This is a genomic window from Janthinobacterium sp. 75 (assembly GCF_004365495.1).
GTDB lineage: Bacteria > Pseudomonadota > Gammaproteobacteria > Burkholderiales > Burkholderiaceae_D > Janthinobacterium.
The window spans coordinates 2,908,182-3,022,363 of sequence record NZ_SORD01000001.1 but is presented as its reverse complement, the minus strand read 5'-3'; the positions used below and the strand labels follow the sequence as shown (position 1 = coordinate 3,022,363).

Below are 114,182 nucleotides of genomic sequence, written 5' to 3'. Positions count from 1 at the left end.
GCCCAGCAGCGGCACGTCCAGGTAAGCGAGCACATTGCGCAAATGCTGCTGCGCCAGGGCCGTGCCCGTGGCGCCCACGGAGACGCCCAGCACGGCGCCCGGCTTGCCGCCCCACACGCTCTGGCCATACGGGCGCGAGCCGTGATCGAGGGCGTTTTTCAGCACGCCGGGGATGGAACGGTTGTATTCGGGGGTGAGGAAGAGCAAGGCTTGCGACGCGGAAATGTCGGATTTGAGGCGCAGCACCTGCTCGGCCTGCGCGCCATCGTCATCCTGGTTGTACAGCGGCAAGTCGCCGATGTCGATATGTTTGAAGGAAAACTCGGGCGGCGCCAGCTTGATGATGGCGTCGGCCAGTTTGCGGTTGAAGGAATCCTTGCGCAGGCTGCCGACGATGATTGCAACTTGATATTGGCTCATGAAAGTCCCCGATAACGGTTAAAAGAAAGCCCTGGAGTGAAGCTCATACCAGGGCTATCTTGCCACACAATCATCGGTTTTGCGCTGCCTAGCGTGCGAAGTCAGCGCGCCTGAAAAATGCACAGGGCCAGGCGCCTTGCCGAAGACAGTACGAATGTACGGCAAGGCAAGGCAACAACGCCATGGGCGTTTTGGCAGGTGCGCTAACGTGCCAAGCCCCGGTATTCGCGGTAGTAACGCCCGCCCAGGTTGGTCAGCACTTCATAGCCGATGGTATTGGCCATGGCCGCCACGGCGTCAACCGGATGTTCGGCGCAGATCAGGTCGACCAGGCTGCCCGGCGCGACGCGCTCCTCGGCGATGGCGCTGACGTCCAGGGTAATGGAATCCATGGAAATGGCGCCGATCTGCGGCACTTTCACGCCATCGACGATGGCCAGGCCCTGGTTGCTCATGCTGCGCAGCCAGCCATCGGCATAGCCGACGGAAATAGTCGCCACCTGGCGCGGCTCGCTGGCCGTGTAGCGGCGGCTGTAGCCCACGTGGTCGCCGGCGGCAATCGTGCGCGTCTGCATGACCTTGCCTTGCAGGCGCACCACGGAACGCAGGGGATTGGGCTCGCCGCCCTGCGGCGCGATGCCGTACAGGGCCGCACCGGGGCGCACCAGGTCAAAGTGAAAATCGGGCGACAGGAAAATGCCCGAGGAATTGGCCAGGCTGGCGCGGTATTGCGGCAAACGGGCGCGGATGGCGATGAAACGGGCCAGTTGCTCGCCATTCATGGGGTTGCTGCGCTCGTCGGCACACGCCAGGTGGCTCATGATGTAGCGAACGTTGATGCCGTCAAGAAAGTGTGCATCAGCCAGCCAAGCGTCGATTTCCTGCGGCGACAAGCCCATGCGCGACATGCCCGTATCGACCTGCACGACGGCGTTCAGGGTGGTGCCCAGTGCTTGCGCATGTTTGCGCCAGCCCGCCACCTGCGGCTCGCTGTTGAGCACTGGCGTCAGGCCGTGGGCCGTGAATTCAGCTTCCGTATCGACGGGCGGGCCATGCAGCACGAAAATTTCCGCGTCCGGCGCCACATGCGGGCGCAGGCTGATGCCCTCTTCCAGGTGGGCCACGAAGAAATGGCGGCAACCCTCTTCATACAGGGCCGCGCCCACTTGCGCGGCGCCCAGGCCATACGCGTCGGACTTCACCACAGCCGAGCAGGCGGCCGGGTGCGCCTTGTCGCGCAGCAAGCGGTAGTTGGCGCGCACGGCGTCCAGGTCGACCGTCAGGATGGCGCCACTACGCTCCTTGGCAGGCATGCTACCGGCCATCTCAGGCTCCCGCGTATTGCAATTTGCCGCCGCGCTGCGCGCCGCTGTAGCGGCTGACAGACAGGTCGTCGGCCAAAATGGCCGGCTGTTTCGACGACATCAGGTCGGCCAGCAATTGCGCCGAACCGCAGGACATGGTCCAGCCCAGGGTGCCGTGGCCCGTGTTGAGGAACAGGTTGCGCAGCGGCGTGCGGCCGACGATCGGCGTGCCGTCCGGCGTCATCGGGCGCAGACCAGTCCAGAAGGTGGCTTCCACCGTGTTGCCGCCGCCAGGGAACAGGTCGTTGACGACCATTTCCAGGGTTTCGCGGCGGCGCGGATTCAGGTTCAGGTTGTAGCCGGCGATTTCCGCCATGCCGCCCACGCGGATGCGGTCGTCGAAACGCGTGACGGCAATCTTGTACGTTTCATCGAGGATGGTCGACACGGGCGCCTTGGCCGCGTTGACGATAGGCACGGTGATCGAATAGCCCTTCAGCGGATACACGGGAATGTCCAGCAGCGGCTTCATGAAGCCCGTCGAGTAGGAACCCAGGGCCACCACATAGGAATCGGCCTTGACGATTTCCGCGCCGCATTGCACACCAGCGATTTCATCTCCCTGCGTGAGCAAGGCATCGATCGACACGCCGTAACGGAACTTCACGCCCAGCGCCTCGGCCATCTCGGACAGGCGGGTGGTAAACAGCTGGCAATCGCCCGTTTCATCGTTGGGCAGGCGCAAGCCGCCGAACAGTTTATCCTTGACCGCTTCCAGGGCCGGCTCGGCACGCGACAGCTCGTTGCGCTGCAGCACTTCATACGGCACACCCGCGTCTTTCAATACTTCGATATCCTTGGCGGCGTCGTTGTATTGTTTTTCGGTGCGGAACAATTGCATCGTGCCTTGCTGGCGGCCTTCATAGGTGATGCCAGCCTCCGCGCGCAGCACCTTGAAGCAGTCGCGGCTGTATTCAGCCAGGCGCACCATGCGTTCCTTGTTCACCGCATACGCTTCCGGTGTGCAATTACGCAACATCTGCCACATCCATTTGAGCTGGGCGGCGCTGCCGTCGAGCGAGATGGCCAGTGGCGCGTGGCGCTGCATCATCCACTTCACGGCTTTCAGGGGAATGCCGGGCGCGGCCCATGGCGAAGCGTAGCCGGGCGAGATTTGCCCCGCATTCGCGAAGCTGGTTTCCAGTGCAGGGCCCGGCTGGCGGTCGATGACGGTCACCTCATGTCCTGCCTTGGCCAGATAGTAAGCACTGGTGACGCCGATGACGCCGCTACCCAGAATCACGATACGCATAGTTTCCTCATTATATTTTTTAGGCTGACGCCAGATTAACCGCTATCATATTGGGAAAGAGCCAGTATTTGTTCACGTATAAATCGAGATATTCAGCAATAAATCATGAGAATCCTTAAAGAATCGGCACGTGGCCTCGACAAGCTGGACCGCCACATCCTGCGCATCCTGCAACAGGATGGCCGCATCTCGATGAAAGACCTGGGCGAACAGGTGGGCCTGTCGATCACGCCCTGCATCGAGCGGGTCAAGCGCATGGAGCGCGACGGCGTCATCACGGGCTACCACGCCAAGGTGAACCCGGCCGCGCTGGGCGCCAAGCTGCTCGTCTTTGTGGAGATTACGCTCAATCAAAAATCGGCGTCTGCCTTCGAACAATTCCGCCGCGAAGTGCTGCAAATTCCCGAAGTGCAGGAATGCCACCTGGTGTCGGGCGACTTCGATTACCTGATCAAGGCGCGCATCCATGAAATGGCCGAGTACCGCAAGCTGCTGGGCGACATGCTGTTGCAGCTGCCGGGCGCCGCGCAATCGAAAAGCTATGTGGTGATGGAAGAAATCAAGGAAACCCTGGCGCTCTCGACCGACGTATTGCAGAGCAGGTAAAAAGTAGCGCCAGCCGGTACCGGCAGCATCGTTTTATGCTCCTTTGTATAATCTTGTAGCACATTCGTGGCGACCCAAGCACACTCCCTCCTGACATCACGCCCGTCCCCTCTGAGATTGGAAGCAGTGATGCACATTGGGAGTCCGTATGAACACATTGATAAAACTGGCAGCTTCCTGCCTCGCGGGCCTGGCCGTGGCCATGTGCACCGCCAGTGAATACAAGGTCAACCGCGCGCCGGACAATGGCGCCATCTACCAAAACATCAAGGTCGGCAAGACCACCCGCCTCGACCTCGACGCGGCCCTGGGCAACGCCACCGTGGTCAGCTTCGATCCCGGCTATGAAGTCTGGGTCTACAAGAACCAGCTGCAAACGCCCAAGGTGACGCGGCTGATCCCCCTGCTGGGCGAAAAAGGCACGCGCGAAGTGGCTGTCATGTTCGACCAGGCGGGTGTCGTCAGGAAATTCCGGATACACGAGCCACGCAAGTAGGCGGCCGGTGCGCCGCAGCACAAGCCACCACGCCCGCCAGTAACAGCATGCTGGCCGCAGCCTCGGCAAGCGTGGGCCAGCGCTGCTCCCACAGATAGCCGTACAGCAAGGCAAACAGGAATTCAAACACAATCATCTGCCCCATCAGGGTCAGCGGCAAGACCCGGCTGGCATGGTTCCACAAGCCATTGCCAACGACGGAACACAGCAGCGCGACACCCGTGACTACGGCGGCAAACTGCAGCCAGGCCATGTCGGCATGCGCGGCGGGCGCGGCAAGTGCGACGGGAATGGCCAGCAGCAGCGCGGCACCACCCGTGACCACGCCCGTCAGCAAATTCCACTCCTGCGCCGAGACCGAGCGCAACCGCCCCAGCCAGCGGCTGTTACCGACCGCATACACCGTCCACGACAGCAGCGCAGCCAGCGCACACAGCAAACCCAACAGGGATGCATGGCCCGCATGCGCGAGCGACTGCCAGCTAATGCAGGCCAACCCGGCTACGCTCAGCACTAGCGAGGGAAGCAGGCGCCGTAACGGCACGGCATGCCGGTCGCGGCTGCCCACGAGCGTGACGACCAGCGGCAGCAAGCCGATCACCATCGACGTCATGGCCACGCCACCGGCCTGCACGGCGCTGGCCAGCAGCACGTAATACACAATATTGCCTGTCAGGCTGAGCCAGATCAGCCCGCGCCATTCGCGCCAGGTCAGTACGCGCAGCAGGCGCCGCCACGACGGCGCGACCAGCACGGCCGCGATCAAGCCATACGCGAGGTAGCGGCCCACGGACAGTTCCAGCGGCTGGAAGGCGGGGATCAGCGCCGGCGCCAGGAACACCAGCCCCCATAGCGCGCCCGCGGCTATGCCGGCCAGCATGCCCAGCAGGCTCTTGTTTTCTTGATGCATGTTCAATCTCCTGAAAAGGAGATTGTGGCAAGTCTGCCGCGTCCATTCTTGGCACCAGCTACTGCCTTGTTGACCGTTTCTCGCGACATGCGCGCCGGTAGGCGGCAGGCGTGACATCCATGCTGTCGCGCATGGCCCGCGTCAGCGCGCTTTGCTCGGAAAAGCCGGCCGCCAGCGCGATCCCGGCTAGGCTGGCGTCGCTGGCGGCAAGCAGTTCGCAAGCGCGCGCCATGCGCTGCTGCAACAGCCAGGCATGTGGACTGGCACCCATTTCCTCGCGGAACAACGCGTGCAGGCGGCTGACACTGAGGTTGGCGAAGCGCGCCATCGACGCCGTCGACCAGGGCAAGCCAGGCTCGGCTTGCACACGGGCAATGAGCGCCCCCAGGCGCGAACGGGGCTGCGGCTCTCCCACCAGCAAGGTATCGAGCAATAGCGGCGTCCAGGCCGTGACGATGGCTGGCGTCAGCGCCTCCTGCTGCACCATCAGGCCCAGGTATTCGATCAGCTTGCGGGCGCCCGGCCCGATCGCCGTATAGGGACGCTCCAGCAGCAATTGCCAGCAGCCCCTGGCCACGGTGGCCGCATCCACGTCGAGGATGATGGAGTGGTTTGCCACCTGGCTATGCTGGGCATGCCATGTATTGGCCGGGATCACCACGCCCAGCTGCGTATCCACCTTCCCCGGCCTGCCGTCGATGTCCAGCAACAGCTGGCCATGCAGGGGCAGCACCAGTTGCACGAAATCGTGCCGGTTCGGCGCGCCGATTTCCGCATAGCTGCGAAAGCTGAAGTCGATGGCAGAGTGTGGTGTGCTGGACATGGCGAGGCCGCCTGGGCAAAGAGTCTCCCATTTTATCAGCAGACAGGTGCACCGAGACGCGCGCCTGGCGCTGCCCACTTGCCCTACACTGACGTTTTATCTTTCCCTACCTCCATGCAACGACCTGCGAACCTCGCCCACATTTCGGTGGAACAAGACTGGCAACACACGACTCCGTATCCACCGCTCGGCTTCGCCCCCTTCTTTGAAGGTGCGCTGGGCAATGGCGACACCTTCGGCCTGTATTGGCCCATCGGCCGCGAAGGGGCCGAACCGATCGTCGTCGAAACCTGGCACGACGAATGGCGTATCCAGCCGCACTTTTCCAGCCTGACGGCGTTTTTGCAAGCCCATGCGGCTGCGGAGGACGAGTACGTCGCCACGCCCTCGCTGGCCGATGACCCCGCCTCGCCGCGCGCCGCCTTCCTGGCGGCCAAGGAACATATCGCTCAGCGCAACCCGGACGAGGCCATCGCCCTGCTGGAAGCGGCGCTGGCCATCGTTCCCGAATATACGGATGCGCTGGTACTGCTGCATGGCCAGTATGTGCGCGCGGGAAGAACCGATGCAGCCGTCAAGGTGGCCATCCAGGCGATCATATCGCCACCGTCCTTTGGCGGCCCGCCATTCAAGGCCTTGCAATGGCTGCGCACGCAGCCGGTGCCGGATGGGGAACTTGATCCCATCTGGCGCGCCTGCGGGCAGCTGTCGTTCAACTTTGGCGGCAACAAGGAGAATGCGGACTACCCCGTGCTGCTGGCCGCCATGGAAAGCTATCTGGAGCACGGCAACTACCGTTGCGCCTCGACCCTGATGCAGACGTATGCGGAACTGATGAGCGCGGAAACCGTGTCCTTCCAGGAGCGCTACGCCTTCGAGCCGGCCGCCTTTATTGCACGGCAAATCGCCGTCAGCGCGAGGCTGCCCCAGGGCAGCCGCGACCCGGCAGCGCTATGGTTGTCGGGCATGGCTTAGTTGCTGCCGGAACAGCTTGCGATACGCCGAAGGCGACGTCTGCAGGCTGGCGCGGAAATGCTGGCGCAGGGACAGGGCCGTGCCGAAGCCGGCCTCTTGCGCCACAACATCGATCGACGCCGCGCTTTTTTCCAGCAAGCCTTGCGCATGCGCCAGGCGCTGGTTCAGCAGCCACTGCTTGAACGAGGTACCCATGGCCTGGCGGAAGTGGCGCGTAAAATTGCGCCGGCTCATGGCAGCCTGTTCGGCCAGCGCGTCGATGCTGTGCGCCTGGTCCAGCTTGGCGGTCACGCTAGCGAGCACGTCGGCAAAGCGCCCTTCGCTGCCGGACACAGGCAGCGGGCGCTCGATGAATTGCGCCTGCCCGCCCTGGCGGTGCGGCGCCACCAGCAAGCGGCGCGCCACCCTGTTGGCCACCTCGGCGCCCGCCAGCTGGCGCAACAGATGCAGGCAGCAATCGAGGCCGGCCGCTACGCCGGCCGACGTCAGCACGGCGCCATCGTCCACATACAGCACTTCCCGGTCCACCCTGACCTTGGGATAACGGGCCGCCAGCCGCTCCGCCATGCCCCAATGCGTGGCCGCGCGCTTGCCATCCAACAAACCTGCCTGCGCCAGGGGAAACGCGCCCAGGCACAGTCCCACCATGCGCGCCCCGCGCCGGCCGGCCGCCTGCAGCGCCGCGACCAGGGGCTGCGGCGCATCGCGGCAATCGTCGTGCCAGGCCGGCATGATGACGATATCGGCGTCCTCCAGCCCTTCCAGTCCGAACTCGGGCGCAATGGCAAAGCCGGCCGTCGTGCGCAAGGGCGCGGGATCGGCGGCGCACACGCGCACGTAAAACTGCGGCAGATCGGCCTCGTCCGTCTGGGCGCCAAACACGAGGCAAGGCACAGACAGGTGGAATGGCGTCATGCCGTCGAAAGCGATCACGGCGATGCTCAAGGGAGCGGAAGGAGAGGGAATAGTAGGCATGGCCCGATTTTATCGTATAAAGTCCTTTGGGCCACTTTTTGTTTGTATCGCGCGGCCTGACAATGGCCTTATCGAGGAGCTATTTCCTCCTTTCAACCTTGCCAGGAGAACCCATGTCCACCGAAATATCCACCACCACGCGCCGCGCCCTGCTCGTCATCGATGTACAAAATGAATACTTCACGGGCGACATGCCCATCGAATATCCGTCCGTCGAGATATCCCTGCCGAATATCGTCACCGCCATGGCCGCCGCCCGCGCCGCCGGCGTGCCCGTGATCGTCGTCCAGCACGACGCGCCGGAAGCCTCCCCCATCTTTGCCAAAGGCAGCGATGGCTGGCTGCTGCATCCGCAAGTGGCCGCCTTCCCCGCCGACCACCGCATCAACAAGACCATGGGCAGCGCCTTTGCGGGTACGGACTTGCGCGCCTGGCTGGAGGACCATGGCATCGATACCCTGACGGTAATCGGCTACATGACCCACAACTGCGACGCCGCCACCATCTACCACGCCGCGCACGACGGCTTGCAGGTGGAATTCCTGCAAGACGCCACCGGCACCCTGCCCTACGCCAACGCGGGCGGCACGGCCAGCGCCGAGGAAATCCACCGCGTCTTCAGCACCGTGTTTCATTCGAATTTCGCCGCCGTCGTCAGCACGCAGGACTGGCTGGCTGCCGTGCGGGAAGGCAAGCCGCTGGAAAAGGACAATATTTATCTGTCGAACCAGCGCGCGCGCAAGGCGCAGGCGAACTGACGCCGGCGGGAATGGACGGGTATCATGCGTCCATTCCCTACTTGACGATGAACAATGCGAAAAATAACTGTGCTGGGCTTAACGACGGCGGGGGTTTTCCTGCTGGCCACGACAGCGCTGGTGCTGGCGGGACTCAACGACAAGCTGGCGCCCGCCGACGTGATCGTCGTGCCCGGCAATACGATCATGCCGGACGGCACGCCCAGTCCCCGCCTGCAGGCGCGGCTCGACGTGGCGCTCAAGCAGTTCCAGCAACACAGGGCGCCGCGCATCCTTGTCAGCGGTGCGACGGGCAAGGAAGGGTTCGACGAAGCGGCTTCCATGGCCCGCTACCTGGTCAAGCACGGCGTGCCGGCCAGCGCCATCATCGAGGATAATCAAGGCTGGACCACGGATGCCACGGCGCGCAATACGGCGCTTCTCATGCGCGCGCACGGCTGGAAGACAGCCATGGTCGCCACGCAATACTTTCACGTGCCCCGCTTCCGGCTGGCTTTGGCGCGGGCCGGCATAGCCGTCAGCGGCAATGTGCATGCGCCCTATTTTGAGCTGCGCGATTTATATTCAATTCCCCGGGAAACGGCAGGCTATGCAGTGTATTATTCTTTTCACCACTAATTATAAAGGGGATGGAATACATGCGGAAATTGCTACTGGTTTTTTCTTTTATTGCCGCCTGCGGCGTCCTCAATTCCGGCTTTGCCCAGAAAATAGAAGAAATCGCCTTGCGCGATTTCACGAAATGCAGCGCCGACAATAAAAGCACGGGTTATGCCACACCGTGCAAAGATGCGCTGGCCAGCACGGATGTGGCAAAAGCGCTGGCATTGTCCGCAAAACAAAATTTTTCACTCCATATTGAAGGCGATACGCTGTTGCTTGCCGCGAAGGTCGTCTCCGGCGATATTCAGTACGCAGGCAAGCCTTATCTGTGCTGCGACATACAGGCTTATCTCGACCCCATCGCCGATGGCATCTATGCAGCGAAGTTTCGCTGGAAAGAGATGGACAAATCGCTGCTGGAACTATCCCTAATGAATGTAGCCCAACCTTCCAGCCGTAGCATTACCTACAATGGCAGCGGGCAATTTCCTGACCCACTCAGCAACACAGATAAATCCGTGCTCAAGAATGCGGGCATGGAACTGACCGAACACGCATTTGAAATCAACCAGGAATTCGGCATGCGCAAGGTCACCGTCATCAAAGGTGATGCATGCCTGCTAAGCGTAGCGCCATGCCAGGTAATTTACACGGCCGATGGCAAGTCACTCGAATTCATGGTCAAAAGTGCACTGCTCGATAAACGCGATTTGAGCCGATTTGTTTTTGTGGGCATTCATACATCGGAGGATAAGGAACATGCGATTAGCATCCGCATTGAAGAATTATTATTTGGCTACAATCCGGCCCGTTATGACGCCTTCATGCACTTTGTCACAGTCACGCTGGTGCAGCAGATAGAAAGACAGGCTGCTCCGCTAGCGCGCTACAGCGCAGGCTATTCGAATGGCGGCGCGTGGGCACTCGATATGCTACTGGACAAGCCCGATATATTTAGTGGCGCCATTATCATGTCGCCGGCGCAGTGGAAATCGCGCACGGATACCCGCCTGCCGGCGCGCCGCGTCTTCGTAGGCGCCGGCCAACTGGAAACGTCCTTCCATGTCAATGCGCATACCGTGACCACGAACCTGCGCGCACGCGGCGCCCTGGTGCAGGAAACCTACGTGCCCAGCGGTCATAGCATGAATACGTGGAGCAATGTCTGGAGCCGCTCACTGCTGGCCCTGTCGCAAGATGCACCGGTGCAGCGCCCATGATCGCCTTCAGCCTCGGTTTCATCCTGACGAGCTTGCTTGCCGTGCCGTCGTTGGCCGCCGCCGATGCGGAGCCGATTGGCGCCGCTGCAAGCCTGTATCTGTTTGGCGTGCTGATGCTGGGGGTGTGCATTGCCGCCTTTGGCGCGCTGGCGCGGCGTGTGGACGTGGCGCATGGCCACTGGCTGTCGTCCTGCGCGGGTGCGCTGTGCGGCGCGGTGCTGTATGGCAGTTTCGCGCTGGCATTTGCAACGCCATCGATCACAGCGAGCATAGCCTATGCCGCCAGCGCCCTGTGTGCCGCAAGCGCGGCCCTGTTGCTGCCGGGCCTGCTGAAGCGTGTAGCAAGGCTTATGACAAGGCCAGGCCAGTAAGCCGTCACTCGCTCCAGTCGCGCGAGCGCTCCACGGCGCGCTGCCATTTGTGCAGCCGCGTCAGGCGCTCGTCGGCCGCCATGGCCGGTTCAAAACGGCGTCCCACCTGCCACTGGGCGGCGATTTCTTCCTGCGATGCCCAGAAACCCACGGCCAGGCCCGCCAGGTAGGCCGCGCCCAGGGCCGTCGTTTCCGTCACCACGGGGCGCACCACGGGCACATTCAAGATGTCGGCCTGGAACTGCATCAGCATGTCGTTGCGCGCCGCGCCGCCGTCCACGCGCAACTCGGATAGCGCGATGCCCGCGTCATCCTGCATGGCGGACAGGACGTCCACGTTCTGGTAGGCCACGCCTTCCAATGCGGCGCGCGCGATGTGCGCCTTGCCCGTGCCGCGCGTGATGCCGATCAGGGTGCCGCGCGCATACGGGTCCCAGTACGGTGCGCCGAGTCCCGCGAATGCAGGCACGAAGACCAGGCCGCCCGAATCGGGCACGCTGGTAGCCAGCGCTTCCACTTCGGACGAGTCGCGGATGATGCCCAGCCCGTCGCGCATCCATTGCACGGCCGCGCCCGCGATAAAGGCGCTACCTTCGAGCAAGTAGTCAGTTTTATTTGTTCCCGGCCCCAGGCTCCAGCCCACCGTCGTCAACAACCGGTTTTTCGAGGGCAAGGGGCGCTTGCCCACGTTCATCAGCATGAAGCAGCCGGTGCCGTAGGTATTCTTCGCCATGCCCGGTTTCAGACAGGCCTGGCCAAACGTGGCCGCCTGCTGGTCGCCCGCGATGCCGGCGATCGGCACGGACACGCCCAACAGTGCCGCATGCGTGTGAGCGGCCACGCCGCTCGATGGCACGACGTCGGGCAGCAGCGCGGCGGGAATGTCCAGCAGCGCCAGCAAATCCGTGTCCCATTGCAGGGTATGGATGTTGAACAGCATGGTGCGCGCCGCGTTGCTCGTGTCCGTGATGTGCGCGCCGCTCATCTTGTAGATCAGCCAGCTGTCGACAGTGCCGAAGGCCAGCTCGCCCCGCTCTGCCCGCGCGCGGGCGCCGGGAACGTTGTCGAGCAGCCATTTCAATTTGGTGGCGGAAAAATAGGCGTCCAGCACCAGGCCCGTCTTGCGCTGGATCAAATCCGCCTTGCCCTGCTCGACAAGTTGCTCGCAATAAGCCGCATTGCGCCGGTCTTGCCACACGATGGCGTTGGCGACAGGCTCGCCCGTGGCGCGGTCCCACAACACCGTCGTTTCGCGCTGGTTGGTCACGCCGATGGCGGCCACGTCGGATGCGGCCACGCCGCTGTCGCGCAGCACCTGCTGCAGCACGCCCTCTTGCGAAGCCCAGATTTCGCCCGCGTCATGCTCGACCCAGCCCGGCTGGGGGAAAATCTGGCGAAATTCGCGCTGTGCGCTGGCGTGCGGCCGGCCCGCATGGTCAAACAGGATGGCGCGCGAACTGGTGGTGCCCTGGTCTAAAGCAAGTATATATTTGGTCATGGTCGCTACTACGTCTTTACAGTGAAAGGGGCACAGGCAAACGCCCGTGCCCCGGGACAACGGCGGCGGAAGTTTACACGACTACCTTACCTTGCCTTCTTTCCAAGCCTGCAATAATTTATCGTAGGCAATCGTTTCACCCTTCGGCTTTTCATTCGCCAGCTTTTTCCATGGGGCGTGCTGATCCGACAAGTACTGGTTCGGATCGCCCTTGGCATTGAGCTTGGGCGCGCAGGCCTTCATGCCGGCCCGCTGCAGGCGCGCCATGACCTGGTCCATTTCCTCGGCCAGGTTATCCATGGCGGCCTGCGGCGTTTTTTCCGCCGTGATGGCCGTGGCCACGTTTTTCCACCACAGCTGCGCCAGCTTCGGATAGTCAGGCACGTTGTTGCCCGTCGGTGTCCATGCCACGCGGGCCGGGCTGCGATAGAACTCGATCAAGCCGCCGTATTCGTTCGCGTGCTTCGTGAAGTAATCGTGGCGAATGTCGGAATCGCGAATGAAGGTCAGGCCGACAATCGATTTCTTCAGCGATACGGTTTTCGAGGTGACGAATTGCGCGTACAGCCAGGCGGCGGCCTTGCGGTCGTCCGGCGTGGACTTGAACAGGAACCAGGAACCGACGTCCTGGTAGCCATTCTGCATGCCCTCTTTCCAGTACGGGCCGTGCGGCGACGGCGCCATGCGCCATTTCGGCGTGCCGTCCTTGTTGACCACTGGCAAACCAGGTTTCGTCATGCCGGCCGTAAATGCCGTGTACCAGAAGATTTGCTGGGCAATTTCGCCCTGCGCCGGCACGGGGCCCGATTCCGAGAAATTCATGCCGTTCGCCTGCGGCGGCGCATATTTCTTCATCCAGTCGATATATTTCGTCAGCGCAAACACGGCCGCCGGCGAATTGGTGGCGCCGCCGCGCGACATCGATGCGCCTACGGGCGTGCACTTGTCGGCCGCCACCTTGATGCCCCACTCGTCAACCGGCATGCCGTTCGGAATGCCCTTGTCGGCTGCGCCAGCCATCGACAGCCAGGCATCGGTGAAACGCCAGCCCAAGGACGGATCTTTCTTGCCATAATCCATGTGGCCATAGACTTTCTTGCCGTCCAGTTCCTTCACGTCATTGGTAAAAAATTCGGCGATATCTTCATACGCGGACCAGTTTTGCGGCACGCCCAGCTCGTAGCCATACTTGGCCTTGAACTTGGCTTGCAAGTCCTTGCGCGCGAACCAGTCGGCACGGAACCAGTACAAATTGGCAAATTGCTGATCGGGCAATTGATACACCTTGCCGTCCGGCGCCGTGGTAAAACTGATGCCGATGAAATCCTTCAAGTCCAGGCCCGGGTTCGTGAATTCCTTGCCCTTGGCGGCCATGTAGTCGGACAGCGGTTCGACGGCGCCGTAGCGGTAATGCGTGCCGATCAGGTCGGAATCGGAAATCCAGCCGTCATAGATGCTCTTGCCCGACTGCATGGACGTTTGCAGCTTTTCCACCACATCGCCTTCCTGGATGATGTCGTGGCGCACCTTGATGCCCGTGATTTCCTCGAATGCCTTGGCCAAGGTCTTCGATTCGTAGACGTGTGTGTCGATGGTTTCCGAGACCACGGAAATTTCCTTGATGCCCTTGGCTTTCAGCTTGGCCGCCGCATCGATGAACCATTTCATTTCAGCAAGCTGTTGCTGCTTGCTCAGGCTGGATGGCTGGAATTCCTTGTCGATCCAGGTTTGCGCCTGCTTGGCGTCGGCCAGGGCCGCATTCGACACGAGCATGGCCGCAGCCGCGAAGACCGTGAACTTCAATTTCATCGTGAATCTCCTTTTATTGTATTGCCGGCCGCCTGCTGACGGTCCGGCCTCCATCAACACCGGCAAGCCGGCTCACCCCCAACGCATTACCACTAATAAAAGTACAAAACTGATGGCAGCCCCGATGGCCTGCTGCATTTCCGTGAAACCGGCCCACGCCAGGTTGACATAGGCGGCCGTAAGCAAACCGATGAACAGCCGGTCGCCGCGCGTCGTCGGCATGGGCAAAAAGCCCTTGCGCTCTATGCTGGGCGAGCGGATTTGCCACACCGTCATGCCGGCCAGCATCAAGCCGATGCAAATGAAAAAGATGGCCACTTCCGGCGTCCAGGCCATCCAGCCGAACAGGCTGGCTGTGCTATCGGTATTTTCCATGTCACACCCTCCCCATCGCAAAACCCTTGGCAATGTAATGCCGCACGAACCAGATCACCAGCGCACCGGGCACGATGGTCAGCACGCCCGCGGCCGCCAGCACGCCCCAATCCATGCCGGCAGCCGACACGGTACGCGTCATGGTGGCGGCAATCGGCTTGGCATTGACGGAAGTCAAGGTGCGCGCCAGCAGCAATTCCACCCAGCTGAACATGAAACAGAAGAAGGCCGTCACGCCCACGCCCGACTTGATCATCGGCAAGAAGATGCGGATGAAGAAACGGGGGAAGCTGTAGCCGTCGATATACGCCGTCTCGTCGATTTCCTTCGGCACCCCGGACATGAAGCCTTCCAGTATCCACACGGCCAGCGGCACGTTGAAGACCATGTGCGCCAGCGCCACGGCCAGGTGCGTATCCATCAGGCCCACCGTCGAATACAGCTGGAAGAAGGGCACGAGGAAGACGGCGGGCGGCGTCATGCGGTTGGTCAGCAACCAGAAGAACAAATGCTTGTCGCCGACAAAGTTGTAGCGAGAAAACGCATACGCGGCCGGCAAGGCGACAGTGACCGACATCACCATGTTCAAGGCCACGTAAATCATGGAATTGATGTAGCCGCTGTACCAGGACCGGTCCGTGAAGATCGTGTGGTAGTTGGCGAACGTCAGTTGCCGGGGCCACAGGCTCAAGACCCCCACGATTTCCTCGTTGGTCTTGAGCGACATGTTGAGCATCCAGTAGATGGGCAACAGGGACGCGAGCAAAAAGACGGCGAGGATGGCAGCGCTCATTTTCTTGTGCATCATTTCTGGTCTCCCGTGCCGACGCGCTGCATCCACGTGTACAGCACAAAGCAGAACAGCAGGATGATGAGGAAATAGATCAGGGAAAAGGCGGAAGCCGGCCCCAGGTCGAACTGGCCCACGGCCTTTTGCGTCAGGTATTGCGACAAAAAGGTGGTGGCATTGCCTGGCCCGCCGCCCGTCAGCACGAACGGTTCCGTGTAAATCATGAAACTGTCCATGAAGCGCAGCAACACGGCGATCATCAGCACATTGCGCAGTTTGGGCAGCTGAATGTAGCGGAACACGGCCAGGCGCGAAGCGCCGTCGATGCGGGCCGCCTGGTAATACGCGTCGGGAATGGCGCGCAAGCCCGCATAGCACAGCAGCACCACCAAGGGCGTCCAGTGCCAGATATCCATCACCATCACCGTCAGCCAGGCGTCGAGCGAATTACCGTTGTAGTTGTAATCAAAGCCCAGCTGGTTCAGGGTATAGCCCATCAGGCCGATGTCGCCGCGGCCGAAGATTTGCCAGATGGTGCCCACCACGTTCCAGGGAATCAGGAGCGGCAGCGCGATCAGTACCAGCGCCAGCGACGCCTTCCAGCCATCTGCCGGCATGCACAGGGCGATCAGAATGCCCAGCGGAATCTGGATCGCCAACACGGAGCCGGAAAACAGCAGCTGACGCAGCAAGGCGCTGTGCAAGTCGCCGTCCAGCATGACCATGCGGAACCACTCGGTGCCTACAAATACCTTTTGCGTGGGGCTCAGGATATCCTGCACGGAATAGTTCACCACGGTCATCAAAGGCAGGATGGCGGAAAAGGCCACGCACAGCAGCACTGGCAGGATCAATAGCCAGGCGCGGCGGTTGTTATCGGTTTTACCATTATGTATCATCAGGCCACCCGCTTATCGTTGACATAGAAAAGGGTGCGTTGCGGCGGAAAGCGCAGCCGCACAGCATTCCCGACGACAGCGTCGATGGCGCGCAGCTTGGCCGCCACCATCGCGCCGCCCAGCTGGAATTCCGCCAGGTAATGCGTGCCCATATTGCGTACGGCCGTGACCGTCGCGTCCAGGCAGTGCTCGCTACCCTCGCCTGCCGGCAGGCATTCGACGAATTCAGGCCGCACACCGAGCGTGATTTTCCCTTGCGCCCCTAGCAGTGCCGCGCGCGCGGCGGCGGACACGGCCAGCGCCTGTCCCGCCACGCGCAAGCCGCCATCGTCCAAAGTGCAATCGAGCAAGTTCATGCCCGGGTTGCCGATGAAATAGCCGACAAACGTGTGCTCGGGCTCCTCAAACAGCGCTTGCGCGCTGCCCGTCTGCACCACTTCGCCCTGCGTCATGACAACCACCTGGTCGGCAAAGGTCAAGGCTTCCACCTGGTCGTGCGTGACGTAGATCAGCGACAATTTGAGTTCGTGGTGGATTTCCTTGAGTTTCCTGCGCAGCAGCCACTTCAGGTGCGGGTCGATCACCGTCAGCGGTTCGTCGAAGAGCACGGCCGCCACGTCAGGGCGCACGAGGCCACGTCCCAGGGAAATCTTTTGCTTGGCGTCCACGGACAGACCACTGGCGCGCAATTTCAAGTCGCCCGTCAACTCCAGCATTTGCGCTACCTGCTGCACGCGCTTTTTCACGTCAATCTCTTTCCAGCCGCGATTGCGCAGCGGAAACGCCAGGTTGTCGTGCACGGTCATGGTGTCGTAGATGACGGGAAACTGGAACACTTGCGCGATATTCCGCGCCTCGGTGGGCAGCTGCGTCACATCCTTGCCGTCGAACAGCACCTTGCCATGCGACGGTTTGACCAGGCCGGAGATGATATTGAGCAAGGTCGTCTTGCCGCAGCCGGATGGTCCCAGCAAGGCATAGGCACCGCCGTCATGCCACGCCATGCTCATGGGCCGCAGCGCGTAGTCGGTGGGTTCCGTCGGGTTCGGTTTGTAGGCGTGGGCCAGGTCGACCAGTTCAATGCGCGCCATGTCAAGCTCCTCCCGACGTAGCGACGCCCGACGCTACGGCGCCCGGAGCGAACAGCAAACCGCCATCGTCCGAGAATATCAGCAAGGCATGCGGCTGGCAATACACGGTGCAGGCGCTGCCGATGTCCAGGTTGTGCACGCCACCGAGCTGCGCCACCAGAGCCAGCTCGCCGCGGCGCGCGTGCACATAGGTTTCCGAGCCGCTGATTTCTGCCAGGTCCACCTGCGCCGCGATGGCCACGTCGCCATCGGACTGGGGAGATAAATGCAGGCTGTGGGCGCGCACGCCGAGAATCACGTCGCGGCTGTCGCCCAGGCGGGCGCGCTGCTCGCCGCTCAGGTGAATCGCCAGACCATCAGCCGCCTGCGCCACGCCCTGCGCATCCACGCGCGCAGGAATCAGGTTGATCGGCGGATCGCTGAAGGTGCGCGCCACGGCGATGGAATTGGGGGCGTTGAAGACATCGAGTGTCGGCCCCTGCTGCAGCAGCCGTCCTTCGTGCAGCACGGCCACGTGACCGCCCAGCTGCAGCGCTTCCAGCGGTTCCGTGGTCGCATACACGACCGTCGTGCTGCCGCTGGAAAACAGTTCCGTCAATTCGCGGCGCAATTCCTCGCGCAGTTTGTAATCGAGGTTGACGAGCGGCTCATCGAGCAGCAGCAGCGAGGCGTCCTTGATCAGCGCGCGTCCCAGCGCCGTGCGCTGCTGCTGGCCGCCCGACAGTTCGCCGGGCGTGCGCTGCAGATACGGTGTGATATGCAGGCGCTCGGCCAGCGCCAGCACTTTCGCGCGGATCTGTTCCTCGGGCACCTTGCGCAGGCGCAAGGGCGAGGCGATATTGTCGTAGACGGTGAAGGCTGGATAGTTGATGAATTGCTGGTACACCATGGCCAGATTGCGGCGGCTGACGGGCACACCCGTCACGTCGACGCCGTCGGCAGTCACTGTGCCCCCGCTGGGCTTGTCCAGGCCCGCCATCACGCGCATCAGGGTCGTCTTGCCGGCACGCGTGGTGCCCAGCAAGACGTTGATGGCGCCCGGCACCAGCGCCAGCGACATCGGATATAAAAAGTCGTCAGCCCCCTGCTTCCTGCTGATCTTGTCCAGTACCAGTTGCACGCGCTTCTCCTCCAGTGATGGTTTCTTATTCTTCGCCGCACCCTCTGCGGGGCGCGGTCGCCAACGTATTCTGCGCTCTTCTTACGGCACCAACGGATGCTGCAACAGCCAGGCGTCGAGCCTGCCCGCCGTCTCGCGCGGCAGGTGCAGGCCCAGCTTGGAGCGCCGCCACAGGATGTCGGCCGCGCTGACGGCCCATTCATGGCGCCGCAAATAATTGACTTCCGCCGCGTACAGGCCGGCGGCGATTTCCTCGCCCATGGCCGCCACGTTCTTGCACCCATCGAGCAACACATGGATGCGCGTGCCGTAGGCGCGCGCATAGCGCGCCACCAGCGCCGCCGGCAGCCAGGGGTACTCGCCCTGCAAGCCTTGCACGAACTGGTCGAACTCGCGCACCGACCTGTTCTGCGGCGTGCTGCCGAACACATCGCCGCCGGGCAGGCAGGCGTTAGCCGTCCAGGCTGGCCGCGTATTGCCCAGCAAGGGCGCCAGCAGATCGAGTGCTTCCTCGGCCAGCTTGCGGAAGGTCGTGATCTTGCCGCCGAAAACACTGAGCAGCGGCGCACCGCCCTGCTCCAGCTCGAAGCGGTAATCGCGCGTGACGGCCTTGGCATCGGCCGCCGCGTCTTCCACCAGCGGACGCACGCCCGCATACGTCCAGACCACGTCGGCAGGCACGACGGGCTTGCTGAAATAGTAACTGGAAAGCTCGCACAAGTAACGAATTTCCTCGTCATCGATTTCCACCTTGCCGCTATCGCCGTGGTAATCGAGATCGGTGGTGCCGATCAGGGTGAAATCATGCTCGTAAGGAATGGCAAACACGATGCGTCCGTCCGGATGCTGGAAGATATACGCATGATCATGCGCGAACAGGCGTTTGACGACGATATGGCTACCCTTGATCAGGCGCAAATGGCGGCCCGTACCACCGGGCGCCGCCTGCTGCAGGAACTCGGCCGTCCATGGCCCGGCCGCATTCACGACGCTGCGCGCGCGCACCAGCGTCTGCCTGCCACCGGCGTGTTGCAAGGTGGCCAGCCAGGTATCGTTCTCGCCCGCACCCTCGCGTGAGAGGGCCGTGCAGCGCGTCTGCGTCAGTACGTGCGCACCCTTGTCTGCCGCATCGATGGCGTTGAGCACCACCAGGCGCGCATCGTCGACCCAGCCATCGGAATACACGAAGCCGCGCTTGAACTGGGGTTTTAACGGTTTTCCCGCCGCGTGGCGCTCAAGGTCGATGCCGTGCGAGGCAGGCAGGATTTCGCGCTTTGCCAGCATGTCGTAGAGAAACAGGCCGGCACGTATCAGCCAGGCCGGGCGCTGGCCCTGCGCATGCGGCATGACAAAGCGCAGCGGCCACATGATGTGCGGCGCCGAGCGCAGCAGCACTTCACGCTCGATCAGCGCCTTGCGCACGAGGCCGAACTCATAGTATTCGAGGTAGCGCAGGCCGCCGTGTATCAGCTTGGTGGAAGCGGACGAGGTGTGGGCAGCGAGGTCGTCTTTTTCGCACAGCACCACGGACAGGCCCCGCCCGGCCGCGTCGCGCGCGATGCCGGCGCCGTTGATGCCACCGCCCACCACCAGCAGGTCGCATGCCATCGCCGGCTCCGGCACTGCGTCGATTCCCTGCTTTACTGAAGCCATCGGAACTCCATCGTTATCAAGGACAGGCGACCAAGAAAGACTAGGCACTCCCGGCGACTGTGGTTAAGATCAATACTGATGTCATACGAATTCAATATGGATAAGATTACGCCATAAATCGAACTCATAGCAACATATTTTTACCCGCATTTTTTCGATTTTGTTCGTTTGTGAAATTTTAAAGAGACACGCTCATGAATTTGAATCCCCGCCAGCGCCGCTTGCTTGAAGTGGTGCGCCAGAAAGTCACCATGTCGGTAGAGGAGTTGGCCCAGCAACTCGACGTCACCCCGCAAACCGTGCGGCGCGACGTCAAGCAGATGGAAGAAGCGCGCCTGCTGGCCCGCTATCACGGTGGCGTGGGCTTGCCCTCGTCCGTGGAAAATATCGATTACAACCAGCGCCAGGTATTCAACAGCGAAGCCAAGCGGCGCATCGCCGCCGCCGTGGCAGCGCAAGTGCCGCATGGCTGTTCGCTCCTGATCAATATCGGCACCACTACCGAGGAAGTGGCGCGCGCGCTGGGCCGGCACACGGGCTTGCACGTGGTGACGAACAACCTGAACGTGGCGGCCATCCTGGCCGACAATGCCGCCTGCGAAGTCATCGTGGCGGGCGGCGTGGTGCGCGGGCGCGACCGCGGCATCGTGGGCGAAGCCACCATCGACTTCATCCGCCAGTTCAAGGTCGACATCGGCATCATCGGCATTTCCAGCATCGACGAAGACGGCAGCTTGCGTGACTTCGATGCGCGTGAAGTGAAGGTGGCGCAAGCCATCATCGAGCAGTCGCGCGAAGTGTGGCTGGTAGCCGACCAGCATAAATTCGGCCGCAAGGCGCTGGTGCGACTGGCCGACCTCGCGCAAATCGATATCTTGTTTACGGATGCGCCTCCGCCGGCCCGCTTTACCGACGTACTGCGCGACGCAGGCGTGAAGCTGGTGGTGGCCTGAGCGGCCGGCATATCGGCATGAAAACGCGCACTGTCGCGCAGCCAATACGGCAGGTAGAGGCAAGCGCAGCGAATGATATGAAATATTTATCAATTCAGTAAAAAAGCTGTTACCATTGAGGCAACATGAGTTATTTTTTTAATCTTCCTCTCCGGCAATACGATTATTTGCTTGATATTGCTTTTTATCTATCCAGAGCAAGGAAATAAGGAAAAACTCTTTGCCGGTCGGTGATTTCCTGTGAAAACAGTGTTAGAACTACCTCAAGCACGATGATTGTTCCCAAACAAACCACTCGACAGCAAGCGTGAAGGCCTTGACCATGCCCGTAACGCCGCCCAGTGAAGGAAATAAAATGAGCCATAGTTTTGAAACGGCCGCCTCGCCGCAAGCCGCCCACCCCAACAGCGTTCCCGTCAGCGAACTGGAAGCCCATCTCGGTTACTGGCTGCGTTTCGTGTCCAACCACGTTTCCCACAGCTTCCAGAAAAAAGCGGAAGCCAATGGCGTGACGGTGTCCGAATGGGTGGTGCTGCGTGAAATGTTCCGCCTGGGCTGCACCTCGCCTACCGTGCTGGCACAAGTGTCCGGCATGAGCAAGGGCGCCGTGTCGAAGCTGATCGACCGCCTGGAAAGCAAGGGCATGGTCAGCAAGTCGATTCTGCTGGCGGACCGCCGTCAGCATTCGATCGAACTGACCACGGAAGGTGAAGCGCTGGTACCCGTGCTGGCCGAGATGGCAGACCAGAACGACGAGGAATTCTTCGGCAAGCTGCCGCGCCAGCTGCGCGACGACCTGCTCGAAGCGATGAAGGAAGTGGCGCGCACACATCAGCTCAAGAGCGCACCCCTGAATTAAAGCGACTTGGGCAAGGGTGAGACGGTAGCTCGGGCGCTTCGGCTATGATGCTGGCCTGACCGTCTACCAGGAACACGCATGGCCCTGCACATCGAAACCCCTCTGCTCAACTCGCGCGCCCTGAGCCTGCACAGCGAACGCGCGATCTGGCTCAAGCTCGAAGCCTTGCAGCCCCCCGGCTCCTTCAAGATCCGCGGCATCGGCCTCGCCTGCGAAGAATACGCGCGGCGCGGCGCCAGTCGTTTCATCTCTTCTTCCGGTGGCAATGCCGGCATCGCCGTGGCCTACGCGGGACGCCAGCTGGGCATTCCCGTCATCGTCGTGGTGCCAGAAACGACCAGTGCGCGGGCCAAGGCTCTGATCGCGCAGGAAGGCGCCGAAGTCATCGTGCATGGCGCCGCCTGGCAAGAAGCCAACGCGCTGGCGCAAGCCATGCTCACGCCGCAAGACGCTTTCCTGCATCCCTTCGATGACCCGCTGCTGTGGCAAGGCCACGCGGGCATGATCGATGAAGTGGCCAGCGCGGGCCTGAAACCGGATGCGGTCGTGCTGTCAGTGGGCGGCGGCGGTCTGCTGGCCGGCGTGGCCGAAGGCTTGCAGCGCAACGGCTGGGACGACGTGGCCCTGGTGGCCGTGGAAACCGAAGGCGCCGCCTCGCTGGCCGCCGCCGTGGCCGCGCGCGAACACGTGGCCCTGCCCGCCGTGAACAGCATCGCCACTTCGCTGGCCGCGCGCCAGGTGTGCGCGCAAGCCTACGCCATCAGCCAGACGCGTCTGCTGCACAGCGTGGTGGTCTCGGACCGGGCCGCCGTCGATGCCTGCCAGCGCTTTATTAGCGACCAGCGCCTGGTGGTGGAGCCGGCCTGCGGCGCCGCGCTGGCCGCCGTCTACGGCAAGGCGCCGGAACTGGCGCCCTACCGCAATGTGCTGGTCATCGTCTGTGGCGGCGTCACTGCCACCACGCAGCAGCTTGACCACTGGAGCGCCGCCCTGTAACGCCGCCTACGGCGCCGCCTCAAGCAGCGCCACGCCATCGCGGCCCTGCCCCTTGGCGGCATACAAGGCCTGGTCCGCCAGGTCCAGCAACTGCGCCGGCGTCAGCGCGCCTTCGCGGAAGATGGCGATGCCGATGCTGGTCGTCACCGGCAGCGGGCCGCTGGCCAGGTCGAAGGGGTGGCGGATGGCATCGATGATCTTCGCGCCGATCTGGCGCACTTCGGCCGCGCTGTTTACGCCTTCGAGAATGATCACGAATTCATCGCCGGCCAGGCGCGCCACCAGGTCGCTGGCGCGCACGCTGCGCACCAGGCGCGCGGCAAATTCCTTCAGCACCTCGTCGCCGGCATGGTGGCCGAGGCTATCGTTGATGGCCTTGAAGCGGTCGATATCGAGATAGGCCAGCGCCATCGGCGCGCGCGCAGCGCGCGTACGCTGCATGCTTTGCGCCAGTTGTTCGTCGAAGCGGCGGCGGTTGGCGATGCCCGTCAGTATGTCGGTGGCGGCGGCAAACTGCAGCGCCGTATGCACCGCCTTGGTCTTGGTGATTTCGTGGATCAGGCCATACACGCCTTCCACCGTGCCGCTCTCGCCCACATCGGGCACATAGCTGGTCTGGAAGGCACGCTGGCCCGCCTCCCCCTCGCCATCAATGCTGAATTCATATTCGACCTCCTCGCCCGCGAAGGCGCGCTGCAGGTAGGCTTCGCGCAATTGATACGCTTCTTCGCCCAGCACATCGCGTATCGACTGCATCATGCTTTCCTTGCGCGACCGGCCGAACCATTTTTCAAACGTGGCGTTGATGAACTGGTAGCGGTGCTCGCGGTCGATGTAGACGATCACCACGGGTACATGGTCCGTCAGCAGCTTCAAGCGCCGCTCGCTGTCGCGCGTCTGCGCCTCGGCGATTTCGCGCTCGGCCACCAGCGAGTAGAAATCACGGCTCAAGTCACCGATTTCATCGCGCCGTTCGATTTGCAGCGCCTCGATGCCCAGGCGCTGGCGGCGGATCTGGTGCACCTGGCGGCGCAGGCGCTCCAGTGGCTGCAGCAAACGCAGCACCACGCGCCAGCCGGCCAATCCGGCCAGCACCGCCAGCAGCACGGCAGCCAGCAATATCTTGCTGCGCATCGCATGCAGTGGCGCGAAAGCCTGATTCATCGGATAAACCGAGGCCAGTATCCAGCCCGTGCCGGCAATGCGGTGGTAGGCAAACAAGGCATCGACACCATGCGTGGTGGTGCCCGTCAGCCAGCCCTCGAAGCCCTGCATGGCGCGCCGGGTCGGTTCGCTGACGGGGCCATTCGCCTCGATACGCTGCATGATGCGCGACTTGTCCGGATGCTCGACGATGACGCCTTCGCTGGTCATGATGTACAGGTAGCCGCCCGTGCCCGGCTTGAGCGCGCCCAGGCGCCCCAGGAAATCGGGCTGACGCAGGTTCACGCTGGCCGCCAGCACATAGCGCATGGCGCCCTGCGCATCGAACACGGGCTGCGTCACCACCACGATGGGCATGCCGGAAATGCTGCCGTTGAGCGGCGCGGAGATCACCGAGCGCCGGGTCGCCAGCGTCTGATCAAAGTAGGGACGTCCCTTCAGGTTCAGTCCCGCCTGCGGCTTGAAGGGGCTCAGGGTGGCCAGGACAACACCATCGATACCAACCACGCCCGCCGTATAAAACTCCTTGCCCAGCACTGTTTGCGCGCCCAGAAAGCGCTGCAGGCTGGCGCCATCGTGCGCGCCGCTGGCCGCCAGGCTGTCCGCCATCGCGCGCAGCACATTGCGCTTGGCGTCGAGTTCTTCTTCGATGAAGACGGCGGCGCTGGCCAGCGATACGTACTGCTGGCGCCCCGTCACGTCGCGCATGCCGCGCTCGGCCACGCTCAGGGTGGCCAGCGCCAACGAGGCCACGGCAGCCAGCACGAGCAGGAAGACGACCACGCTCATGCGCGCCTTCAGGCTGGCCGGCAGGCGTCGGCGCAGCAATTTACGCAGTCTCATACGCATCGTCGCCACGCCGTCACAGCCGCTGCTGCAAGTACCGGCACAGGCGCTCGACCGATTCTTGCAGCGCCAGCACCTCGGTGTCGAGGCTCAGGGCGGGCGACAGCGGCGTCTCGTAGGGAGCGGAAACGCCCGTGAATTGCGCGATCTGGCCCGCGCGCGCCTGCGCATACAGGCCTTTCGGGTCACGCGCCTCACACTCGGCCAGCGGCGTGCTGACATGGACTTCGATGAAATGCGCCGCGCCGATGATGTCGGCGGCCATGGCCCGGTCGGCGCGGTACGGCGAAATGAAGGCGGCGATGACGATCAGGCCGACCTCGTTCATCAGGCGCGCCACTTCGGCCGTACGGCGGATATTTTCATGCCGGTCTTGCGGCGTAAAGCCCAGGTCGCGGTTCAAGCCATGGCGCAGCTGGTCGCCGTCGAGCAGCGCCACGGCGCGGCCCTGCGCCTTGAGCGCTTGCGCCAGCGCCAGCGCGATGCTGGTCTTGCCGGCGCCGCTCAAGCCCGTCAGCCAGACCGTGGGGTGTTGTGCTGCTGTCATCACACTGCCTCTCCATTATAGAGCTGGCAATATAACAAAGCCGTGCCGGAAAGGACAGATTTTCAGGCCGCGCTGCGCGCCTCAAGCAGCAACTGTCGTATCTCGGGCACGCAGGAGCCGCAATTGCCGCCCGCCTTGACGCAGGCCGTCACCTGCGCCGTCGTCGTCAGTTTTTGATCCTGGATGGCGGCGCAAATGGTGTTGCGCCCCACCCCAAAGCACGAGCACACGGTGGGGCCGGCGTCGACGCTCTTGCCGATCGGCTGGCCCAGCAGCACACCGGCGCGATCCGCCGCATCCATTTGCGCGTGCGCAAACAGGCCCGCCAGCCAGCTGCGCGACGGCAGGTCGGGACGGGGCGAGACATACACGCACTGCGCGATGCGCCCTTCGTCCAAGTGCACGGCGCGGTACACGCCGGCGCTGGCGTCCGCATAATCGAGCCAGTCGGCGTTGTCGTCCGAGACGCCGAGCAGTGCGCGCGCCCAGACGCCCAGGTCGGCAATGCGCTGGCGGCCCGCCAGCTCGTAGCGCAGGAATTGTTCGCCCTGGATGCGCGTCCAGTGCGCCACGCCGTCAAGGTTCAAGGGCGTGCGGCTCAGGACAAACGCATGCCAGTGCACGCGGAACTGCTCGATGCGTACGGGCGTGTGCTTGAATTCGGGCTCGCCCGAGACGGGATCGACCACCGGATTGACGGCGGCGCCCACGCGCGCGTCGGAGGCATTCGCGTCGCTCCAGTGTATCGGCACGAACACCTGGCCGCGCGCGATGCCGCCGCCATGCACGACGCGCGCCACCATCGCGCCCCAGGCACTGCTGATGCGCGCCAGCTCGCCTTCGCGCACGCTGTACAGCAGCGCATCCTGTGGGTGGATGTCGATGAAGGCTTCGGCGACGTGACCCGACAGCTTGGCCGCCTTGCCCGTGCGTGTCATCGTATGCCACTGGTCGCGCACCCTGCCCGTATTCAAGATGAGTGGATAGTCCTCGTCGGGCATATTATGCGGCGCGCGCGGTGCCGTGGGCACGAAGCGCGCACGCCCGTCCGCATGCGCGAAGCGGCCGTCGCCGAACAGGCGCGCCCGGCCCTGCGGCCATTGCTGCGGCACCAGGGCGTCGTATTGCGCCGCATCAAGGTTGTCCAGGCCCGCCAGGTTGAACAGGCGCGCCGTTTCTGCCGCGTTGCGGAAGGTGGACAGGCGCGCGTGTTCGTCGAAGATGGCCTGCGGCGAGGTGAAATCGAAGCCTGCGTAGCCCATGCGCGTGGCCACGTCGCACAGCACCTGCCAGTCGGCGCGCGCCTCGCCGGGCGCCGGCAAAAAAGCGCGCTGGCGCGAGATGCGCCGCTCGGAGTTCGTCACCGTGCCATCCTTCTCGCCCCAGCCCAGGGCCGGCAGCAGCACGTCGGCATACGCATTCGTGTCCGATTCGGCGCTGATGTCCGACACCACGACCAGTTCGCATTGATCCAGAGCGCGGCGCACCTGCTCGGCGTCCGGCATGCTCACCAGCGGATTGGTGGCGATGATCCACACGGCTTTCACCTTGCCCGATTCGATCGCGTGGAACAGTTCCACGGCTTTCAAGCCAGGTTTGCCGGCGATGCGGGGAGAGTCCCAGAACGTTTGCACGGTGTCACGGTGCAACGGATTGTCCAGCTCCAGGTGCGCCGCCAGCATGTTGGCCAGGCCCCCTACCTCACGCCCGCCCATGGCGTTCGGCTGCCCCGTCAGGGAAAACGGCCCCATGCCGGGCTGGCCGATGCGCCCCGTCGCCAGGTGGCAGTTGATGATGCTGTTGACCTTGTCCGTGCCGGAGGACGACTGGTTTACGCCCTGCGAAAAGGCCGTGACGACCTTGCGCGTGGCAGCAAAGGCCTGGTAAAACGCCAGCAAGGCCTGCGGGTCGACCTTGCAGATGCGCGCCACCTGCAGCGGGTCGCTGCACTCCACATGCGCGGCGGCCAGCGCCTCATCGAGACCGCGGCTGTGCCGCGTGACGAAAGCGTCGTCGATCACGCCTTCCTTCGCCAGATGGCACAGCAAGCCATTGAACAGCCATACGTCGGTGCCCGGCTTCACGGGCAGGTGCAAATCGGCCAGCTCGCACGTGGCCGTGCGGCGCGGGTCGATCACCACCAGTTTGACGCCTGGCCGGCTTTCCTTGAGGCGCGCGATGCGCTGGAACAGGATCGGGTGGCACCAGGCCGTGTTCGAGCCCACCAGCACCACCATGTCGGCCAGTTCCAGGTCTTCATAGCAGCCCGGCACGATATCCTCGCCAAACGCGCGCTTGTGGCCCGCCACGGCCGACGACATGCACAGGCGCGAATTGGTGTCGATATTCGCGCTGCCCACATAGCCCTTCATGAATTTGTTGGCGATGTAATAGTCTTCCGTCAGCAGCTGTCCCGAGACATACAGGGCCACGGCGTCAGGCCCGTGTGCATCGATGATGGCGCGCAAGCCGCCAGCCACCTGATCCAGCGCAGCATCCCATGAAGCGCGCTGCAGGACGCCATCGACGCGCACCTGTGGAGTCAGCAGGCGCTTGTCGAGGTCCAGGGTATCGCCCAGCGCCGAGCCTTTCACGCACAGGCGCCCCAGGTTGGCCGGGTGGCTGCTATCGCCGGCGATGCGGATGGCGCCGTCGGGCAGGCGTGTCGCTTCCACGCCGCAGCCGACGCCGCAGTACGGGCAAGTGGTTTTTACGGGCGTGCACGTGGTCATGGGCGTATCCTGTTGGTCGCTGTCAGGCGGCCTGGCCGCACAGGGCCTGGCCAAACAATAAATGGGAGCGCAGCTGGCTGATGTCGCGGCGCTGCTGGATCAGGTCGAAATACCAGGGACCGTCCTGCACCTCGCCATACAGCACGGCGCCCACCAGGCGGTTGCCCTGCACCACCAGGCGCTTGTAGACACCCCGGCGCGGATCGCGCAGCACCAGGTCTTCGCTGCCCTCGCCGCCGATGATGTCGCCGGCCGAATAGAGGTCGATGCCCGTCACTTTCAATTTGGTGGCGCTGGCCTGCTGCACGTAGCGCCGGTGCCCGGCGCCAGCCAGGTGCGCGCCGCACACGCGCGCCTGCTCCCAGATGGGCGCCACCAGGCCGAAGGTGGCGCGGCGGTGCTGCACGCATTCGCCCACGGCGTACACGCGCGGGTCATAGCTTTGCAGACAGTCGTCGACGACGATGGCCCGTTCGCAGTGCAGGCCGGCAGCTTGCGCCAGGGCGATATTGGGGCGCACACCGGCCGTCATCACCACCAGGTCGGCGGGAATGCTGCTGCCGTCAAGAAAACGCACGCTTTCCACCCGCTCGCGGCCCGTGATCTCGGCGGTCTGCGCCTGCATCAGGAAACGCAGGCCGCGCGCCTCCAGCGCCGATTTCAGCAACATCGATGCGGGCGCATCGAGCTGCTGGTTCATCAGGGCGCCGCTCATGTGCACGACGGTGACGTCCATGCCCTGGCGCTGCAAGCCGTTGGCCGCTTCCAGTCCCAGCAAGCCGCCGCCGATGACCACCGCATGGCGGTGCGTGCGCGCCGCCTGCAGCATGGTGTCGACATCGCTGATGTCGCGAAAACCGATCACGCCTGGCAGCGCGTGGCCCGGCACGGGCACGATGAACGGCGTCGACCCGGTGGCCAGCAGCAGGCGGTCATAAGGCACCTCGATACCCGACTGCGCTTCCACCTTGCGCGCCTGGCGGTCGATGCGCACAACGGGGTCGCCCGCGTGCAAGGTGATGCCGTGCTGCGCATACCAGTCGCGCGTGTGCAGCATGATGTCGTCCACCGTCTTTTCACCGGCGAGCACCGGGGAGAGCAAAATGCGGTTGTAATTGCCATGCGGCTCGGCGCCGAACACGGTGATGTCGTACAGGTCAGGCGCGAGTTTCAACAGCTCCTCGACCGTGCGCATGCCAGCCATGCCGTTGCCGACTACCACGAGCGAGGGGCGCGCAGTTGCCTTGGCTGGCGGGTTCACAGGGCCACCCACACCATGTCCGCAAACAAGCGCGCGGGCCAGGATGTGACCGAATGCTCGGGCGCTTCCAGGCACTCGCCGCTGGCGAGGTCGAAGTGCTGCTTGTAGATGGGCGAGGCGACAACGACGCGCTCGCCGATGCTGCCCACCAGACCACGCGACAGCACGGAAGCGCCCGCGCTCGGGTCGACATTGTCGATGGCGTACACGCGCGGCGCCGCATCGCCGACGCGAAATACGGCCACGTGGCGCCCACCCAGCAGCGCGCACACGCCCGTGTCGGGCACGATGTCAGCCAAGGGGCAGATTGCCACCCAATTGTCGGCGCTGGCGCCAGTCAGTTCATTCATCGCATTCATGCTTCACGCCTCCACGGCAAGGATGGGGATCACGGTGCTGCGGCGTTCGATGGGCGTGGCAGGCCGGATCTGGCCCCGCTCTTCCACGAACACCACGTTTTCATCGTTTTTCTCGCTATTGACGAAGTGGCGGAAACGCTGGCGCACGGCGGGGTTGGAGATGGCTTCCTGCCACTCGCAGGCATAGGTGTCGACCACGTGCTGCATGTCCGCTTCCAGCTCGTGGGCGATGCCCAGGCTGTCGTCGATGACGACGCGCTTGAGGTAATCGAGTCCCCCTTCCAGGTTGTCGCGCCACACGCTGGTGCGCTGCAGGCGGTCGGCCGTGCGCACGTAAAACATCAAAAAGCGGTCGACATAGCGCACCAGGGTGGCTTCATCGAGATCGGACGCCAGCAATTCCGCGTGGCGCGGCTTCATGCCGCCATTGCCGCACACGTACAGGTTCCAGCCTTTTTCCGTGGCGATCAGGCCGATATCCTTGCCCTGCGCCTCGGCGCATTCGCGCGTGCAGCCGGAGACGCCGAACTTGATCTTGTGCGGCGTGCGCAAGCCCTTGTAGCGGTTTTCCAGGCGGATGGCGAAACCCACGCTGTCGGCCACGCCGTAGCGGCACCAGGTGGAACCGACGCACGATTTGACCGTGCGCAAAGATTTGCCATAGGCGTGGCCCGATTCGAAGCCGGCCGCGATCAATTCTTCCCAGATGGCGGGCAACTGGTCCACGCGGGCACCGAACAGGTCGACCCGCTGGCCGCCCGTGATCTTGGTGTACAGGCCGTATTTCTTCGCCACCATGCCCACGGCGATCAAGCCGTCGGCCGTCACTTCGCCGCCCGGCATGCGCGGCACCACCGAGTACGTGCCATCCTTCTGGATATTGCCAAGGAAATAATCGTTACTATCCTGCAGGCTGGCGTGCACAGGCGAGAGGACGAAATCGTTCCAGCAAGACGCGAGGATATTCGCCGCCACGGGCTTGCACACGTCGCAACCGAGACCCTGTCCATGCGCGGACAGCAGCGCGCCGAAGCTGCGGATTTTGCCCACGCGCACCAGGTGGTGCAATTCCTGGCGCGAGTACGCAAAGTGCTCGCACACGTGGTTGTTGACGGCCAGGCCCTGCTTCTGCATTTCCGCCTTCATGATCTGCGTTACCAGTGGCACGCAGCCGCCGCAGGCCGTTCCCGCCTTGGTGCAGCTTTTGAGGGCGCCGATACTGGTGGCACCCTCGGCGACGGCCGCGCACAGCGCGCCTTTCGAGACGTCATTGCACGAGCAGATTTGCGCCGACTCGGGCAAGGCGTCCACGCCCAGTCCCACCTTTTGCTGACCGTCGGCCTGCGGCAGGATCAGGAATTCGGGGCATTCCGGCAGCTCGATTTTATTCAGCATCATTTGCAGGAGCGTGCCGTATTCGCTGGCGTCGCCCACCATCACGCCACCCAGCAGGTATTTGCCGCAATCGGAGACGACGATCTTCTTGTAGATCTGCTTGCGCTCGTCCGTGAACTGGTAGGAGCGGCTGCCTGGCGCATTGCCATGCGGGTCGCCCAGGCTGGCCACGTCCACGCCCATCAACTTGAGCTTGGTGCTCATGTCGGCGCCCTTGAACGCGGCTTCTCCCTCTTCCTGCAACACATGGCGCGCGCAAATGCGCGCCATGTCATAGCCGGGCGCCACCAGGCCAAAGATCAAGCCGCCCCACAGCGCACATTCGCCGATGGCGTAGATATCCGGATCGGACGTGACGCAGCTGTCGTCGATGGCGATGCCGCCGCGTGCTCCCACGTCCAGGCCGCAGGCGCGCGCCAGTTCGTCACGGGGGCGGATGCCGGCCGAAAAGACGATCATGTCCGCTTCCAGGTAACTGCCATCGGCAAACTGCATGCGGTGCATGGCCGCTACACCGTCGACGATGGCCAGGGTATTCTTTTGCGTGTGCACGGTAACGCCCAGTTCCTCGATCTTGCGGCGCAGGACGCGCGCGCCGCCTTCATCGACCTGCACGGCCATCAGGCGCGGGGCGAATTCCACCACGTGAGTATCGAGCTTCAAATCGCGCAAGGCCTTCGCGCATTCGAGGCCCAGCAGCCCTCCGCCGATGACCACGCCCGTGGTGGACTTGGCGCCCCAGGCCAGCATGGCTTCCAGGTCTTCGATGGTGCGATAGACGAAGCAGCCATCGCGCTCCTTGCCCGGCAGCGGCGGCACGAAAGGCGTGGAGCCGGTGGCGAACACCAGTTTGTCGTAGCGCAATACCTCGCCCGTGCTGGTCGTGACGCTCTTCGCCAAGCGGTCGATGGAGATGGCCCGCGCATTGAGCTTCAACACGACGTTGTCCTTGTCGAAGAAACCGGGCGCCACCAGCGACAGCTCTTCCGCCGATTTGCCGCTGAAAAATTCGGACAGGTGCACGCGGTCGTAGGCGGGACGCGCTTCTTCGCACAAGACCGTGACGTGCAGGTGCGGGGCGTTTTCCAATGCCAGGCATTCGAGGAACTTATGCCCGACCATGCCATGGCCGAGAACGACGATCTTCAAAGGGTGGTTCATGCTTGCTCTCCTCAGGCCGCAGCCATGTTCGGTTCCGCCGCCAGCCCCGTAAATCGGGCGGCGATGGCGCACAGGGCCGAGATCACCACCAGCGCGCTGAGGATGATCAGGGTCTGGCGGATGTCGCCCGTGCCCTTCATCAGAAAACCGGCCGCCACGGCGCCCACATTGCCGCCTGCGCCGATGATGCCGGCCACGCCGCCGAGCGCACGGCTATCGATGAAGGGCACCAGCGCGTAGGTGGCGCCGCAAGCCATGTGGGTGAACAGGCCGAAGACCAGCATGGCGATAACGGCGTACGTGACGCTGTCGACTTTCGCAAACCACAGCAAGCCCACGCCTTCGCCTATCATCAGCATGAACAGCAGGGTCACGCGGCTGTTCAGGTTGCCGCGCAGGGCCAATTTATCGGACATCCAGCCACCCAGGGCACGGGCAAACAGGGCCAGCAAGCCGAAGCTGCCGGCGGCCAGGCCTGCGGATTTCAACGACAGGCCGAAATGGTCGACGTAGTACACGGCGGCGATGTTGTGGATGAAAATCTCGATGCCGAAGCAGGCGCCATAGGTGACGAACAGCAGCCACACGCGGTAGTTGGAACTGGCGGCCTTGAAGCTGTCCCAGCCCCCGCTTTTGCCACCACCTTTGCCACCCTCGATGGCCGCGCCAGCCTTGCGCAAGTCTGAATAATTTCCTTCCGGGCAATCCTGCGTATAGCGCCAGTAGAGGACAGCCATCAGCAGCATCAGCACGCCCGGCACCAGCAGGGCGATGCGCCAGCCCAGCGACTCGGACACGCCCAGCATCAGCACGGCGCCGAGCAGCAGCGGCATCAGCGCCTGCGCCGCGCCGCCGCCCGCATTGCCCCAGCCGGCGGCGGCCGCATTCGCCGTCCCCACCACGCGGGGCGCAAACATCACGGAGGTGTGATATTGCGTGATGACAAAGCTGGCACCGACGGCGCCGATGCCCAGGCGGAAAAACAGAAAGCTTTCATAACTTTGCGAAGCGGCCACGCCCAGCACGGGAATGGCGCCCAGCAACAGCAAGCCCGTGTACGTCTTGCGCGGGCCGTAGCGGTCGCACAATGGTCCCACGATCAGGCGCACGAGGATGGTGATGGCGACGGCCGCGATATTGATATTGGCCACTTGCGCCAAGGAAAGGCCGAACTCGCCCTTGATGACCGGCATTAGCGGTGCGCAGGCGAACCAGGCGAAGAAACACACGAAAAATGCCATCCACGTCAGGTGGAATGCCCGCATGGGCGGGGTGGCGAGGGAGAAGAGCGCGATGCGCGTTGCTTTTTGGCTGGCCATGTCAGGTTCCCGAAATATCCCGTTGATAAAACAAAACGGCGCCCGCCCCCGCCGATGATAAAAATCAGCCTGGGCGGACGCCGTTGTCCATGTGGTCCCACGTTGGACCGTTGTGCGTTTATTCAGGGGATCGCCGTTGATCCGTATCTCTTGTGTAGCAAGCGCCGTGCCAGCTTCTCCAGGGGCATGCGGCGCCATTGACACCTGCTTTGCGCCAGATCATGGTGCCTCATGGTGCAAGCACGCCACTTGCTGGTGCATGCGGGAACCAACGATGGCATATCTTATCTAAACTACATTTGAAGCAGTAGCGGGAGACTACAATGGTCAAGACCCTGCAATGCCGATTTTGGCCACCTTGGCCGCCCTGGCCGCCATGGCTCGCTTGCATGTGCGCTGGCGTGTTGCTCCTTACATGGAGCAACACTGCTGCCGCGCACGAGCCTAAGGAACACAGCGAACTCGACGCCACCGTCGTCGCACACTTCCGCGCCGCAGCCGGTGCGCGGACAAGCCCGGCGCACACATTTATCGTGTGGCTTGCTTATCCCGACGAGGGCCGCACCCATGCGGTGCGCTGGACATTGACGCTGTCCGGCCCCTTCCCGCAAGGCGCCATGCAGAGGCGCTGGTCAGGCACACAAGAGGTGGGCGCTGGCGGCCAGAACGTCACCCTGCCCTGGGATGGCCGCGCCGACGCCGATGCGCGCGAACGGCGCGCGCGGGTTCCTGACGGCTTGTACCAGCTGCGCCTGCTGGCCGTGGCGGACGCCGGCACGCCGCAGCAGACGCAGGTGGAGCAGCAATGGCACATCCAGCTGCTGCGGGGGCGTGGCACGGCGCCCAGGGTGCCCGCCTTCCAGGCCGCCCAGCAACAACTGCCCGGCCTGGATGGCCAGGTGGACTACCGCATCGTCTACGCCAACCTGCACAGCCAGACGCGCCACAGCGACGGCGGCGCGGCGCTCGATGCCTGCCATGGCGCACAAGCCCCGCAAACGGCGCCCTACGGTCCCATCGATGCCTACCAATATGCGCAGCAACATGGGCTAGACGCGCTGCTGACGTCCGAGCACAACCATATGTATGACGGTTCTGACGGCACGAATGGCGCTGCCACCGCTGCCGAAGCGACAGCTCTGTACCAGACGGGGCTGGCCGAAGCGGCCGCCTACACGGCTGCCCACCCCGGCTTCCTCGCCCTGTACGGCATGGAATGGGGCGTCATCAACAAGGGCGGCCACCTGAATATCTTCAATAGCGAGCAGTTGCTGGGCTGGGAAAGAAATGCCGGCGGCGAACTGCTGGCCGACGTGGAAACGCCGAAGGGCGATTATGCGGGCCTGTACGCGCTGACGCGCGAACGGGGCTGGATAGCCCAATTCAACCACCCTGCCTATGCGGGCCAGTTTCTCGTCAACGGCCAGCCGCTGGGCTACACGCCGGACGGCGACGCGGCCATGGTGCTGTGCGAAGTGATGAATACCTCCGCCTTTTCCAGCAACGACCAGGAATCGGAGACGCGGCGCAGCAATTACGAGGCCGCTTGCAACCGGGCCCTGGCGGCCGGCTACCACGTGGCCTTCAGCAGCAATCAGGACAACCACTGCGCCAACTGGGGCGCGTCGTATGGCAACCGTACGGCCGTGCTGGTGGCCAGCCCGGCTGCCGGCATGCCCTTGACACGCGACAGTTTCCTGGAGGCACTGCGCGCGCGCCGCGTCTTCGCCACCATGGACAAGCACGCACAGCTGCTGTTCACGGCCAACGGAAAGCTGATGGGCGAGCGCTTCGACAACCATGGCCCGCTGCACCTGGCCACCCATTTCAGCAACAGCGCGGGGCGGCAAGCGGCGGCCATCGCCATCTTGCACGGCGTGCCGGGCGGCAATGGGTCCGTCACCCAACTGTCGGACCAGGCTGACATCACCTTCACGCCCGCGCCCGGCCCGCATTTCTATTACGCGCGGCTGACGCAGGATGACGGCAACATCATCTGGTCCGCGCCCGTGTGGGTGAATCAGTTGCCGTGAAGGGAGCTTAGCGTGGCGGCAGAAATTCCCGCGTGTCTGGCTGCAGCGGCGCCTGCTGCGCCATCAATTCGACGACCCAATCAATAAATACGCGCAGCTTCTTGCTGACATGGCGGTTGGGCGGATATGCCAGGTACAAGGGCATGGGATCGATCTGCCAGTCCCCGAACAAGGGAATCAGGGCCCCTGCCGCCACATGCGCCCTGGCCATGTAATCCGGTAGCCACAACGCGCCCAGGCCCGCCAGCCCCGCCGCCAGATAGCCATTGCCATCGTCAATCGACAGCGCATACTGGCCCTGGATCGTCACGCTCCTGCCATCGTGCCGCAGCACAGTGGAAAAGCCGTTGCCGCCACGCCCCCAGCGAAAGCGAACGATACGGTGCCGTGCCTCTTCCAGTTCCTGTGGATGGCTGGGCGTGCCTGCGCGCGCCAGGTAGCCTGGCGCGGCGTACACGGCCAGTTGCAAGTCGCCGATCTTGCGCGCCATCAAAGACTGGTCGCGCATCTCGCCGCCACGAATGACGCAATCGACATTGTCGCCAATGACATCGACCATGCGGTCGCTGGCGCCCATATCCAGCTGGATGTCCGGATAACGCGCGTAAAATTGCGGCAGCGCCGGCACCAGCAGCAGGCTGGCGAGCGGGCTGGGCACATCCACCCGCAACTGGCCACGGGGTAGCGCCGCAGCGCCGGGCAAGCTGGCTTCAATGTCGTCCAGGCTGGCCAGCACGGGCACGATGCGTTCGTAATACTCGGCACCATCGGCCGTGACATTGACCTTGCGCGTCGTACGGTTGAGCAACTTCAGGCGCAAACGGGCCTCCAGCTGCTGCACCAGCTGCGTCACGCTGGTACGACTCATGTGCAAGGTGTCGGCCGCCTTGGTGAAGCTGCCCGTCTCGACCACCCGCACGAACGCCCGCATCGTATCCAACTTGTCCATCGCCACCTCCCCATACCGATTATTTGGATTATACAAACAGTCTTGGGGTAGTTTGCCCCTTTATCTGCGCGCCGGGCGTGGCTAAAGTTCTGTCCAGGCCGCCGTTGGGCGGCATCACCAAAGGAGCATGCCATGAACAATGCAATGATCACCCGCGACGTCGTCTTTCCACCTGGTCGCCAGGCGCTGTATGAAAAAAACCGCTATTCCCCCGCCGTGCGGTCCAACGGCTTGCTGTTCGTCTCCGGCCAGGTGGGCAGCCGCGCCGATGGCTCGCCAGAACCGGAACTGGAAGCGCAAGTCAGGCTGGCCTTCGACAACCTCAACGCCATCCTGCAGGCCGCCCATTGCACCTTCGACGACGTGGTCGACGTGACCCTCTTCCTGGTCGAACCGGAAGCGACATTCCAGCGCATCTGGGACATTGTGCTGGCCGAGTACTGGGGCGATGCACCCCACCCCACCGTCACGGCCATGGGGGTGACGTGGCTGTACGGCTTCCAGTTTGAGATCAAGGTGGTGGCAAAGTTGCCAGCGTAGTACTTCCCAGGAAGCACGAAATTAAAACCCGTAGACACCGCCCAATGACGCAGAAAATATGGCCAACAGGATTCAAATAAAATATTATATGAAACACATGCCAAGTCTATCGTAATAGCGATACCACACTGGTTCCTCACAGCAATCCATGGCACCATGAACGCGCCGTTTTGCCTGCAACGCGGCCTCCATCGGACCAACCAGGAACCCTTTATGTCGTCATATCGCACCTTTGCCAGCAGCATGCTGCTCGGCCTGGCCGCAGCGGGCATCGCCCATGCACAAGCACCCGCACCCGCCGCGTCCACTTCTCCGGCCGATCCCCACCTGTGGCTGGAAGAAGTCCTCGGCGACAAGCCGCTGGCCTGGGTCAAGCAGCACAATGCCGTCACCACCAAAGAATTGGAAGCCCGGCCCGGCTTCCCGGCCCTGCAGGCGCGCCTGAAAACCATCCTCAATTCGAAGGAACGCATTCCCTACGTCAGCAAGGAAGGCGAGTTTTACTACAATTTCTGGCGCGACGCCCAGCATGTGCGCGGCATTTGGCGCCGCACCACCCTGGCGCAATACCAGCAGGCCGAACCGACCTGGGAAACCATAATCGACCTCGACCAGCTGGCCGCCGGCGAAAATGAAAACTGGGTCTGGGGCGGCGCTTCCTGCCTGTATCCGAAGGGCGAACGCTGCCTCATTTCCCTGTCGCGCGGCGGCGGCGATGCCAAGGTGGTGCGTGAATACGACGTGGCGAAACGCACCTTTGTCGACGGCGGCTTCATCCTGCCGGAAGCGAAGGGCAGCGCCAGCTGGATCGACCAGGATACCCTGTTCGTCTCCACCGATTTCGGCCCAGGCACGATGACCAGCTCCGGCTACCCGCGCATCATCAAAGAGTGGCAGCGCGGCACGCCGCTGGCGCAGGCGCAAACGCTGTACGAAGCCAAGGCCGACGATCTGAGCGCCGGCGCCTACAAGGACTTCACACCCGGCTACGAACACCAGTTCATCGAGCGGCAGATCGATTTCTACAGCGGCGAAATGTTCCTGCGCGACGGCGCCGACTTGAAGAAGGTGCCGAAACCGGACGACGCGACGGCATTCACCGTGCGCGACCAGCTGGTCATCACACTGCGCTCGGACTGGAAAGTGAACGGCAAGACCTATGTGCAAGGCTCCCTGCTGGCCACCGACTTCAAGGCCTTCATGCAGGGCAAGCAAGAGCTGGAAGTACTGTACGCGCCCACGGCCACGTCTTCGCTGGACAATGTCACGCCGACGAAATCAACCATCCTCGTGACAACCCTGGACAAGGTCAAGAACCGCCTGACGGAACTGCGCCACGTGAACGGCAAGTGGCAGCGCCGCGCCGTCGATGCGCCAAAACTGGGTACCCTGGCCGTCAGCGCGCTCGATCCCGTCGACTCGGACCAGTACTTCCTGACGGTGACGGACTTCCTCAACCCGACCACCCTGTATCTGGCCACGGCGCAAAGCGACAAGCGGACCAAAATCAAGTCGCTGCCCGCCTACTATGACGCGGCGCCGTACAAGGTGGAGCAGTTCGAATCGACGTCGAAGGATGGCACCAAGGTGCCGTATTTTGCCATCATGGGCAAGAAGACGAAGTTCAACGGCAGCAACCCTACCGTGCTGTATGGCTATGGCGGCTTCGAAGTGTCACTCAAACCTAGCTACAGCGGCACCACGGGCGTGGCGTGGCTGGAAAAGGGCGGCGTGTATGTGCTGGCGAATATCCGCGGCGGCGGCGAATTCGGCCCCCGCTGGCACCAGGCGGCGCTGAAGGAAAACCGCCAGCGCGCGTATGACGATTTCATCTCCGTGGCGCAAGATCTGATCAAGCGCAAGGTTACCAGTCCGCGCCACCTGGGCATCATGGGCGGCAGCAATGGCGGCCTGCTGACGGGCGCCGTGCTGGTGCAGCGCCCCGACCTGTTCAACGCCGTCGTCAGCCAGGTGCCGCTGCTCGACATGCGCCGCTATAACAAGCTACTGGCGGGCGCCTCGTGGATGGGAGAGTACGGCGACCCGGACGTGCCGGAACAATGGGCTTACATCAGCAAGTACTCGCCGTACCAGAACGTCTTCAAGGACAAGAAATATCCGCGCGTGCTGTTGACCACCTCGACGCGCGACGACCGGGTCCACCCCGGCCATGCGCGCAAGATGGTGGCGAAGATGGAAGAACAAGGCCACGACGTGCTGTACTGGGAAAACACGGAAGGCGGCCATGCGGGCGCCGCCAACAACGACCAGCAGGCGCTGATGTGGGCGCTGACCTACACCTTCCTGCTCGAGCAGCTGAAATAAAACGGGCCTGACGGCACCTGGCAAGACAGAACGCCTGCACCGGACTCCGGCGCAGGCGTTCTTTTTTTGGGGCGCTTACTTCAGCTGCGCGCTGGGACGTTCGGCGATGCGGTCGCGGTAGGCCTGCAAGTGCTGCAGCCCTTCCGCGCCCGGCCGATACTTCATCAGGCCCCGTGCGAATTCCAGCGCGCAAAAGGCCGTGATGTCGGCAATCGTGAAACGATCGCCGGCGATGTAGGGCTGGCTGGCCAGCACCTGGTCCAGCCATTGCGCCGTTTCGCGCAGCTTGCCCGCCTGCGCCGTGGCGAAATCGGGAAACTGCGGGTTTTCCAGCGCCACCAGGGCCGGATGGCCGTGGCGCACCCAGTTGGCGGCGGCGCTGAACAAATGCAATTCCACGCGGCGGTCGGCCATTTCAATGAAGGCGCGCTCCTCGAAACCCTCGCCCATCAAATTGGGCTGCGGCTGCAAACCTTCCAGGTAGGTGCAGATGGCGCGCGTCTCGGTCAAAACGCGCCCGTCCGCCAATTCCAGCACGGGCACGCGGCCCAGCGGGTTTTTCGCCAGGAAGGCGGGATCGCGGTGCTGGCCCGCCATCAGGTCGAGCGCCACTTCCTCGATGCCGGTGATGCCCTTCTCGGCGATGAACATGGTGACGCGGCGTGGATTGGGCGTGCGGGGGCTGATAATCAGTTTCATGGGCGTGGGTCTCGTCTCGTTGTGGTGGAAAATCAGCTGTGGGACTGGCCTGTGGCAGTACGGCCAGTCACCCATCATACCAGCGTGCGGCAGGCAAGTGCCGCCCCGGGCGCGTTGACTTTGCCCCCGTTTCGCCTTAGATTGCTGCAGGGGAACGCTGGCCGCCAGTTCCAGCGATGTCCCCCACACGTCATCAACGCCCGCGGCCTACCCGGCTGGCGGGCGTTTTATCCATGAACCAAGGGCATACCATGCACCGTACACCGACACCGCGTTTCCGCCGCAGCCAACTGGCCGCAGCCGTCCTGGCACTGGCTGCCGTCACCGCCTTCAACCCGGGCCACGCCGCACCCGCCGCCAAATACGCCTCGGCCAGCCACGCCGCCACGACCACCACGCAGCTGCCGCGCGGCGTCAGGCCTTTGCACTACATTGTGTCGATCACCCCGGACGCCGCCGCCGCCACCTTCAAGGGCGAAGCGGCCATCAAGGTGGCCGTCGACACGCCAACAAGCAGCATCACCTTCAATGCCTTGAACCTGGCGTTTGCCGCCGCCGCCATCGAAGGCGCGGGCGGCAGCAAGCAGGTAACGCGCAAGATCGAGTTCGATGCGGACAAGCAGACGGCCACGGTGCACTTTGCCGAGCCCGTGGACAAGGGCGAGTACCTGTTGCGCATCGATTACAGCGGCAAGATCGGCACGCAGGCCACGGGCCTGTTCTCGCTCGACTACGACACGCCGCAAGGGCGCCAGCGCGCGCTGTACACGCAGTTCGAGAATTCCGATGCGCGCAGCATGCTGCCGTCATGGGATGAACCGGACTACAAGGCCACCTTCGCGCTGGACGTGGTCGTGCCGAGCAATCAGATGGCCGTCGGCAACATGCCCATTGCCCGCAGCGAGGAGCTGGGCTATGGCATGAAGCACGTGTACTTCGCCACCACCCCGCGCATGTCGACCTATCTGCTGTTCTTCGGCCTGGGCGACTTCGAACGGGCGACAAAGATGGCCGACGGCACGGAAGTGGGCGTCATCACGAAAAAGGGCGCGCTGGCGCAAAGCCGCTTCGCGCTCGACGAATCAGCCGCCCTGCTGCGCGAATACAACGATTACTTCGGCGTGCGCTACCCGCTGCCCAAGCTCGACAACATCGCCGCGCCGGGCCGCAGCCAGTTCTTCGGCGCCATGGAAAACTGGGGTGCCGTGTTCACCTTCGAATATGGCCTGCTGCTCGACCCGGCCATCTCGACCCAGTCCGACAAGGAAAACATCTACACCACCCTGTCGCATGAAATGGCGCACCAGTGGTTCGGCGACCTGGTCACCATGCGCTGGTGGGACGACCTGTGGCTCAACGAAGGCTTTGCCTCGTGGATGGAAAGCCGCACCACGGAACGCCTGCACCCTGAGTGGAACACGGCCCTGTCCAACGTGGGCGGGCGCGAATCGGCCATGAGCCAGGACGCGCTACGCACCACGCATCCCGTGGTGCAGCGCATCGCCACCGTGGAGCAAGCCAGCCAGGCCTTCGACGGCATCACCTATCAAAAAGGCGAAGCGGTGATACGCATGCTTGAAGCGTACGTGGGCGCCGACACCTGGCGCACGGCCGTGCGCAGCTACATGCGCAAGCATGCGTATGGCAATACGGTGTCGGACGACCTGTGGCGCGAAGTCGATGCGGCCGCCGGCAAGCCTGTCAGCGCCATCGCCCATGATTTCACCCTGCAGCCGGGCGTGCCGATGATCACGGTGGGCCAAGCCGTGTGCAGGAAGGGCAGCACGCGCGTGACCCTCACGCAGACGGAATTTTCCAAGGACCAGCCGGACAAGAAGCCGCTGTCGTGGAAAGTGCCGGTGATCGCCTCGACGGTCGGCAGTCACAAGCAGGCGCGCGTGCTGGTCAAGAATGGCAAGGCGACATTGAACGTGCCCGGTTGCGGCGCCCTGCTGGTAAACGCGGGCCAGAGCGGCTACTACCGCACCGTGTACGCGCCCGCCAACACGCGCGCGCTGGCGCGCAGCTTTGCGCGCCTGGCACCCATCGATCAACTGGGCTTGCTGTCGGACAGCCAGTCGCTGGGCCTGTCGGGCGCGCAAAACCTGGCCGACTTCCTGGAACTGGTAAAAGCGACGCCCCTGTCGGCAGATCCGCAAGTGCTGGGCAAGGTGGCCGCCTCGCTGAACGGCCTGTATGAACAATATGCGGGCGATGCCGTGCGCCAGCAAGCCTTCGGCCGCTTTGCCATCGCCCGCCTGGCGCCGATGATGGCGCAGACGGGCTGGGAAGCGCGCGCAGGCGAAGCGTCCAGCGTGGCGACCCTGCGCGGACGCCTGATTGCCATCCTCGGCGACATGGGCGAGCCCGGCGTGCTGCAAGAGGCGCGCCGCCGCTACGCGGCCAGCGAACAGGCCGGTGAGCAAAATGCCGCCGCCATGCCCGCGCCGCTGCGCCGCACCATCCTGGGCGTGGTGGCCCAGCATGCGGACGCCGCCACTTGGGAACAGCTGCACGCCAAGGCGCAGCAGGAAAAGACGCCGCTGGTCAAAAACCAGCTGTACGACCTGCTGGCCTCCAGCGATGATCCTGCCCTGGCACAGCGCGCGCTGACACTGGCGCTGACGGACGAACCGGGCGTGACCAACAGCCCCGCCATGATCTCGCGCGTGGCGCGCACGCATCCGGATCTGGCCTTCGACTTTGCGCTGGCGCACCTGGAACAAGTCAATGCGCGCATCGACGCCAGTTCGCGCAGCCGCTACTTCCCACGCCTGGCCGCCGGCTCGGCGCAGCCGGAGATGATCGCCAAGCTGAAGGCGTACGCGCAAGCCAACCTGCCCGAAGGCGCGCGCGGCGACGCCGACAGTTCCGTGGCTGGCATCGAGTACCGCATCAAGCTGCGTGCAGAACGGCTGCCAGCGGTCGATGCATGGCTGGCGAAACAGGCGGGCTAAGTGGAATTGCCGGCACTACGGCGCCGGGAACGGATGAAAACGCAGGCAAAAAAAACCGGCTTCGCAAAGTGCGGTAGCCGGTTGAAACGCTGTTTCAGAGCGCAGGGATAAACTGGGAAAAACAAGAAAGCGGAAATCGTGCCGGTCATTGAGGTGTCCGGCAACCCTGCGCCCGGGGTTTCCGTGCGCCATGACTCCACTATGCCAGCCCTTCGTTGAGACAGGCTTAGGACTTCATTAAATTCCCGCCCCATCCCTTCATTTCCCCTGCTCCGCCCTGCGATCATTACTATAAAATAAGTTTTACGTGTCTGGTGCCGATGGTTGAGCTCACCGGCTAAGCTGTTGAGTCATGCCTGCATCCTATCGCTCCCGGAACGTAGTGATCTGCGCACCGCATGCTGTGTGCCAACGAAAGCATCATAACAGCGGCATATGACGGCTGTATGACGCAGCGCTCACATTGCACGCGCGCCGACGCGCAGATCGCGTACTATTCCCCCATCGCCCCAGCCCCTTGCGCCCATGCCCAGCCAGAAACACCGCCTGCCGTCCGCCATATGCACCACTTTTCTGCTTGCATGCGCCGTGCTGGCGGCCTGCACGCCCTTGCCTCCCGCTCCTGCCCAGGCACCTGCGCCGGCCGCCCCTGCCGCCATGCCCGCGCCCGCGTGGCAACAGCCGGGCATGCGCGTCCTGCATATCGTCCCGCAGGAATCCCTGCTGACCATCACCGTGCGGCGCGGCGGCGCGCTGGCCCGCCTGGGGCATGACCATGTGATCGCCAGCCGCACCCTGCAAGGCGTGGTGGCACCTGCGCCGGGACGCGCACAATTCCAGTTCCGGCTGGACGAGATGAGCGTGGATGAAGAGAGCTTGCGCCAGGCGGCCGGCCTGACAACGACGCCGTCGGCGGACGCCGTCGCCGGCACGCGCCACAATATGCTGGTGCGCGTGCTCGACGCCGAGCGATATCCGTGGGTGCGTATCGAGGCCCGCCGCACGGGCGACAAGGAGGTGCTCGACGCCGACATCACCCTGCATGGGGTGACGCGCACAGTGCAGCTGCCCGTGCGGGTGGCGGAAGCGGCCGATGGGCGCGGCTTGCAGGCCAGTGGCAGCCTGCTGCTGAAACAGAGCGACTTCGGCATCGTGCCGTTCGCCGTCCTGGGCGGCGCCATGGCCGTGCAGGATCAGATGGAACTGGCGTTCCGCATCACCGCCCGGCAGGAAGTCAGCGCGCCAGGATCAGGCGCAGGCCCAGGCCGATGAAAATGGTGCCGGCCACGCGGTCCAGCCACAGGCCGGCGCGCGGGCGGCGGTTGAGCCAGAGGCCGACGGCGCCGGAAAAATAGCCGAGCAGGCCGAACAGCACGCAAGCTTGCGCCGTGAAGACCAGGCCCAGCTGCGCCGTCTGCCAGCTGGCATTGCCCTGGCCTGCGACAATGAATTGCGGCAAGAACGAGAGGAAAAACAGCACGACTTTCGGATTGATACTGTTGGCGAACAAACCCTTGCCGAACAGGCGCAGCAGCGATTCGTCGGGCAAGACAGCCGCACCGTCGACTTTCGCGCCGCCACGGCTGCGCAAGGCGCCGATGCCCAGCCATACCAGGTAGAGGCCGCCAGCTACTTTCAGCGCGGTAAAGGCGATGGGCGAGGCGGCAAGCAGGGCCGACACGCCGACGGTCGCCAGCACCGTGTGCGTGAGGCAGCCAAGGGCGCAACCCAGGCCGAACGCCATGCCCTGGCGGCGCCCGCGCGACATGCCCACGCCCAGCACCATCAGGTTGTCGGGGCCGGGACTGGCGGTAATCAGGACGGCGGCGGCCAGGAAGGCCAGGAACTGGTCGGGACTGAGCATGGAGGTCTCGCGGGCAAAAGGCGCCATGATACCGGAGTGTGCGCCATGCCGGCAGGACATGAAATTGTCCTTATGCCACCGAGAGTCGATTAAAATGAGTCATCTACAGCAAACGGCATTGCCGCCAGTCCCGCGCGACCATCACCACACTCATCGATGCCAGCCCACCCGCCCCCATCCCGCCACCGCGCGCCCAGCTCCCGCGTCAGCGTCTGGCTATGCGGCTGGCCGCTCCTGATCGGCCTGCTGTTCGGTCTGCTGGGGCTGACGGGCGCGGCGCAGGCGGCATCCTTGTCCCTGAGCAAGCAAGGCATCCATCACCTGGGCAGCGGCGGGCAACTATTTCTCGCCGGAAATGACAGCGCGCCCGCCGATGCCGCCGCCCTGCCCGCCTGGCTGGCGCGCCAGCGCCCGGCCGACCAGGTCGACCTGTTCGGCGGCGCCTACTGGCTGCATGCGCAAGTGCGCAACGACAGCAGCGTAGCAGCCTGGGTCATCGACCCGAACGACACCCTGATCGACCTGGTCGACCTGTACGTGTATGGCCCCGGGCCGCACACGGCGCCGCAGACCTTGCTGACGGGCTACCAGCGCCCGCACGAGTATTTATTGCACTACGGCAGGAACGTGCAACTGGCGCCTGGCGCCACGTATGACATCCTGATCCGCTTTTCCAGTCCGTATTACGCGCGCGCCCCCCTGTTCGGCATGAAGACGCAGCAGGACTACCGCAAGCTGGTGGGCAAGGAAAACTTCCTGATGGTGGCGTCCATCGGCGCCCTGCTGGCGCTGGGCCTGTTTAATTTCTTCATCTTTTCCATCACCCTGGACAAAGCCTCGGCCTATTACGCGCTGTACGTGCTGACCTATGGCCTGGCCTGGGCCATGACCTTCCACGTCTTTGCCGACCTGTTCGACTGGCACCAGTTGCAGTTGCATTACGTGCCGTTTTTCCTGCTGCCCGTCTTCAGCACCCTGTTCTACATGCATTTCCTGCACCTGCGCGACTACTCGCTCCTGCTGTACCGCATCAGCAAGGTCAACCTGGTGCTGCCCCTGCTGCTGCTACCCAGCTGCTTCTTCGCCCTGTCGTATGCGCACACCCTGGCCACCATCGCCATCAGCATCTGGATGCTGCTGGCGCTCATCTGCGGCATCGTCGTCTGGTGCCGCGGCTACCAGCCGGCGCGCTTCTTCGTGCTGGCCTTCGTCGCCCTGATGCTGCCCGGCTTTCTGATCCTGCCGGCCAACCTGGGCCTGATGCCGGCCATGGTGGCCAATGCCCAGCTGGTAACCCTGCTTGGCGGCACCTTCGACGGCTTGCTGCTGGCGTTTGCCCTGGCCGACCAGATCCGTCTGCTGCGCAACAATCTGGAGCAACGCGTGCGGGAGCGGACGTTGGCGCTCACCCTCAGCAACGACGCCCTGCTGAAGGCCAAGGAGCACGCGGAAGTGGTCAGCCGCCACCGCATCGATTTCCTGTCGGCCATGAGCCACGACATCCGCACCCCGCTGGCCGGCGTGATCGGCATGCTGAAATTCGCCCTGCGCGACCAGTCCGTCAAAGGCCGCACGCAGGAATACCTGCGCATCGGCCTGCACAATGGCGTCTCCTTATTAACCATTCTCAACGATATCCTTGATTTCTCGAAGATCGACGCGGGCAAGCTGACCCTGGAAACCGTGGACTTCGACCTGCTGGCGCTGATCGGCGACGCGGCGGGCATCGTGCAGGGCCAGGCCGACGCCAAGAGCCTGCTGCTGCGCCGTGAACTGGCGCTGGACCTGCCCCGCTACGTGCGCGCCGATCCCACGCGATTGCGGCAAATCCTCATCAATCTGCTGGGGAACGCGCTGAAATTCACGGCGAATGGCGAAGTGCTGCTGGAAGTGCGGCGCGCCCGCACGCTGCCGCGCGGCGATGGCCGCAGCGGCATCGAATTCATCATCAGCGACACGGGCCCTGGCATCGATGCCGACACCTTGCCGCGTTTGTTCCAGAAATTCGAGCAAGCCGACCATTCCACCACGCGCCGCTACGGCGGTACGGGCCTGGGCCTGGCCATCTGCAAGGAACTGGTCGAACTGATGAATGGCACCATCGGCGTGGAAAGCCGGGTCGGCATCGGCTCGCGCTTCCATTTCACTTTGCCGCTGCAAGACGGCAGCGCGCCGGCGGCCGACGCGCGCCGGCCAGTACGCCAGGCGCGCCATGCCTGCCGCCTGCGCATCCTGTGCGCCGAAGACGTGCGCACCAACCAGATCATCATCGGCACCCTGCTGGAGGGCATGGGCCATGACGTCACCATCGTCGAAAACGGCGAGCAGGCGCTGCGCGCGCTGGGCACAGGCGCCTACGACTGCGTGCTGATGGATGGCCGCATGCCGCTGATGGATGGCGAACAGGCCGCGCGCCTGATCCGCGACGGCGGCAACGCGCAATTCCCCATTCCCGACGCGCACATCCCCATCCTCGCGCTGACGGCCAACGCCAGCGAACATGACCGGCAACGCTATCTGGCATCCGGCATGGACGACTTCCTCAGCAAGCCCGTCGACGAAGCGCTGCTGTTCGAGAAAATCGACGCCATCATCGACCTGCTGCTGGCGCGCGGCCATGCCCTGCCGCCGGCCGCGCCCACCGAGGACGAGACCCTGGCGCACCAGTTCGGCCTGGACGTCGCCGACGACGAACCATCCGCGCCGGCCGATCCCATGACGGCGCCCGTGCACATCCTTCCCCTGGCAGGCTTGTCGCCGCAGCACTTGCAGCGTATCGCGCAAGCGTTCCTGCTGGAAGCGCCGCGGCGCCTGGACCTGGCATGCCACGCCGTGCGCGATGGCAATGCCGGCGCGGCCGCGGCCGCCTTCCACGCCTTGAAAGGCAGCGCCGGCTACCTGAGCCGCCCCACCCTGCACAGCCTGTGCCACCAGATGGAAACCCTGGCCTCGAACGGCCAGCTCGATAACGTGGAGCAATTCCTGCCACAACTGCAGGCGGCGCTGGACGTGGCGCGACACGACCTGGAAGATCAGCCCGGAGCTTGAACCATCCAGCCACGCGATTGCAGCCACGCCAGCAACAGTTGCGGCCAGGCGGCCGGCTCGCTGCCCGGCTTGCCCAGGCCCCAGCCATGGCCGCCGCTCTGGAACTGGTGCAGCTCGACGGGTACGCCCGCGCGGCGCAGAGCCGCGGCCATCAGCACACTGTTCTCGGGGGGAGAAATGGGATCGTCCAGTGCCTGCGCCAGAAACACTGGTGGCGTGCGCGCATCGACTTGCAATTCAACCGACAGCGCGTCGCGCGCCGCCTGCGTCGGATGGGCGCCCAGCAACTGCTTCTTCGCATGCGTCGTGTCGTATGGCCGCTGCATGGTCAACACGGGGTAGAGCAGTACGGCAAAGTCGGGCCGCGCGGATAAGACGTCCATCGCGTCGACAGGCGCATACAGGGCGGCGTCGGGCTGCACGGCCGTCATGCCGGCCAGGTGGGCGCCAGCGGAAAACCCGAGCATGCCGATACGCGCAGGGTCAATCCCCCACTCTGCCGCGTGCGCACGGATCACGCGCATGGCGCGCTGGCCGTCCTGGAATGGCGCGGCCACCCCACCGCCCTCCTGCGGCAAGCGGTACACGAGTTCAAACGCCGTAATGCCCTGCGCCTGCAGCCAGCTGGCGGCCGGGGCGCTTTCCTTGCCCGCCTCGATATGCGCATAACCGCCGCCGCTGACCAGCAGGATGGCCAGGCCGTTCGGCTGCGCCGGGCGGTGCACGATCAGATACGGTTGTTCGACCTGCGTGAGGGAGCCCTTGGCACTATCGCGCTGCGGGCCGGGCGCCGCGCCACCGGGCGGCGCACCGGGCCACAACACAATGGCGCCAGCCGGCGCGGCGCTGGCATGCAGGTGGACAAGGACAAGACACAACAGCATCAGGCAGCGCATGGCTAGAAGTCCTTTTCGCCCTGGATCACGGCCGGATAGCCCGTCATGGCCCGCGACGTTTGCATGCCAGCCATCACGGCCGCTTCCACGCAGCCCGCGTTGAGGCCCGTCTTGATCCAGTCGCCCGTCAGGAACAGGTTGGAAAAGCCCGACTGGTCGGTGGCCAGCCGGAACTGCGTGCTGTTCACCACCGACATCACGTAGCGCTCGGATGGGTCGACATTGGCGCGCCAATACTGACTGTCGAAGCGCGCCGGTCCGCTACCCGCCTTTGCGTCGACCAGCCATTGCCACGGAAACGCGCCCGGCCCGCCCGCCTCGGGCCACAGCGCGCCGATCTCGCGCTCCAGCTGGTGCAGCGCGCCCTGCTTCGCCTTGGCAGCGCAGCGGGCAGGAAAGCCCGTATCGGTGACGGGCGGGTAGCTGTCGACGGGGAAGGCGCTGCAAAAGTAGGACACATTCTTCGGTTCCAGCCCCGCCGGCCAGTCTTCGTGCGCCAGCAGCTGGTCCATGGGCGCCCACGTGTCGTACGGCTCCGTGAAAGCCGACAGCACAGGTTGCTGGCCTTTCGGCTGCGTGGTCCAGCCCATCTGCGCCAGGTTTTTGTTCAGCCACACCTGGTAAGCCTGCGTGGCCACGGTTTTCACCTTGTCGGCCGCCAGTTGCAGGGCCGGGCTTTGCGCCAGCAATTGCGGACATAAAGCCTGCAGCGAGCCGATGGAAATGCCGAACACCACCTTGTCGAAATCGACGCCCTTCTGCAAGACCGTGACGGGCAGCGCGCGGCCGAACGCCTGCTGGTACTGCTGCGGCCAGTCGCTCCAGTACGATTCCAGGTTGACTTCCTGCTCTTGCAGCAGCGCCGCTTGCGCTGGATCAAGCTGCGCGTAATCGGGCGCGCTGGGCCAGCAAGCCAGGCCTTTCACATCCACCAGCGGCGCGTAGCCGGCGGCCGGGTCCTTCAATTGCACCTGCTGCGTGATACGGATGCTGTCGATGTCGCCCGCGCCCGGCACCAGCTCTTCCACGCGCTGGAAGAACTTGAATTGCACGCCGCGCTTGGCGAGCACTTCGTACAGGGGCGTAAAAATCGTGTCGCCCATGCCGGCCTGCATCTTGAACATGATGCCGCCCTTGTAGGCCAGGCCGATGCGCGCCATGGCCCGCAGCAAGGTGCCCGCCTCGATATTCGGCTTGGAGAAATCGCCGCCCTCGTAGGCGAACACCAGGTCGTAAAAGCCCCGCACGGGTGCCGAGTTGACGCTGAACTGCTCGTCGCCGCCATGCTTGCGCAGCCAGGCGCGGAAATCGATGTCGTTGATGACGTCAAAGCCGTGCTTGAACACGCCATCCTCGAACATGCCTTTCATGACCGTGATGCCCAGGTCCAGGCAGGTGAACAGGCGACGCAATTCATCGTCGCCATCGATCAGGGTCCGGTAGCGCAGGCGCAGCCAGGCGCGGATGCCGTTCAGGGTGCTGGCCAGCAGCTGGTGGCGGGCCTGGTCGTGGCGCGTGGAGTCCGGCGCCAGGTCGGCCACCAGCGCCGCCAGCGCGCCCACGGACAGACCCACGTCCAGCCCCAGTTCATCGGCCTGCCCAACCACTTCGTCGGCCAGGCGGCGCAGCCAGCCCGGCCACACGCCCTCGCCTTGCGATGCGCTGGCGCGGACGATGCGCGCGTCGGCGTCCGCCACTTGCCGGATCTGGCGTATCCACTGCTCGATCCATCCCACCATGGCAATGGCCATCTGCCACAGGGTGATGTCTTCACCGCCCTCGCCCGGCTCGCCCGGCAAGGTGGGAAAGACGATGGACCAGTTGCGCCACTTGCCCTTCACGTCTTCCGACAGTGCCACGTAATCGTGCTGTTTAAAAGCATCGCGCCAGGTGGCCAGCGGGGCACCGGGCGGGCGCTCCAGGCTGGCGTAGGCTTCCTTGATCATCCTGAAGGCATTGGCATAGAAGCCGAACCAGATGTGCAGGCCGTGCTCCTCGATGCGCTGGCCCACTTGCGCATTGCGTCCGCTGGCGCCCTTGCCGCCCAGGCGCCAGCCCAGTTGATAGACGGTGATGGCGTGCTGGTTTTGCCAACCCGGCTGGTTCGTCAGGTAATATGCGGCCGTCATGGCCGCCACGCCGCCGCCCAGGATGGCGATCTTTTCCGGCGCGATCTGCGAATTGTCGACCAGTTCCTCGCCCGGCATGGCCGTGAAGTCGAAATTCACATTGAACGGCAATATCGCCGCCTGCGGCCCCAGCTGCAAACCCAAGGTCTGGTCCAGCGGGAAGCTGTCGAAGGCGTGCAAGGTGCATTCGTATTCATAGCCGAGCAGGCGCGCACTGTGCAGACGGTTGATCTCGGCCGGTGCGGCCACCAAAGCCTGGTACACGGCTTTCACGCCCGCGCTGTCGGGAAACTGCTTGAGGAAAATCTGGTCGATGCGGGGCTTGCGCAGCAGCGACAAAATATCAGCCCAGCCGGCTTGATCCATGTCAAAGAAATCGGGAATCGACAGGAAAATCTTGAAGGCTTGCTCGATGAGTTCGAGGAAGCTGTTGACGCTCTTGTGCTGCCCCGTCTGCACGGTGGCATTGACTTCCAGCAGCGGGTGCAGGGCAAGTTTCGTTTCCGGCGAAAAATGCTGGAACCCCTTGGCGGCCACGGAACAGCGCAGCGGCTCGCTGCCGGCGGCGGGAATGTCGTATTCGCACAGGTATTTCGGATAGCCGAACAGTTCGCGCCCGTTGATCAGGGCCATGGCATCGTCGACGAAAATATGGCAAGGGTACCAATAGATATGCGCCAGCTTGCCCGCCGCATCCATCTCGCCGACCATGATCCAGGTGACGATGTCGACTTCCGTGATCCAGCCCTTGGCCTGGTCGACGGGATTGGCGGAGTCCGCGTGGTTGACGCGCGTAAACGTCAGCATCACATACGGCGACAGCGCTTTCAGGGTCATTTTGCGGCCCGCCACCTGGTTCAGGGTGGTATTCACGGTCGATTGCAACTTCGCTAGGTCGCCCCTGACGAAATAACCGTACATTTCCGACTGTTTCAATTGCAGCGGCGAGTGCATCATCACCGAACCGCCCTGATAAATATACGAAGGTCTTGCCGAAGGTATCGCCGTCATTGCCCTGTCCCCTTAAGTTTCAGTCAAACAAGATTTCTACAGTGTATTTGAGAAAGAACAATGAATGATATGAAATAAATTAAAGGATTTGCCAAGATGCATAGCTTTACTTCCATCCCGGCAGCAAGGTGCTTGCGCACGGCAGCTGGGGCAAGCCCGTGCCATCGGGTGTACGATGAAACATCCTGACCGCTCCGAGCACCCTGCCATGGCAATGATTACCACCGACTACGTTTCCACCTATTCCGGCAACCGTTTTTATCCCTTGCGCCCGCATATCGACAAGGTCGCCATCGAAGACATCGCCCACGGCCTGGCTTACCAGTGCCGTTTCAATGGGCAGACGCAAGTGTTTTACTCGGTCGCGCAGCACAGCCTGATCGTCGCCGAACTGGTGCCACCCCATTTGCGCCTGGCCGCCCTGCTGCACGACGCGGCAGAAGCCTACCTGGGCGATATGGTGAAACCCCTGAAAGTGCTGTTGCCGGAATTTGCCCTGCTGGAAGACAAGGTCAGCGCCATCATCGCCGCCACCTATGGCCTCGACTTTTCCGATTACGCGCCCATCAAGCGGGCCGACCTGATCGCGCTGGCCACGGAAAAGCGCGACCTGATGCCGCATTCGGCGGAACGCTGGGCTTATCTTGACGACATCGCCCCCTTGCCCGGTATAATCGAAGCCATGGGTCCGGCCGAAGCCAAGCAGCGCTTCCTGCATGCCTTTGCCCAGTTGGGCGGGCTTGGGCTTGCCGCATGAATGCATCCACCCTGCCGCACGAACCGGCGCTAAGCCCCGGTTTTTGCACGGCTTTTTTAGATATCCACAGCAACTGTGGATAAAGTTGTTGATAAGCCCCTCTTGACAAGCCGCAACACCAGTATTAATGCGGGTTTCAACAATTTGCTGATTTCACAGGCAATTTTTTACCCCAATGAAATCAATGACTTAGAATCGTGATTTTGCGCCTGAGCAAAGTTACTCTGCGAGCATGAAAATATATTTTGCTGTGCATAAGCAATCCTGCTCCACGCCGTCTTGCCTGAACCGCATTGTTTTGACAAACCCCGCAGACTGGCATAGTGTGGAATGAGCGAACACAATCAACGGTGGATAAATGCATGAATATGGATAGCGACAGTGCCGCCAAGGGTGCGGATGACCCCGACTGGCTGGTCGACGAGCCACTCGGTCGGGCAGACGCGGCGGCAGAAGCACCCACCGCGGCGCCATGGCGCGTGCTGATTGTCGATGATGATGTCGACGTCCACGTGGTGACCAAATTCGCCCTCAGCCAGGCCAGCTTCCAGGGCCGCAGGCTGAGCTTTATGCACGCGTATTCGGGCGCCGAGGCGCTCGCCTTGCTGCGCAGCACGCCCGATATCGCCGTGGTGCTGCTTGATGTCATCATGGAAACCCAAGATGCCGGCTTGCAAGTGGCGCGCCAGATCCGCGAAGACCTGCACAACAGCGCCGTGCGCATCATCCTGCGCACGGGCCAGCCCGGCCAGGCGCTGGAGCACCGCATCATCATCGACTACGACATCAACGATTTCTGGTGCAAGACCGACCTGACCACGCGCAAGCTGTTTACCACCGTGATCACCTCGCTGCGCACCTACGCCACCTTGCGCGAAGCGCAGCAACAAGTCGCCGACCTCGCCGCGGCCCTGGTCCACTGCGGCGACGCGCCAGCAGAACCGGCGGACGGCAAGCCCTGAAACGCCGCCGCTACTTTCAGTCATAAAACAAGAGCACTGGATAGGCATACAGGCTTGTGCAATGCCCTGTTTTGGGCTGGCGCGACACTGCATTTGCAGCGCCGATCCGGTGCCACTATCTAAGTGGCGGATTGTTAAGCGCTTTTTCAGATATCCACACTGACTGTGGATATCTTTGTGGATAAGGGCCTATTGACAGGCCTCAAAGCCACAGCCCGTGCGGCTTTCAATAAACTGCTCAATCAAACAGCAAAAATAAACCCCAATAAAATCAATCACTTAGAAATTCACACATAATCACAAGAAAAATATTTCGGCATTTTCGCTAAGCCATCATTTGTGCATAACTGAGCCGAAATGATCAATCCGACAACACCGTACTCCGGCTGCCGGCAACACAGTTGCCGTGCGAATACTCAATGCACGGTCTGGCGGCGCTGCTCCGGATGCAGCAGCACGCGTTCGATCAGTTCGGGGGCGACATTGTATGACTTCAGGTATTCCAGCGCGCACAAGGTACTGAAGGCAGCCTGCACGGCGATGCCCAGGTTGACGATATCGCACATCTTCTGATCGAGCCGGGCATGCAGCACCACGGTATTGACGGGCATATGCAGCGTTTCTGTGGAATTAAGCATGATGAACAACTCCTGCGAAGGGGGACGGAGGGGGGGAGACGGCGTAGCGGTACGCACCGCGCCAGCGCGGGCAAGAACAGCGGTCGTGTTGCCGATAAAGTATTGCTGATAAACTCTCGATGTCAATGGCAGGGAAACATGAGCCACAGTTTTTTCTTGCTGGCACAACAGGGGGGCGAAAGCGATGGACAAGCGCAATCGGCCACGGCGATAATCAGCGATGCCCTCGCCGCCCCCCTTCCCGCCCGACCTGCCCCGCCCGCAACCGGCTTCGCTGGCCGACCTGTTTTTCTCGTTTACCTGGTTGGCCCTTCAGGGGTTTGGCGGCGTGCTGGCCGTGATCCAGCGCGAAATGGTCGAACGCAAGCGCTGGCTGACGCAAGAGGAATTCCTGGAAGACTGGGCCGTGGCACAAATCATGCCCGGGCCAAATGTTGTCAATCTGTCGCTGATGGTGGGCGGACGCTATTTCGGCTTGCAAGGCGCGCTGACGGCGCTGGCCGGCATGCTGGCCGTGCCCCTCGTCATCGTGCTGCTGCTGGGCGTGCTGTACACGCACTATGGCGACATCCCGCAGATGGCGGGCGCCTTGCGCGGCATGGCGGCCGTCTCGGCCGGCATGATCGCTGCCACGGGCGTGAAACTAGCGGCCGCGCTGGGCAAGCATCCGCTGCCCTTGTGGCTGACTCTGCCGATCACCATGCTGGGCGTGCTGATGGTGGCCATCCTGCACTGGCCCCTGCTGTACATCCTGCTGGGCCTGGGCGGCATCGGCTGCCTGCTGACATACCGGAAGCTGTCCTCATGAACCCGCCCTTGCAACTGGTCCTGAGCGCGGGCGACTGGCTGAACCTGTTCGGCCATTACCTGATGCTGTCGCTGATGTCGATCGGCGGCGCCATTTCCACCACCTCCGAAATGCACCGCTTCCTCGTCGAACAGCACGGCTGGCTGACACAGGCGCAATTCAATGAATCGATCGCCATCGCGCAAGCCGCGCCCGGCCCCAACGTGCTGTTCGTCGCCCTGATGGGCTGGAACGTGGGCATGAATGCGGGCAGCTACACGGCCGCGTACCTGGGTGTGCTGGTGACCATGGTGGGCATCATGCTGCCCAGCACCACCCTCACCTACGTGGCAGCCCAGTGGGGCTACCGCAACCGCGACCTGCGCCCCGTGCGCGCCTTCAAGCAAGGCATGGCGCCCATCGTCGTCGCCCTCCTGATTTCCACGGGCATGATTTTGGGCGGCGCCAATCACGACATCCGCACGGACTGGCCACTGTGGAGCCTGTCCATCGTGGCCGGCCTGATCATCTGGCGCACGAAGATCCACTTATTATGGCTGCTGGCCGCTGGCGCCGTGCTGGGCTGGCTGCAACTGGTGTAAGCCTACACGGCCAAATGCCGCTTCACATCGTCGCCATCCATCTGTGCAGCCAGTCCGCTGGCGACGACACTGCCGCGCGACAGCACGATGAATTCGTCGGCCAGTTCGCGGGCAAAGTCGAAATACTGTTCGCACAGCACGATGGCCATGTCGCCCCGCTGCTTTAACAGCGCAATGACCCTGCCGATATCCTTGATGACGGAGGGCTGGATGCCTTCCGTGGGCTCGTCAAAAATGATCAGCTGCGGCTCGGCCAGCAAGGCGCGGGCGATGGCCAGCTGCTGCTGCTGCCCGCCGGACAAGTCGCCGCCGCGCCGCTGCAGCATCTCCTTGAGTACCGGAAACAGTTCATACACGTGCGGATCGATGCGCGAGGCTTGCCTGCCCCGCTTGACGGCCATGCCCATCAGCAAGTTTTCCTCGACCGTCAGGCGCGCAAAGATGTCGCGTCCCTGCGGTACATACGCCATCCCCAGCTTTGCCCGCGCGTGGGGCGCCAGTGTCGTGATGTCGCGCCCATCGAGCACGACTTTGCCTTGGGCCACGGGCAACACGCCCATCAGGCATTTCAGCAAGGTCGTCTTGCCGACGCCATTCCTGCCCAGCAAGGCCAAACACTCGCCCTTGCGCACGGACAGGTCGATGCCGCGCAAGGTGTGCGAGGAGCCATAGTATTGATTTAATTGTTGCACTTCCAGCATGACTTACCTTCCCAGATAGACTTCGATCACGCGCTCGTCGGCTTGCACCTCATCCATGCGCCCCTGCGCCAGCACAGAGCCTTCGTGCAACACGGTGACGATGCCTTGCTGGGCAATGTCCGTGACGAAACCCATGTCGTGCTCGACCACCATGATGGAATGCTTGCCGCGCAATTCATTGAGCAACTCCGCCGTGCGCGCCGTTTCCGCGTCCGACATGCCGGCCACCGGTTCATCGAGCAATATCAGCTGCGGCTCCTGCATCAGCAGCATGCCGATTTCCAGCCACTGCTTTTGCCCGTGCGACAGCAAGCCGGCCGGCCGCGCCTCCTGGCCATTCAAGCGTATCAGGCGCAATATGGCCTCGATCCGGCCCGCCTGCTCGGACGTGAGCCGCGCAAACAGGGTCGGCGCCACGCGCTTGTCCATCTTCATGGCCAGTTCCAGGTTGTCAAACACCGTGTGCTGCTCGAACACGGTGGGGCGCTGGAACTTGCGGCCTATGCCCGCGTGGGCAATTTGCGCTTCCGTCATGGTGGCCAAATTCATGGTCTGGCCGAACCAGGCTGTGCCGGATGTAGGCCGCGTCTTGCCGGTGATCACATCCATCATCGTCGTCTTGCCCGCGCCATTCGGGCCAATGATGCAACGCAATTCGCCCACGGAAATATCCAGGCTCAGCTTGTTAATGGCCTTGAAGCCGTCGAACGACACGCTGATGTCTTCCAGATACAGAATGGCGCCATGCGTCGTGTCGACGCCCTCGCCTTTCACGCGCGAATACGTGGGGCCAGCTTCGGCGCTGGCCATGCCTGGCAGCATGCGGATGCTCATGCGTTCTCCTCTGCCACGATGGGCTTGCGTTTGAGCTTGCTTAACACGCCCAGCATGCCTTGCTGCATGAACAGGGTGACGACGATGAACAGCAAGCCCAGCGCGAACAGCCACAGCTCCGGCAAGGCGGCCGTGAACCAGCTTTTCAAGCCATTGACGGTAAAGGCGCCCAGGATGGGACCGAGCAAGGTGCCGCGTCCGCCCACGGCCACCCACACGACCATCTCGATGGAGTTCGCCGGCGACATTTCGGACGGGTTGATGATGCCCACCTGCGGCACGTACAGGGCGCCGGCGATGCCGCACAGCACGGCCGACAAGGTCCACACAAACAGCTTGAACCACAGTGGGTTGTAGCCGAGAAACATCAGCCGCGCCTCGCTGTCGCGCACGCCCTGCAGCACCCTGCCCAGCTTGGAGCGGACGATGGCGCGCGCGCCCACCAGCGCGGCCAGCAGGAAGGCCAGGGTCAGCAGGAACAGCACGGCGCGGGTGGCGGGTGCCGTCACGCTATGGCCCAATATCGTCTTGAAATCCGTGAAACCATTGTTGCCGCCAAAGCCGGTGTCATTGCGGAAGAACAAGAGCATGAAGGCATACGTCATCGCTTGCGTGATGATGGAAAAATACACGCCCTTGATGCGCGAGCGAAAGGCGAAATAACCAAACACGAAGGCCAGCACGCCCGGCACCAGCACGACGAGGGCCATGCAATACCAGAAATGTTCCGTGAAGGCCCAGTACCACGGATAAGTTTTCCAGTCGAGAAAGACCATGAAGTCGGGCAAGCTGCTGTGGTACTGGCCCTGGTCGCCGATGGCGCGCATCAGATACATGCCGTGCGCATACGCGCCCAGCGCAAAGAACACGCCGTGGCCCAGGGACAGGATGCCCGTGTAGCCCCAGACGAGGTCCAGCGCCAGCGCGGCCAGCGCATAGCACATGAACTTGCCCACCAGCGCCACCGTGTAGGCGGAGACGTGCAGCGCATGCCCTTCGGCAAACGCCAGGTTAAAAATCGGCAACAGCGCCGCCAGCACCGTGCATGCGGCAATCGCCAGCCAGACGGGCCGCGTAAACAGGCCTTGCTTGGATAGACAGGAGGTAGTCATTCGACGCTGCGTCCCTTCATGGCAAACAGGCCCTGCGGCCGGCGCTGGATAAAGATGATGATGAATACGAGAATGGCGATTTTCGCCAGCACGGCGCCCGCCACCGGTTCGAGGAATTTGTTCACTTCGCCCAGGCCCAGCGCGGCGATCACGGTGCCGGCCAGCTGGCCCACGCCACCGAGCACCACCACCATGAAGGAATCAACGATGTAGCTTTGGCCCAGGTCCGGCCCGACATTGCCCAGCTGCGACAGGGCCACGCCGCCCAGCCCCGCGATGCCGGAACCGAGGCCGAAGGTCAGCATGTCGACCTTGCCCGTGGCCACGCCCACGCAATCGGCCATGCGGCGGTTTTGCGTTACGGCCCGCACGAACAGCCCCAGGCGCGTCTTGTTCAGGATTAACCACACTGCCACCACCACGACGATGGCGAAGGCTATGATGGCCAGGCGGTTGTACGGCAGCACGAGGCCGCCCAGCACGCTCACGCCGCCCGACATCCAGGCCGGGTTGGCCACTTCCACGTTTTGCGCGCCAAAGATCGTGCGGACAAGCTGCATGAGGATCAGGCTGATGCCCCAGGTGGCCAGCAGGGTTTCCAGCGGCCGGCCATACAGCCAGCGGATCACCGTGCGCTCGAGTACCATGCCCACCAGTCCGGCAACGAAAAAAGCGGCAGGCAGCGCGGCCAGCAGGTAGGCATCCTGCAAGCCGGGCAGGTAGGTGCGGAAAAACAGCTGGCACAGATACGTCGTGTAAGCGCCTATCATCAGCAATTCGCCGTGCGCCATGTTGATGATGCCCATCAAGCCGAACGTGATGGCCAGCCCCAGCGCGGCCAGCAACAGCACGCTGCCCAGGGAAATGCCGTAGAACACATTGCCGGCGAATTCCATGCGCGCCACTCTAGCCTTGATCTGGCGCATGGTCTCGATGGCGGCCAGCTGCACGGCTTCGTCCGGCTCGCCATCCTTTTCCAGCATGGCTTGCAGCACGGGCAGCAAGCGCGCATCGCTGCTGCCGGCCAGCGCCTGCACGGCGGCCTTGCGTGTGGCGGCGTCCGGCGCATGCAGGTTGGCGCTGGCGATCAGCACCTGCAATAGCTGTTTAATGTCAGCATCGTTTTCCCGCGCCAGCGCCTTGCGGATAAGGGGGATTTGCGCGGGGTCAACGGCCTTTTGCAAGGCTTGCGCGGCCGCCAGGCGGGCGCTGCGCTCCGGCGCCAGCAGCTGCAAGCCGGACAAGGCGCCCGCCACGGCCGCGCGCAAGCGGTTGTTAACCATCACGCCATCGAGGCCATCGGGCAGCGGAACGCTCTGGCCGATGGCCGGGTCATACGCCTGCTCGCCGTCGACGACATACACCTTGCCGTCCGGCCCGGCATACAGGCCGTCGTCCTGCAAGGCTTGGAGCACCTTGGCAGCCTCGGGCGTGGCCAGGGCGGCGATCTGGGCGACGGCAGCGACCCGGGCGTCAGAATCGTCGGCAGCCAGCGGTTTGAGCAGTTCAGGAGAGATGGCGGCCTGCGCCAGCGAGGACAAGAACAGGCAAACGAGGACCAGCAATTTGGGGATAAGCTGCATATGCATAGATACCATGTAGTAAAGCTGATGTCTTGATAAGTATCCTTCCCCCATAGGCAAGGACAAGGGTCAGACCCGGCGGGTCTGACCCCAGCTCTTTGCCTGGGGTTGCGATGACCATTCGACGCGCAAGCGCCTACAGCTTTTGCTTGCCCTCATTGCCCTTGATAAAGGGGCTCCACGGCTGGGCGCGTATCGGCTCCTTGGTTTTCCACACAACATTGAATTGCCCATCAGCCTTGATTTCGCCGATCATCACGGGCTTGTGCAAGTGGTGGTTGGTCGGGTCCATGGTCAGGGTAAAGCCAGACGGCGCCTTGACGCTCTGGCCGGCCATGGCGGCGATCACCTTGTCCGTGTCCGTCGATTTGGCTTTTTCCACCGCTTGCGCCCACATGTGGATGCCCACATAGGTCGCTTCCATGGGGTCGTTCGTCACCACCGAACCCGCGTTCGGCAACTTTTGCGCCACCGCATACGCTTTCCACTGCTTGATGAAAGCCGTATTCACGGGGTTCTTGACGGATTCAAAATAATTCCAGGCCGCCAGGTGACCGAGCAAAGGCTTGGTATCGATGCCGCGTAGCTCTTCCTCACCCACGGAAAACGCAACGACGGGGACGTCCGTGGCTTTCAAGCCCGCATTGCCCAGTTCCTTGTAAAACGGCACGTTGGAATCGCCATTGATGGTGGAAATGACGGCCGTCTTGCCGCCCGTGGAAAATTTCTTGATGTTGGCGACGATGGTTTGATAGTCGGCGTGGCCGAACGGCGTGTAGACCTCGCTGATATCGCTATCCTCGACGCCTTTGCTCTTCAGGAAGGCGCGCAATATCTTGTTGGTGGTGCGCGGGTAAACGTAATCCGTGCCCAGCAGCACGAAGCGCCTGGCGCCGCCGCCATCCTTGCTCATCAAGTATTCCACGGCGGGAATCGCCTGCTGGTTCGGCGCGGCGCCCGTATAAAACACATTCTTTTCCAGCTCCTCGCCTTCGTATTGCACCGGATAAAACAGCAGGCTGTTGAGTTCCTTGAACACGGGCAAGACGGATTTACGGGACACGGACGTCCAGCAACCAAACACCACGGCCACTTTATCTTGCGCCACCAGCTGGCGCGCTTTTTCCGCAAACAAGGGCCAGTTCGACGCCGGATCGACCACGACGGCTTCCAGCTTCTTGCCCAGCACGCCGCCCTTGGCATTGATCTCGGCGATCGTCATCAGGGCCACGTCTTTCAGCGACGTTTCGGAAATGGCCATGGTGCCCGACAGGGAGTGCAAGATGCCCACCTTGATGGTGTCGGCGGCCAGGGCTGCCTGCATGGTGATGGACGTGGCCAGGGCCAGGGCGCCGGCGGCGGCCGCTTTCAGGATGATGCGTCGTGACATGGGGACTCCTGTGATGTATTCGTGGGGGACGGACTGGGCATACGATGTTGTTAAAGCAGAATGCATGCCAGCACCAGCAGGCGTCCGCCATGGTGCACGCGGCTCTCTCCGCACGAAAAAAAACCTGGCTGCACAAGGACTGTGCAGCCAGGTTTCAAATTGCCGTAAAACGGTGCGCCGGACGCATTAATCCTTGCGCTTCAATCCTTGCGCGGCACGCCCCGCAAGCGGTGCCAGCCCTTGCGGCCCAGCGGAAACAGCAGCACGAAAGCGATCAGCCATGGCAAGATATACGCCATGGCCGTGATGGCGTTGGCCACGCCTTCCGACAGGTTTTCCGTGAAATTGCCCAGTGCGCGCTTGACGGGGCGCCAGAACGACTGCCTGCCTTCGGCACTGATGGCCACGTTCAGCAAGTCCGTATCGATGCGCTGCATCAACAGCGCATTGGCCGCCGTCGCCTGCTCCAGTTCCACTTGCACGGTGGCCAGTTCCTTGGTCACCTTGATCAAGGCATCGACGTTCGCGCCCGAGCGTTTTTCCAGCTCCTGCAATTGCGCCTGGTATTGCCTGAGCATTTCCAGGCGTTTCTTGCTGTCGAGCACAGGACGGCCCAGGTCTTCCACCTTGGTGCCCTGGCTGGTAACGTCGCCTCCGGCCGCAACCAGCGCCACGAGCTTCTTGATGCCGGCCGGCTTGGCGCGCATGCTGATGCGCGCATGCACGTAACGACCGCCGTCTATGCTCGAGTCGAGCAGCAGACAGCCATTGTCCGTATCGGCCTTGCAGGCGGCGACCACTTTTTCATACAGGGGCCGCACTTGCGCTTCGTTCGTATCGACGCCGACATTGTGTTCATACGCAAGAAACTCGCTGCCTTTTTCCTTGCCGTCGAGACGCGCGGCACTGGACTGGCCCGCGCTCTCTCCCTTGCCGCCGCAACCGGCCAGCAGCAACAGGCTTATCAAACATAGGGATACTTTTTTCATGATTTCTTTCGTCGAGTTATTTGTGCCGCGGCAGCAATTGAATATCGGGCAAATGCGCGGCCACCTCCTGCACCGTGGCATAAACGGTCAAGGATGCCACCACCTGTGGCAGCGGTGCCGGCCAGATTTCAGGCAAATCGCACTCCTCGGGCGCCAGCACGGGAAAGGCCAGCTGCTCCTGCGGCGGGGTGAAGGCGGCGGCGACACCGGGCTTGTTGCCACGCGCATCGATGCGGTACCAGCCAAACTCTTGCAGGTACACGGCGTTCAAGCCATGCAGGCAAAACGGCGGCCCCACCTCGCCCACGGCCAGGCGCTGATAGCACAGCCCGGCCGGAATGCCATTGGCGCGCAGCAGCGCGGCCAGCAGATGGCTTTTCGCATAACAATAGCCCGTGCCATGCTGCAACACGTCAGAAGCGCGGCAAGTGACGGGATTGCGCTGGTAGTCCCAGCTGTGGGCAATCTCATCGCGCACGAAGGCAAAGCAGCGGGCCGCGATGGCGGCATCGCCCGACGCGCCGGCGGCCAGCTCGGCCGCCCTGGCGCGCACGGCCGGATGGTCGCTGTCTATGTAAGTGCTGCTGGCTAGATATATGGAAAAGTCGGGGGAAAAGTCGGTAGACATGGCGTCAAGGTCTTGCATAAAGATAATGCGCGATTCTAGTCGAAGCAGACCGAAATCGAGCGTTTCCTTGCGCAGGAACAAAGAAAATCCACGTTTCAGGCTCGCTGGGCGGGGGCCGGCGACTTTGGCGACGGCCCGGTAGCTGGTATCATTCGGGCAAACGCCAGCCGGCCCCATTGGGCCGGCGCATGCAACACCTTGCGAAGCGGTTCCGCGCCGCCGACGCCTCCCCTACAGATCAGAGAAACGAGTTCCTATGAGCACACCATCGTCCCACCCATCGTTCTGGCGCCGCGTCCCGCTGGCTTTCGGCGCCTTCTTCAGCACCCTGTCGGACGCCGCCTATGCGGCCCGCGTCGAAAAAACTGTCCTTGCCCGAGGCTGCGCCCGTCGCTCCCGTGGCTCCGGCACCCGCTCCCGTGCCGACGCCGGCCGCTGCCCCCGTCATATTGAAGGAAGCCACGCCGGACGCCGCCCTGCAGTTACTTGCTTTACTGCAACGCGAAGCGCGATTGATCGACTTCACCCAGGAAAACCTGGGCAGCCATGCCGACGCCGACATCGGCGCGGCCGCCCGCGTGGTGCATGAAGGCTGCGCCAAGGTCATGCGCGAATACTTCACCATCGAGGCCGTGCGCCAGGAAGCCGAAGGCAGCCGCATCGTCCTGCAGGAAGGTTTTGATTCCGCGCAAGTGCGCCTGACGGGCAACGTCGTCGGTTCCGCGCCGTACACGGGCACCCTCAGTCACCGCGGCTGGCGCGCCTCCAGCGTACGCCTGCCGAAACTGAGCGAGCAACACGACGCCGCCATCCTGGCTCCGGCCGAGGTGGAACTGTGAACGATACCGTCAACCCTACCCCGCGCTACGCCATCGGCATCGACCTGGGCACCACCCATAGCGCCCTGTCGTATGTGAACCTGGTCGAGAGCGACGGCGAAAAGTCCAGCCACGGCGTGCTGAAAGTGCCGCAGCTGTCGGCGCCCGGCACCGTCGAAGAACTGCCGCTGCTGCCATCGTTCGTCTACCTGCCGCACGCTGACGAAGTGGCGGCGGGCGACCTGGCCCTGCCCTGGGTGACCGAAGAAGCGGAGGCGCCGTTCGTCGTCGGCGAAATGGCCCGCAGCCGCGGCGCCACCACGCCCATCCGCCTGGTGTCGAGCGCGAAAAGCTGGCTGTGCCACCCGGGCGTGGACCGCCGCGCGGCGATCTTGCCGAACGACGCGCCGGCGGAAGTGGCGCGCATCTCGCCCATCACGGCGGCCACGCGCTATCTGACGCATTTGCGCCAGGCCTGGGACAACGCCCACCCGCAAGCGCCGTTTGCGCAGCAGGAAATCACGGTGACGATTCCCGCGTCCTTCGACCCGGCCGCGCGCGAGCTGACGATGGAAGCGGCGCAGGCAGCCGGCTACACTTCATTGACCTTGCTGGAAGAGCCGCAGGCGGCCCTGTACAGCTGGATCCAGACCAGCGAGGGACGCTGGCGCAAGGAAGTCAAGCCGGGCGACATCATCCTCGTCGTCGACGTGGGAGGCGGCACCAGCGACTTTTCGCTGATCGCCGTTCTGGAACGCGACGGCGTGCTGGAACCGCACCGCGTCGCCGTCGGTGAACACATCCTGCTGGGCGGCGACAATATGGACCTGGCGCTGGCCCACCTGGTGGCCCGCAAGCTGGCCGCCAACGGCACCCAGCTCGACGCCTGGCAAATGCGCGCGCTCACTTATGGCTGCCGCAGCGCCAAGGAAAGCCTGCTGGCTGACAGCGGCCTCGATGTGGCACCGATCGTCGTGCCGAGCCGCGGTTCGAAACTGATCGGAGGCTCCATCCGCACGGAACTGACGCGCGCGGAAGTGTCCACCTTTATCCTCGACGGCTTCTTCCCGCAAGTGGAAGCATCGAGCCGCCCTGCCGTGCGCACGCGCGCCGGCCTGACGCAACTGGGCTTGCCGTATGCGCAGGACGCGGCCATCACGCGCCACCTGGCCGCGTTCCTGGGCCGCCAGGTGGCGGCGACCAGCGAACTGGATGGTTTTGCGGGCCGCCAGGCGGACGGCGCCAGCTTTTTGCACCCGACGGCCGTGCTGTTCAACGGCGGCGTCTTCAAGTCGGACTTGCTGGTACAGCGCATCATGGCCACCGTCAACGACTGGCTGTACATGGAAGGCGCGGAACCAGCGCGCATGCTGGCCGGGGCCGACCTGGACCTGGCCGTGGCCCGTGGCGCCGCCTACTACAGCTACGTGCGGCGCGGCCATGGCGTGCGTATCCGCGGCGGCACGGCCAGCGCCTTCTACGTGGCCATCGAATCGGCCATGCCGGCCATCCCCGGCATGGAACCGCCGATCCAGGCCCTGTGCGTGGCGCCGTTCGGCATGGAAGAAGGCAGCGAACTGGAATTGCCAGGCCAGCAATTCGGCCTGGTGGTGGGCGAACCCGTGCACTTCCGCTTCTTCGCCTCGTCCACGCGCCGCAACGACCAGATCGGCGACCTGCTCGATTTCTGGGGCCCCGATGAATTGCAGGAACTGAGCGAAATCCACGCGACGCTGTCTGCCGAAGGCCGCCAGGCTGGCGACGTGGTGCAAGTCAAGCTGCACGCCAGAGTCACGGAAGCGGGCACCCTGGAGCTGCTGGCCGTCTCCCCTGATGGCGCCGAGCGCTGGAAAGTGGAATTCGACGTGCGCGGCACGCCGCAGCAATAAGCATGCGCGGCGCGAAGGTGCAGCCGGCCTGGCTGGTCGGCATCGACCTGGGCACCACCAACACGGTGGTGGCCTATGCCAATGCGGCCGATGCCCAGGCGGGCATACAGCTGTTCGACATTGAGCAGCTGCTCGCTCCCGGCGAAGTGGGCGCACGCCCCCTGCTGCCATCGCTGCGCTACCATCCTGCCCCTGGCGAGCTGGCGGCCGGCGATTTGCAGCTGCCGTGGCCACAGGACGATGTCACCAGGGTGGAACATCCGGTGCTGGGCGCCCTGGCGCACCAGCTCGGCGCGCAAGTGCCCGGCCGCCTCGTTTCCAGCGCAAAGAGCTGGCTGTCACATGCGAACGTGGACCGCCAGGCGCCCATCCTGCCGTGGGGCGCCGATGCCGACGTGGCCAAGGTATCCCCCGTGGCGGCCAGCGCCAGCTACCTCGCGTATGTGCGCGCCGCGTGGAATCACCGCTTTCCGGATTCTCCCCTTGAAAACCAGGAACTGGTGCTGACCATCCCCGCTTCCTTCGACGAGGGTGCGCGCGCACTCACGCTGGAAGCTGCCCGCCTGGCGGGCTTGCCCACGCTACGACTGGTGGAAGAACCGCAGGCCGCCTTTTATGACTACCTGCACCGTCGGCGCGACACGCTGCACCTTGACCTGGCGCAAACGCGGCGTATCCTGGTCTGCGACGTGGGCGGTGGCACCACCGATTTCAGCCTGATCGACGTCGCCTTCGATGAGGATGCCGAACCGCAGCTCACGCGCAGCAGTGTGGGCAATCATTTGATACTCGGCGGCGACAATATGGACCTGGCGCTGGCCCACCTGATGGAAACGCGCATGGCGGCAAGCGTCGAAGGCGGCATGAAGCTCTCCGCCGCACGCCTGTCGCAGCTGATGGAACGCTGCCGCGCCGCCAAGGAATTGCTGCTATCGAGCGACGCACCGGACAAGGCCACCGTCACCCTGCTGGGCGCCGGCTCTCGCCTGATCGGTGGCAGCCGTTCCGCCGATATCACGCGCGAAGAAGTGGCGGCCCTGGTGGTCGACGGCTTCTTCCCAAAGGTGGAACTGAGCGAGACGGCGAAAAAAGGCCGCGCCGGCATCGTCGAATTCGGCCTGCCCTACGCGCAGGACGCGGCCATCACGCGCCATCTGGCCAGTTTCCTGCAGCAGCATCAAGGCGAAATTCCCGACACCTTGCTGCTGAACGGCGGCGTGTTCCGCGCCGACGCGCTGGCGCGCCGCCTGGCCGAGACGCTCGCGCACTGGCGCGGCGCGGCCCTGCCCCTGACTATCCTGCACAACGACAATCCCGACGTGGCCGTGGCGCGCGGCGCCGTCGCCTACGCGCTGGCGCGCCGGGGACAGGCCCCGCGCATCGGCGGCGGCTCCCCGCGCAGCTATTTCCTCGTGCTGGGCGAGGCGGGCAAGGACAACCGCGCCGTCTGCATCCTGCCCCGTGGCAGCGCCAGCGGCGAGGAAATCGGCCTGACGGAGCGCCTGTTCGCCCTGCGCCTGGGCCGCCCCGTGCGCTTCCACCTGGCATCCTCGATTGCGGAAACGGGCACGCCGCCGCAACTGGGCGACATCGTCGACCTGGACGCCGGCGAGTATCTGCGCCTGCCGCCGCTGGCCAGCGTGCTGCACGATAAAGAGGATGCCAGTGACAAGCGCGAAATCACCGTGCAGCTGGTCACCGTCATGACAGAAGTGGGCACCCTGGAAGTGCATTGCGTGGCCGAAGCCGATGCCGGCCAGCGCTGGCTGCTGGAATTCCAGTTGCGCGCTGGTGAGGAAGAGCAAGGCGATGGCGAGCCTCAAGCCGTCTCGCCGCGCATCAAGGAAGCCATCGAGAAGATCGAGCGCATCTTCGGCGGCAAGGCGCAAAAGGTCGAGACCAAGGAAGTGCGCCAGTTGCGCCAGCACCTGGAACGTGGGCTGGGCGGGCGCGAGAGCTGGGATACGCCGCTGCTGCGCCAGCTGTTCGACGCCCTCATGCTGCGCACCCGTGGCCGGCGCCGCTCCGCCGAACATGAAAAAGTCTGGCTGAACCTGGCCGGCTACTGTTTGCGCCCCGGCTATGGCGACGCGCTCGACCCATGGCGCATCGAGCAGCTGTGGGCCCTGTTCGACACGGGCATCCAGCATCACAAGGATAACCAGGTGTGCGCCGAATGGTGGACCCTGTGGCGCCGCGTCGCTGGCGGCTTGAGCACGCAGCAGCAATTGCGCCTGCTCGACGACTTCGCCTTCAACCTGCAAGCCGATGCGGCCCAGCGCGGCAGCCGCCCCCTTACCCTGGTCAACGGCAGCGATGACGACATGCTGCGCCTGGGCGCTACGCTGGAGCGCATCCCCGGCGCCTACAAGGCGGAAGTGGGCGCCTGGCTGATCAAGCGGCTGGAGAAAGCCAGCAAGAAGGGAGAAGCGGCCGATACGAATACCCTGTGGGCGCTGGCCAGGGTCGGCGCGCGCCAACCCTTCCACGGCAGCGCGCACGAAGTGGTCGACAGCGCCACCGTGGCCGGGTGGTTGCAGGTGCTGCTGGCGCTGGACTGGAAAAAAGTTGAACCGGCTGCCTTCGCCGTAGCCCACCTGGCGCGGATGACGGGCGACCGCTCGCGCGACATCGGCGGCGAGCTACGGGCGACCATCCTGACCCGCCTGAAAGCCGTGGGCGCCCCGCCCCTGTGGCAAGCCATGGTCAGCGAAGTGACACAGCTGGACGAAACAGCTACCCGGCGCATGCTGGGCGAGGCACTGCCACCGGGGTTGAAGCTGATCGGCTAATCGGATTCCTGTGCAGCCTGTCCTCCAGCCCTACGCCAGCGCCACCACCAACAGCACTACCGCCAGCGGCGCCTGCACCAGCACGATGCCTGGATGCGTGCGGCGCAGCTGGGCCCACACGGACAGGCCCGGCACTTCTTCGTGCGGATGGTGGGCTTCATCGCGCAGCGACATCGCATGCAGGAACATGCCGGCGATCAGGGGGCCGGGATTGACCCACCAGCCCTGCTCGAGCAAGCCGCGCGACAGGTAGATAGCCAGCGCGCCAATGGCAAACGGCGAAGCCCACACCAGCACCAGCATCAAGCGGATGCCATAGAATTCCGCCAGGGTGCCCATGCGGTGCAGGCGGCTGAAATCGTGGTCTTCCATGCGCTGGTCGATGGCCAGTTCGGCGCGGCCGTACAGGGTCCACAGGCCGCCGAACAGACAGCCCAGCAGCACGCCGATGACGATATCGGCCGCAAACACCGCATATTTGTTGACGTCGGCCGTGCCGATGCCGAGCGAGGTGTGGGCGGCCGCATGCAGGTGCAGGCTGGCCTGCTCGCCTTCTGCCGTCGTATAGCGGTCGCGTACGTCATACGTGCTGCCGATATACACGACGTTCTTGCGCAGTGCCCCGGCATCCACGCCAGCCTGGCCATCGATCAGTTTGACGCGCGCGCGCGTGGGGTTCAGGAATGCCGGCGCCACGGCGGCCGGGTGAAACGGCGCGGTGACGGCATTCTGTTCGGCCGCCGCCTTGGCGTCGCCGCGGATGACGGGTTCGAACGCCCAGCGCGCCAATTCCTTTTCACTGCCCGTGCGCCGGGCCAGCTGGCACACGCGGCCGGCCAGCGCCACCACTTCCTTTTGCTCGGACAAAACGGCCGGCATGGGCTGCTTCTGCTCCTGCTCGTCGGCCCCATGCGCCAGCTCGAAGGCCACGGCCGCCAGCACGGGACTTTTCAGCTCGATGCGCGTGACGGCGCCCATGCGTTCGCGGATTTGCGGGCTGGCGAAATGGATGCCGGCCGCGCAGCGCGCGCGTATCCACGGCAGGTTCGCGTTCCGGTCCGATTGCTCGGGCAGGATCAGCACCAGTTGCCGGCCATCGGCGGCCAGCTGGTCGAGCAGGCGGTCCAGAGGGCGCTCGCCCGCCTTGTGCTGCTCATACACGGCCGGCGCCAGGTCCAGGTCGATGGCCAGCACCTTGCTGCCGCGCGCGGCGGCGCTGGCGATCACTTGCTCCAGGCGCGTGCGTTCCAGAGGTTCGCGCTCGTCGAAGACCTGTTCGAACGCAGGCTGGTCGATTTCGATGATGCCGGGCCGATAAGCTGCGCCCGGATCCTTGCCCCGGTTCAACAGCTGGCCCTGTGCCGCACTGGCGCGCAGCATGGCCGCATCGAGCCATTCGAGCACGTGAAAACCTTCCAGCGCCAGCATCAGCGCGGCGATCAGGCTGGCGCCGATTACGTGGTGCAGCAGGTGCGTGCCCGTCAGTTTAAAGGCCGAGCCCAGCTGGGCAACCGGCCACAGCAGGCGCCGCCAGAGCGGCGGGCGTGGTTGGTCTGGCTGGCTGGTTTCCACAGTGCGTTCCCCTTGCGTGCGGCGCTTGAGTTAACACTCAAGCAATATTCAATGACAAAGGGATAGTGTATTGCAGTTATGCCCCATCCGCAGCACGTCTGGCGTGGCCCCGCCTGGCTGCCTACTTCGGCTTGGCCAGCAGCAGCTTGCCCAGCGCTTCGAAGGCCGGCGTGGTGGTCGGATCGTTGGCCGCATTGGCCGCCGTCGGCGTGGAAGCGAAGCGCACGATCACCATTTCCGCCTTCGGATCGACATAGATGCGCTGGCCGTACACGCCGCGCGCCATATAGGCGCCATGGTCGTTATGCGTGACCCACCACATGTCGCGGTAACTCCAGCCCTTGAGCAAATCGTAGCCGCCCTTGGCGAACAGCTGCTTGTCGCCGCCGCGGCGGATATCGTCGACAGCCGCCTTGGGCAATATCTGCTGGCCGTTGTAGCGGCCATCGTTGCGCAGCATCTCGCCGAAGCGGGCCAGGTCGCGCAAGCCCGCATTCAGGCCGCCGCCGGCAAACGGCGTGCCGGTCGAATCAACCGTCATGTAGGCATCCTGCTCGGCGCCCAGCTTTTGCCAGATATGCTCGGACAGATACTCGTTGACGTTCTGCCCCGTGACCCTGGCGATGATCCAGCCCAGCACGTCGGAGTTGACCGTGCGGTAGCCGAACGCCTCGCCATGCCGGCCCTCGTGCTGCACCGTTTGCAGATACTCGAAATAGCTGCGCGGCCCAGTGTAATCCTTGGGCTTGGGCAGCGGGCTGCCGGCTGCCGCGTGCTGCCACACTTCCGCTTTCGGGTCGGCGTAATCTTCGCTGAATTTCAGGCCCGTGGTCATGTCGAGCACCTGGCGCACGGTGGCGTCGCCGAATGCAGATTTGGCCAGTTCCGGCACATACTCGGCCACTTTCCTGTCAGGATCGAGCTTGCCTTCGGCCACCAGCGCCGCGCCGATGGTGCCCATGACGGACTTCGTTACCGACATGGCGCCATGCTGGCCACTGTCCTTCAGCACGCCAAGGTAACGCTCATACACGATGCGGCCCCGGTGCAGCACCACGATGCCGTCCGTGTAGTTGGCGCCCAGCGACTGCTCCCAGGTCATGGTTTCCTTCGCGCCCAGGGGCGTGAAGCGCAGGCTGTCGATATCGCTGCGCAGCGCGCGCGGCAAAGGCACGGGCGCTTTCAGGCCGCGCGCAACTTCCACCGTCGGCATCAACTGGCGGAAGTGCGACACGCTCCAGCGCAGCTGCGGGAAATTGAAGTAGCTGCCATCGTCGAAGCGGATGATTTTATCGGCCGGTGGCGGCGCGCCCACCATCCATTTCAATGCAGCCGGATCGCTGGCGGCGGCCGACATCGGCGTGCCTTCCACCTTGGCCGTCTCGGCCGCATCGGCACCGGCAGCCAGCGCGAGGCAGGCGGCCAAGGCCAGGCATGTCATCTTGGGCAGTACGTTCATGCGATGTTCTCCTTGATAGTCAGGCAGATATTCAGGTTCACCACGCGCACCTTCTTGACGAAGATAGGGTTCGCCAGCAGCGGGCGCAGCACGCCAGCGATCACCACGGGCGCGCCAGCAGGGCCAGGACGAGTGAACGGCGCACCGGGAACATCGCTTGCATTGCCATAGATATGCCTTGCGCCAGATGACTGTCCATTTGACCGAATGTTATCAGAGATGCTCTTTTTTATTGTTGAAAAGCATCCTATTGTGCGGACCACGCGCTGAGACTAAGGTCTCAGCGCGCGCCATGCTGCAGCGCAGGATGCGCCGCCAGGCGCTTCGTGCTAAAAACGGAGGCGACAAGCGAAATACCATAAAAACACCAGATACCGAGACACTGGAGAGCTCCATGCCCTACGTCCGCCAGACCAGCCATATCGACCGCGTGCGCGACCTGATCGCCGGCCGTATCGTCAATCCGGGGGCCGATACGGCCAGACTGGCCTCGTCCTACCGGCGCTCGCTGGACGACTACCGGCTCGATCCCGCCTCCACTACCGGGCCGCGCATTCTGACAGGCGCCGAACTGCGCACCATCCAGCAATCCGAGGAAGGCTTCCTGCGCTCCACGGGCCAGTGCCTGCCGCGCCTGCACGCCATGGTGCGCGAAGCGGGCTACTGCGTCATCCTCGCCAATGCGCACGGCGTGACCATCGATTACGTGGTCGACACGGCCCAGCGCAAGGATTTCAAGAAGGCGGGCCTGTACCCGGGTTCGTGCTGGTCGGAAGAAGAGGAAGGCACCTGTGGCATCGCCTCCGTGCTGCTCGACCACGAAGCCATCACCGTCCACAAGACCGACCATTTCCGCGCCGCGTTCACGGGCCTCACGTGCAGCGCCGCACCCATTTTTTCGCCGCACGGCGACCTGATCGGCGTGCTCGATGCCTCGGCACTGAACTCGCCCGACGCGCGCGACAGCCAGCGCCTGGTCAAACAGCTGGTGCGCCAGGGCGCGACCCTGATCGAGGACGGCTTTTTTCTCAAGTCCTACAGCCATTGCTGCATCCTGCTGGCGCACCGCAACCGCCACTTCGTGGAAGTGCAGCCGGAAATGCTGCTCGCCATCGACGAACATGGCAACGTCATCGCCGCCAACCGCTGCGCGCGCGACGTCATCGCAGGCCTCGATAGCCTGCCGCGGCCCGTCGCCGAGGTGCTGGAAGTACGCGCCGAACGGCTGTTCGATGCGCGCGCGGGGCACAATCTGCTGTCCCTGCGCCTGGCGGGCGGCAGCACCTGGCTGCACGCCCGCGTGCGCGCGCCGCTGCGCCAGGCCAGCGCGCGCCCGCGCGCCGCACGCGAGCTGCCTGTCGCGGACGGCGTGCCGGAATACACGCCGCCGGAGCTGGCCGAGCGCACGCGCATCGTCAACGCCATGAACGCCGCCAAATGGCGCCCGCTGCAGGCGGCGGCCATGCTGGGCGTCTCGCGCGCCACCCTGTACCGGCGCCTCAAGCAGCTGCACATCGTGCCGCCGCACCGGCAATGAAGCGCAATGAAGCGATCAACGCACTGAGACTTCCGTCTCAGTAGCCGCCATGCTGCAATGCGAGATGCGGCGCCAGAACGCCAGTGTTACAACATCGTCAGCGGCAACACAGCCGCATCCCATCATAAAGTCAGCAGACTTGGAGGAGACACGATGCAAACCGAAAACACCCCGCTTGACCTGGCCGTGGCAGGCATCCTGGAGCAGCTAGAGGGCTTACTTCGCGCCAGCGACAGCACGGGCGCTGCGCAGCTGTTCGAACAAGACGGCTACTGGCGCGACCTGGTGCTGTTTACCTGGAACCTGAAAACCATGGAAGGCCGCGAACAGATCGCCGCCATGCTGGCCGCCCAATTGGGCACCGTGCAGCCGGTCTCCATCCGCATCGCCGACGGCGAGCACGCCAGCGAGGCCGGTGGCGTGCTGCAAAGCTGGATCACCATGGAAACGAAGGTGGCGCGCGGCGTAGGCTTTATCCGCATCCGCGACGGCAAGATCTGGACCCTGCTCACCACCATGAGTGAATTGAAGGGCTTTGAAGAAGCCAAGGGCGGCCGCCGTCCGATGGGCGCCGAGCATGGCGCGCGCACGGACCGCAGCAGCTGGCTGGAACAGCGCGAACAGGAAGCGGCAGAACTGGGCTACGCGCGCCAGCCCTATTGCGTCATCATCGGCGGCGGCCAGGGCGGCATCGCGCTGGGTGCGCGCTTGCGCCAGCTCAATGTCCCCACCATCATCATCGAGAAAAATGCCCGTCCCGGCGACAGCTGGCGCAAGCGCTATAAATCGCTGTGCCTGCACGACCCCGTCTGGTACGACCACATGCCGTACATCCCCTTCCCGGACAACTGGCCCGTCTTCACGCCCAAGGACAAGGTGGGCGACTGGCTGGAAATGTACACCAAGGTGATGGAGCTGAACTACTGGGGGTCGACCAGCTGCGAATCGGCCAGCTTCGACGAAGCCACCGGTGAGTGGACGGTGCAGGTGCTGCGCGATGGCCAGGCCATCACCCTGAAACCGAAGCAGCTGGTGCTGGCCACGGGCATGTCGGGCAAGGCAAACATGCCGAAGTTCAAGGGCATGGACGTGTTCCAGGGCGAGCAGCAGCACTCGTCGCAGCATCCGGGACCGGACGCCTATGTCGGCAAGAAGGTTGTAGTGGTCGGCGCGAACAATTCCGCGCACGATATCTGCGCCGCCCTGTGGGAAGCGGGCGTGGACGTGACCATGGTGCAGCGCTCGTCGACGCACATCGTCAAGTCGGACTCGCTAATGGACCTGGCGCTGGGCGACCTGTACTCGGAACGGGCGCTGGCGGCCGGCATGACAACGGCCAAGGCCGACCTGACATTCGCCTCTATCCCGTACAAGATTCTGGCCGACTTCCAGAAACCCGTCTTCAAGGCCATCCGCGAGCGCGACGCGGACTTTTATGCGCGCCTGGAAGAACGGGGCTTCATGCTCGATTTCGGCGACGACGATTCCGGCCTGTTCATGAAATACCTGCGCCGCGGCTCCGGCTACTACATCGATGTGGGCGCCTCGGAGCTGGTCGCCGAGGGCAAGATCAAGCTGAAAAGCGGCGTCGGCGTGCAGGAGCTGAAAAGCCGTTCCATCGTGCTGTCCGACGGCACGGAGCTGCCCGCCGACCTGGTGGTGTACGCTACCGGCTACGGCTCCATGAATGGCTGGGCGGCCGACCTGATCTCTCCCGAGGTGGCCAACAAGGTGGGCAAGGTGTGGGGCCTCGGTTCCGCCACGACGAAAGACCCTGGTCCGTGGGAGGGCGAACAGCGCAATATGTGGAAGCCCACGCAGCAGCAAGCCCTGTGGTTCCACGGCGGTAACCTGCACCAGTCACGCCACTATTCCCAGTATCTGTCGCTGCAGCTGAAAGCGCGCATGGAAGGCTTGACTACCCCCGTGTATGGGCAGCAGGAGGTGCATCACTTGTCGTGATGGCAGGGACAAGCAGATAAAAAAATGGCGGCGGACCGAAGTCCGCCGCCATTTTTACGGTGCAGCGAAAATGTGGGGTCAGACCCGCCGGGTCTGACCCCAGCAGTTTATTGCTTGATCGCTTCGATCGCGAAAGTCAGGGTGACATCATCGCTGACGGCTGGCGCATATTTGCCGGCGTTGAATTCCGAACGCTTGATCTTGGCCGTGGCGTTGGCGCCGCAAGCGTCTTTTTTCAGCATCGGGTGCGGTGCGCAGGCAAACGAGGTGACGGTCAGGGTGACTGGCTTGGTCACGCCTTTCAGGGTCAGGTTGCCGTCGACGGAGGCCAGCTTGTCGCCGTCGAAATTGAACTTGGTCGATTTGTAGGTGGCGACCGGGAACTTGTCGGTTTCAAGGAAACCATCGCCCTGGATGTGCGTATTGAACAGGGTCGAACCCGTGTCAACGGACTTGGTGTCGATCAGCACTTCGACGGAGCCCGTCTTGGCGGCGCGGTCCAGGGTGACCTTGCCGGTGGTGTTATTGAAACGGCTCTGCTGCGTCGAGAAGCCCATGTGGGTGTACTCGAAACGGGGGAAAGTGTGGCTGCCATCGATGACATAGACTTCAGGAGCGGCAACGGCGGACAGCGAGAAGCCGGCAGCGGCGATAAAAGCGAGCAGTTTTTTCATTGTAAATTCCTGATTGGGCGTGGTGGATGTCAAAACCGCAATCGGCTGCAGGCGTAAAGCGTATGCGGCTGATTGTCTGGCTTCAGTTGCAACAGATTATGCATGGCATGAAGATCGATGTAAAACGGAAAATATACCTAGTTAGCATCGATAAAATCGATAATACCGACATCAAGGTCTGCGACAGCGCGTTCTGCTGCCGATTATTGTCTGCATTGCCAAAAATATCCAGCGTTATCCAGCGCCTCAGATAATACATCCAATGAGAATGATTCTTGTTATTATTCTGCGGGATTGCTATCCTCGCGGCCCCGGGGGACATGCAGCGTCGCCTTGATTCATCCATAATAGAGCCGAACACAGAGCAGAACCCAGAGCAGAAAAACATGACGTCCACCCGCCACGCCACGAGCACATTGAACGCGCACCGCAGCACCAACCAGCCCCGCAGCCAGGGCCTGGCTGCCGGTGCATTCGCCTGATGCAGGAGCCGCTCGCCCAGTCCCCGCTGCGCGAAGCGCACGGCGTGCGTCTGCGCCGCTGGGCCTGGACCGCCGCCGGCGCCCTGATGGTGCTGCTGGGGATCATCGGCGCCATGCTGCCCGTCATGCCAACGACGATTTTCCTGATCCTCGCCCTGGCCTGCTTCAGCCGCGCCTCGCCGCGCCTTGAGCACTGGCTGCTGCAGCATCCCCGCTTCGGCCCGCCGCTACGCCAATGGCGCGAACACCGCGCCGTCTCGCGGCGCGGCAAAGCCATGGCTTGCCTGGGCATGGCCATCGGCTTTGTCGCCATGTGCCTGGGCCATCCGCCCTGGTGGGTCATCGCCATGGTGGGCGCCATGGAAATCGCCGTCCTCACCTACCTGTTGCGCCGTCCTGAAGGCCCTGCCGCCAGCGGAGCAGAATCTGCCCGCGAAGTGGACAATAGCAGGCAGTAAACGACCCGGCTTGCCTCAAAAAAACGGCAAGTCAGCCGAACTTCACATAAAAACACCGCGATGCCCGCGCATGGCGCGTCGAACTTTTCACCAAGATGCGGCTACTTCGCGCCCGCCCACGGGATTAAATTCGGCACAGATATCACTTTCCCGCTTTTTCAACTTAAAAACAAGCGCATAGACATTATTTGCATATTCAAAGCAAGATTCTGTCGTAGGAGTAATAACACGATCGGAGGTATACTACGCAACCGACGTAACAGGCTGGGCGATTTGGCCCCTGCAAGCAAGCCTGTCACGGTCCAATAAAAAAGGAAACACTGCATGACCACACCACACCGTACGCCGGTGATTCGCATCGACGGCGCGAACAAGACCTTCGCGCTGCCCAAAGGCGAACAATTCCACGCGGTCAAATCGGTCACGCTGGAAGTCTATCCCGGTGATATTTTCGGCCTGATCGGCAAGAGCGGCGCCGGCAAATCGACCTTGCTGCGCCTGATTAACCTGCTCGAGCGCCCCGACAGCGGCACCATTACCGTGGCCGGGCGCGAATTGACGCGCCTGGGCAAGAGCGAACTGCGTGACGCGCGCCAGAATATCGGCATGATTTTCCAGCAATTCAATTTGCTGCAAAACGCCAGCGTCTTCGACAACGTCGCCTTCCCCTTGAAAATCCATGGCACCACCAAGGGCGAGCAAATCGCCGCCCGCGTCGAGGAATGCCTGGCGCTGGTGGGCCTGTCCGACAAGCTGCACAGCTATCCGGCGCAATTGTCGGGCGGGCAGAAACAGCGCGTGGCGATTGCCCGCGCCCTGGCCAGCCACCCCGATGTGCTGCTGTGCGACGAGCCGACATCCGCGCTGGACGCGGAAACCACGCGCGCCCTGCTCGACACCCTGCGCGACATCAATGCGCGCCTTGGCGTGACCATCGTCATCGTCAGCCATGAGCTGTCGGTGCTGGGCGCCATCTGCAACCGCGTGGCTGTCGTGGAAAACGGCGCCATCGCCGAACAATTCGATTTGAGCGACACGGCCACCCCGCGCAAGACGGCGCTGGGACGCGAACTGGCGTATTACGGCACCGAGGCGTTTGAAGCCACCGCATGGAAGGATGCAACACATGTTTGAAGAATCGATCAATAACGTCATCAAGCTGCTGCCGGAAATCTGGGTGGCGCTGGGCCAGACCATGACCATGCTGGGCATCGGCTTGACGGCCGCCATCCTGATCGGCGGCCCGCTGGGCATTTTGCTGTTCCTCGTCTCGGAAGGCCAGTCGCTGGAAAACCGTCCGCTATCGACGATTTTGGGCTGGCTGGTCAACACCGTGCGCAGCTTCCCCTTCATCATTTTGCTGGTCGCCCTGACGCCGTTTACGCGCATCATCGCGGGCACCTCGATCGGCCCGCTGGCAGCTGCCGTGCCGCTGTCGTTCGCCGCCATTCCCTACCTGGCGCGCCTGGTGGAACAGAACCTGCGCGAAGTGCCGCGCGGCGTGATCGAGGCGGCGCACGCCATGGGCGCATCGGAGATGCAGATCATCTTCCGCGTGCTGCTGGTGGAAGCGCGCTCCGGCCTGGTACTGGCCCTGACCGTGCTGTCGATCAGCTTCCTGTCGTATTCGGCCGTGGCCGGCGTGGTGGGCGGCGGCGGCATCGGCGACCTGGCCATCCGCTACGGCTACTACCGCTTCGAGACGGACATCATGGTCGCCACCGTGGCCATCCTGATCGTACTGGTGCAAACCATCCAGTTCGCAGGCACGCGCATCGCCAAGCGCCTCGACAAACGTTAATTCAAATTCAGAAACAAGGACACACATGAACCAACTTCGCCGCAACCTGCTCCTGGTCGCCACCAGCCTGGCCTTCGCTACCGCCGCCCACGCAAAAGACCCGAAAGAACTCGTCATCGGCACCAGCTCCGGTCCGTATTCCGACCAGCTGAAGCTGGGCATCAAGCCCATTCTGGAAAAACAGGGCTACAAGGTCAAGATCGTCGAATTCAACGACTACGTGCAGCCGAACTACGCGCTGGCCGAAGGCTCGCTGGACGCCAACGTGTTCCAGCACATCGTCTACCTGACCAAGTTCGCCACCGATAACAAGCTGCCCTTGAGCCCCCTCATCACCGTGCCGACCATGCCGATCGGCCTGTACGGCGGCAAACAGAAAACGCTGGCCGAAGTGAAGAACGGCGCCACCATCACCATGCCGAACGATCCGACCAACCAGGCGCGCGCGCTCGTGATGCTGGCCAAGATGGGCTGGATCAAACTGAAACCGCACGTCGATCCGCTGCGCGCTTCCGAGCGTGACGTGCTGGAAAACCCGAAGAAGCTGAAACTGGTGCCGCTGGAAGCGGCGCAGCTGCCGCGTTCGCTGGCGGACGCCGACTACGCCTTCGTCAATGGCAACTTCGCCCTGGCCGCCGGCATGAAGCTGACGTCGGCCCTGAGCGTGGAAAAGATCTCGGACAGCTACATCAACCTGGTGGCCATCCGCACGGCCGACAAAGCCAAGCCATGGGTCAAGGACCTGGAAGCGGCCTACCGCTCGCGCGCCTTCCTCGACGCGACGAACAAATACCTGCCCGGCTACGAAAAGACGGATTACCAGCTGGCACTGGAAAAGACGCTGAAAAAATAAACCGCTGCAGCTAATGTAAAAAGGACGGCAAAGCCGTCCTTTTTTATTGTGCGCGCCACGCAGGCGCTGTCATGCCATGCTTAGAAGCGGTAACCGACGCCTACACCGATCAGGACAGGATCGACCTTGACTTCGCTGGCCTTGGCGCCACCGATGAAGACGTCGCTGCGGATCTGCACTTTCTTGATGTCGAAGTTCAGGGACCAGTTCTTGTCCAGCTTGTAGTCGACACCGGCTTGCAGCGAGTAACCCCAGCTGTCATGCTCCAGGCGGCCGGCGCCGTTCAGCAATTTCACGTCCGAAATATTCGTGTAGTTGATGCCGGCACCCACGTAAGGGCTGAACTGTTTTTCAGGCATGAAGTGGTATTGCAGCGACAGGGTCGGCGGCAGGTGTTTGAAGGTACCGATATTGTTGCCGTCGAGCTTGACGTCATGCTTTTGCGGGTAGGTCAGGATCAACTCGGCAGCGATATTCGGGGTAAAGAAGTACGAAATATCGATTTCAGGAATCGTCTTGCTGCTCACATGCAAGCGGTCGGATGCACCGACACCACCAACAGGAGCAGATTTATCGGCCGGATCGATGTGCACGGCGCGCGCGCGCACCAGCCATGGGCTTTCCTGAGCCATTGCATTGCCGGCGAATGCGCCGATGGCGGCCAGGACGATTGCTGCTGCAGTTGCGGACTTCTTCATTCTAGTTCCCTCTTTTTGTCGTTAAGTAACGCTGCGAAGTCTAAGAGTGCAGTGCAACAAAAACTTTGATCCACATCAAATAGTGCTAGATGGCATCACTAGAGGGATTTTTTTCTTTGCCCAGGTCAAGAAAATGCCGCAGCGCAGCGCGACCATACCAATTAATGCACGCCGTCAAACAGGCTGGCGACCCAATCGGCAAACACGCGCACGCGCGCCGACAATTGCCGGTGATGGGGGTACAGCACGGACACGGGCAGCGGGTCGGGACGACAGTCCCGCAGCACTTCCACCAGCTCGCCAGCTGCCAGCGCCTGCTCCAGGTGGTAGCGGGGTGCCTGGATCAAGCCCAGGCCCGCGCGGCAGCAGGCGTGATACGCGTCGGCATTGTTGACCGATACGGTGCCCGGCAAGGCCACGCTGTGCCGCTGTCCTGCCACCTTGAAATCGAAGGGCCAGACCTTGCCCGTCTGGGTAGAAAAGAAATTCACGGCGCGGTGGCCATCGAGCTGCGCCAGATTCTCCGGCGTACCGTGGGCGGCCAGGTAGGCGGGGCTGGCGCACGTCAGCTGTTCCAGCAGCGCCAGCCGGCGCGCCACCATGGACGAGTCGCTCAATTCGCCCACGCGCAGCACGCAATCGACGCCTTCGCGCACCAGGTCGACGAGGCGGTCGCCCATGCCAATTTCCAGTTCGATCCGCGGATAGCGGGCGCAAAACTGGTCCAGTACGGGCAGGACGAAATGCATGGCCAGGGTCGCGTGCAGGTCGATGCGCAACTTGCCTGCCGGCTGCTTCTGCGCCGAGGAAAACACGGCTTCCGTTTCTTCCAGGTCCGCCAGCAGGCACACGCAGCGCTGGTAATACGCCTCGCCATCGGGCGTGGGCGTCACCTGCCGCGTGGTCCGCTGCAGCAGGCGCACGCCCAGCCGCGCTTCGAGTTGCTTGATCGCATGCGTGACGGTCGCCTTCGGATAGCCAAGGTCATGCGCCGCCTGCGTGAAACTGCGCAGCTCGACGATGCGGGTAAACAGACGCATTGCATCAAATCGGTCCACACCCCCTCCATTATTATTTCCTGCTGCACAGTGTATCGATTTGAGCGCCACTTTTCCATATTGAACGAACACCCTGGTATCAGTTGCCCGCCAAGCAATCGTCACTTGCGCCGAGGTCACTGGCTTCCCAGCTGACTGCACCGCATACTATCCCCAGTTCGCACATGAGAATGGTAATGATTATCATTTGCGATATAATGCAGATTCACGCTGGGGCGTGCGCTCCGGCGATCATAAAAGGAATGGGAGACATGGATATTTTGAGGGAACTGCGTGATTCGGGCTTGAAAGTGACTATCCCCCGCTTGCGGATTCTGCAGCTGTTTCAAGAAGGAGGCATCAAGCACCTGAGTGCGGACGATGTCTACAAACTCTTGCTGGCCGAAAAGATCGACGTCGGCCTGGCCACCATCTACCGCGTGCTGATGCAGTTTGCCGAAGCGGGCATCCTGTTTCGCCGGCATTTCGAATCGGGCCATGCCGTCTTCGAACTCAATGAAGGCCAGCACCACGACCACCTGGTTTGCACGGGTTGTGGCAAGGTCGATGAATTTGTCGATGAAGGCATCGAACTGCGCCAGAATGAAATCGCCACCGAGCGGGGCTTCGTGCTGCACGAGCACGCGCTGTCGCTGTACGGCACCTGCGCCGAGTGCACGGCGAAGAAAATTCCGCCACGCCGGGCCTGAGGCCAGCGCGCAGCATAGCGCTCGGCACCTTGCCTGCGCTACACTGCGCGCAAGCTCGACAAAGGACACGCATGTACATCGGAGAAATCGCCCGCCTGGCGGGCACCTCGCCCAAGGCCTTGCGCCACTATGAAACGCTGGGCTTGCTGGGCGACGTGCGCCGTTCCGGCGCCTACCGCGTCTACACGAAGCAAGACCTGGCGCAAGTCAGGCTCATACGCCAGGCGCAGGCCCTGGGATTCCGCCTGGCCGAGCTGCTGCCCATCCTGGCCGGCGACAACACGGACTGGGCCGCCCTGTCGCGCCACATCGCCGCCAAGCGCGCACAGATACAGCAGGATATCGCCCGCCTGCGCCAGCTCGACGCGCAGCTGGCCGATATCGACACGGAAATCAGCGACTGCCTGGCACGCCAGCACCTTCCAGCGGCCGCTTGACTCTGCCACTAGGGGCAGGCTTTAGCATGCAAGCTGTTCTTTTACGGAAAGCCTGCATCATGACCAAACGCATTCTCATTCTCCTCGGCCACCCGTCCAGCGACAGTTTCTGCGCCGCCCTGGCCGAGGCCTACGCCGCCACGGCCCGCACTGCAGGTCACAGCGTGCGCGAACTGCGCCTGGGCCAGCTGGACTTCGATCCCATCCTGCACGAAGGCTACCGCCAGATGCAGCCGCTGGAAGCGGACTTGCTGGCGGCGCAGGAAGCCATCAGCTGGGCCGAACACCTGGTGTTCGCCTACCCCATCTGGTGGGGCGGCGCGCCGGCCCTGCTGAAGGGGTTTGTCGACCGCGTCTTCCTGCCCGGCTTTGCCTTCAAATACCGCCCGGGCAAGGCTTTCCCGGCCCAGCTGCTGAAGGGCCGCACGGCCCAGCTGCTGGTGACGATGGATACGCCGCCCTGGTATTTCCGCTGGGTCTACCACATGCCCGGCATCCACCAGCTGCGCAAGACGACCCTGGAATTTTGCGGCGTCAAGCCCGTCAAGGTGGCAAGCTTCGGCCCTATCTTGAATTCCACCGAGCCGCAGCGGGCGCGCTGGCTGGCACAGGCGCAGGTGCTGGCCCGGCGCCTGTAAGTTGCTTGCCATGCAGCCATCTTGCATACGGTTTTGACAAGCTGGTAATCAAGCCGTCACATTCAAAGGCTACCATAATGATATTGCCTGTTTGTCAGTCGCCTTGCCGTCGCGACAACAAGGGTCCGATTGTCATGTAAAGGTAGCCGCTGTGGAGTTCAACGCTTCTCGATTGCATCTTCCCCGTTTTCGCACCTCCGTGGCGGCTGATCTGTGCATCCCCACGGAATCAGTGCAGGCCGACGCCAGCAATTTCGCCGTGCTGGAGTTGTTTACGGAACGGCGAGACATGATGAGCCTGCCAGTTACGGAGCAGCAGAAGCCCATCGGCTTGATCAGCCGCAACATCTTCATGTCGCAGATGTCCAAGCCCTTCTATCACGAGGTGTACGGCAAGAAGAGCTGCATCGCCTTCATGGACAAGGAACCGCTGATCGTCGATGGCGCCATGAGCATCGAGGACCTCACCTTCCGTGCGGTGGAAGCGGGCGAAAAAGCGCTGGCCGATGGCTTCATCATCACCGAGGATGGTGCGCTGGCCGGCGTGGGCTTCGGCTTGCAGCTGATGAACGTGGTGGCCACCATGCAGGCCGAAAAGAACCGGCAAATCATGCACAGCATCGATTACGCCAGCGTGATCCAACGCGCCCTGCTGCGCACCTCCGATGCGCAATTGCGCGCCACCCTGCCCGACGCCCACCTGGAATGGCAGCCGCGCGACGTCGTCGGCGGCGATTTCTACTTCTTCGAACGCCACGCAGACGGCTGGTTTGCCGCCATCGCCGACTGCACGGGCCATGGCGTGCCGGGGGCCTTCATGACCCTGATCGCCTCGTCGGCCCTGAGCCAGGCCTTGCGCGAACTGGGGCCGCGAGATCCTGCCGCCCTGATCGGCACCGTCAGCCGCGCCATCAAGACCTTGCTGGGCCAGGACGGCGCCGGCAGCGACAACGCTGGCCACGCCGGTTCGAACGACGGCATGGATTGCGCCTTCTTGTGTTACGACGACGCCAGCGCCAGCCTGCGTTTCGCGGGGGCGAAACTGGCGCTGCACGTGGTGGCGCCCGGCGAAGAGGCCGTGCGCGCCATCGATGGCGCGCGCATGGGCGTGGGCTATGTCGATACGCCCGCCAGCTACTGCTGGCACAACGAGACGCTAGCCATCCCCGCCGGCAGCCTGCTGTTCATCACTACCGACGGCTTGCTCGACCAGATCGGCGGCGCGCGCGACATCGCCTATGGCAAGCGGCGCATGCGAGAGCTGCTGCTGGCGCAGCGCGACGCGCCCGCCAGCGAGGCGGCGGCGGCGCTGCTGCTGGACAGCGTCGCCTGGCAAGGCAAACAGCCGCGCCGCGACGACCTGACCTTTTTCTGTTTCCGCCTGTAGTCGGGCGCCCTCGAACCACCTTATCAACAAGAAACCGGGTCACCGGCTAGCCAGGAGCACGGACGTGCTGTACGAAGAATTCAACGAGTTTTGGGATGTGGCGCGCAAGCGCAACATCATCTTTTTTTACGTGGGCTATTTCTCGCAGCACGTGGTGAGCGCCATTTCCGAAACCATCAAGGCGCGCCTCGACACGGCCGGCGCGGCCGGGCCGACGCGGCGGCGCATCTTTTCGTCGTTCATCGAGATGTCGCAAAACATCATGCACTATTCGGCGGACAGCCTGACGCCCGATGCGCAGCTGGACCAGCAGATGCGGCGCGGCTCGTTTTGCATCGGCACGCGCGGCGACAGCTTTTTTCTGCTGTGCGCCAACCCCGTCTCGACGGACAACGTGGCGCAGATCCGCACCCGCCTGGAGCCGCTGCACAGCATGACGATGGAAGAAATCCGCCTCGCCTACAAGAAGGCCCTGCGCGAGGAAGCACCGTCCGACAGCAAGGGCGCTGGCCTGGGTTTCCTCACCATGGCGCGCGATGCCAGCGAGCCGCTGGAATTCGAATTCGTCCAGGATCCCCAGGAGCCGGGGCACACCATCTTCTGCATCAAAGCCATCATTTGAAAGAGCCGACTCAGGAAAGCATATGCAATTACCGTCACCACTGTTCATCGCCGCGACCCCGAGTTCGCCCGAAATCGACTTCCGTTTCGAGCAGCACACCCTGTCAATCAAGGGCGAGTCATATCCGGAAAACGCGGCCGCCTTCTATGGCCCGTTGATCGCCGCCGTGCGCGCCTACCTGGACGGCTGCCACGAGAGTGCCATCACCGTCAACGTCTCGCTGGCCTACTTCAACAGCTCCAGCACGAAGATGCTGTTTACCCTGTTCGACATCCTGAACCAGGCAGCAATGGAGGGCAATCAAGTGCGCCTGAACTGGTATCACGATGAAGACGATGACACGATCCTGGAATTTGGCCAGGAGCTGCAGCAGGACTTTACGGCCCTCGACTTCCACGACCATCCCGTGCAAGGCAGCTAGAGCATGCACGCCGCCATCTCCGAGTCCGCCCTGGAACCCGACCTGTTCACCGTGGAAGCGGCGGCGCTTGCTGCCGCGCGTCACATGCACGCCGACGTCCATGCCAGCGGCGAGGCGCAGCGCCGCGTGCTCGGTGAACTGATCAATCACTACGAACGGCTGATGCGCGAGACGCGGCGCCTGATCGGCCGCAGCGACCGCGCCGAGCGCGACATGCATTTGCTGAACCGGCAATTGCAAACCCTGGCCGGCCAGCTCGAATATCGCGCCACGCACGACCCGCTGACGGGCGCCCTGAACCGCGGCGCCGTGATCGAGCATGCCTCGCGCTGCCTGGCGCAGGGCGACATGGCCCTAATCGTGCTCGACATCGACCTGTTCAAGCAGGTCAACGACGATTTCGGCCACCCGGCCGGCGACGGCGTGATCCAGGCCGTGGTCGACTGCCTGAAAGGCTTGCTAGGACAGGAAACGGCCATCGGCCGGGTCGGCGGTGAAGAATTTTCCGTGGTCTGGCCCACCTCTTCGCGCGACGACGCGGCGACAGTGGCGCAGCGCATCTGCGAGAGCGTCGGCCGCCAGCGACATGCGGCGCCCATCACGCGGGCCATCACCGTCAGCGTGGGCCTGAGCTGGAACCGCGCCGGAACAGCCTTCGAGACGGCCTACAGCCATGCGGACCAGGCCCTGTACCAGGCCAAGCGCGAAGGACGCAACTGCGTGCGCCAGTGGCTGGAAAGCTGAATCAGCGGCCAGGCTCGCGCGCCATGCTGCCGTCGCGGCGCATGGCGGCAGCGGCGCGCTGCATGGCAGCCACCTGCGCCTCGGGCACCTTGAGGTTGCAGGCCAGGTAAGTCTGCACGCGATTAAAGGTCAGCAGCGGTTCCACCTTGCCCTCCCACTCCTTGCCGACAAACGGCTTGCTGCCCACCGCCATGCCCACGGCCCACAGATCTATGCGCCCAAGCAACAGTTTTTGCGGATTGAGCCACTCCTGCGTCACGGGCGCCACGCTCAGGCCATGCTGGCGCAGGTAGTCGTCGCGCGCGTCGCCCAGCACCGTACCGATCACCAGGCCGCGCGCATCGGCTAGCGTGCGCAGCGTCAGATGCCGCTCGGCCAGGCCATACAGTATCCACTCTGCTTCGTTGAGGGGGCCGATCCAGCGAAATTGCGCTTCGCGCTCTTGCGTGCGGGTGGTGGAAAAGATGCAGGTGTCGGCTTCGCGCAGCGCCTGCGCATACGCGCGCTTCCACGGCAGTAATTCGATACTGTGGGCGATGCCGGCGCGGGCCATGATGTCGCGCACCTTCGTGGTTTCGCGTCCGACAACGACATTGCCTTCCATCATGCTCGATGGCGGCAAGTGCTCGCCAACGATGCGCAGGGCAGCCGCCGCGGCCAGCGCCGGCATCAGCAGCGCCACTGCCAGCAGCCGTGCCATGCTTGCTTGTTTCATGCTTGCTTTCATCTGCTACAGGGGGATTTCCGCCGATGTTACCATCGGCCCGCGTCAGCATCGCTGCATATTGCCAATTACACCATTCATTTTCCGCAATGTGGCAACAGGCCAACGCCGGGACGATCACTGTGCAGGGGAAAAAGGGAAGAATAACTGGCGGAAAACAGTAGGAGTCGAACCTACGGGAGAACGTCTGACGCCCTCCACCGGGTTTGAAGCCCGGCCACATCACCGGATGAGTGTGCTTTCCGCGGTGCCTGAGCTAGCTGTTGGGCAAGGCTGCACTATAGGACCACAGCGCTTGCGGGCGCAATAGATGCCCATTGCCAACACGGCGAGTATAACCGACGCGGTCAAAGAATTCCAAGACCTGGATCGCACGCTTGCGGCCCAGGCCGCTGGCGTCGCGGAAGGTCGCCGCCCCGACGGCGCCACTGCCGGCCGGCAAGCCGCCACCCTCTTCCGCCCCTTGCGCCAATTCCCGCACCAGTTGCGCCAGCTCGGCAAGCGCCGCCTGGTGATAAAACAGGTCGTGCACCACCTGACTGATCTGCCCTGCCTTGGCAAGTTTACGAAGTAGCTTGCGCGTTTCGTCCTCGGCCAGGCCGAAGTCGCGCGCCAGGTCGCGCGTCCACGCCGGCTCGAAGCGCCCCTGCAGCAAAGCCGCCAGCAAGGGCTCGGCCACCGTTTGCTCCTGCGGCGTCAGTTCCACGCTGTGCGTCGGCAGATGCAGGCTGGCGCCGCGCGCCTGCAGCTCGCCGCGCGCCAGCAAGCCTTCGACCAGATGGCTCCACAAGGCGTCTTCCATCTCCGCGTCGACGATGCGCTTCAGGCGCCACAGTTCCGGCCCCGCTTCATCGGGTGCGCGCGCGTGGAACACCGCCAGGGCGGCCAGCACGCGCTCTTCCAGCGCGGCCTGCGCCGCCGGCGCCAGCAGCAGGGCATCGCCACCGCGCAGGGCGATGCGCCGCGTATCGGCCGGCAGCGCGATGGCGTTCGCCGGCAGCAGCGACAGGCGCACCAGCAGCGACTCGCGCAAGCCCAGCGGGCTTTGCGCCAGCAGCGCCGCATAGTCGCCCTGCGCGACAAAGGCAGCGAGGGCATCGAGCCAGGCAAGCCTGGCCGGGCTGCGCCGCTTGCGCGCGGGGCCGAACGGGTCGAGCACCATGCCGCCGCCCACCGTCTGCGTCGCTTGCGCATTGCGCACGACGAAACGGTCGCCCGGCACGCCGTGCATGGGGGCGTCGAACACCAGCTGCACTCTCCCCGTCTGCCCCGGCGACAGCGTCTCGCCATCGAGCATGACGGCGCGCGCCAGTTGGTGCGCTGCGCCCAGATGCACGTGCAGCGGCGACCAGGCTTTCAATTGCACGCCGGCGTCGGGCAGCAAAGTCAGTTCCACGTCGATACGCTCCGAGCATTGCGCCAGTTCCGGCGCGACGATCCAGTTGCCCCGTTCGATGCGTTCGCGGTCGATGCCGGCCAGGTTCAGCGCCAGGCGCTGGCCCGCCATGCCCGTCTCGGCTGCGCGGTTTTGCGCATGGATGCTGCGCACGCGCGCGCTTGCGCCGCCGGGTGCCAGCTGCAGGGTGTCCCCCACCCTGGCCATGCCGGCCAGCGCCGTGCCGGTGACGATGGTGCCCTGTCCCGACAAGGTAAACACGCGGTCCACGCCCAGGCGGAACAAACGTCGTTCATCGCGCTGCGGCAGGCTGCGCGACACTTGCGTCAAGTGCGCCAGCAAGGCGGCCACGCCGGCATCGTTGTCCCGGCTGGCGGCCGTGGGGAAAATCGGGCTGCCCACCAATGGCGTGCCGGCCAGCAGCGCCTCGATCTCCGCTTCCACCTGCGCCACGCGGGCGCTGTCGGCGCGGTCGATCTTGGTCAGCGCCACGGCGCCCCGCGTCACGCCCAGCAGCTGCAGGATGGCCAGGTGCTCGTGCGTCTGCGGCATGATGCCATCGTCGGCCGCCACCACCAGCAGGGCAAAGTCGATGCCCGTCACGCCGGAAGCCATGGTGCGGATGAATTTTTCGTGGCCGGGCACGTCGATCACGCCCAGCACCGTGCCGTCCGCCAGCGGCAGATAGGCATAACCGAGTTCAATCGAGATGCCGCGCGCCTGCTCTTCCTTCAGGCGGTCCGTGTGCACGCCCGTCAGCGCGCGCGTGAGCGTCGTCTTGCCATGGTCGATATGGCCTGCGGTACCGACGATCATGCGGACAACTCGTCGAGCTGCGCGATGAAGGCCGTCTCGTGCGCCGCTTCCAGGCAGCGCAGGTCCAGCCACAGCGCATCCTGGCCGATGCGCCCGATGACGGGGCACGGCAAGGCGCGCAGGCGCTGCTCCAGCATTCCCAATGGATTGCTCAGGCGCGAGCCGGGGGCGCTGCGGATGGCCAGGCCAAAGCTGGACAGCTGGTCGACGGGCAAGGCGCCGCTGCCGATCTGGCTTTTCATGGCTTCGGCGTTGACCACGTAGGCGGCACCGAGCACGCTTTGCAACTGCGGCAGCAGCAGCTCGGCTTGCGCGCGCATGGCGGCCGCGGGGCGCGTCAGCAGGCGCAAGGTGGTCAGGCGTTCGGCCAGCAAGTCCGGCGCGCGGTACAGCTGCAGCACCGGGGCCAATGCGGCCAGGGTCAGTTTGCCCACACGCAGCGCGCGTTTCAGGGGGTTGCGCTTGATTTTCGCGATCAGGTCGGCGCGTCCGACGATGACGCCGCATTGGGGCCCGCCCAGCAATTTATCGCCGCTGAAGGTCACCAGGTCGGCGCCCGCTGCTATCGTCTCGCGCACCGTCGTTTCATGTGGCAGGCCGTATTGCGCCAGGTCGACCAGGGTGCCGCTGCCCAGGTCCACGGCCGTCGGCACACCGTGTTTGGATGCCAGCGGTACGAGTTCGTCGAGTTCCACGCTTTTCGTGAAACCGGTGATCGCGTAATTGCTGCAATGGACCTTCATCAAGAGGGCCGTGTCCTCATTCACGCCATTGGCGTAATCGGCCAGGTGGGTGCGGTTGGTGCTGCCCACTTCGCGCAGCACGGCGCCCGCGCGCGTCATCACGTCGGGGATGCGGAAGGCGCCGCCGATTTCCACCAGTTCGCCGCGCGAGACGACGACCTCTTTATTCTGCGCCAGGGTATTGAGCATCAGCAGCACGGCGGCCGCATTGTTGTTGACGATGGTAGCCGCTTCTGCTCCCGTCAGTTCGCGCAGCAATTCCTCGACCAGGTCGTCGCGGTCGCCGCGCTTGCCCGTTTCCAGGTCGAACTCCAGGTTCATCGGCCACTGCAGCGCTTCCACCACGGCTTGCACGGCGGCGTCGGGCAGCAGCGCGCGGCCCAGATTCGTATGCAGCACGGTGCCCGTCAGGTTGAACACCGCGCGCAGCTGCGAGCGTGATCGGGCCTGCAGCCGCTCGGCCATTTGCGCGACGATGGCAGCAAGCGATGCGCCCTCTTCGCAGACTGCACCGGCCAGCATGGCCGCGCGCAGTTCCGCCAGCACGGCGCGCGCGCAGGCCAATGTTTGCGCGCGGCCGTAGTGCGCAATCAGGGCGAGGCAAGCCGCGTCGCCCAGGATGCGGTCGACCGACGGCAGGCGCACGGTTTGCCCCGTCGTCATGGCTGCGGGTCCTCGCTGCTGTCGTTCTTCCCCAGCCACAGCAGCGGATTGCCGCTGGCGCGCTGGTAGCCCGCTTCGCCCACCAGCAGGTCAAGCATCAGGCTGGCCAGGTCGTCGGCCAGCGGCTCGACGTTGTAATCGTGTTCCTGGTTGAAGACCTTGCGATAAGTATGGCAATCGTCGCAGGTTTCCGCGCGCGCCACTTTTTTAGGATCATTCGCTTTGTTGGGTAATTTGTCGTCCTTCGCCGTCACGGGGTCGAACGGCTTTGCGTCGGCCGCGTCCAGGCCCTGGTAGGCGATCTTGCCATTCTGTTCGCAGGTGGAGCACTTCACGCGCACCATATGCCATTCGCTTTCGCAGATGCCGCAGTGCAGGTAGCGGTAGCCCTGGGACTGGCCGCCGATGCGGATTACGCTGGCGACGGGGTGCGAACCGCAGACGGGGCACAGTGTGCCCGTTTCCAGGTCCGGCACGCGCGCGGCGCGCAGTTCGCTGGCCGACACCGACCACAGGATCTGCAGCGCGGCCGCGACGAACGGCGCGTGCATGGGGTTCAGGTTGTCGCCGTTTTCATCGAGCACGGCATCGGCGCAGGCATCCAGCGCTGGCGCGTCGAGCGCGCGCAACTGCGCCAGCACCTGGGTCAGGCCGCCCGATAATGCCGGCTGGCTGGCTGCCGTGGCGGCCAGTTCATCGAGCAGGCTGGCAAAGATGTCGCGCCAGACGGGCGGACGGGCGCCATTCACGGGCAGCACCGGCATGCGGTGCTGCATCGCGCGGCGCAGCGCGTCGGGGTCGGCGGCAGGCACGGCGCCGGGCGCCAGTTTCCCCACCACGGCGGCCTGCGCATCGGCCAGCGCGGCCATCAGCACCAGGTAGCCCTGCATGCCCGCGTCCACGGGGATGCCCTTGATCTTGCCTTGCGCCAGTTCGCGCAAGCGCAAGGCGCGCGCCTTGAACAGACTGTCAGGCTGCGGCAGCAGCAGGCGCGGAATCGCGTTGTGGTCCAGGCCTTCGATTTCGCCTGGCTGAAGAATGCGTTGTACCAATGGAGTTTTCCCATCAAAAAAGGGGGCTGTAAAGTATTCTAATCGATATGGTGCAGCGCAAGCCGCAAAGGAAAACCGGGGTCAGACCCGTCGGGTCTGACCCCAGCTCTTGCACTTGGGCTAATTAAGCAAAAAACCGTCAGTCTTTGCTGTTGCGAATGACCGCTTCAAACCACTTCGGATGGTGCTTGCGCGCCCAGCCATAGGTGACGGTGCCGCGCACCATGGCGCCGATCGAGCCCTTGACCCACAGCGCCGCATAGATATGCACGATGATGGCGCAGATGATGGCAAAAGCACAAGTGGCATGCAGCAAGGCGGCAAAACGCACCACGTCGATCGGGAAGTAGAACGCGAAATACGCGCGCCAAATCACGATGCCAGACAGCAACAGGCCAATCATGCTTGCCAGCAGCACGAAAAACAGGATCTTCTGGCCGGCATTGTATTTGCCGATCTTCGGAAGCTTTTCCTCGCGGTTGTTGAGCACGTCGTCCATCTGTTTCAGCCACTGCTTGTCGCCGTCCTCGAACTTGTTGTGGTGCCAGAAACGCACCACCAGGATCGCGAACGAGACGAACATCACCAGGCCGGCAAACGGATGCAAGATGCGCGTCCATTGCCCGCCACCAAACAGGTTCGCCAGCCACGCCATCGAGGGATGGAACATGGCCAGGCCGGACAGGGCCAGCATGACGAAGGTGATGGCGGTCACCCAATGGTTCGTGCGCTCGTTCGGATCGTAGCGCTGAATCAGCGGGTTGCCATCCTTGTCGTACCGCTTTCCATCATGCAGGTCATTGTGGCTCATGGTCTTCCTCCCGGATGCGCTTGGCCTCTTCCAGCGCTTCGCGCTCTTCGTCCTTGCTCACTTCGTTCGGACCGACACGCGTGTAATGGAAGAAGCCTGCCAGCGCCGTGGCAGCCATGCCGGCCACGGCCAGCGGCTTGGACCAGCCCTTCCAGAAGCCCACCATCGGGCTGATGCGCGGGCGTTCCGGCAAGTTCGAATACAGCTTCGGCTTGTCGGCATGGTGCAGCACGTACATCACGTGCGTGCCGCCCACGCCCAGCGGATCGTACAGGCCCGCGTTTTCGAAACCGCGCGACTTCAGGTCAACGATGCGCTCTTCCGCATGCACCTTCATGTCTTCCTTGGTGCCGAAAACAATGGCGCCCGTCGGACAGGTTTTCACGCAGGCCGGTTCCTGGCCCACGGCCACGCGGTCCGAGCAGAGCGTGCACTTGTAGGCGCGGTCGTCCTTTTTCGAAATGCGGGGCACGTCGAAAGGACAGCCAGCCACGCAGTAGCCGCAACCGATGCAGTTTTCCTGGTGGAAATCGACAATGCCATTCGTGTATTGCACGATGGCGCCCGGCGCCGGGCAAGCCTTCAGGCAGCCCGGGTCCTCGCAGTGCATGCAGCCATCCTTGCGGATCAGCCACTCGAGGTTGCCGTCGTTGTTTTCGTGTTCGGCAAAACGCATCACCGTCCACGATTGCGGCGTCAAGTCCGTCGGATTGTCATAGGTGCCATGGTTTTCGCCGACTTCATCGCGCAAGTCGTTCCATTCCATGCACGCCGTCTGACAAGCCTTGCAGCCGATGCATTTCGACACATCGATCAGCTTGGCCACGGTGCCCGTCACCGGGCTGCGCGCTTGCGGTGGCGTCACCGTGGTAGCCGACAGGCGCCGGATATCTAAGGATTGCAGTGCCATTATTGAGCTCCCATCATGCTTTTTCCACCTTCACCAGGAAGGACTTGAATTCCGGCGTTTGCGAATTCGCATCCCCCACGCCCGGCGTCAGGGTATTGATCAGATACCCCGGCTTGGCCACGCCCGTGAAGCCCCAGTGCAGCGGCAGGCCCACGGTATGCACCTGCTTGCCCTCGATCATCAACGCCTTGATGCGCTTGGTGACGACGGCCTTGGCGATGATGTGGCCCCGCTTGGAACTGACGCGCACTTCACCGCCGGCAACGACGCCGATGCTCTTGGCCAGCTCTTCGCCGATTTCAACGAATTGCTGCGGCTGGATAATGGCGTTCAGGCGCGCATGCTTGGTCCAGTAATGGAAATGCTCGGTCAGGCGGTAGCTGGTGGCCACATGCGGATATTCCTCGTGCGTGCCGAACATTTTCCGGTCATCGGCGAACACGCGCGCGGCCGGATTGCTGGTCGCCTGCGGGTTTTTCGGATGCATGGGGTTGTAACCCAGCGGATTTTCGAACGGCTCGTAATGCTCGGGGAACGGCCCTTCGGCCATGGCGCCACGCGCAAAGAAGCGCGCCACGCCCTCGCCCAGCATGATGAACGGGCCCATGCCATTTTCCGGCGGCTCGTCGACCTTGAAGTCGGGAATATCGGCCCCGCTCCAGTTCGTGCCATTCCACTCGATCAACTTGCGGGTCGGGTCGAAAGGCTTGCCCTTCAAGTCGCACGAGGCACGGTTGTACAGCACGCGGCGGTTGGCCGGCCACGCCCAAGCCCAGCCCAAAGTCTGGCCGATGCCCGTCGGGTCGCTATTGTCGCGCCGTCCCATCTGGTTGCCCGCCTGCGTCCAGCTGCCGGCGAAGATCCAGCAACCGCTGGTGGTGGTGCCATCGTCGCGCAGTTGCGCAAACGAGGCCAGCTGCTCGCCCTTTTTCACCAGCAACTTGGTCGCGTCCTTCGGATCGTACAAGTCAGCCAGTGCACGGCCGTTGAATTCGCGGGCGATTTCTTCCGGCTGCGGGTTATGCGGCTGCGCATAATTCCACGTCAGGTTGACGATAGGATCGGGGAACTTGCCGCCCTCTTTCTTGTACATGCTACGCATGCGCAAGAACAGGCCCGACATGATCTCCAGGTCGCTGCGCGCCTGGCCCGGCGGTTCGGCCGCCTGCCAGTGCCATTGCAAGACCCGCGAAGAGCTCACCAGCGAACCGCGTTCTTCGGCGAAGCAGCTGGTCGGCAAGCGGAACACTTCCGTCATGATCTTGGTGGGATCGACTTCGTGGTATTGCCCGTGCGGCTTCCAGAATTCGCCCGTTTCCACGGCCAGCGGGTCCATGATGACGAGGAACTTCAGCTTCGACAGCGCTTCCGTGACTTTCTGCTTGTTCGGCGCGGACGCCAGCACATTGAAGCCCTGGCAGATATAACCCGTCATCTTGCCTTGGTGCATGTTCTCGATGGCTTGCATCAAGTCATACGGCTTGTCGAGTTTCGGCAGGTAGTCGAAGGCGTAATTGTTTTCGGCCGTGGCGAAATCACCCCACCACGTCTTCATGAAGCTGACGTGGAATTTGCGGTAATTGCTCCAGTAGCTGAGCTGGTTCGGCCGCAGCGGCTTGGTGGCGCGTGCGGCGATGTACGCATCGAAATCCTGCTCGCCCTCGTTGGGCAAGGTCATATAACCTGGCAACAGGTTGGACATCAGGCCCAGGTCGGTCAAGCCCTGGATATTCGAGTGGCCGCGCAAGGCGTTCATGCCGCCGCCAGCGATACCCATATTGCCCAGCAACAGCTGCACCATGGCGCCCGTACGGATGGTTTGCGCGCCCGTCGAGTGGTGCGTCCAGCCCAGTGCGTACAGGATGGTGCCGGCGCGTCCCGGCACGGCAGTCGAAGCCATGGCTTCCGCCACCTTGTGGAACTTGTCGGCCGACACGCCGCACGTACGCTCGACCATCTCGGTCGTGTAGCGTGCGTAGTGCTTCTTCATCATCTGGTAGACGCAGCGCGGGTGTTCCAGGGTCGGGTCGACCTTGGCATAACCATCGTCGCCGATCTCGTAATCCCAGGTGGCCTTGTTGGTGTACTTGCCTTTTTCCTTGTCGAAACCCGAGAACAGGCCATCCTCGAACGCATAGTCTTCGCGCACGATGAAGGGCATGTCCGTGTAGTTGCGCACGTACTCATGCTGGATCTTGTCGTTCGTCAGCAGATAATTGATGATCGCGCCGAGGAAGACGATGTCCGTGCCGGTACGCGTGGCGCAGTAGTAATCTGCCACGGATGCGGTACGGGTAAAACGCGGATCGACAACGATCAGCTTGGCCTTGTTATGCGCCTTCGCTTCCGTTACCCATTTGAATCCGCAAGGATGTGCTTCTGCTGCATTGCCGCCCATGACCAAAATCACATCGGCATTCTTGATATCGACCCAATGATTCGTCATCGCGCCACGGCCAAACGTCGGGGCAAGACCTGCCACCGTCGGTCCGTGTCATACACGCGCCTGATTATCAAAGGTCAGCATCCCCATGCTGCGCACTGTCTTGTGGGTCAGGTAACCGACCTCGTTGCTGCCGGCGGACGCGGCAAGCATGCCGGTGGAGAGCCAGCGGTTGACGGTCTTGCCGTCGGCATTCTTTTCGATCAGGTTGGCATCACGGTCATCCTTCATCAGGCGCGCGATCTTGTCGAGCGCCATATCCCAGGAGATCGGCTGCCATTCCGTGCCACCCGGTGCGCGGTATTCGGGCACTTTCAGGCGGTTCGGGCTGTGGATGAAGTCGACCAGGCTGGCGCCTTTCGGGCACAGCGTGCCGCGGTTCACCGGGTGATCGGCATCGCCTTCCACGTGGATGATGCTGGAGACGGCATTTTTCGCGCCGTCGCCCAGTCCATACAGCAGGACGCCACATCCTACCGAACAGTAAGGACAGGTATTACGTGTCTCGGTCGTGCGAGACAGCTTGTATTGCCGCACTTCCGCCATCGCCTGGCCCGGTGCGAAACCGAGCAGGGCGAGGCTGGAACCAGCAATGGTCGCGCCAGTTACCCGAAGGAACTGGCGCCTGGACATCTGAACCATATTCAGGCCTCTATGATGTGAGTAAATAAGAGTCATACAACGTCGTCGTGGTCTCATATCACGAAGATATAAGCACCATGACTGTGCCGTATGACACCATTTTACCCCTCAAACTCCGTCAAGGCTCAGAGCGCCGGAAAAAATTACACTTAGTCAACAATATTTTATAGGAACCGAACAGTTCTTCTAAACAATGCCAACCTGCCGTTACCGGCGTGGCAGCCGTACTGTGCACTTGCATATCGCTATCCAGGCATGAAAAAACCCGCTCGCAAGCGGGTTTTTCGGGGTGCGGCGAATGACAGCCTGCTTACAGGCTGTAGCGCAAGGTCAGCGCCACAGTGCGCGGCGCGCCCGGCAAGCTCAGGTTAGGGCTGGAACCGTGACCGGAAACGATGTAGCGCGTGTCGCCGATATTGTTGACGTTCAGCTGCACTTCATAGCGCCCCGTGCGGTAGGCGGCCATGGCGTCGGCCGTCACGTAGCCAGGCAATACCACCGTATTGCCCGGATTGGCGAAGCGGCTGCCGACGGCATTCATGCCTCCGCCCACGGTGTAGCCATGGCCCAGGTCTTTCGTCAGCCACAGGTTGGCCGTATTGCGCGCCGTCAACGTGGCGCGCTTGCCCTTGATGGCGACGGAACTGGCCGTCGTTGTGCCCGCTACGTTGACGCTCTTGTCGACGGCGATGGAATCCGTGATGGTGGCGTCCAGGTAGGCATAGCCGGCCACCATCTTCCAGCCATCATGCAGGTCGGCATTCAAAGTCAGCTCCAGGCCGTCCGTGCGCTGCGTGCCGACAGGTACGATGCGGTTCGTGATGGGGTCGCTGGTCTTGATATTGTCGCGTTCCAGGCGGAACAGCGACACAGTGGCGTTGGCGCGGCCACCCCACAGCTCGTACTTGGCGCCCACTTCCGTGTTGCGCGTGGTTTCCGGCGCCAGGTCGGCATTGTTGGCGGCCAGAGCGAAGTTCTCGCCGCTGGGCTGGAACGAGCGGCTCCACGACGCATAGTACGATTGCGTGCTGCCCGGTTGCCAGACGAGGCCGGCGCGGGGGCTGTAGGCCGCATCCGTGCGCGACAGCTTCGCCGTCGTCACTCCGGCCGCATTGGCCAGGCGCGACTGCTGCTGATAGCTGTCATAGCGCAAGCCGGCCAGCGCCTTCCACTCGTCGCTGAAGCTGATGGCATCCTGCACGTAGGCGGCGGCCGTATCGTAGGTACCGAAAGTATCGCTGCGCGCGCCCAGCTTGCTGCGGTCGACCTGCGGCAGCACAGGGTTGAAGATCGATACATTCGTCGCCACCACGGTCGAGGCCCAGCTGTTGGCATCCTTGTTTTGCTTGCCAAACTCGGCGCCGTACAGCACTTCATGGCGCAGGCTGCCGGTGACCAGTTTTTGCGTCAGTTCCGTCTGGTTGAACCAGCCGCTCTCGTCGCGGTTCAGCTTGGCGTGGCCGAAGTTCATCGTGCCTTTGACTTCGTTGACGTTGCCGGAAATATTCGTGTTGTTGCGGTCCAGGTGGTAATCGTAATAGCGGAAGGCATTGCGCAGCGACAAGGACTCGCTGAACTTGTGCGTCAGGGTGGCTGCCGTGGAGACCACGCGCGACTGGCTGAAATCGCTATCGCGGGCGTTGGCGGCGCCGTAGTAAGTGCTCGCATCAACAGCCACCGGGCGGCCATGGTAGGACGGGATGCCGAAGTCTGTCAGGCGACGGTCTTCCAGGTAGTCGCCCTGCAGCAGCAGCCTGGTCGCGCCAGAGAGGCGGATGGCCACCGATGGCGCCAGCGCCGTGCGATTGATGAATTGCTGGTCGCGGTAGCTGTCCGACAATTCACGCGCGCCAGTAAAACGCCAGTCCACCGTCTCGCCAACGCGGCCCACGTCGACTTCGCCGCGGCGCCCTTTTGTATTTGTCAAGCTCAGGGCCAGGTCCGTGATATCCACGCCCGGTTTTTTGGAGATGCGGTTGACCAGGCCACCCGAGGAACCGCGGCCGTACAGGACGGCGGCCGGCCCCTTGATCACTTCCAGCCGTTCCACATTCGACAGGTCGCGGAAATACAGGGCGTCATCGCGGAAGCCGTCGACAAACTGGTCGCCTATGGCCGTGAAGCCGCGGATAAACACCTGGTCACGCTGGCCGTCTCCCGTGGACAAGCCCACGCCAGGAATGTTCTTCATGATGTCCTGGATCGACATGGCGTTCTGGTCGCGGATGACCGCGGCCGGCACCACGTTGATCGTCTGCGGCACATCGCGCAGGGCCATTTCCGTCTTGGTGCCGCTGGCGGACGTGCCGGCGACATAGCCATCCTTGTCCTTCGATGCCGTCACGGTGACGGCGGGCAAGCTTTCCTGCGCCCATGCCGCCAGTGGCACGGCGCCCAAGGTCAAGGCGCCCAGTACGGCGATGGTAATCGGTTTACATCCTGGCTTGCGCTGCATACAACTCCCTGGTCGATTATTTAATACGAATGATTATCATTAGTATTTTACCAGCAGACACAGCGAAAAGTAAGGCGGGATGTAAGTGATAGTACTTATGGACCAGGTACTTGATGTAAAAAAGCAACAATAAATTAATATCAAAAAGTAATTAAAATTGCTTTGGAAAACTATTTCCGTGCGTCAATGCTATACTTGCGCTTGCTGGTTAGCGGATTCCCACGCCGCCACACCCCTTGCTTCACCTCCAACGCCGCGCACTGCGCGGCGCGCCGCAACGCATGCACGCGGCACCCGAAGACCCCGATCCCCTGCGCCTTGCGGCGCCTGTCCGCCCCTGCTGGCGGCGGCGATCATGACTATTAAACTGCTAGGAATTACATGAAAAACCTGAACATCGGCAGCCGCCTTGGCGTCGGCTTTGCTGTCGTATTGCTGTTGCTTGCCGCCTTGACCATCACCGCCCTCGTGCGCATGCAAACGGCCAGTGACCTGACTTACCGCCTCATCAATACCAGCATCAAGAACCAGCGTATGGTGGCCGAATGGTCGAAGATCATTGAACTGAACAGCGTGCGCGGCGTGGCCTCGTTTGAAATCACCGATCCCATCGTGCGCGCCAAGATCGAGGAAGACTTGAAAGTCGATGCGGAGCGTTCCAGCAAGCTGCAGGACGACATCATCGCGTCGCTGCTCAACCCGGCCGTGATCGAGCAATTCAAGGTCGTGCGCAAGGTACGCACCGATTATGTGACGACGCGCGCACGCGCCTTCAAGATGAAGGCCGACGGCGACGTGGCGGGCGCCAAGGAAGTATTCGAGAAGGAAGTCACGCCAATCACCACGGCCTACCTGGCCGAAGTGAAGCGCTTTGCCGGCATGCAGATCAAGGCTGCCGACGGCGTAGGCGCCAGCATCATCGAGGCTTACAGCAGCACCCGCATCTTCCTGATCACCATGGGCGTGCTGGCCGTGCTGATGGGCATCGGTTTCGCGTGGTGGATCACGCGCTCGATCACAGGTCCCATCCGCGATGCCGTGAAAGTGGCGGAAACCGTGGCAGCGGGCGACCTGAGCAGCACCATCACGGCCCAGGGCCGCGATGAAACGGGCCAGCTGATGCACGCCCTGAAAACCATGAACGACAGCCTGGTCGGCATCGTGGGCCAGGTGCGCAGCGGCACCGACACCATCGCCACGGCCTCAGCGGAAATCGCCGCAGGCAACCAGGACCTGTCGTCGCGCACGGAACAGCAAGCCAGTTCGCTGGAAGAAACGGCCTCGTCGATGGAAGAGCTGACCTCGACCGTGAAGCAGAATGCGGACAATGCGCGCCAGGCAAACAAACTGGCGGGCGACGCAGCCGGCATCGCCAGCCGCGGCGGCGCCGTGGTAGCCGAAGTGGTGGCCACCATGGGTGAGATCAATACCTCGTCGAAGAAAATCGTCGATATTATCTCTGTCATCGACGGCATCGCCTTCCAGACCAACATCCTTGCCCTGAACGCGGCCGTGGAAGCGGCACGCGCCGGGGAACAGGGACGCGGCTTTGCCGTGGTGGCCACGGAAGTGCGCAACCTGGCGCAGCGCTCGGCAGCGGCGGCAAAAGAAATCAAGGGCTTGATCGACGACTCCGTGCAAAAGGTCGAGGTGGGCACGGACTTGGTCGACAAGGCCGGCAAGACGATGGAAGAAATCGTGCAAAGCATCGGCTTCGTCACCTCCATCATGAGCGAGATCAGCAACGCCAGCGAAGAACAGAGCGCAGGCATCGAGCAAGTCAACCAGGCCATTTCCGAAATGGACCAGGTGACGCAGCAAAATGCAGCCCTGGTGGAAGAAGCCTCGGCCGCAGCCGAAGCGATGCAGGAACAGGCGAGCGAACTGGCGCAGGTGGTCAGCGTCTTCCGACTGGATGCCAGCGCGGCGGCGACCGACCGTTTCAGCGTGACAGCGGCGCAGCGCAGCGCGCCGACAGCTCCAGCAACACCGGCCGCGCCTGCCCGCAAGGCCCCTGCCCTGCGGCTGCCCACGACGCGCGCCAGCAGCAAGGCAACAAGCCCTGCCCAAGGCGAATGGGAAGAGTTTTAAGGTGTGACGATCAATGCGTGGCAGCCACTGCCACGCATGCCAAACGGCCAGGCATCAGCACAGCCTGGTTTGCGCATCTTCGATCAGTTTCGCCAGTTCGCGCGGCGCGGATTGTCCCAGGAATGCCAGCGCCAGCGCTTCCGGATCGATGGCCGCGTCCAGCGGCAGGCCATGCTCGAAGCCGCCCACCATATAGCGGCAGAAATGCGGCGATTCGGCCCGCGTTTCCACATACCAGCAGCCCGCATGACCCTGCACAAAGTATTCGCCGATAAAGTAGCCGAGCATGGTTTTCACCCATTGCCAGCTCTCGTCTCGGATAACGATGGTGCGCATGGCTGCATCGATGTACGGCAGGTATTCGGCCGCGTTCGTCAACACTTCGTGCGCGGGCTGGATGCCCAGGCGCTCGACAAAGTTCACCAGCGACGTAGCCAGCGCGTCATAGTAAGCGTCGAAACCAGCCTGGCTTTGTTGCAATAATTGTTCTTGTTCGTTCGACAGCATTCACACTCCACAGACATTCAACAATTCCGCCCATTGTCGAGAAACGGCACGGATCCAACCTTCCCATATTTTACGCCACGCTCACCACCACGCCAGCGCGCTGCAGCAGGACCTGGTTGCGGGCGGACAAATGCATCACCTGCAGGTGCTTGCCCGCCTTGTCATAGCGCTCATACAAGGCTTCAATGGCGGCGATGGCCGAGTGATCGGCCATATGCATGTAGCGGCAATCGAGGATGACGCAGGCCGGATCGGCGGTCGGCTGGAACAGTTCCTGGAAGTGCGTGGCCGAAGCGAAAAACAGGGTGCCGTGCGGCACGTACACGCGCACGCCCGGAGTCTTGTCATCGATGTCGGCGCGCATGTCGCGCGCATGTTGCCAGGCAAAATTCAAGGCGGCGATGACGATGCCGCACAGCACGGCCATCGCCAGGTCGGTGAATACCGTGATCACCGTCACGGCAACGATCACCAGCGCATCCTGCAACGGCACCTTGCCCAGCACGCGCAAGGAACCCCAGGCAAACGTCTGCTGGGCCACCACGAACATCACGCCCACCAGGGCGGCCAGCGGTATGCGCTCGATCAGCGGCGAGAGGAACAGGATGAACAGCAGAATCATCACGCCGGCCGTCACGCCCGACAGGCGCGAGCGGCCGCCGGAACTCAAATTGATCATCGTCTGCCCGATCATGGCGCAGCCGCCCATGCCGCCAAACAGGCCCGAGACGACGTTCGAGGCACCGAGCGCGATGCATTCGCGGTTCGGCTGCCCCCGCGTTTCCGTTATCTCATCTGTGAGATTAAATGTGAGCAAGGTTTCCAGCAGCCCCACCATGGCCATCAGCGCCGCATACGGAAAAATGATGTGCAAAGTGCCCATGTCCAGCGGCACGGTGGGGAAATGCAGGGCTGGCAAGCCGCCGGCGATATGCGCGAGGTCGCCCAGGGTGCGCGTGGGCAAGTGCAAGACATGGCTGAGCACGCCCACGCCCAGGATGGCCACCAGTGCTGGCGGCACGACCTTCGTGATGCGCGGCAGCACGTAGACGATGGCCATGGTCAGGGCCACCAGCCCACCCATCACGAGCAAGGGCGTGCCTTGCAGCCAGCTTTCACCTTGCGGCGTGGCTTGGCGGAAATGCTCCAGTTGCGCCAGGGCGATGACGATGGCCAGACCATTCACAAAGCCCAGCATCACGGGATGGGGCACCATGCGGATCAGCTTACCCAGGCGCAAGATACCGAACATGGCCATCAAAATGCCACTCAGCACCACGGTCGCCAGCAGATACTGCACACCGTGCTGCGCCACCAGCGCCACGATCACCACGGCCATGGAACCGGCGGCGCCCGAAATCATACCGGGACGTCCGCCAAAGATCGCCGTGCATGCACAAATGATGAAAGCGCCATACAGGCCCATCAAGGGGTTCAACTGCGCCACCAGGGCGAAGGCGATGCACTCGGGCACCAGCGCGAAGGAGGTGGTCAGGCCAGCCAGGATATTTTTTGCTACGTTCGAGTACCACTCATCGCGAAAAGTTGTGTTGATCATTGATGCGTATCCAAAGTCGGAACAGGAAAATGCGGGCCTGATGGGCAATAAACAGGCGCAGCCATGCCAGCGGGTGTCACAGAAAAGCTGCGCTGAGGTCGATCGGAGCAGGAAAGTCGTCAGTGACTACATCGGTATGGCGGAAAGGGGAAGTTTCATCAAGGCGCCAGGCGGCGCGGCTGAGCTTGCCGGCATTATACAAGATGCGCAACCGGCAAAAATATGGACAAAAAAATAGCCCACTCGAAAGCGGGCTATTTTTTTCATCTGGAGGCGAGGACGGGAATCGAACCCGTCTAAACGGCTTTGCAGGCCGCTGCATAACCTCTTTGCTACCTCGCCAGAGGAACTGCTTGGATGCGCCTTGCGGCCCACCTTGATAACTGGAGCGGGAGAAGAGTCTCGAACTCTCGACCTCAACCTTGGCAAGGTTGCGCTCTACCAACTGAGCTACTCCCGCATTGGAGCTTGGTTACTGCCTAATCACGCCGCGTGCTGTGGCGGATAAAAAAAGGAAGCCAGCTTAGCTTCCCTTTAGAATTCTGGAGCGGGAGAAGAGTCTCGAACTCTCGACCTCAACCTTGGCAAGGTTGCGCTCTACCAACTGAGCTACTCCCGCATTGGAGCTTCTATTTTCTGCTACTGCCATCTTGCTGTACTGCTTCCAGCTTGCGCTGGAGCGGGAGAAGAGTCTCGAACTCTCGACCTCAACCTTGGCAAGGTTGCGCTCTACCAACTGAGCTACTCCCGCATACGAACCACTATTTTACTGCTTTTTACTACCGTTTACCAGTGCTGCTTTACTGCTGATCCAGCATTCACTGGAGCGGGAGAAGAGTCTCGAACTCTCGACCTCAACCTTGGCAAGGTTGCGCTCTACCAACTGAGCTACTCCCGCAGTGGACAACATTGTATCAGAAGCTCTACTACATCGCCAGTACTACTTTTTACTGCAGCTGCTGTTTTTACCTATGACACGATCCAGAAAACTGGAGCGGGAGAAGAGTCTCGAACTCTCGACCTCAACCTTGGCAAGGTTGCGCTCTACCAACTGAGCTACTCCCGCGTCATCAACAACAGGCCAGCATTATAGAGGGATTACAGGGGCTGTCAACGGGCAATATCTGGTCTTTTGCAAAATATTCCGCACAAAACAGCCGCCTGCCTGTTCTTAGTGCAAATTCCCTGCTTTTTCCTTGATGAGAGGCCATGCCAGGCGCAGGTAATAGAACATCGACCATACCGTCAGCACGCAGGCGATCCACAGCAGTTTTTCGCCCCACACATGGGTATCGATCGCGCCGAAGATCACATCGTGGTAGAGCAGCAAGGGGATGGCCGTCATTTGCGCGGCCGTTTTGATCTTGCCGATCGAGCTGACTGCCACCGATTTCGATGCGCCGATCTGCGCCATCCATTCGCGCAATGCGGAAATGGTGATTTCGCGGCCGATGATGATGAAGGCCAGCACGGCATTGACACGGTCCAGCTGCACCAGCACCAGCAAGGCGCCCGCCACCATCAGCTTGTCGGCGACCGGGTCGAGGAAGGCGCCAAAGGCCGAGGTCTGGTTCCAGCGCCGCGCGAGGAAACCATCGAACCAGTCGGTCACGGCGGCAACAATGAAGACCAGGGTGGCAACCAGGTTCTGGTCGCCATGCAGCAGCATGGACGGCGGCAGATAAAACACGCCGACGACGAGTGGAATCAGGGCCACGCGCAGCCAGGTCAAAAGGATGGGAATATTAAAAGGCATAAGGAAGCAATCGGCCGACGGGTAAATTGAACATGAAGAAAGCGTGAAGAAAGCGCCACTAGTCTACATGGCCCGGGGGTATTAGCCTAGTCCGCTTGCGGCAGCGCCGGGCCAGGCCATCATCCATCAATGCAGCTGCTTGTAGATTTCTTCCGCAAGTTGCGTCGAAATCCCCTCCACCGACATCAAATCCTCAACGCTGGCATCGACCACGCCGCGCAAGCCGCCAAAGCGCGACAGCAGTTTCTGGCGGCGCTTGGCGCCTATGCCCTCTATCTCTTCCAGGCGCGAAGTCTGGCGCGTCTTGGCACGCTTGGCGCGCATGCCGGTAATGGCGAAGCGGTGCGCCTCGTCGCGGATTTGCGCGATCAGCATCAGCGCGGCCGATTCCTTGCCCAGTTCCTGCGCCGGGCGGCCATCGACGAACAGCAGTGTTTCCAGGCCCACCTTGCGCCCTTCCCCCTTGGCCACGCCGACAATCAAGCTGATATCGAGTCCCAGTTCGGCAAACACCTGGCGCGCCATTTCGATCTGCCCCTTGCCGCCGTCGATCAGCACCACGTCGGGCATGACGCCATCGCCATTCGCCACTTTTTCATAACGACGCATCAAGACCTGGCGCATGGCCGCGTAATCGTCGCCGGGGGTGATGTCATTGATGTTATAGCGCCGGTATTCGCCATTCTGCATGGCGTGGTGATGGAATACCACGCACGACGCCTGCGTCGCCTCGCCCTGCGTGTGGCTGATGTCGAAACACTCCACGCGCAGGCTGTCGAGGTCCTCCGTTTCCAGGCGTAGCGCTTCGGCCAGCGCGCGCGTGCGCGATTGCTGCGAACCCTGCTCCGACAGCAAGCGCGCCAGAGAAATCTCGGCGCCCTTTTGCGCCATCTCCAGCCATTGACGGCGCTGTCCCTGCGGCTGGAAAATCAGGTTAATGCGGTGGCCGCACTGTTCCATCAATGCCACCATCAGGGCCGGCTGGTCGAATTCGATATTCAAGATCAGGGTGCCAGGGATGAATTTTTCCGTGTAGTGCTGCGCCAGGAAAGCGGCCAGAACTTCCACCTCGATCGGTTCTTCGGCAATCGCCGCCGCATCGCTGAGCTGGCTGGGGAAGTAGGCGCGGTCGCCCAGGTGACGCCCGCCCCGCACCATGGCCAGGTTGACGCAGGCGCGTCCGCCCTGCACCAGCACGGCGAGGATGTCGACATCGGCGTCGCCCGTCGTTTCCATGCTTTGCTGGTGCAGCACGCGCGATAGCGAAGCGATCTGGTTGCGCACCACCACCGCCTGCTCGAATTTCAGCTCGGCGGCAAAGGCGTGCATTTTCTTTTCCAGGTCAGCCATCACTTCGCTCTGACGCCCGCGCAGGAAGCGTGCCGCGTTTTCGACGTCGTTTTTATAATCTTCCTTGCTGATCAGGTCCACGCAGGGCGCGCTGCAGCGGCCGATCTGGTGCAGCAGGCAGGGCCGCGTGCGGTTGGCGTAGACGCTGTCCTCGCAGGTACGGATCAAGAACACCTTTTGCAGGATCTGCATCGATTCCTTGACGGCCCAGGAACTGGGGAACGGCCCGAAATACTGGTTCTTCTTGTCCACCGCGCCCCGGTAATACACCATGCGCGGCGCATCGCCGCTGGTAATCTTCAGGTAGGGGTAGGACTTGTCGTCGCGGAACAGGATGTTGTAGCGCGGCTGCAGCGCCTTGATCAGGTTGTTTTCCAGGATCAAGGCTTCCGCTTCGCTGTGCGTCACGGTGGTTTCCAGGCGCGCGATGCGCTCGACCATCATGGCGATACGGGGGCTGGCCAGGTTTTTCTGGAAATAGCTGGAGACGCGTTTTTTCAAGTCGCGCGCCTTGCCGACATACAGCACCTTGTCGGCGGCGTCAAAATAGCGGTACACGCCGGGCAAGTTCGGCAACTTGGCGACCGTGGCCAGCACCTGCGCGCGCGGGTCGGGTGGCGTTTCGATGGAATTGAGATCGGGTATTGCTTCAGTCATTGCTGGCTCTTACTTAAATGGGGTCAGACCCGCCGGGGGAATACGTCCCAGTGGGACGCATTCCGATCGAAAAGACTGACCCCGGCATCTCATTGCTACTCCGCCTGTTCCACGATCACGAACGCGACCGCATATTCTTCTTCATCGCTGATCGTCACTTGCGCGCTCAGCCGGTTTGTTGCCATGAAGTCCGCCAGCACGCCGCTGCAGACGATCCTCGGCTTGCCGCTGGGGTGATTCAGCATCTGCGCGGCGGGCCAGGTCATCGGCATGCGCAAGCCCAGGCCGATGGCCTTGGAAAACGCCTCCTTGGCCGCAAAGCGGGTGGCCAGGAAGCGCACGCCGCGCACGGCATTCCTGGCGCTGCGGGCACGGAATTTTTCCAGCTCCTGCGGCCCCAGTATTTTCTGCGCAAAACGCTCGCCATGGCGGGCCAGGGCCGCCTCGATGCGGGGAATCTTGCAGATATCGGTGCCGATGCCGTAGATCATGGCGGTCTCCCTTGTGCGTGCGTTTATGCTTTGTTGCCCAGGCGCGTGGCCACCATGATGGCCTTCATTTCGCGCACGGCATTTTCCCAGCCGACAAACACGGCATGCGCGACGATGGCGTGGCCGATGTTCAGTTCAGCAATGTCCGGAATGGCGGCGATGGCCTGCACATTGGTGTAATGCAAACCGTGGCCCGCATTGACTTTCAAGCCGCGCCCCACGCCGAACAGCACGCCCGCCTTGATGCGTTCCAGCTCGGCCAGTTGCTCGGCGCCTTGCGTATCGGCGTAGCGCCCCGTATGCAGCTCGATCACGGGCGCACCGAGCTCGGCGGCAGCGGCGATCTGCTGCTCGTCCGCATCGATGAACAGGCTCACACGGATGCCCTCGCCTTGCAATTGCTGCACGGCCGCCTGCACTTCCTTGAAGTAGCGCACCACGTCCAGCCCCCCTTCGGTCGTCACTTCCGTGCGTTTTTCCGGCACCAGGCAGACGTCGGCAGGCTGGATGCGGCAGGCGAAATCGATCATCTCAGCCGTGACAGCCGCTTCCAGGTTCATGCGCGTCAGTAACTGCGGCGCGATGGCGATCACGTCCGCATCCTTGATGTGGCGGCGGTCTTCGCGCAAGTGCAGCGTGATGGCGTCGGCGCCCGCCTGCTCGGCCAGCAGGGCCGCGCGGATCGGGTCCGGATACGCGGTGCCGCGCGCATTGCGCAAGGTAGCCACGTGGTCGATATTGACGCCCAGGTCGATGACGGGGCCGGAAGGCTGCAAAAAGCTCATAGTGATGGTATCCGTAAAATGTCGTAGCGCCGCAATGAGGTAAAGAGCAGCGCTACAGCTGCATTAAATCAATCAGTATCTGGCGCGTATTCAAGGTGGCGCCACCCAGTTGATGGGCCAGCAAAAAGCGCATCAGCAACTTGCTTTGCGCCTGCGTGGCCACGTCAAGATAATCTTCGCGCTCCATATCGAGCAGGGTCTTGCCCGTGATCTTCGGCCAGGCATCGCTGGCGCGTGCCGGACGTGGCCCCCGTTCCGGATCGACCACGTAGACCTGCCCCGCCTCGACGGCCTGGCGCGTGCCCGTGCAGCGCGTCAGGTCGGCCGCCACGCCCGTTTCCTTGAGCAGGGCGCGCTCGAACTTGCGCAGCACGATGGGTGGCGGCTCATTGTGCGCCAGTTGATTCAAGGTAGCAACGTAGTGGTCGAACAGGACGGGATGCGGGTCGTCGCGCGCCAGCAGTTTCACCAGCAATTCGTTCAGATAAAAGCCGCACAGCAGGGCCGTCTTTTCCAGCGGCAGCATGCCTCCCACCCATTCGGCGCCCGTCAAAATACGCAGTTCAGATTTGCCCGTCCAGCCGGCCTGCAGGGGCTGGAAGGTCTGCAGCACGCCACGCAACTGCGAATGGGGCCGCTTGGCGCCCTTGGCGACGAGCGCAATGCGGCCGTATTCGCGTGTAAACACGTCGACGATGAGGCTGGTTTCTTTATGCGGATAGCTGTGCAGCACGAAGGCTGGCTGGCCCGTGACCTTGCCGTCGCGCGCGGGCGGACGGCTGCGCCTTGGCGGCGGTGCGGAAGTTGCGGCCGGCGGCGCGATGGCCACCGGCGCGGGGACAGGTACGCAGACAGCAGATGAAGCTGGCGCGAGCTCAGGCTGCGCTGGCGTGGTGGTGCTCATGCGTGTGGCGTCGCCCCCGGGTTGCGGATTACTCGTAGCCGTAGGCGCGCAAGCCCGCCTCGTTGTCGGCCCAGCCCGATTTGACCTTGACCCAGATTTCCAGGTACACGGGGCCGCCGAACAGTTTTTCCATGTCCAGGCGGGCCTGGGTGGAGACTTCCTTCAGGCGCGCACCCTTGTTGCCGATAATCATGGACTTGTGCGTATCGCGCTCGACCAGGATGGCGGCGAACACGCGGCGCAGATCGCCTTCCTGCTCGAATTTCTCGATCAGCACGGTACTCGTGTATGGCAATTCGTCGCCCACGAAGCGGAACAATTTTTCTCGCACGATTTCCGAGGCAAGGAATTTCTCGCTGCGGTCCGTGATGTCGTCAGGTCCGAAGATGGGCTGGTTTTCCGGCAAGAAGCGCTTGATCTCGTTCTGCAAGCCTTCCAGCTGGAAATGCAGCTTGGCGGACACGGGCACAATGGCGGCGAAGTCGCGCATGGCGGCGATCTTTTGCGCGAACGGCAGCAGCACGGCCTTGTCCTTGACGCGGTCGGATTTGTTGATGACGAGGATGCATGGCACTTCCTTCGGCAGCAGGTCCATCACTTGCTGGTCGGCCGGGCCAAAGGTGCCCGCCTCGATCACGTACAAAATCACATCCGAGGAAATCAGGGTGTTCGTGACGGTCTTGTTCAGCGTCTTGTTCAGCGCGTTCGAGTGGCGCGTCTGGAAGCCGGGCGTGTCGACGTAGATAAACTGCGCATCCGGCACCGTCTGGATGCCCGTGATGCGGTGGCGCGTGGTTTGCGCCTTGCGCGAAGTGATGCTGACCTTCGCGCCGATCAGCACGTTCATCAGGGTCGATTTGCCCACGTTGGGGCGGCCCACGATGGCGATATAGCCACAGCGGAAGTTGTCGGGCATTTTAGTGGCTGTCATGCTAGTGTCGATTCTGTTTAGTGTGAGCGGCGATCGCCGGGGCCGCAGGGGCTGCCGCGTCGTCGCTCTGGATGGTGGCAATGCCGGCCAGCTTGAGCTGGGCGGCGCGCGGTTTGGGCTTGCGGCTGGCGGCTGGCGACTTCAACAGCGCCTGCTCGGCCACGTCCAGCGCCAGTTTGGCGGCGGCTTGCTCACCGGCGCGGCGGCTTCCGCCACGGCCGTAGACCTGGATGTTCAATTTCGGCACCAGGCATTCGATCTCGAATTCCTGGCTGTGGGCGGCGCCATGGGTGGCCACCACGTTATACTGTGGCAGCGAAATTTTCTTGCTTTGCAAAAACTCCTGCAGCAAGGTCTTGGCATCCTTGCCCAGGGTTTGCGGATCGACCGAGTCGAGGATGGGAATGTAGAAGGCGCGGATCACCGTGCTGGCGGCGTCGAAACCCGTATCGAGGAAAATCGCGCCCAGCAAGGCTTCCAGGGTATCTGCGAGGATCGATGGACGGCGGAAACCGCCCGACTTCAGCTCGCCTTCGCCCAGGCGCAGGAATTGCGACAATTCCAGCTTTTGCGCGATCTCATACAGCGACTGCTGCTTCACCAGATTGGCGCGCAGGCGCGACAGGTCGCCCTCGTCGATGGACTTGAAGCGTTCGTACAGGATGGAGGCGACCACGCAGTTGAGGATGGAGTCGCCCAGGAATTCCAGCCGCTCATTATGCAAACTGCTGTGGCTACGATGCGTCAAGGCTTGCTGCAACAGGCCAGCATCCTGGAACGTATAGCCTAAACGGGTTTGCAATAGCTGAAGATTCATTGTTGTTTCTGTATCATCTGAGTAATTCGGCTGGCCGCCGCGCGGGGAATCGGCGCGGCAGCCATGGGTGGTCTCTGGAGACCTGGCCGGCCTAGTGTATGCCGCCCACGCGTTTCGGGTTACTGAAGTTCATCCACACCAGGAATGCCTTGCCGACGATGTTCTCGTTCGGCACGAAGCCCCAGTAGCGGCTGTCCGCGCTATTGTCGCGGTTATCGCCCATCATGAAGTAATTGCCTTGTGGCACCACACACGTAAAACCGTCTTCGTTGTAGTTGCACGCGTCCTTGTGCGGGAAATCCTTCACTTCGCGCAAGTTCAACGTGGGAGCCGGTTCGTCGTTGAGGATGCGGTGGCTCACGCCCGTCAGATTTTCTTCCAGCTGCTTGTGATACACAGTGCTTTCGTCATCGAGGTAGTCGTCCAGCGGCGTGTACCGCACTTCCTTGCCGTTGACCGTCAAGCGCTTGTTTTCATAGGTGATTTTATCACCGGGCACGCCGATCACCCGCTTGATATAGTCTTGCGACATATCTTTCGGGTACTTGAACACCATCACGTCACCGCGCTGCGGATCGTTGACTTCAATGATGCGCTTGTTGACGATCGGCAAACGGATGCCATAGGTGAACTTGTTGACCAGGATCAAATCGCCCACCAGCAAGGTCGGCACCATCGAGCTCGACGGGATCTTGAATGGCTCGTACAGGAACGAGCGCAGGCAGAACACCAGGGCGATGACGGGGAAGAAGCTGCCCGAATACTCGACCCAGGTCGGCTGGCGCAACAGCGCTGCCTCAATGGTCGCGCGGCTGCCGCCCGCATCGGACTTGATGCCCTCAGCGGCCAGCTTGGACTGGCGCGCATCGAAATCAGCCAGGGCGCGGTCGGCCGCCTTGCGGCGCTGCTTGGACAGATAAAACACATCCAGGCACCAGACCAGGCCCGTCAACACCATCAGCACGAACAGGATTAAAGCGAAGTTTCCTAAAATTACTTGCAGGTTCATTATTAACCATCCACTTGTAAAATTGCCAGGAATGCCTCTTGCGGGATTTCCACGGAACCTACTTGCTTCATGCGTTTCTTACCCGCTTTTTGTTTTTCCAGCAATTTTTTCTTGCGGCTGATGTCGCCGCCATAGCACTTGGCCAGCACGTTCTTGCGCAAGGCTTTCACGTTCTCGCGCGAAATGATGTTCGCGCCGATGGTCGCCTGGATGGCCACGTCGAACATCTGGCGCGGGATCAGTTCGCGCATCTTGGCGGCCACCTGGCGGCCACGGTACTGGCTGTTCGAACGGTGGACGATGATGGCCAGCGCATCGACTTTTTCGCTGTTGATCAGCATGTCGACCTTGACCACGTCGGCCGCGCGGTATTCCTTGAACTCGTAATCCATCGAGGCATAACCGCGCGACGTCGATTTCAGGCGGTCAAAGAAGTCCAGCACGATCTCGGCCATCGGCATTTCATACACGAGCTTGACCTGGCGGCCGTGGTAGCTCATGTCCATCTGGATGCCGCGCTTGCCGATACACAGGGTAATCACGGAGCCCACGTATTCCTGCGGCATGTACAGATTGACCGTGACGATAGGCTCGCGCACTTCCTCGATGCGCGACGGATCGGGCATCTTCGACGGGTTGTCGACGTTGATCATGGTGCCGTCGCGCTGGATCACTTCATACACCACGGTTGGCGCCGTGGTGATCAGGTCCATATCGAATTCGCGCTCGAGGCGTTCCTGCACGATTTCCATGTGCAGCAAGCCCAGGAAGCCGCAGCGGAAGCCGAAGCCCAGCGCCTGTGACACTTCCGGCTCGTACATCAGGGCCGCGTCGTTCAGTTTCAGCTTTTCCAGCGAGTCGCGCAGCGCGTCGTACTGGTTCGCTTCCACGGGGAACAGGCCGGCGAACACTTGCGGCTGCACTTCCTTGAAGCCAGGCAATGGCGCGGCGGCAGGACGGCTGACCAGGGTGACGGTATCGCCCACCTTGGCCGCCTTCAATTCCTTGATGCCGGCGATGATGAAGCCCACCTGGCCTGCCGACAATTGCGGCAAGGATTGCGAACGGGGAGAAAATACGCCGATGTCTTCCACCAGCTGCACCGAATCGGTGGCCATCAGGCGGATCTTGTCTTTCGGTTTCAGGGTGCCGTTGACCACGCGTACCAGCATGACCACGCCCACATAGGCGTCATACCAGGAATCGACGATCAGCGCCTGCAGCGGCGCATCGGGGTCGCCCTTCGGTGGCGGCACCTTGACGATCAACTGCTCGAGCACGTCCAGCACGCCGAAGCCCGTCTTGGCCGAGCAATGCACGGCGTCGGCCGCATCGATGCCGATCACGTCTTCGATTTCGGCAATGGCGTTCGGCGGGTCCGCGTTCGGCAAGTCGATCTTGTTCAGGACGGGCACCACTTCCACGCCCAGGTCCAGCGCCGTATAGCAGTTGGCGACCGTTTGCGCTTCCACGCCTTGCGACGCGTCAACCACCAGCAGCGCGCCTTCGCACGCCGACAGCGAGCGCGACACTTCATAGCTGAAGTCGACGTGGCCTGGTGTATCGATCAGGTTCAGGTTGTAGATCTGGCCATCGCGTGCCTTGTAGTGCAGGGCCGCCGTCTGCGCCTTGATGGTAATGCCGCGCTCGCGCTCCAGATCCATCGAATCGAGCACCTGCGCCTCCATCTCGCGGTCGGACAAGCCGCCGCACAATTGAATGATGCGGTCAGCCAGGGTCGATTTACCGTGGTCAATATGGGCGATGATGGAGAAGTTGCGTATGTTATTCATTAACTAATATATGTGCGAGTGACAACACTGCTTTAACAGGAATCAAGGGGATCATGTCCGGGCCAAACAGGGCCAACACCGGGCGCCCCACTCATGATGAAAAAAGCGCTCCGAGCAGGACATCTGCATGCCCAGGCGAGCGCTTTTGAAGCGACAGAAGCTGCTGCCTCGGACAGTAGCTTTTTCGACCTTCCCATTTTACCGGATTTCAGAGTAGAAAGCCCGTCTTTCAGAGGCCGGCACTGGGCAAGCCGACATTTTCAGCTGTTTACAGCACCAGGATGGTGCAATGCAGCGTGAATATTGTTATTTAAGCTACGACAGGCAGCGACGCACGGCAGCCTCGTCCAGAAAATAATGGCAGAGCTCCGGCTGCGCCAGGTCGCCAAACAGCACCGGCACCAGTTCGTCGAAGCGCGCCAGCAGCGAGGCATCGGGCGAAGCATCGATATCGATCACTTCCACCGTAAACGGTTTGTCAGGCGACTGCAACAGGAACAATGCGTCAAGCATATCCTGGCATAAATGGCAGTAGCTGCGGGAATAGAGAGTGAAGTGCATATTTTAGTGATGGCGCAAAGGAAGGCTGGCGTCGGACGGGGACGCCTAGTCCCGACGGGGGAATTCAAGCCAGTGGCTTGAATTCCGATCCCGCAGGGACTACCCCCAGAATTTACTTGGCTGACGGGCGCAGCGAGACGAATTGCGCCGTATTGCCACGGCGCACCAGCACGGCCGACGGCTTCTTCGGATCGAGCTTGGCCACCAGGGCATTGAACTGCTTGGCATCTTTCACGGCAACGTTGTTCAATTGCAAGATCACATCGCCAGGCTGCAGGCCCGCCAGGGCCGC

Annotated in this window: 97 protein-coding genes, 7 tRNA genes and 1 pseudogene (2 of these 105 cut by a window edge); 38 read left to right on the top strand and 67 right to left on the bottom strand. The window is 62.8% G+C overall.

Going from position 1 to position 114,182, the window contains the following annotated elements; all coding sequences use genetic code 11:
- The 3 genes from C8C89_RS13770 to C8C89_RS13760 form a co-directional block, all read right to left on the bottom strand.
- On the bottom strand, positions 1-420 hold the 5' portion of the coding sequence (locus C8C89_RS13770) for an NAD(P)H-dependent oxidoreductase (protein WP_101481890.1). The gene continues 138 nt to the left of window position 1, outside the view; the window shows 420 of its 558 coding nt (coding positions 1-420); the start codon lies at positions 418-420; its stop codon lies off the left edge, out of view.
- Positions 421-623: 203 nt separating this feature from the next.
- Positions 624-1,745 carry an alanine racemase gene (alr, locus tag C8C89_RS13765; RefSeq protein WP_133990402.1) on the bottom strand — a complete coding sequence of 374 codons (1,122 nt, stop codon included), beginning with the start codon at positions 1,743-1,745 and terminating at the stop codon, positions 624-626.
- Between the two features lies 1 nt (position 1,746).
- Positions 1,747-3,036, bottom strand: coding sequence for a D-amino acid dehydrogenase (locus C8C89_RS13760; RefSeq protein ID WP_133990400.1), 1,290 nt, complete (start codon positions 3,034-3,036; stop codon positions 1,747-1,749).
- A gap of 105 nt (positions 3,037-3,141) precedes the next feature.
- Between C8C89_RS13760 and C8C89_RS13755 the strand changes: the two genes are divergently transcribed.
- Positions 3,142-3,642: an Lrp/AsnC ligand binding domain-containing protein gene (locus C8C89_RS13755; RefSeq protein ID WP_034754979.1), complete on the top strand. Its 501-nt coding sequence runs from the start codon at positions 3,142-3,144 to the stop codon at positions 3,640-3,642.
- Between the two features lie 148 nt (positions 3,643-3,790).
- A complete protein-coding gene (locus tag C8C89_RS13750; protein ID WP_101481893.1) occupies positions 3,791-4,138 on the top strand; it encodes a hypothetical protein in 348 nt (115 codons plus the stop codon).
- Here C8C89_RS13750 and C8C89_RS13745 read toward each other — a convergent pair.
- The gene (locus tag C8C89_RS13745; protein WP_133990398.1) at positions 4,104-5,048 is read right to left on the bottom strand and encodes a DMT family transporter; all 945 of its coding nucleotides are present in this window, start codon (positions 5,046-5,048) and stop codon (positions 4,104-4,106) included. The genes C8C89_RS13750 and C8C89_RS13745 overlap by 35 nt on opposite strands.
- Before the next feature lie 58 nt (positions 5,049-5,106).
- Entirely contained in the window at positions 5,107-5,871 is a 765-nt protein-coding gene (locus C8C89_RS13740; RefSeq protein ID WP_133990396.1) for an AraC family transcriptional regulator, read from the bottom strand.
- Between the two features lie 114 nt (positions 5,872-5,985).
- On the opposite strand from C8C89_RS13740, the gene C8C89_RS13735 reads away from it, so the two are divergent.
- Positions 5,986-6,846, top strand: a complete 861-nt coding sequence (locus C8C89_RS13735) for a tetratricopeptide repeat protein (protein WP_133990394.1) — start codon at positions 5,986-5,988, stop codon at positions 6,844-6,846.
- On the opposite strand, the gene C8C89_RS13730 is transcribed toward C8C89_RS13735, so the two are convergent.
- Complete coding sequence (locus tag C8C89_RS13730) at positions 6,823-7,821, bottom strand: helix-turn-helix domain-containing protein (RefSeq protein ID WP_166674731.1); 999 nt, start codon at positions 7,819-7,821, stop codon at positions 6,823-6,825. The two genes, C8C89_RS13735 and C8C89_RS13730, sit on opposite strands and share 24 nt — an antisense overlap.
- A 113-nt stretch (positions 7,822-7,934) precedes the next feature.
- On the opposite strand from C8C89_RS13730, the gene C8C89_RS13725 reads away from it, so the two are divergent.
- The 4 genes from C8C89_RS13725 to C8C89_RS13710 are packed head-to-tail and all read left to right on the top strand — an operon-like array spanning position 7,935 to position 10,773.
- Complete coding sequence (locus C8C89_RS13725) at positions 7,935-8,579, top strand: cysteine hydrolase family protein (RefSeq protein WP_243858009.1); 645 nt, start codon at positions 7,935-7,937, stop codon at positions 8,577-8,579.
- Positions 8,580-8,633: 54 nt separating this feature from the next.
- On the top strand, positions 8,634-9,197 hold the full coding sequence (locus C8C89_RS13720; protein ID WP_243858008.1) for a YdcF family protein: 564 nt from the start codon (positions 8,634-8,636) through the stop codon (positions 9,195-9,197).
- Between the two features lie 20 nt (positions 9,198-9,217).
- Complete coding sequence (locus C8C89_RS13715) at positions 9,218-10,402, top strand: alpha/beta hydrolase-fold protein (RefSeq protein ID WP_166674730.1); 1,185 nt, start codon at positions 9,218-9,220, stop codon at positions 10,400-10,402.
- A complete protein-coding gene (locus C8C89_RS13710) occupies positions 10,399-10,773 on the top strand; it encodes a hypothetical protein (RefSeq protein ID WP_133990390.1) in 375 nt (124 codons plus the stop codon). Before C8C89_RS13715 ends, C8C89_RS13710 begins: the two co-directional genes overlap by 4 nt.
- Before the next feature lie 4 nt (positions 10,774-10,777).
- Here the strand turns inward: C8C89_RS13710 and glpK are convergent, their stop codons facing one another.
- The 8 genes from glpK to glpD all read right to left on the bottom strand — a co-directional run bounded on the left by glpK (position 10,778) and on the right by glpD (position 20,008).
- Positions 10,778-12,271: a glycerol kinase GlpK gene (glpK, locus tag C8C89_RS13705; RefSeq protein WP_133990388.1), complete on the bottom strand. Its 1,494-nt coding sequence runs from the start codon at positions 12,269-12,271 to the stop codon at positions 10,778-10,780.
- A gap of 81 nt (positions 12,272-12,352) precedes the next feature.
- Positions 12,353-14,080, bottom strand: a complete 1,728-nt coding sequence (locus C8C89_RS13700) for an extracellular solute-binding protein (protein WP_133990386.1) — start codon at positions 14,078-14,080, stop codon at positions 12,353-12,355.
- A gap of 72 nt (positions 14,081-14,152) precedes the next feature.
- Positions 14,153-14,455: a DUF2160 domain-containing protein gene (locus C8C89_RS13695; protein ID WP_240317573.1), complete on the bottom strand. Its 303-nt coding sequence runs from the start codon at positions 14,453-14,455 to the stop codon at positions 14,153-14,155.
- A 1-nt stretch (position 14,456) separates the two neighbouring features.
- Positions 14,457-15,263 carry a carbohydrate ABC transporter permease gene (locus tag C8C89_RS13690; RefSeq protein ID WP_133990384.1) on the bottom strand — a complete coding sequence of 269 codons (807 nt, stop codon included), beginning with the start codon at positions 15,261-15,263 and terminating at the stop codon, positions 14,457-14,459.
- Complete coding sequence (locus C8C89_RS13685; RefSeq protein ID WP_034754965.1) at positions 15,260-16,144, bottom strand: sugar ABC transporter permease; 885 nt, start codon at positions 16,142-16,144, stop codon at positions 15,260-15,262. Before C8C89_RS13685 ends, C8C89_RS13690 begins: the two co-directional genes overlap by 4 nt.
- Positions 16,144-17,235, bottom strand: a complete 1,092-nt coding sequence (locus C8C89_RS13680; RefSeq protein WP_133990382.1) for an ABC transporter ATP-binding protein — start codon at positions 17,233-17,235, stop codon at positions 16,144-16,146. The genes C8C89_RS13685 and C8C89_RS13680 overlap by 1 nt, the downstream gene beginning before the upstream one ends.
- A gap of 1 nt (position 17,236) precedes the next feature.
- The gene (locus C8C89_RS13675; RefSeq protein WP_133990380.1) at positions 17,237-18,355 is read right to left on the bottom strand and encodes an ABC transporter ATP-binding protein; all 1,119 of its coding nucleotides are present in this window, start codon (positions 18,353-18,355) and stop codon (positions 17,237-17,239) included.
- An 81-nt stretch (positions 18,356-18,436) separates the two neighbouring features.
- Complete coding sequence (glpD, locus tag C8C89_RS13670) at positions 18,437-20,008, bottom strand: glycerol-3-phosphate dehydrogenase (protein ID WP_243858007.1); 1,572 nt, start codon at positions 20,006-20,008, stop codon at positions 18,437-18,439.
- A gap of 194 nt (positions 20,009-20,202) precedes the next feature.
- Between glpD and C8C89_RS13665 the strand changes: the two genes are divergently transcribed.
- The 3 genes from C8C89_RS13665 to C8C89_RS13655 all read left to right on the top strand — a co-directional run bounded on the left by C8C89_RS13665 (position 20,203) and on the right by C8C89_RS13655 (position 22,816).
- A complete protein-coding gene (locus C8C89_RS13665; RefSeq protein ID WP_101481904.1) occupies positions 20,203-20,961 on the top strand; it encodes a DeoR/GlpR family DNA-binding transcription regulator in 759 nt (252 codons plus the stop codon).
- 355 nt (positions 20,962-21,316) lie between these two features.
- Entirely contained in the window at positions 21,317-21,820 is a 504-nt protein-coding gene (locus tag C8C89_RS13660) for a MarR family transcriptional regulator (RefSeq protein WP_101481905.1), read from the top strand.
- A 78-nt stretch (positions 21,821-21,898) separates the two neighbouring features.
- Positions 21,899-22,816, top strand: coding sequence for a pyridoxal-phosphate dependent enzyme (locus C8C89_RS13655; protein WP_133990378.1), 918 nt, complete (start codon positions 21,899-21,901; stop codon positions 22,814-22,816).
- Positions 22,817-22,822: 6 nt separating this feature from the next.
- On the opposite strand, the gene C8C89_RS13650 is transcribed toward C8C89_RS13655, so the two are convergent.
- From C8C89_RS13650 to C8C89_RS13620, 7 genes are all read right to left on the bottom strand, one after another.
- On the bottom strand, positions 22,823-24,823 hold the full coding sequence (locus C8C89_RS13650) for a diguanylate cyclase (protein ID WP_166674729.1): 2,001 nt from the start codon (positions 24,821-24,823) through the stop codon (positions 22,823-22,825).
- 19 nt (positions 24,824-24,842) lie between these two features.
- On the bottom strand, positions 24,843-25,373 hold the full coding sequence (gene cysC / locus C8C89_RS13645; RefSeq protein WP_133990374.1) for an adenylyl-sulfate kinase: 531 nt from the start codon (positions 25,371-25,373) through the stop codon (positions 24,843-24,845).
- A gap of 62 nt (positions 25,374-25,435) precedes the next feature.
- A complete protein-coding gene (locus C8C89_RS13640; RefSeq protein WP_133990372.1) occupies positions 25,436-28,105 on the bottom strand; it encodes a nitrate reductase in 2,670 nt (889 codons plus the stop codon).
- 22 nt (positions 28,106-28,127) lie between these two features.
- Entirely contained in the window at positions 28,128-29,366 is a 1,239-nt protein-coding gene (locus tag C8C89_RS13635; RefSeq protein WP_279587389.1) for an FAD-dependent oxidoreductase, read from the bottom strand.
- On the bottom strand, positions 29,363-29,716 hold the full coding sequence (gene nirD, locus C8C89_RS13630; protein ID WP_101484621.1) for a nitrite reductase small subunit NirD: 354 nt from the start codon (positions 29,714-29,716) through the stop codon (positions 29,363-29,365). Before nirD ends, C8C89_RS13635 begins: the two co-directional genes overlap by 4 nt.
- 12 nt (positions 29,717-29,728) lie before the next feature.
- On the bottom strand, positions 29,729-32,281 hold the full coding sequence (gene nirB, locus C8C89_RS13625; protein WP_133990370.1) for a nitrite reductase large subunit NirB: 2,553 nt from the start codon (positions 32,279-32,281) through the stop codon (positions 29,729-29,731).
- Positions 32,282-32,292: 11 nt separating this feature from the next.
- On the bottom strand, positions 32,293-33,600 hold the full coding sequence (locus C8C89_RS13620) for an MFS transporter (protein ID WP_133990368.1): 1,308 nt from the start codon (positions 33,598-33,600) through the stop codon (positions 32,293-32,295).
- A gap of 401 nt (positions 33,601-34,001) precedes the next feature.
- Here C8C89_RS13620 and C8C89_RS13615 point away from each other — a divergent pair, with 401 nt between their 5' ends.
- Positions 34,002-35,633 carry a CehA/McbA family metallohydrolase gene (locus C8C89_RS13615; protein ID WP_243858006.1) on the top strand — a complete coding sequence of 544 codons (1,632 nt, stop codon included), beginning with the start codon at positions 34,002-34,004 and terminating at the stop codon, positions 35,631-35,633.
- Between the two features lie 7 nt (positions 35,634-35,640).
- Here C8C89_RS13615 and C8C89_RS13610 read toward each other — a convergent pair whose 3' ends face one another.
- On the bottom strand, positions 35,641-36,582 hold the full coding sequence (locus C8C89_RS13610) for a LysR family transcriptional regulator (protein WP_133990364.1): 942 nt from the start codon (positions 36,580-36,582) through the stop codon (positions 35,641-35,643).
- A 144-nt stretch (positions 36,583-36,726) separates the two neighbouring features.
- Here C8C89_RS13610 and C8C89_RS13605 point away from each other — a divergent pair, with 144 nt between their 5' ends.
- The gene (locus tag C8C89_RS13605; protein WP_133993363.1) at positions 36,727-37,122 is read left to right on the top strand and encodes a RidA family protein; all 396 of its coding nucleotides are present in this window, start codon (positions 36,727-36,729) and stop codon (positions 37,120-37,122) included.
- Positions 37,123-37,335: 213 nt separating this feature from the next.
- Positions 37,336-39,447 carry a prolyl oligopeptidase family serine peptidase gene (locus C8C89_RS13600; RefSeq protein WP_133990362.1) on the top strand — a complete coding sequence of 704 codons (2,112 nt, stop codon included), beginning with the start codon at positions 37,336-37,338 and terminating at the stop codon, positions 39,445-39,447.
- Between the two features lie 75 nt (positions 39,448-39,522).
- Here the strand turns inward: C8C89_RS13600 and C8C89_RS13595 are convergent, their stop codons facing one another.
- Positions 39,523-40,146 carry a glutathione S-transferase family protein gene (locus C8C89_RS13595; RefSeq protein ID WP_101481916.1) on the bottom strand — a complete coding sequence of 208 codons (624 nt, stop codon included), beginning with the start codon at positions 40,144-40,146 and terminating at the stop codon, positions 39,523-39,525.
- A gap of 251 nt (positions 40,147-40,397) precedes the next feature.
- Here C8C89_RS13595 and C8C89_RS13590 point away from each other — a divergent pair, with 251 nt between their 5' ends.
- On the top strand, positions 40,398-43,103 hold the full coding sequence (locus C8C89_RS13590) for a M1 family metallopeptidase (RefSeq protein WP_133990360.1): 2,706 nt from the start codon (positions 40,398-40,400) through the stop codon (positions 43,101-43,103).
- A 525-nt stretch (positions 43,104-43,628) separates the two neighbouring features.
- Positions 43,629-44,375, top strand: coding sequence for a YceI family protein (locus tag C8C89_RS13585; RefSeq protein WP_243858005.1), 747 nt, complete (start codon positions 43,629-43,631; stop codon positions 44,373-44,375).
- Here C8C89_RS13585 and C8C89_RS13580 read toward each other — a convergent pair.
- On the bottom strand, positions 44,338-44,967 hold the full coding sequence (locus C8C89_RS13580) for a LysE family translocator (protein ID WP_101484623.1): 630 nt from the start codon (positions 44,965-44,967) through the stop codon (positions 44,338-44,340). The two genes, C8C89_RS13585 and C8C89_RS13580, sit on opposite strands and share 38 nt — an antisense overlap.
- A 156-nt stretch (positions 44,968-45,123) precedes the next feature.
- Between C8C89_RS13580 and C8C89_RS13575 the strand changes: the two genes are divergently transcribed.
- Entirely contained in the window at positions 45,124-48,015 is a 2,892-nt protein-coding gene (locus C8C89_RS13575) for a hybrid sensor histidine kinase/response regulator (RefSeq protein WP_243858004.1), read from the top strand.
- On the opposite strand, the gene C8C89_RS13570 is transcribed toward C8C89_RS13575, so the two are convergent.
- Positions 48,000-48,911 (bottom strand): alpha/beta hydrolase, encoded by a 912-nt coding sequence (locus tag C8C89_RS13570; protein ID WP_133990358.1) that lies wholly within the window; start codon positions 48,909-48,911, stop codon positions 48,000-48,002. The genes C8C89_RS13575 and C8C89_RS13570 overlap by 16 nt on opposite strands.
- A 2-nt stretch (positions 48,912-48,913) precedes the next feature.
- A complete protein-coding gene (locus C8C89_RS13565; protein WP_243858003.1) occupies positions 48,914-52,051 on the bottom strand; it encodes an NAD(P)-binding protein in 3,138 nt (1,045 codons plus the stop codon).
- A gap of 208 nt (positions 52,052-52,259) precedes the next feature.
- Between C8C89_RS13565 and C8C89_RS13560 the strand changes: the two genes are divergently transcribed.
- Positions 52,260-52,808: a phosphohydrolase gene (locus C8C89_RS13560; RefSeq protein ID WP_133990356.1), complete on the top strand. Its 549-nt coding sequence runs from the start codon at positions 52,260-52,262 to the stop codon at positions 52,806-52,808.
- A 362-nt stretch (positions 52,809-53,170) separates the two neighbouring features.
- Positions 53,171-53,770, top strand: a complete 600-nt coding sequence (locus tag C8C89_RS13555; RefSeq protein ID WP_243858002.1) for a response regulator — start codon at positions 53,171-53,173, stop codon at positions 53,768-53,770.
- Between the two features lie 416 nt (positions 53,771-54,186).
- Here the strand turns inward: C8C89_RS13555 and C8C89_RS13550 are convergent, their stop codons facing one another.
- Positions 54,187-54,408, bottom strand: a complete 222-nt coding sequence (locus C8C89_RS13550; protein WP_133990354.1) for a hypothetical protein — start codon at positions 54,406-54,408, stop codon at positions 54,187-54,189.
- A 220-nt stretch (positions 54,409-54,628) separates the two neighbouring features.
- On the opposite strand from C8C89_RS13550, the gene C8C89_RS13545 reads away from it, so the two are divergent.
- Both C8C89_RS13545 and C8C89_RS13540 read left to right on the top strand, forming a co-directional pair.
- The gene (locus C8C89_RS13545; RefSeq protein WP_133990352.1) at positions 54,629-55,216 is read left to right on the top strand and encodes a chromate transporter; all 588 of its coding nucleotides are present in this window, start codon (positions 54,629-54,631) and stop codon (positions 55,214-55,216) included.
- On the top strand, positions 55,213-55,797 hold the full coding sequence (locus tag C8C89_RS13540) for a chromate transporter (protein ID WP_101481923.1): 585 nt from the start codon (positions 55,213-55,215) through the stop codon (positions 55,795-55,797). Before C8C89_RS13545 ends, C8C89_RS13540 begins: the two co-directional genes overlap by 4 nt.
- Before the next feature lie 2 nt (positions 55,798-55,799).
- Here C8C89_RS13540 and urtE read toward each other — a convergent pair whose 3' ends face one another.
- The 7 genes from urtE to C8C89_RS13505 all read right to left on the bottom strand — a co-directional run bounded on the left by urtE (position 55,800) and on the right by C8C89_RS13505 (position 63,052).
- Positions 55,800-56,498: an urea ABC transporter ATP-binding subunit UrtE gene (gene urtE, locus C8C89_RS13535; protein ID WP_133990350.1), complete on the bottom strand. Its 699-nt coding sequence runs from the start codon at positions 56,496-56,498 to the stop codon at positions 55,800-55,802.
- Between the two features lie 3 nt (positions 56,499-56,501).
- Positions 56,502-57,332 carry an urea ABC transporter ATP-binding protein UrtD gene (gene urtD / locus C8C89_RS13530; RefSeq protein WP_101481925.1) on the bottom strand — a complete coding sequence of 277 codons (831 nt, stop codon included), beginning with the start codon at positions 57,330-57,332 and terminating at the stop codon, positions 56,502-56,504.
- Complete coding sequence (gene urtC / locus C8C89_RS13525; RefSeq protein ID WP_133990348.1) at positions 57,329-58,444, bottom strand: urea ABC transporter permease subunit UrtC; 1,116 nt, start codon at positions 58,442-58,444, stop codon at positions 57,329-57,331. The genes urtD and urtC overlap by 4 nt, the downstream gene beginning before the upstream one ends.
- The gene (gene urtB, locus C8C89_RS13520; protein ID WP_133990346.1) at positions 58,441-60,027 is read right to left on the bottom strand and encodes an urea ABC transporter permease subunit UrtB; all 1,587 of its coding nucleotides are present in this window, start codon (positions 60,025-60,027) and stop codon (positions 58,441-58,443) included. The genes urtC and urtB overlap by 4 nt, the downstream gene beginning before the upstream one ends.
- Positions 60,028-60,163: 136 nt before the next feature.
- Positions 60,164-61,417, bottom strand: a complete 1,254-nt coding sequence (gene urtA / locus C8C89_RS13515; RefSeq protein WP_133990344.1) for an urea ABC transporter substrate-binding protein — start codon at positions 61,415-61,417, stop codon at positions 60,164-60,166.
- 200 nt (positions 61,418-61,617) lie between these two features.
- Positions 61,618-62,406 (bottom strand): DUF4349 domain-containing protein, encoded by a 789-nt coding sequence (locus C8C89_RS13510; RefSeq protein WP_133990342.1) that lies wholly within the window; start codon positions 62,404-62,406, stop codon positions 61,618-61,620.
- Positions 62,407-62,422: 16 nt separating this feature from the next.
- On the bottom strand, positions 62,423-63,052 hold the full coding sequence (locus C8C89_RS13505; protein ID WP_208327698.1) for a transglutaminase family protein: 630 nt from the start codon (positions 63,050-63,052) through the stop codon (positions 62,423-62,425).
- Between the two features lie 238 nt (positions 63,053-63,290).
- On the opposite strand from C8C89_RS13505, the pseudogene C8C89_RS13500 reads away from it, so the two are divergent.
- From C8C89_RS13500 to C8C89_RS13490, 3 genes and pseudogenes are all read left to right on the top strand, one after another.
- Positions 63,291-63,873, top strand: a pseudogene (locus C8C89_RS13500) (DUF2760 domain-containing protein).
- Positions 63,870-65,741, top strand: a complete 1,872-nt coding sequence (locus tag C8C89_RS13495; protein WP_133990340.1) for an Hsp70 family protein — start codon at positions 63,870-63,872, stop codon at positions 65,739-65,741. The pseudogene C8C89_RS13500 and the gene C8C89_RS13495 overlap by 4 nt, the downstream one beginning before the upstream one ends.
- Positions 65,742-65,743: 2 nt before the next feature.
- Entirely contained in the window at positions 65,744-68,533 is a 2,790-nt protein-coding gene (locus C8C89_RS13490) for an Hsp70 family protein (RefSeq protein ID WP_133990338.1), read from the top strand.
- Positions 68,534-68,563: 30 nt separating this feature from the next.
- Here C8C89_RS13490 and C8C89_RS13485 read toward each other — a convergent pair whose 3' ends face one another.
- Both C8C89_RS13485 and C8C89_RS13480 read right to left on the bottom strand, forming a co-directional pair.
- Positions 68,564-70,105 carry a CHASE2 domain-containing protein gene (locus C8C89_RS13485; RefSeq protein ID WP_133990336.1) on the bottom strand — a complete coding sequence of 514 codons (1,542 nt, stop codon included), beginning with the start codon at positions 70,103-70,105 and terminating at the stop codon, positions 68,564-68,566.
- A gap of 121 nt (positions 70,106-70,226) precedes the next feature.
- Complete coding sequence (locus C8C89_RS13480; protein ID WP_243858304.1) at positions 70,227-71,462, bottom strand: serine hydrolase; 1,236 nt, start codon at positions 71,460-71,462, stop codon at positions 70,227-70,229.
- Between the two features lie 496 nt (positions 71,463-71,958).
- On the opposite strand from C8C89_RS13480, the gene C8C89_RS13475 reads away from it, so the two are divergent.
- The gene (locus tag C8C89_RS13475) at positions 71,959-73,101 is read left to right on the top strand and encodes a GAF domain-containing protein (RefSeq protein WP_101481933.1); all 1,143 of its coding nucleotides are present in this window, start codon (positions 71,959-71,961) and stop codon (positions 73,099-73,101) included.
- A 153-nt stretch (positions 73,102-73,254) separates the two neighbouring features.
- Entirely contained in the window at positions 73,255-75,063 is a 1,809-nt protein-coding gene (locus C8C89_RS13470) for an NAD(P)/FAD-dependent oxidoreductase (protein WP_133990334.1), read from the top strand.
- 107 nt (positions 75,064-75,170) lie between these two features.
- Here the strand turns inward: C8C89_RS13470 and C8C89_RS13465 are convergent, their stop codons facing one another.
- Positions 75,171-75,737, bottom strand: coding sequence for a YceI family protein (locus tag C8C89_RS13465; protein ID WP_101481935.1), 567 nt, complete (start codon positions 75,735-75,737; stop codon positions 75,171-75,173).
- Positions 75,738-76,305: 568 nt separating this feature from the next.
- Between C8C89_RS13465 and C8C89_RS13460 the strand changes: the two genes are divergently transcribed.
- The 4 genes from C8C89_RS13460 (at position 76,306) to C8C89_RS13445 (ending at position 79,331) form a co-directional block, all read left to right on the top strand.
- A complete protein-coding gene (locus C8C89_RS13460; protein ID WP_243858302.1) occupies positions 76,306-76,677 on the top strand; it encodes a YbaN family protein in 372 nt (123 codons plus the stop codon).
- Positions 76,678-77,001: 324 nt separating this feature from the next.
- Positions 77,002-77,811, top strand: a complete 810-nt coding sequence (locus C8C89_RS13455) for a methionine ABC transporter ATP-binding protein (RefSeq protein WP_070222288.1) — start codon at positions 77,002-77,004, stop codon at positions 77,809-77,811.
- Positions 77,804-78,478, top strand: a complete 675-nt coding sequence (locus C8C89_RS13450) for a methionine ABC transporter permease (protein ID WP_099380715.1) — start codon at positions 77,804-77,806, stop codon at positions 78,476-78,478. Before C8C89_RS13455 ends, C8C89_RS13450 begins: the two co-directional genes overlap by 8 nt.
- A gap of 25 nt (positions 78,479-78,503) precedes the next feature.
- Positions 78,504-79,331 carry a MetQ/NlpA family ABC transporter substrate-binding protein gene (locus tag C8C89_RS13445; protein ID WP_133990330.1) on the top strand — a complete coding sequence of 276 codons (828 nt, stop codon included), beginning with the start codon at positions 78,504-78,506 and terminating at the stop codon, positions 79,329-79,331.
- An 80-nt stretch (positions 79,332-79,411) separates the two neighbouring features.
- Here C8C89_RS13445 and C8C89_RS13440 read toward each other — a convergent pair whose 3' ends face one another.
- On the bottom strand, positions 79,412-80,029 hold the full coding sequence (locus C8C89_RS13440) for an OmpW family outer membrane protein (protein WP_101481940.1): 618 nt from the start codon (positions 80,027-80,029) through the stop codon (positions 79,412-79,414).
- Positions 80,030-80,190: 161 nt separating this feature from the next.
- Entirely contained in the window at positions 80,191-81,087 is an 897-nt protein-coding gene (locus C8C89_RS13435; protein ID WP_101481941.1) for a LysR family transcriptional regulator, read from the bottom strand.
- A 251-nt stretch (positions 81,088-81,338) separates the two neighbouring features.
- Here C8C89_RS13435 and fur point away from each other — a divergent pair, with 251 nt between their 5' ends.
- From fur to C8C89_RS13400, 7 genes are all read left to right on the top strand, one after another.
- Positions 81,339-81,776 carry a ferric iron uptake transcriptional regulator gene (gene fur, locus C8C89_RS13430; RefSeq protein WP_101481942.1) on the top strand — a complete coding sequence of 146 codons (438 nt, stop codon included), beginning with the start codon at positions 81,339-81,341 and terminating at the stop codon, positions 81,774-81,776.
- 71 nt (positions 81,777-81,847) lie between these two features.
- Entirely contained in the window at positions 81,848-82,213 is a 366-nt protein-coding gene (locus tag C8C89_RS13425; protein ID WP_133990328.1) for a MerR family transcriptional regulator, read from the top strand.
- A 59-nt stretch (positions 82,214-82,272) separates the two neighbouring features.
- Positions 82,273-82,851, top strand: coding sequence for an NAD(P)H-dependent oxidoreductase (locus C8C89_RS13420; RefSeq protein WP_133990326.1), 579 nt, complete (start codon positions 82,273-82,275; stop codon positions 82,849-82,851).
- Between the two features lie 172 nt (positions 82,852-83,023).
- On the top strand, positions 83,024-84,238 hold the full coding sequence (locus C8C89_RS13415; protein WP_208327697.1) for a SpoIIE family protein phosphatase: 1,215 nt from the start codon (positions 83,024-83,026) through the stop codon (positions 84,236-84,238).
- Between the two features lie 64 nt (positions 84,239-84,302).
- On the top strand, positions 84,303-84,860 hold the full coding sequence (locus tag C8C89_RS13410; RefSeq protein WP_101481945.1) for a SiaB family protein kinase: 558 nt from the start codon (positions 84,303-84,305) through the stop codon (positions 84,858-84,860).
- A 22-nt stretch (positions 84,861-84,882) separates the two neighbouring features.
- On the top strand, positions 84,883-85,281 hold the full coding sequence (locus C8C89_RS13405) for a DUF1987 domain-containing protein (protein ID WP_133990322.1): 399 nt from the start codon (positions 84,883-84,885) through the stop codon (positions 85,279-85,281).
- A 3-nt stretch (positions 85,282-85,284) separates the two neighbouring features.
- On the top strand, positions 85,285-86,025 hold the full coding sequence (locus tag C8C89_RS13400; protein ID WP_133990320.1) for a GGDEF domain-containing protein: 741 nt from the start codon (positions 85,285-85,287) through the stop codon (positions 86,023-86,025).
- A gap of 1 nt (position 86,026) precedes the next feature.
- Here the strand turns inward: C8C89_RS13400 and C8C89_RS13395 are convergent, their stop codons facing one another.
- The 9 genes from C8C89_RS13395 to C8C89_RS13350 all read right to left on the bottom strand — a co-directional run bounded on the left by C8C89_RS13395 (position 86,027) and on the right by C8C89_RS13350 (position 98,680).
- Entirely contained in the window at positions 86,027-86,740 is a 714-nt protein-coding gene (locus tag C8C89_RS13395) for a transporter substrate-binding domain-containing protein (RefSeq protein WP_243858000.1), read from the bottom strand.
- 157 nt (positions 86,741-86,897) lie between these two features.
- Positions 86,898-86,993: transfer RNA gene (locus tag C8C89_RS13390), tRNA-Sec, on the bottom strand.
- 12 nt (positions 86,994-87,005) lie between these two features.
- A complete protein-coding gene (gene selB, locus C8C89_RS13385) occupies positions 87,006-88,961 on the bottom strand; it encodes a selenocysteine-specific translation elongation factor (protein WP_133990318.1) in 1,956 nt (651 codons plus the stop codon).
- Positions 88,958-90,367, bottom strand: a complete 1,410-nt coding sequence (selA, locus tag C8C89_RS13380) for an L-seryl-tRNA(Sec) selenium transferase (RefSeq protein WP_133990316.1) — start codon at positions 90,365-90,367, stop codon at positions 88,958-88,960. Before selA ends, selB begins: the two co-directional genes overlap by 4 nt.
- Positions 90,364-91,419: a formate dehydrogenase accessory protein FdhE gene (gene fdhE, locus C8C89_RS13375; RefSeq protein WP_133990314.1), complete on the bottom strand. Its 1,056-nt coding sequence runs from the start codon at positions 91,417-91,419 to the stop codon at positions 90,364-90,366. The genes selA and fdhE overlap by 4 nt, the downstream gene beginning before the upstream one ends.
- Before the next feature lie 139 nt (positions 91,420-91,558).
- Positions 91,559-92,230: a formate dehydrogenase subunit gamma gene (locus C8C89_RS13370; protein WP_101481951.1), complete on the bottom strand. Its 672-nt coding sequence runs from the start codon at positions 92,228-92,230 to the stop codon at positions 91,559-91,561.
- Positions 92,217-93,140: a formate dehydrogenase subunit beta gene (gene fdxH, locus C8C89_RS13365; RefSeq protein WP_101481952.1), complete on the bottom strand. Its 924-nt coding sequence runs from the start codon at positions 93,138-93,140 to the stop codon at positions 92,217-92,219. Before fdxH ends, C8C89_RS13370 begins: the two co-directional genes overlap by 14 nt.
- Before the next feature lie 13 nt (positions 93,141-93,153).
- Complete coding sequence (gene fdnG / locus C8C89_RS13360; protein WP_166674728.1) at positions 93,154-96,225, bottom strand: formate dehydrogenase-N subunit alpha; 3,072 nt, start codon at positions 96,223-96,225, stop codon at positions 93,154-93,156.
- A gap of 310 nt (positions 96,226-96,535) precedes the next feature.
- The gene (locus C8C89_RS13350) at positions 96,536-98,680 is read right to left on the bottom strand and encodes a TonB-dependent siderophore receptor (protein ID WP_133990308.1); all 2,145 of its coding nucleotides are present in this window, start codon (positions 98,678-98,680) and stop codon (positions 96,536-96,538) included.
- 381 nt (positions 98,681-99,061) lie between these two features.
- Here C8C89_RS13350 and C8C89_RS13345 point away from each other — a divergent pair, with 381 nt between their 5' ends.
- Positions 99,062-100,771, top strand: a complete 1,710-nt coding sequence (locus tag C8C89_RS13345; RefSeq protein WP_133990306.1) for a methyl-accepting chemotaxis protein — start codon at positions 99,062-99,064, stop codon at positions 100,769-100,771.
- A gap of 54 nt (positions 100,772-100,825) precedes the next feature.
- On the opposite strand, the gene C8C89_RS13340 is transcribed toward C8C89_RS13345, so the two are convergent.
- Together C8C89_RS13340 and C8C89_RS13335 are read right to left on the bottom strand one after the other, a co-directional pair.
- On the bottom strand, positions 100,826-101,278 hold the full coding sequence (locus tag C8C89_RS13340) for a hypothetical protein (protein ID WP_133990304.1): 453 nt from the start codon (positions 101,276-101,278) through the stop codon (positions 100,826-100,828).
- Positions 101,279-101,348: 70 nt separating this feature from the next.
- Positions 101,349-102,836, bottom strand: a complete 1,488-nt coding sequence (locus C8C89_RS13335; protein ID WP_133990302.1) for a SulP family inorganic anion transporter — start codon at positions 102,834-102,836, stop codon at positions 101,349-101,351.
- Between C8C89_RS13335 and C8C89_RS13330 the strand changes: the two genes are divergently transcribed.
- The gene (locus C8C89_RS13330; protein WP_133990300.1) at positions 102,826-103,074 is read left to right on the top strand and encodes a hypothetical protein; all 249 of its coding nucleotides are present in this window, start codon (positions 102,826-102,828) and stop codon (positions 103,072-103,074) included. The two genes, C8C89_RS13335 and C8C89_RS13330, sit on opposite strands and share 11 nt — an antisense overlap.
- Positions 103,075-103,104: 30 nt before the next feature.
- On the opposite strand, the gene C8C89_RS13325 is transcribed toward C8C89_RS13330, so the two are convergent.
- From C8C89_RS13325 to C8C89_RS13245, 17 genes are all read right to left on the bottom strand, one after another.
- A tRNA-Cys gene (locus C8C89_RS13325) sits at positions 103,105-103,178 on the bottom strand.
- Positions 103,179-103,220: 42 nt separating this feature from the next.
- Positions 103,221-103,296, bottom strand: a tRNA-Gly gene (locus C8C89_RS13320).
- A gap of 83 nt (positions 103,297-103,379) precedes the next feature.
- Positions 103,380-103,455, bottom strand: a tRNA-Gly gene (locus tag C8C89_RS13315).
- Between the two features lie 56 nt (positions 103,456-103,511).
- Positions 103,512-103,587, bottom strand: a tRNA-Gly gene (locus C8C89_RS13310).
- A gap of 71 nt (positions 103,588-103,658) precedes the next feature.
- Positions 103,659-103,734: transfer RNA gene (locus C8C89_RS13305), tRNA-Gly, on the bottom strand.
- A 92-nt stretch (positions 103,735-103,826) separates the two neighbouring features.
- Positions 103,827-103,902: transfer RNA gene (locus tag C8C89_RS13300), tRNA-Gly, on the bottom strand.
- 105 nt (positions 103,903-104,007) lie between these two features.
- On the bottom strand, positions 104,008-104,592 hold the full coding sequence (gene pgsA / locus C8C89_RS13295) for a CDP-diacylglycerol--glycerol-3-phosphate 3-phosphatidyltransferase (RefSeq protein WP_101481959.1): 585 nt from the start codon (positions 104,590-104,592) through the stop codon (positions 104,008-104,010).
- A gap of 126 nt (positions 104,593-104,718) precedes the next feature.
- Complete coding sequence (uvrC, locus tag C8C89_RS13290; RefSeq protein ID WP_133990298.1) at positions 104,719-106,599, bottom strand: excinuclease ABC subunit UvrC; 1,881 nt, start codon at positions 106,597-106,599, stop codon at positions 104,719-104,721.
- Between the two features lie 95 nt (positions 106,600-106,694).
- A complete protein-coding gene (gene acpS, locus C8C89_RS13285; RefSeq protein ID WP_133990296.1) occupies positions 106,695-107,090 on the bottom strand; it encodes a holo-ACP synthase in 396 nt (131 codons plus the stop codon).
- Between the two features lie 23 nt (positions 107,091-107,113).
- Entirely contained in the window at positions 107,114-107,875 is a 762-nt protein-coding gene (gene pdxJ, locus C8C89_RS13280; protein WP_133990294.1) for a pyridoxine 5'-phosphate synthase, read from the bottom strand.
- Between the two features lie 52 nt (positions 107,876-107,927).
- Positions 107,928-108,779: a DNA repair protein RecO gene (gene recO, locus C8C89_RS13275; protein ID WP_133990292.1), complete on the bottom strand. Its 852-nt coding sequence runs from the start codon at positions 108,777-108,779 to the stop codon at positions 107,928-107,930.
- A 28-nt stretch (positions 108,780-108,807) separates the two neighbouring features.
- The gene (gene era / locus C8C89_RS13270; RefSeq protein WP_034749612.1) at positions 108,808-109,710 is read right to left on the bottom strand and encodes a GTPase Era; all 903 of its coding nucleotides are present in this window, start codon (positions 109,708-109,710) and stop codon (positions 108,808-108,810) included.
- A 1-nt stretch (position 109,711) separates the two neighbouring features.
- Positions 109,712-110,527 (bottom strand): ribonuclease III, encoded by an 816-nt coding sequence (rnc, locus tag C8C89_RS13265; RefSeq protein WP_077406693.1) that lies wholly within the window; start codon positions 110,525-110,527, stop codon positions 109,712-109,714.
- A gap of 91 nt (positions 110,528-110,618) precedes the next feature.
- Complete coding sequence (lepB, locus tag C8C89_RS13260) at positions 110,619-111,536, bottom strand: signal peptidase I (RefSeq protein WP_101481964.1); 918 nt, start codon at positions 111,534-111,536, stop codon at positions 110,619-110,621.
- Positions 111,537-111,538: 2 nt separating this feature from the next.
- Positions 111,539-113,329 (bottom strand): translation elongation factor 4, encoded by a 1,791-nt coding sequence (gene lepA / locus C8C89_RS13255; RefSeq protein WP_101481965.1) that lies wholly within the window; start codon positions 113,327-113,329, stop codon positions 111,539-111,541.
- A 315-nt stretch (positions 113,330-113,644) separates the two neighbouring features.
- Positions 113,645-113,890: a glutaredoxin family protein gene (locus C8C89_RS13250; RefSeq protein WP_133990290.1), complete on the bottom strand. Its 246-nt coding sequence runs from the start codon at positions 113,888-113,890 to the stop codon at positions 113,645-113,647.
- A 112-nt stretch (positions 113,891-114,002) separates the two neighbouring features.
- Positions 114,003-114,182 carry the 3' portion of a DegQ family serine endoprotease gene (locus C8C89_RS13245; RefSeq protein WP_133990288.1) on the bottom strand. 1,305 nt of this gene lie beyond the right edge of the window, so 180 of the gene's 1,485 nt are visible here — the last part of the coding sequence; its start codon lies beyond the right edge, outside the window — the gene reads right to left on this strand; it ends in the stop codon at positions 114,003-114,005.

What these genes read in the sequence shown, in the direction of transcription:
- alr (WP_133990402.1), bottom strand. Translation starts at nt 1,745, where the DNA reads ATGGCCGGTAGCATGCCTGCCAAGGAGCGTAGTGGCGCCATCCTGACG.
- C8C89_RS13760 (WP_133990400.1), bottom strand. Translation starts at nt 3,036, where the DNA reads ATGCGTATCGTGATTCTGGGTAGCGGCGTCATCGGCGTCACCAGTGCT.
- C8C89_RS13755 (WP_034754979.1), top strand. Translation starts at nt 3,142, where the DNA reads ATGAGAATCCTTAAAGAATCGGCACGTGGCCTCGACAAGCTGGACCGC.
- C8C89_RS13750 (WP_101481893.1), top strand. Translation starts at nt 3,791, where the DNA reads ATGAACACATTGATAAAACTGGCAGCTTCCTGCCTCGCGGGCCTGGCC.
- C8C89_RS13745 (WP_133990398.1), bottom strand. Translation starts at nt 5,048, where the DNA reads ATGCATCAAGAAAACAAGAGCCTGCTGGGCATGCTGGCCGGCATAGCC.
- C8C89_RS13740 (WP_133990396.1), bottom strand. Translation starts at nt 5,871, where the DNA reads ATGTCCAGCACACCACACTCTGCCATCGACTTCAGCTTTCGCAGCTAT.
- C8C89_RS13735 (WP_133990394.1), top strand. Translation starts at nt 5,986, where the DNA reads ATGCAACGACCTGCGAACCTCGCCCACATTTCGGTGGAACAAGACTGG.
- C8C89_RS13730 (WP_166674731.1), bottom strand. Translation starts at nt 7,821, where the DNA reads ATGCCTACTATTCCCTCTCCTTCCGCTCCCTTGAGCATCGCCGTGATC.
- C8C89_RS13725 (WP_243858009.1), top strand. Translation starts at nt 7,935, where the DNA reads ATGTCCACCGAAATATCCACCACCACGCGCCGCGCCCTGCTCGTCATC.
- C8C89_RS13720 (WP_243858008.1), top strand. Translation starts at nt 8,634, where the DNA reads ATGCGAAAAATAACTGTGCTGGGCTTAACGACGGCGGGGGTTTTCCTG.
- C8C89_RS13715 (WP_166674730.1), top strand. Translation starts at nt 9,218, where the DNA reads ATGCGGAAATTGCTACTGGTTTTTTCTTTTATTGCCGCCTGCGGCGTC.
- C8C89_RS13710 (WP_133990390.1), top strand. Translation starts at nt 10,399, where the DNA reads ATGATCGCCTTCAGCCTCGGTTTCATCCTGACGAGCTTGCTTGCCGTG.
- glpK (WP_133990388.1), bottom strand. Translation starts at nt 12,271, where the DNA reads ATGACCAAATATATACTTGCTTTAGACCAGGGCACCACCAGTTCGCGC.
- C8C89_RS13700 (WP_133990386.1), bottom strand. Translation starts at nt 14,080, where the DNA reads ATGAAATTGAAGTTCACGGTCTTCGCGGCTGCGGCCATGCTCGTGTCG.
- C8C89_RS13695 (WP_240317573.1), bottom strand. Translation starts at nt 14,455, where the DNA reads ATGGAAAATACCGATAGCACAGCCAGCCTGTTCGGCTGGATGGCCTGG.
- C8C89_RS13690 (WP_133990384.1), bottom strand. Translation starts at nt 15,263, where the DNA reads ATGATGCACAAGAAAATGAGCGCTGCCATCCTCGCCGTCTTTTTGCTC.
- C8C89_RS13685 (WP_034754965.1), bottom strand. Translation starts at nt 16,144, where the DNA reads ATGATACATAATGGTAAAACCGATAACAACCGCCGCGCCTGGCTATTG.
- C8C89_RS13680 (WP_133990382.1), bottom strand. Translation starts at nt 17,235, where the DNA reads ATGGCGCGCATTGAACTGGTCGACCTGGCCCACGCCTACAAACCGAAC.
- glpD (WP_243858007.1), bottom strand. Translation starts at nt 20,008, where the DNA reads ATGGCTTCAGTAAAGCAGGGAATCGACGCAGTGCCGGAGCCGGCGATG.
- C8C89_RS13665 (WP_101481904.1), top strand. Translation starts at nt 20,203, where the DNA reads ATGAATTTGAATCCCCGCCAGCGCCGCTTGCTTGAAGTGGTGCGCCAG.
- C8C89_RS13660 (WP_101481905.1), top strand. Translation starts at nt 21,317, where the DNA reads ATGAGCCATAGTTTTGAAACGGCCGCCTCGCCGCAAGCCGCCCACCCC.
- C8C89_RS13655 (WP_133990378.1), top strand. Translation starts at nt 21,899, where the DNA reads ATGGCCCTGCACATCGAAACCCCTCTGCTCAACTCGCGCGCCCTGAGC.
- C8C89_RS13650 (WP_166674729.1), bottom strand. Translation starts at nt 24,823, where the DNA reads ATGAGACTGCGTAAATTGCTGCGCCGACGCCTGCCGGCCAGCCTGAAG.
- cysC (WP_133990374.1), bottom strand. Translation starts at nt 25,373, where the DNA reads ATGACAGCAGCACAACACCCCACGGTCTGGCTGACGGGCTTGAGCGGC.
- C8C89_RS13640 (WP_133990372.1), bottom strand. Translation starts at nt 28,105, where the DNA reads ATGACCACGTGCACGCCCGTAAAAACCACTTGCCCGTACTGCGGCGTC.
- nirD (WP_101484621.1), bottom strand. Translation starts at nt 29,716, where the DNA reads ATGAATGAACTGACTGGCGCCAGCGCCGACAATTGGGTGGCAATCTGC.
- nirB (WP_133990370.1), bottom strand. Translation starts at nt 32,281, where the DNA reads ATGAACCACCCTTTGAAGATCGTCGTTCTCGGCCATGGCATGGTCGGG.
- C8C89_RS13620 (WP_133990368.1), bottom strand. Translation starts at nt 33,600, where the DNA reads ATGGCCAGCCAAAAAGCAACGCGCATCGCGCTCTTCTCCCTCGCCACC.
- C8C89_RS13610 (WP_133990364.1), bottom strand. Translation starts at nt 36,582, where the DNA reads ATGGACAAGTTGGATACGATGCGGGCGTTCGTGCGGGTGGTCGAGACG.
- C8C89_RS13605 (WP_133993363.1), top strand. Translation starts at nt 36,727, where the DNA reads ATGATCACCCGCGACGTCGTCTTTCCACCTGGTCGCCAGGCGCTGTAT.
- C8C89_RS13600 (WP_133990362.1), top strand. Translation starts at nt 37,336, where the DNA reads ATGTCGTCATATCGCACCTTTGCCAGCAGCATGCTGCTCGGCCTGGCC.
- C8C89_RS13595 (WP_101481916.1), bottom strand. Translation starts at nt 40,146, where the DNA reads ATGAAACTGATTATCAGCCCCCGCACGCCCAATCCACGCCGCGTCACC.
- C8C89_RS13590 (WP_133990360.1), top strand. Translation starts at nt 40,398, where the DNA reads ATGCACCGTACACCGACACCGCGTTTCCGCCGCAGCCAACTGGCCGCA.
- C8C89_RS13585 (WP_243858005.1), top strand. Translation starts at nt 43,629, where the DNA reads ATGCCCAGCCAGAAACACCGCCTGCCGTCCGCCATATGCACCACTTTT.
- C8C89_RS13580 (WP_101484623.1), bottom strand. Translation starts at nt 44,967, where the DNA reads ATGCTCAGTCCCGACCAGTTCCTGGCCTTCCTGGCCGCCGCCGTCCTG.
- C8C89_RS13575 (WP_243858004.1), top strand. Translation starts at nt 45,124, where the DNA reads ATGCCAGCCCACCCGCCCCCATCCCGCCACCGCGCGCCCAGCTCCCGC.
- C8C89_RS13570 (WP_133990358.1), bottom strand. Translation starts at nt 48,911, where the DNA reads ATGCGCTGCCTGATGCTGTTGTGTCTTGTCCTTGTCCACCTGCATGCC.
- C8C89_RS13565 (WP_243858003.1), bottom strand. Translation starts at nt 52,051, where the DNA reads ATGACGGCGATACCTTCGGCAAGACCTTCGTATATTTATCAGGGCGGT.
- C8C89_RS13560 (WP_133990356.1), top strand. Translation starts at nt 52,260, where the DNA reads ATGGCAATGATTACCACCGACTACGTTTCCACCTATTCCGGCAACCGT.
- C8C89_RS13555 (WP_243858002.1), top strand. Translation starts at nt 53,171, where the DNA reads ATGAATATGGATAGCGACAGTGCCGCCAAGGGTGCGGATGACCCCGAC.
- C8C89_RS13550 (WP_133990354.1), bottom strand. Translation starts at nt 54,408, where the DNA reads ATGCTTAATTCCACAGAAACGCTGCATATGCCCGTCAATACCGTGGTG.
- C8C89_RS13545 (WP_133990352.1), top strand. Translation starts at nt 54,629, where the DNA reads ATGCCCTCGCCGCCCCCCTTCCCGCCCGACCTGCCCCGCCCGCAACCG.
- C8C89_RS13540 (WP_101481923.1), top strand. Translation starts at nt 55,213, where the DNA reads ATGAACCCGCCCTTGCAACTGGTCCTGAGCGCGGGCGACTGGCTGAAC.
- urtE (WP_133990350.1), bottom strand. Translation starts at nt 56,498, where the DNA reads ATGCTGGAAGTGCAACAATTAAATCAATACTATGGCTCCTCGCACACC.
- urtD (WP_101481925.1), bottom strand. Translation starts at nt 57,332, where the DNA reads ATGAGCATCCGCATGCTGCCAGGCATGGCCAGCGCCGAAGCTGGCCCC.
- urtC (WP_133990348.1), bottom strand. Translation starts at nt 58,444, where the DNA reads ATGACTACCTCCTGTCTATCCAAGCAAGGCCTGTTTACGCGGCCCGTC.
- urtB (WP_133990346.1), bottom strand. Translation starts at nt 60,027, where the DNA reads ATGCAGCTTATCCCCAAATTGCTGGTCCTCGTTTGCCTGTTCTTGTCC.
- urtA (WP_133990344.1), bottom strand. Translation starts at nt 61,417, where the DNA reads ATGTCACGACGCATCATCCTGAAAGCGGCCGCCGCCGGCGCCCTGGCC.
- C8C89_RS13510 (WP_133990342.1), bottom strand. Translation starts at nt 62,406, where the DNA reads ATGAAAAAAGTATCCCTATGTTTGATAAGCCTGTTGCTGCTGGCCGGT.
- C8C89_RS13505 (WP_208327698.1), bottom strand. Translation starts at nt 63,052, where the DNA reads ATGCAAGACCTTGACGCCATGTCTACCGACTTTTCCCCCGACTTTTCC.
- C8C89_RS13490 (WP_133990338.1), top strand. Translation starts at nt 65,744, where the DNA reads ATGCGCGGCGCGAAGGTGCAGCCGGCCTGGCTGGTCGGCATCGACCTG.
- C8C89_RS13480 (WP_243858304.1), bottom strand. Translation starts at nt 71,462, where the DNA reads ATGTCGGCCGCCGCCAGCGATCCGGCTGCATTGAAATGGATGGTGGGC.
- C8C89_RS13475 (WP_101481933.1), top strand. Translation starts at nt 71,959, where the DNA reads ATGCCCTACGTCCGCCAGACCAGCCATATCGACCGCGTGCGCGACCTG.
- C8C89_RS13470 (WP_133990334.1), top strand. Translation starts at nt 73,255, where the DNA reads ATGCAAACCGAAAACACCCCGCTTGACCTGGCCGTGGCAGGCATCCTG.
- C8C89_RS13465 (WP_101481935.1), bottom strand. Translation starts at nt 75,737, where the DNA reads ATGAAAAAACTGCTCGCTTTTATCGCCGCTGCCGGCTTCTCGCTGTCC.
- C8C89_RS13460 (WP_243858302.1), top strand. Translation starts at nt 76,306, where the DNA reads ATGGTGCTGCTGGGGATCATCGGCGCCATGCTGCCCGTCATGCCAACG.
- C8C89_RS13455 (WP_070222288.1), top strand. Translation starts at nt 77,002, where the DNA reads ATGACCACACCACACCGTACGCCGGTGATTCGCATCGACGGCGCGAAC.
- C8C89_RS13450 (WP_099380715.1), top strand. Translation starts at nt 77,804, where the DNA reads ATGTTTGAAGAATCGATCAATAACGTCATCAAGCTGCTGCCGGAAATC.
- C8C89_RS13445 (WP_133990330.1), top strand. Translation starts at nt 78,504, where the DNA reads ATGAACCAACTTCGCCGCAACCTGCTCCTGGTCGCCACCAGCCTGGCC.
- C8C89_RS13440 (WP_101481940.1), bottom strand. Translation starts at nt 80,029, where the DNA reads ATGAAGAAGTCCGCAACTGCAGCAGCAATCGTCCTGGCCGCCATCGGC.
- fur (WP_101481942.1), top strand. Translation starts at nt 81,339, where the DNA reads ATGGATATTTTGAGGGAACTGCGTGATTCGGGCTTGAAAGTGACTATC.
- C8C89_RS13425 (WP_133990328.1), top strand. Translation starts at nt 81,848, where the DNA reads ATGTACATCGGAGAAATCGCCCGCCTGGCGGGCACCTCGCCCAAGGCC.
- C8C89_RS13420 (WP_133990326.1), top strand. Translation starts at nt 82,273, where the DNA reads ATGACCAAACGCATTCTCATTCTCCTCGGCCACCCGTCCAGCGACAGT.
- C8C89_RS13405 (WP_133990322.1), top strand. Translation starts at nt 84,883, where the DNA reads ATGCAATTACCGTCACCACTGTTCATCGCCGCGACCCCGAGTTCGCCC.
- C8C89_RS13400 (WP_133990320.1), top strand. Translation starts at nt 85,285, where the DNA reads ATGCACGCCGCCATCTCCGAGTCCGCCCTGGAACCCGACCTGTTCACC.
- C8C89_RS13395 (WP_243858000.1), bottom strand. Translation starts at nt 86,740, where the DNA reads ATGAAACAAGCAAGCATGGCACGGCTGCTGGCAGTGGCGCTGCTGATG.
- selB (WP_133990318.1), bottom strand. Translation starts at nt 88,961, where the DNA reads ATGATCGTCGGTACCGCAGGCCATATCGACCATGGCAAGACGACGCTC.
- selA (WP_133990316.1), bottom strand. Translation starts at nt 90,367, where the DNA reads ATGACGACGGGGCAAACCGTGCGCCTGCCGTCGGTCGACCGCATCCTG.
- C8C89_RS13370 (WP_101481951.1), bottom strand. Translation starts at nt 92,230, where the DNA reads ATGAGCCACAATGACCTGCATGATGGAAAGCGGTACGACAAGGATGGC.
- fdxH (WP_101481952.1), bottom strand. Translation starts at nt 93,140, where the DNA reads ATGGCACTGCAATCCTTAGATATCCGGCGCCTGTCGGCTACCACGGTG.
- C8C89_RS13350 (WP_133990308.1), bottom strand. Translation starts at nt 98,680, where the DNA reads ATGCAGCGCAAGCCAGGATGTAAACCGATTACCATCGCCGTACTGGGC.
- C8C89_RS13345 (WP_133990306.1), top strand. Translation starts at nt 99,062, where the DNA reads ATGAAAAACCTGAACATCGGCAGCCGCCTTGGCGTCGGCTTTGCTGTC.
- C8C89_RS13340 (WP_133990304.1), bottom strand. Translation starts at nt 101,278, where the DNA reads ATGCTGTCGAACGAACAAGAACAATTATTGCAACAAAGCCAGGCTGGT.
- C8C89_RS13335 (WP_133990302.1), bottom strand. Translation starts at nt 102,836, where the DNA reads ATGATCAACACAACTTTTCGCGATGAGTGGTACTCGAACGTAGCAAAA.
- pgsA (WP_101481959.1), bottom strand. Translation starts at nt 104,592, where the DNA reads ATGCCTTTTAATATTCCCATCCTTTTGACCTGGCTGCGCGTGGCCCTG.
- uvrC (WP_133990298.1), bottom strand. Translation starts at nt 106,599, where the DNA reads ATGACTGAAGCAATACCCGATCTCAATTCCATCGAAACGCCACCCGAC.
- acpS (WP_133990296.1), bottom strand. Translation starts at nt 107,090, where the DNA reads ATGATCTACGGCATCGGCACCGATATCTGCAAGATTCCCCGCATCGAG.
- pdxJ (WP_133990294.1), bottom strand. Translation starts at nt 107,875, where the DNA reads ATGAGCTTTTTGCAGCCTTCCGGCCCCGTCATCGACCTGGGCGTCAAT.
- recO (WP_133990292.1), bottom strand. Translation starts at nt 108,779, where the DNA reads ATGAGCACCACCACGCCAGCGCAGCCTGAGCTCGCGCCAGCTTCATCT.
- era (WP_034749612.1), bottom strand. Translation starts at nt 109,710, where the DNA reads ATGACAGCCACTAAAATGCCCGACAACTTCCGCTGTGGCTATATCGCC.
- rnc (WP_077406693.1), bottom strand. Translation starts at nt 110,527, where the DNA reads ATGAATCTTCAGCTATTGCAAACCCGTTTAGGCTATACGTTCCAGGAT.
- lepB (WP_101481964.1), bottom strand. Translation starts at nt 111,536, where the DNA reads ATGAACCTGCAAGTAATTTTAGGAAACTTCGCTTTAATCCTGTTCGTG.
- lepA (WP_101481965.1), bottom strand. Translation starts at nt 113,329, where the DNA reads ATGAATAACATACGCAACTTCTCCATCATCGCCCATATTGACCACGGT.
- C8C89_RS13250 (WP_133990290.1), bottom strand. Translation starts at nt 113,890, where the DNA reads ATGCACTTCACTCTCTATTCCCGCAGCTACTGCCATTTATGCCAGGAT.